Source organism: Vibrio sp. SBT000027 (assembly GCF_963894355.1).
GTDB lineage: Bacteria > Pseudomonadota > Gammaproteobacteria > Enterobacterales > Vibrionaceae > Vibrio > Vibrio splendidus.
This window is the reverse complement of record NZ_CAWQGD010000004.1, coordinates 3,114,136-3,216,496: the sequence shown is the minus strand read 5'-3', so window position 1 is coordinate 3,216,496 and position 102,361 is coordinate 3,114,136. Positions and strand designations below refer to the sequence as shown.

Genomic DNA, 102,361 nt, shown 5'->3' with positions numbered 1-102,361 from the left:
ATCGATATAAGTGAAATCACGCATCATGTCGCCATTGTTATAGATGTCGATCTGTTTACCCGCCACAATTAAGTTCGCAAACTTAAACATCGCCATATCAGGGCGGCTCCAAGGTCCGTAAACGGTAAAGAAGCGCAGGCCTGTCGTCGGTACATCATATAAATGAGAGTAGGTATGCGCCATCAATTCATTCGATTTCTTAGTCGCGGCGTATAGTGAAATCGGGTGATCAACACTGTCTGCTGTATGGAATGGCATTTTTTGATTCAAGCCATAAACAGAGCTCGATGAAGCGTAAACTAGGTGTTCAACCTTGTTATGGCGACAGCCTTCAAGAATAGCTAAATGACCAACAAGGTTGCTATCGGCATACGCCATCGGGTTATCAATTGAGTAACGAACGCCAGCTTGTGCCGCTAAATGAATAACACGGTCAAACTTTTGCCAGCAAACAGCGTTGCCATGCCTTCTCTATCAGCAAGATCCAGCTCGATAAAAGTCAGGTTTTCATGTTCAATGCGTTTTAGTCGGTCATGTTTTAAAGAGACTTGGTAGTAATCATTTAAGTTATCAATACCGATAACCTCATGTCCTGCCGCACATAGTCGCTCTGACACTGCGGAGCCGATAAAACCGGCAACGCCAGTTACTAAATATTTCATTCTACTATTCTCAATTCGTATCATTAATGTAATTGTAGCGACTAGCCCGCATATCTACTAGCAGTAAAAAGTTAACGTAAGTTCAGTTTTTTAAACTTGGCACTCTTCACAAAAGAACGTATTCCTCTGCCCTATTTTTAACTCTTGAATTAGAGCTTCACAGTTAGGGCACTTTTCACCGGCTTTCCCATACACTTGTAGCTCTTGAGCAAAATACCCCGGCTTGCCATCCGCTTTGTGCGAAATCTTTGAGTGTAGTACCGCCTTGTTTGATGGCGGTAGCGAGTACTTGTTTGATCTCTTTTGGTTAACAAGGCCCATTCTTCTTTTGTCACTTTGCTTGCTGGCCGCAAAGGATGGATTCGTGAAGAAAACAGCGCTTCATTGGCGTAGATATTTCCCACGCCGACCACCACTTTGTTGTCCATAATGAACTGTTTGACGGCAACTTTACGCTTTTCTGCTTTTTCAGCAATGTAATCTGCGTTGAAGTCGTCAGTTAGTGGCTCAGGACCAGAACCCAGTAATACTGTATGTATTCATCAGGCGCCGACCATAACCACGCACCAAAGCGACGCGGATCGTTGTAACGCAATATCTTGCCATTGGTTAACTTAAGATCCACGTGATCGTGCTTGGCCGCTGGAAAATCGGCATCTAACACGCGCAGTGAGCCAGACATCCCAAGGTGAACAATGGCTGTTCCGGTATCAGTTTCTATCAATAGGTACTTAGCTCGGCGTGGAAAATAGAGCGAATCACCTGCCCTTCTAATCGCTTAAGTTCTTGAGGGATATCCCAACGCAATTTAGGTGTACGAAAAGTCAGAGTTTTAATTTTCTCACCGACTAAATGAGGCGAGATCCCCATTCGGCTTACTTCAACTTCGGGTAATTCAGGCATAGTTAGTCGTCCGATTTAGGTGATTTTTCTGATATAGATAGCTTGTCTGACTTAAATGACTGGTCTGAGCCAAAACTTGGAAACAAGTAGCTCTCTTCAATAGACACCGCCAACCACTGATCATTCCAGTTTTTTAGCAGCCAGAACTGAGGCAGTTGATAATAGGTAATGCGTTGTGGTTCTTCTTGATCTTGATTACCACACCTCGATGGTGTGCGGGGTATTCAGTTGTGGTGAGAGGTCGGTATAGGTTTGAGAATCGACTTCGGTACCCACAAGCTCTTTCCATCGCTGCGACAACTCTTGTGCACTGGTAGTTTGAGGAAGTGTTGTATCTTTAAATTGATAAACCCAGTGATCGTCTTCTAGCACAACTGACCAATTAGCAAAGTGCAAAGCTTGAAGCTCAGCTGCTGGATTTAAAAGAGAAGGATAAGGGCTGCTGACCGTAACTTCAGGTTCGGGCTCGATCAAATAAGCTTTGATCAATGTTGGAAGGTTTAACACCCCAATAAAAGCAATCACACTGAAACATGAGTATGTTGTTCCATCGGCGTCCACGATATCTCATCTGATTCTGCTCATCTAACCTATTGAGTGTTCAGTATATCGTGAAAAAGGCGATACTTTCTATGTTGCGCTATTTTCTATCACATAAGCCCATCGGCAAGTGTAATGTCTGTGCGGTAGGTGCCAAATTGAGCCAATGAAACTTACGTCTATCAAAAAACACTTAGTCTTCTCGAAAAAGCTTAGGCTTATCAAAAAACCTTAGACCTCTCAAAATAATGGGGCTTCCTAAATTTTGGGCATAAAAAAACCCAGCTATAAGCTGGGTTTTTAATTTATTCTTCTATAAAAAGAAGAGACAAAGGGGCTATCAATTACTTGATTTTAGCTTCTTTGTACATAACGTGCTGGCGAACTACTGGATCAAACTTTTTGATCTCAAATTTGCCTGGCATGTTACGCTTGTTCTTGTCAGTTGTGTAGAAGTGACCAGTTCCAGCAGAAGATACTAGACGGATTTTCTCACGAATGCCTTTAGCCATTGCTTAATTCCTCTTAAACGTTTTCGCCACGTGCACGGATATCAACAAGAACAGCATCGATGCCTTTCTTATCAATAATACGCATGCCTTTAGCAGTTAGACGTAGTTTAACAAAACGTTTTTCGCTCTCTACCCAGAAACGGTGAGTTTGTAGGTTCGGCAGAAAACGACGCTTGGTAGCATTGCGTGCGTGTGAACGGTTATTACCCGTTACTGGACGCTTACCAGTTACTTGACATACTCGGGACATGAATGTCTCTCCAAATCGTTTCAGCTCGATATCAACCTTGGTGGCCGAACCTCTCTATCAATTCTGAAAATAGAGGTAAAAACCATAATGGAAAATCCATTCAAGGCTATCAAAGGTCGCGTATTATACTAACTTGACATGCATTGCTCAAGACCCGAACAGATCCTTTTTAAGGATTTCGTGATCTTTTTTTGAACAGGGCAGCTATTTGAGTAATCAGAGCTGATTTAAGGTTCTAAAATGTGGGCGGAATGATAGCAGATTTAACGCAACTAACAACCTAAAATGTGATTCAAATCCATCCGCGTTCTGCAAAAGAGATAACTTCGCCATCTCCAACCACAAAATGGTCGAGAATTCGGATGTCCACCAGCGCCAATGCGTCGGTTAATCTGCGTGTAATTCGCCTATCTGCTTGGCTTGGCTCCGCGACACCAGAAGGATGGTTGTGCGCTAGGATTAATGCTGCTGCATTATGATGAAGTGCCCGTTTCACTACTTCTCTAGGGTAAACTGATGCGGCATCGATGGTTCCTTCAAACATCACTTCATCCTTTATTACTCTATTTTGGTTATCTAGGAACAAGATATAGAAGGCTTCTCGCTGGCGATCGCGCAATATACTCGAAAGATACAACTTGGTATGGCTTGGGCTAGTGAGTGCATCCCCTCGAGATAAAGTCTCTGCCAAATAACGTTGCGTCATCTCTAAAACAGCCTGCAACTGGACATATTTCGCCTGCCCCATCCCTTTATGAGCACAAAACTCAGTCTCGGTTGCAGAAAAAAGTTGGCGCAGTGAACCAAAATCTTTGATCAACTTGTCAGAAAGCTCTAAAACATTCATTCCTTGTGTGCCCGTTCGAAGAAATATCGCTAACAACTCCGCATCACTTAGAGAATCTGGCCCTCGACTCAGTAACTTTTCTCTTGGCATCGACTCAACAGGCATCTTACTTATAGGCATATAAAGGCTATTTAGGGTCATGAATACGATCCGTCAGCTTAATGAGCTTGCAACCAGAGATCCTTTGATAAAGAGAAAAGGAAACGAGTCGCTAGCAAAACCGTGTAATTGATAAGTTTGATAACACCAATTTGATGAGCATCAAGTCTGTTCGAATTCTGCTTCTAGGCACTAATCCTTTGTTCTGATATCGTAAGTCCCAGAGAAATTAAGGAACAGAATCATGCAAACATTGGTTAATCAACTGGATAACGCTGACCTACAAGGCCTAGCTGGGAAAAAAATCCTACTTGGCATTAGTGGTGGTATCGCTGCGTATAAATGTGCCGAACTGACTCGACGCTTAATTGAACGTGGGGCGCAAGTACAAGTCGTGATGACGAATGCAGCCAAGGAGTTCATCACTCCTCTCACCATGCAAGCCGTCTCTGGAAGGCCAGTATCTGATAGTTTGCTTGATCCTGCTGCTGAGGCTTCCATGGGGCACATCGAGCTAGCGAAATGGGCTGACCTGGTATTATTAGCACCGGCAACCGCTGACCTGATTGCGCGCATGACCGCAGGCATGGGTAACGACCTACTGACCACTTTGCTTTTAGCAACCGATGCGCCAGTTGCGGTATCTCCGGCAATGAACCAACAGATGTACAGCCACCCTGCAACTCAAGAGAACATCGCGACGCTAAAACGTCGTGGCTGTGAAATCTGGGGCCCTGCCGCAGGCGAACAAGCGTGTGGTGATGTCGGCATGGGTCGTATGCTAGAACCAATGCAGCTCGTGCACCGTTGTGAAGACTTCTTCCAACCTAAGCCGCTTGCTGGCCGTTCGGTGTTGATTACTGCGGGTCCAACTCGTGAAGCCATCGACCCGGTGCGTTACATTACCAACCATAGCTCAGGCAAGATGGGCTATGCACTGGCTGAAGCGGCCGCTAAACAAGGCGCAACAGTGACTCTAATCAGTGGCCCTGTTTCACTTGCGACGCCAAACAAGGTCAATCGCATTGATATCGACAGCGCACAACAGATGTTTGATGCCGTTACTGCCAACGCAGCTCAACACGATATTTTCATCAGCTGCGCCGCGGTGGCCGATTACCGCCCTGAGACCATTGCAGACCAAAAGCTTAAAAAGGTCGATGGTAAAGACGACATGACCATTCAAATGGTTAAGAACCCAGACATTGTCGCTTCTGTCGCCTCAATGACGGAAGGTCGCCCATTTACTGTTGGCTTCGCTGCAGAAACTCAAGATGTTGAGAAGTACGCGCGCGGCAAACTGGAAAGAAAGAACCTCGATATGATTTGTGCTAATGATGTCTCTGTCGAAGGACAAGGATTCAACAGCAGCAGTAATGAATTGCACCTTTATTGGAAAGACGGTGATAAATCTCTGCCACTGGATAGCAAAGACACACTTGGTTTCCAGATCCTCGATCAGATCCAACAACTTATTGTCGAATAAATATACGATTTCGCTCTGACAATGTGCTGACACCTCTCGATTCTGTTGACCTAGGGCTCACAAAACTAGGAAACAGAATTGAATGGTGTTTATAATCCTGCTTCACTCAATCCTCATCTTTAGGAAAGGAAGTAAATAGATGGCTGGTACTCGAAAATCAAACCGTCGTGAAGAAATCCTACAAGCTCTCGCACAAATGTTGGAATCGACCGAAGGTGCTTCTCGTATCACAACGGTAAAGTTGGCCAAGCAAGTCGGCGTATCTGAAGCTGCGCTCTACCGCCACTTCCCAAGCAAAGCTCGCATGTTTGAAGGCCTAATTGAGTTCATTGAAGAAGCGTTGATGTCTCGAATCAACCGTATTCTCGATGAAGAAAAAGACACTCTTGAGCGTATCCGCCTCGTGATGCAACTAATCTTAGTCTTTTCTGAGCGCAACCCTGGTTTGACTCGTATTTTGTCGGGCCATGCCCTAATGTTTGAGAATGAGCGCCTGCGTGAACGCATCAATCAGCTTTTTGAGCGCATTGAGACTCAACTTCGACAAATCCTGCGTGAAAGGAAGCTTCGTGAAGGGAAATCATTCCCTGTTGATGAGAAGATCTTAGCGGCTCAACTGCTCGGTCAGGTTGAAGGCAGCTTGAATCGATTTGTACGTTCTGACTTCAAATATCAACCGACAGAAAACTTTGATGCTTATTGGGCACTGCTGAGCGCTCAGATTAAGTAGCAATCAAATTAAGTAGCAATCAAATCTTAAGTGATGGTTATGACGACGAAAACTTCTCCGACAAACAGTACGGCACAACACGTTATTACTAAGCCACCTTTTACTCTGGCACTACTCCACCCTAAATACTGGGGAGTGTGGTTCGGTTTTGGGCTATTGGCGCTTATCGTTAATGTTCTCCCTTACCGTATATTATTACTGCTAGGTCGTTCATTGGGCTCTCTTGGGGCTCGCTATGGTAAAAAGCGCGTAGCGGTCGCAACACGTAACTTGGAACTCGCCTTCCCAGATAAGCCTGCTGATGAAGTCGCGGCTATGGTCAGTGAAAACTTTAAAAATACCGGCATGGCACTGATCGAAACCGGTATTACCTGGTTTTGGCCGACGTGGCGTTTCAAAAGAATCCTAGTTGATAAAGACACCCAAACACTGCGCACTCACAAAGCCAACGGTAAAGGTGTTTTGTTGTGCTGTGTACATGCCTTGAATCTAGAGATCACTGCGCGAGCAATGGCCGTTCTTGGTATTTCTGGTTTAGGTGTTTATCGCCCGCATAACAACCCAGCTTACGAGTTCATTCAATACCGTGGTCGTACTCAGAACGGCAACCGTCTTATCCACCGTAAAGACGTGAAGCGTATGATTCGAATCCTGCGTCAGGGTGAGATCCTTTTCTATCTGCCGGATCATGACTATGGCCGTAACAAGTCTGTGTTTGTGCCTTTCTTCGCAGTAGAAGATGCGTGTACCACAACAGGCACCAGTATTCTGGCTTACACTAGCCGATGTGCACTTGTTCCGGGGTCTGGTTTTAGAAATGCCGATGGTAAGTATGAAATCATGGCGGATGAGTCCATCGAAGATGACTATCCACGCAAAGATGAAAAAGCCGCGGCCGCTTATCTAAACCGTTATCTTGAGAAGATTATTTTGCGAGCGCCAGAGCAATGGATGTGGCTGCACAAGCGTTTCAAAACCATGGAAGACCCAGAAATTGAGCGCGGTATTCGTTATAAATAGATAAGAAAGCAGCTCATCTCAATAGAAAAGTAAAAGGCCCGAAAGAGTTATCTCTCTCGGGCCTTTTTGCTTTTTCGATTCTTAACCTAGAGCGCTAAACCATCAGGTTCAACTTCTTCAGTTTACGAATTAGATGCCGTATTGAGCGCGGTACGCTTTTACTGACTCTAGGTGTGCTGCGTCTGTGCCTTTCTCTTCAAGGAAAGTCACCAAGTCTGTCAGGCTAACGATTGAGATAATCGCACAACCGAAGTCACGCTCTACTTCTTGAATCGCAGACAATTCGCCTTTGCCTTTCTCTTGACGGTCGATAGCAACAAGCACACCCGCTAAGTCAGCACCGTTTGCTTGGATGATTTCCATCGACTCACGGATCGCTGTACCAGCAGTGATCACGTCATCCACTAGCATGATGCGACCTTCAAGTTCGCTACCCACTAGGTTGCCACCTTCACCGTGGTTCTTCGCTTCTTTACGGTTGAAGCAGTAAGGCGTGTCCAAATCGTGGTGATCAGCGAGTGCAACCGCTGTTGTCGTTGCAATTGGGATACCTTTGTACGCAGGGCCAAATAGTACGTCGAACTCAATGCCTGAATCTGCCAATGCTGCTGCGTAGAAGCGACCTAAGCGTGCTAGGTCACGACCTGTATTAAACAATCCAGCATTGAAGAAGTAAGGGCTCTTACGGCCAGACTTTAAAGTAAACTCACCAAACTTAAGTACTTCTTTCTCTAGTGCAAATTCAATAAATTCACGTTGATATGCTTTCATGTTTTTCCTCTACGTTTATCCAATAAAACTTAATTAACTTAAACTCTTCTTAGTATCTTCTTAGTAGTCGTGTTTTCCGCTAGGCAACAAGCTTACGAAACCCGTGAGCTTACGAGTAGTAAGTGATTCGGGTGAGTAAGCACAGTTAACAACGCGGAGGGCGCGAATACGAAGAAGATAAAAAAATAGCCCCCAATGTGGGAGCTATCTAGAAACTAGTCGGCCAACGCAGCTTTCTGCGCTTCGACGATATCGATAATGCCCTTATTCGCCAGGGCTAAAAGCTGCATCAGCTCTTCGTGGCTGAACGGTTCGCCTTCTGCGGTGCCTTGAATCTCAATCATCTTACCGTCTTCCGTCATTACAACGTTCATGTCGGTATCAGCTGCTGAGTCTTCAACGTACTCAAGGTCACACAGTGCTTGTGCACCAACGATGCCCACTGAAACTGCCGCTACGTGGCCTTTCATTGGGTTCTTTTTCAGTTTACCGCTTGCAAGTAAGCTGTTGATAGCATCAGCCATTGCAACGCTTGCACCTGAGATAGAAGCAGTACGAGTACCGCCGTCTGCTTGGATAACATCACAATCGACAGTGATCATGATTTCACCCATTACTTTCAGGTCAACAACAGCACGTAGGCTGCGAGCGATCAGACGTTGGATTTCCATCGTACGACCACCTTGCTTGCCGCTCGCCGCTTCACGACGGTTACGAGTGTGCGTTGCACGTGGCAGCATGCCGTATTCAGCCGTTACCCAACCCTTTCCTTGGCCTTTTAACCAACGCGGTACGTTTTCTTCTACCGTCGCATTACATAGAACTTTAGTGTTACCGAACTCAACTAATACAGAACCTTCAGCATAAGCCGTGTAGTTACGAGTAATTTTAATTGGACGAATTTGATCTACAGCGCGGTCATTTGGACGCATTGGTATCTACCTTATTAACAGTCTGAAGTGATTTACTATCGAAAGAGTGCATCACCTAAGAAAGGGGTGAGACAGTTTTGATTGGGGCAAGATTATATAGCAGTTTATCTTTCAAATCTATTTACCATTCAAAGCGACTTACGACTTAAAGCGACTTGCGACTCAAAGATACTTACCGTGAAAGGCTATTTATCGCGGAAAAGCGACAGGCTTCGGGTGCACCCCGTATCGTGATACTATGCGTGCGCGTTATTTTCAGAATGATAAAAGACAGGAAAATTCGATGATTTATAGTATGACCGCGTACGCACGCAAAGAAGTAAAAGGCGATTGGGGTACAGCAGTATGGGAAATCCGTAGTGTAAACCAACGCTACCTTGAAACTTACTTCCGTATGCCTGAACAGTTCCGTGGTTTAGAGCCGATCTTGCGTGAGCGTTTCCGTAAGCGTCTAGCGCGCGGTAAGGTTGAATGTAACCTACGCTTCGAAGCAAACCCAGCAGCGAAAGGCGAGCTAAGCATTAACGAAGGTTTAGCTCAACAAGTAATCAATGCTGCGAACCAAGTAATGACGATGACAGGTGAAGACAGCCGTTTGAACCCATTCCAAGTCATGAACTGGCCTGGCGTGATGGAAACGCCAGAGCAAGACATGGATGCCATCAACAAAGACCTGCTAGAAGCATTCAACGATGCTATCGCAGAGTTCATTGATGCTCGTGCTCGTGAAGGTGAGAACATGAAGGCGCTCATCGTACAGCGCTTAGATGCAATCACTGAAGAAGTAGTGAAAGTTCGTGCACGTATGCCTGAGATCCTAGAGTGGCAACGTGAGCGTCTTCTTACCAAATTTGAAGATGCAAAAATTGAACTGGAAGGTTCTCGTGTTGAGCAAGAGCTTATCCTGCTAGCACAAAAGTCAGACGTAGCAGAAGAGCTAGACCGTTTAGACTCTCACGTGAAAGAAGCAAATGTCGTATTGAAGAAAGGTGGCGCTTGTGGCCGTAAGCTTGACTTCATGATGCAAGAGTTCAACCGTGAGTCAAACACGCTAGCGTCTAAGTCTATCAGCACAGACATCACAGCATCAGGCGTAGAGCTTAAAGTTCTTATCGAACAGATGCGCGAGCAGATCCAGAATATTGAATAACAGTTTGTCAGTAACATGCTGTGAATAGCCGTTAGCTGAATCAGTGTTGATTAGATCAAGATAAGCTCCTAGTTTTAGGGGCTTTTTTTATGGATACAATAATGACAATCAGGATGAGCAAGTTGAGCAGGTTGTTACGCAGGAGATTTGTTTGGAGCAAGAGATAGATACAGCTATAGATAAAACAGAGAAGCGGATGTAACAAAGGATTTTAGAATATTTTGAAGGGGGTATTACAGGTGGAACTAGAGGGGAAAGATTTAAGGGAGAAAGTGGCGCAAGTTGCTATTGCAACTTGCGCCGACTTAAAATCTTATAGAGCTACAACGTTTGCAGCTTGAAGACCTTTTTGGCCTTGCTCTACTTCGAAAGACACTTGTTGGCCTTCTTTAAGAGTCTTGAAACCTTCAGAAGCGATAGCACGGAAGTGAACGAATACGTCAGCGCCGCCGTTGTCTTGAGTTAGGAAACCGAAACCTTTCTCTTCGTTAAACCATTTTACTACGCCGTTTGTTTTGTTAGACATGATGTGTCCCTTATATAAAAATAAAAAATTAATCGCCAAAAGTGCGATGCGCTGAAAGCTTGAATTATTTAATGTATCTATGAAGCCAAGGGAAACACTGAGAATAACAATGAAGCAATACTAAGGGTTTTACTTTACAACTGATGTTTCATTTAATAACTCTGAAAACAGAGCGAGGCCATTCTTGGTGATCTGGGTCGGGTTGTAAAGCTTTATTTGAAAATAATTGATGTTTTTTTGTTCGGTTGGCTTAAATTACAGCCCTACTACGCCATTAAGCTCATTTATAACGCTTTGATCTTAAGAAATTTACTCATAGTACGACTCTCTAAGCACTCCCCCTCAGGTAAGTCCGTATTCCTAGTATGCATAGAAAAGCTCAACCCCATCCCAGGTTTGAACCAGTAATTAAGACGACCTTATTTTCTGGTTGTTGAGCTTTATTTGTCATAATTATGTCTTTTTGATGATTAGCACTGATGATCGGGTAAGTCTTGGGTTTTATAGAGATCGGCAATGTCGTGATTCTTATCTCTATGTTTAGCTTCATCTTCCCTTATGCAGAAAAGCACATCCAAAAACGTAGCATTCTCGGGTAAGTGATAATATTTAATCGCAATTTCAGGAGCGGGATGATTGGGCAACGTGCCATCTTGAATTTTCGAGATATATTCGGAGTAACTATTACAAGCTTCCTCTTCAAAATACCCAACGATCCTATGCGCGGTTTTAGATGAGACTAAGTAGATCACGCCATAGATGAGTAGAAAGATGAACTGTAATAGCATCACTAAAATGCGTTCTATAATGGACGGGTTGGTAACGGTGAGGAAAATCATCAAATGCATCCGTTCATTATCCGCTTCGTCCAGTAGCTCTTTGATCCAACCACCATCGTCTTTCATGCGGCGCAGAGCTTTGAGGTGGTTGAACACTCCCGCCACCATGCCCGGCACCGCCGCTATGGTTTCCAACAACATGGCTCGTTTGGCTAAGTGTTTCCCATAAAACAAGTTAAGTGTCTTTTTGAGAAGTCGAGTAACAAGAAGTGCAACCTTTTCGGAGAATATTTCAGGTTTATAATGAGTGCTTTCAAAATGCATAGCGTGTTCCTTATATGAGTCTAATACTTACTAATCAACATTCATGCCAAGACACAAAGCCTTATACAGCAAGGAAAAAATAACAATTAGAGTCATATTGACAAAGGAAATAACACAATAAAATAGACATCTTTATGTCTTTTAGACTCACAAGGGACAATAAAAAACCCAGCAACATGGCTGGGCTCTTATTAGCTTATAACCTGATTGATTTACTCATCCGGCTGCTTGGTTCTTAGATCGACATATGGCCAGTAATGATGCCCAACACGAATCAAGAGTGTTGCTGCGGCCAAGATAAATGCCGCTAAAGATAACCAAACGATCAATACCGCATCGAGTTCTTTCATGCCCAAAGTGATGTAACGAGCAATTGCCATCATCGCAATGTAGATTGGGTATCGCACAGGGATCTTACCGTTCATCACAAACTGCTGAACCATCGCCAACACTTCTAAATAGATAAACATCAGCAGAATGTCGGTCAATTGCACTCGGCGTTCAGCGAAGACATGCATGAACTCTTCGACCATCGCAAACAAGGTCGCCAGTGTGATCGCCACCAGCAATACCGCTTCCATAATGTGGAATACTTTTAAAAACGGCTTACTAAAAGATTTAGGTAAGTTAGAAGGCATAGTCACTCTTCAAAAAATAATTAATCCAGTCTCTACAATAGCATGCATCAATATAAGTCGCGTACTGTCAAAGCATCGATAACCAACAGTAAGAACAACACTAACAAACAACAGATACAAAAATGGCCCCACATTCACTGCAGAGCCATCTATTTATCTTTTACTTAACGACTGCTACTTAACAAACGTTATTTCGCCATTAGGCTTATAGCAGTATTAGGTAAGTTAAGAACACCACACACAGGCCGTAGATAAGCGGGTGTACTTCTTTGCGCTTACCTGCCACAACCATCGTGAATGCGTAGCTGATGAAGCCCATCGCCATACCGTTTGCTGGAGAGAAGCTTAGAACGGTGAACATGATGGTGAAGAAGGCTGCAATGCGTGACTCTTTCTTTTCCCAGTTTATCTGACCAAGGCGACCCACCATGTAGATGCCTACCACAACCATCGCAGGCGCGACCATTGCCGCTGAGAAGATAGAGAAGATTGGGTATAGAAATAGAGACACTAGGAATAGGCCAGCCACCATGACTGCCGCTAAACCTGTTTTCGCACCTTGAGAAGAAGCAATACCCGATTCAGAGAACGCAGTAATCGATGTGGTACCAAGAATCGAACCAATCACCGTACCGCCCGCATCTGCCACTAGCGCCGATTTTGCGTTTGGCACCTTGCCGTCTTTGTCGATGATACCTGCATCGCGGCCCACACCCACAATCGTGCTCAAGCCATCAAAGAAATCGACAATCAGGAAGATAAGTACGATGAACAACAAATCGAACATTTTCTCAGGCGTAAAAGCTGAGAAATCAAAGATAGCGCCAAAGCTGCCCGCCATACTTGGTGGCATAGAAAAAAATTGGTCTGGGATTGGTGCGTTTGATGTACCTAAAAACACATCAGCCAAAATCGTCAATGCAATCGCTGAAACAAACGAGATAAACGTTGCCAGCTTAATGTCACGAACCATACAGCCCAGAGCGATGAAGATACTCACATAAGCGATAACCACTTGTGGGTCTGAGATGTCACCTAAGCCAACCAGTACAAACGGGTTAGAAACAATGATGCCTGCATTCTTAAGGCCTAAGAAAGCAATGAATAAGCCGAGAGATACGGTAATCGCTAGCTTCAAATCTTCAGGAATTGATTCAATCATCGACTTACGGATATTGGTCAACGAGAAAGCGAGATAAAGGATACCGGATAGGAAGATACCAAATAGCGCTTCATTCCAAAGTACCGCCACAGAACCGCTTAACAGTAGACCTTTGAAGAATCCGTTCATACTCATGCCCGGAGCTAGCATGACTGGGTAGTTACCCCAAATACCCATGATAAGCGTTGCGATAGCAGCAGAAAGAGCGGTAGCCGTAAATACAGCCCCTTTGTCCATCCCCGGGATGCCCCCCAGAATTGCTGGGTTAACCGCCAAGATATAACTCATCGCTAGGAAGGTAATAAAACCTGCGTATAGCTCAGTGCTGATCGTGGTCTTTCTCTCTGAGAGTTTGAACAGGGTATCAAGCGAGCCAGACGTTTTCTGGGCTTTCAGGGTGGAGTCGGTATTCACAACAAAACCTATGTAATAAATTAAGAAATTTGAGATTCAAATGCTGTGAGAATAGAGGGGTCTCTACACTAAAAACTGTAGTCACCAAGGTAGGCTCGGTAGTAGAAACATCTAGTCCATATCACTAGATATATACAGCATTTAATCGTTTGCGCGGATTGTAAGGATTGAGATTAAAACTTCAACAAATTTTGTCCAGATCACATAAAAAAGTGAAGATGACGAGCCATTGCAGTTATACAAAGATCCTTGAAAAGATCATTCGCTGATAAATAACGATCAAGCCAGTTGTTCTCAATCATCTAAATATGCTACTCTTCGCCTCCATTTTTCTGACCTAATTTTCACCAGTTGTCTCTATTGGTTTCACTCGTTATCTCTTTATAGATGTAACCACCGGAACAATTAGTAGATGCACCACCGGAACAAAAATTAGGGTCAGTGCTATCTTTTATAGTGTCGGTTTATCGCCTTCACTCAATCCAACCAACAGTGGAAATATACAGATGGGCATAGGTACTCTTTACATCGTATCTGCACCTAGTGGCGCAGGTAAATCGAGCTTGATCTCAGCAATGCTGGAAACCAATCCAACCTACGCAATGAAGGTATCTGTTTCACACACCACTCGCGGTATGCGCCCTGGTGAAGAGAATGGTGTTCACTACCACTTCGTAGAGAAACATCACTTTGAAGACCTGATTAAGAAAGGTGAGTTCCTAGAGTACGCTGAAGTGTTCGGCAACTACTACGGCACTTCACGTGTTTGGATTGAAGAAAACCTAAACCGCGGTATCGATGTATTCCTAGATATCGACTGGCAAGGTGCTCGTCAGATCCGTGAACAAATGCCTCAAGCGAAGAGTGTCTTCATTCTTCCACCATCAAATGGTGAGCTAGAGCGTCGTTTGAATGTTCGCGGTCAAGATAGCGACGAAGTTATTGCGAAACGCATGAGCGAAGCAAAATCAGAGATTTCTCACTATGCAGAATACGATTATGTGATCGTGAATGATGACTTTGATGCAGCCTTAATGGACTTCAGAGCAATCATTCGTGCGGAACGTTTGAAAGAAGATAAGCAAGCAGCTAAATACAGCGGCATGCTTACAGCACTACTAGCGGAATAATCTCTGATACCAATCGTAGTAAACAACTGGTCATTCTAGCTTGCTAAAAAGCCTGATAACGTCGTTATAATTTTTGATTGTAGGGTCACTACTTATCGAAACTCTTTGTCGATTAGAGCTGCCTTGTTCTCAAGCCTTTTTCCGGCGCTTTTTATGATCACTTATTTACTGTGATGGGTATAACTGGATTTTCCATTGAGATAAGTATACGGTGAGCTAGAAAGTCTCTAGTTAAACTTGTATACTTTCTCGTCATATAAAATTTATTAGTTAATTACTATTTGGAGTCCTCATGGCACGCGTAACTGTTCAAGACGCTGTTGAAAAAGTTGGCAACCGTTTCGACCTAGTTCTTATTTCGGCTCGCCGCGCACGTCAAATGCAAACTGGCGGCAAAGATTCACTAGTGCCTGAAGAAAACGATAAGCCGACGGTTATCGCTCTTCGCGAAATCGAAGAAGGTCTTATCACTAAAGACGTACTAGATGCTCGTGAGCGTCAAGAGCAACAAGAGCAAGAAGCGGCTGAACTTGCAGCAGTAAGCAGCATCGCTCACACTCGCTGATAGAATCAACGTCATTCGAACTAATTAACCTTCCGGGCCTTTAATTTGTATCTATTCGATAGCCTCAAAGACGTTGCCCAAGAATACCTAACAGAGCCTCAAATTGAGGCTCTGCGTCAATCTTATGTGGTAGCGAGAAATGCCCATGAAGGGCAAACCCGTTCAACGGGTGAACCATACATAATCCACCCTGTTGCTGTTTCAAGAATCCTGGCAGAAATGCGTCTGGATATCGAAACTCTGCAAGCCGCACTACTCCACGATGTAATTGAAGATACTGAAGTTACAAAAGAGGAGCTAGAAGCTCAATTCGGCAATACCGTTGCTGAACTGGTTGATGGTGTATCTAAGCTGGATAAGCTTAAATTTCGTGATCGCAAAGAAGCGCAAGCAGAGAACTTCCGTAAGATGGTTCTCGCCATGGTGCAAGACATCCGCGTTATCTTGATCAAATTAGCTGACCGTACTCACAACATGCGTACGCTTGGGGCACTTCGTCCTGACAAAAAGCGTCGTATTGCTCGTGAAACTTTAGAGATCTATTCTCCGCTAGCTCACCGTCTTGGTATTCATAACATCAAGACCGAACTAGAAGAGTTGGGCTTCGAAGCCCTCTACCCTAACCGTTATCGCGTACTCAGAAATGTAGTGAAAGCTGCGCGTGGTAACCGTAAGGAAATGATCCAACGTATCCATAGCGAAATTGAAGGCCGTCTTGAAGAAGTCGGTTTGTCTGCTCGCGTCGTAGGTCGTGAAAAGAACTTGTTCTCAATCTATAACAAGATGAAAACCAAAGAACAGCGCTTTCACACCATTATGGACATCTACGCTTTCCGCGTAGTGGTTGATACCCCAGACACTTGTTATCGCGCACTTGGCCAGGCTCACAGCTTGTACAAGCCACGTCCGGGCCGCATGAAAGATTACATTGCGGTACCAAAAGCCAACGGCTACCAATCTCTTCATACGTCAATGATCGGCCCTCACGGGGTACCTGTAGAGGTTCAGATCCGTACCGAAGATATGGAGCAAATGGCCGATAAAGGCGTCGCGGCGCACTGGTCTTACAAAGGCAGTGGCTCACGCAGTAGCAACGGGACAACCGCACAGGTTAAAGCACAGCGTTGGATGCAGAGCTTACTTGAGCTGCAACAAAGCGCAGGTAACTCATTCGAATTCATTGAAAACGTTAAATCTGATCTGTTCCCAGATGAGATCTTCGTGTTCACGCCGAAAGGTCGCATCGTCGAACTTCCTGCGGGTGCAACAGCGGTCGATTTTGCTTACGCGGTGCATACCGATGTGGGCAACATGTGTGTAGGGGCTCGTGTCGACATGAACCCTTACCCACTCAGCAAATCGCTGAAGAACGGTCAAACCATTGAGATCATCAGTGCTCCGGGCGCACGTCCAAATGCAGCATGGCTCAACTACGTGGTGACCTCACGCGCTCGTACTAAGATCCGTCAGGTTCTGAAGACAATGCGCCGTGAAGAGTCGATTACCCTAGGTCGTCGTCTACTGAATCACGCACTTGGTGAACACTCTATTGCCGATATCGGCCAAGAGAACCTCGAGCATGTATTGTCTGACTTACGCCTAGAAAGCGTTGAAGACTTGCTAGCATCGATTGGTCTTGGCGAGCTGATGAGTATCGTCATTGCTCGTCGCCTACTGGGTGATGCTGACGAACTGACTGAAGTGAAAAACAACAGCGATGCGCCTAGGAAGAAACTAGCTATCCGCGGAGCTGAAGGTCTACTACTGACTTTTGCAAATTGTTGTCACCCGATCCCAGGCGATCACATCATTGCTCATGTATCTCCAGGTCGTGGCCTTGTGGTTCACCGCGAAACGTGTCCAAACGTTCGTGGCTACCAAAAAGAACCAGACAAATACATGGCGGTAGAATGGTCTGACGATTACGATCAAGAGTTCACAGCTGAACTTCAGATCGACATCCAGAACCACCAAGGTGCACTGGCAGAGTTAACGAACGTTATCTCGAAAACGGGCTCAAACATTCACGGTATTTCAACCGAAGAACGTGATGGACGCCTGTACACAGTGACTATCTTGCTGACGACCAAAGATCGTGTTCATCTTGCAAGTATTATGAAAAAGCTACGTGTGATGCCACACGCGCTGAAAGTAAAACGTCGTAAGAACTGATCTAAAAGCAAATAAATAAAGCAGATGAGAGATACGAGTCTCGAGATGCGAAGAGCAAAAGCTTTTCACCACCTCAACTCTTCGTATTTCGAGTCTGCTTTAATTTTTTGTACTGTCCTGTTTTCTATATACCCCGTTTACTCGTACCTCGTCTCTGCCCTTGATCCTTCGTATCTCGTTTACCCGTACCCCGCATCTGCTCTTATTACCTTCGCATATCGTTCACTCTCATCCCTCATCTGCTTCTAAGCTTTACCCTGTACAAAAATCCAGTAAAATGCTTGAATAGATTATCTCTCTTACGTTTATGAGCCTTGTTATGTCACAGCTTTTATCTGCTATCCCTCTCAACTCTTTATCTGGAGTCGGCGCTAAAGTCGCAGAGAAACTAGAGAAGGTTGGGCTTAACAATGTACAAGACCTGCTATTTCACCTGCCTTTGCGCTATGAAGATCGAACGCGTATCTATCCAATCGTAAAACTGCATGCTGGTTTATGGGCAGCAGTGCAAGGCAAGGTAATGCACGTCGATACCATTTTCGGCAAACGTAAGATGCTCGCAGTAAAGATCAGTGATGGTAATGGCACTATTACCCTACGTTTTTTCAACTTCACTGCAGGCATGAAGAATAACTTTGCCGAAGGCAAACAAGTGCATGCTTATGGTGAGATCAAGCGCGGTAATATGGGGCTTGAGATCGTCCACCCTGACTACAAATTCTTTGCGCCGAGGCAACAGCCAGACGTTGAAGCCAATCTGACTCCGGTGTACCCAACCACCGAAGGGCTAAGACAAGTCACGCTGCGTAATCTTACCGATCAAGCTTTAGAGTTAATCGACAAGGCCGCAGTTAACGAGCTTCTCCCATCCGGTTTATACGACCACCAAATAACACTCGCGCAAGCACTGCATACCATTCACAGGCCTCCTCCAGGCATTGACCTAGAGCTGTTTGATGAAGGTAAACACCCTGCGCAGCTGCGCCTGATTATGGAAGAGCTACTGGCGCAAAACCTATCGATGCTGTCTGTTCGTAGTAAAGGGCAGCAAGACAAAGCGATGCCTTTCCCTCCGGTAAACATCCTCAAAGATAAGTTGTTAGCTCAACTTCCGTTTTCACCAACCAATGCTCAAGTAAGGGTGACTAAAGAGATCGAAGCCGACCTTGAAAAGCCACACCCTATGATGCGTTTAGTACAGGGTGATGTAGGTTCAGGTAAAACCTTAGTCGCCGCACTGGCAGCCGTTCGCGCACTCGAACATGGTCAGCAAGTAGCACTTATGGCACCAACTGAACTACTCGCAGAACAGCACGCGATTAACTTTGCTAACTGGTTTGAGGCGATGGGCATTCAAGTCGGCTGGCTAGCGGGCAAACTCAAAGGCAAAGCTCGTGAAACGGAACTAACACGTATTGCCAGCGGCGAAGCGCAAATGGTGGTCGGTACTCATGCGCTATTCCAAGAGCATGTCGAGTTCAAAAACCTTGGTTTAGTGATCATTGATGAGCAACACCGATTTGGCGTTCACCAGCGATTAGAACTGCGTGAGAAAGGCGCAAAGCAAGGCTACTACCCCCATCAGTTGGTCATGACCGCCACCCCAATCCCACGAACATTAGCAATGACGGCCTATGCCGACCTCGAAACTTCTATTATTGATGAACTGCCACCGGGACGAACACCAATTCAAACCGTAGCGATTCCTGATACCAAGCGCGATGACATTGTTGAACGTGTGAAAAATGCGTGTCTCAATGAAGGCAAACAAGCCTACTGGGTGTGTACGCTGATTGATGAATCGGAAGTGCTGGAAGCTCAAGCTGCAGCTGATACGGCAGAAGAGCTGCAACGCAAACTGCCTGACGTAAAAATTGGTTTAGTCCATGGCCGTATGAAACCCGCCGAGAAACAAGCGGTGATGCGAGAGTTCAAAGAGAACAAGCTGCATCTATTGGTTGCGACAACCGTGATTGAAGTGGGTGTGGATGTTCCGAATTCGAGCTTAATGATCATCGAGAACCCAGAACGTCTTGGCCTAGCGCAACTCCACCAACTGCGTGGCCGTGTCGGCCGAGGTTCGGTCGCTAGTCATTGTGTATTGTTGTATCACTCACCGCTGTCTAAAACCGCTCAGAAACGCCTAGGAGTGCTACGTGAAAGTAACGATGGCTTTGTGATTGCACAGCGCGACTTAGAAATCCGTGGCCCCGGTGAATTGCTCGGTACCAAACAAACTGGCTTGGCTGATTTCAAGATCGCCGATCTAATTCGTGACCAACGTTTGATACCTGAAGTGCAGCGTATTGCGCGTCATATTCACGATAGCTACCCAGACAACGCCAAGGCGATCATCAACCGCTGGCTAGGCGAGCGCGATGTTTACTCTAAGGCGTAGTTAACATTAAGGCATAGTTAACACTGAGACCGCATTCAAACGTAAAAAGGCTTCCTCAAGGAAGCCTTTTTAGTGTGCGTTACTTTCATCAAACAAGAGCGAGATTCCCTATTCGCTCGTTCCTCACGATAGGGAATGACGGTCAAAGTAAACTTTCATCATCAAAGTCCATGGTTAGCAATTCGTCATCCCCGAGAGGGAAGAATGACCGAGTCGGGGATCTCTTAACACCTTTCCGAACCGACCCCGTCGCCATAATACAAACTGATGATATTTAAGGCTTCACAGGGAAACTGATCTGCGCTTTTAAGCCACCTTCACTGCGGTTATTAACCACTACCGCACCTTGGTGTTGGCTGACAATACGTTTCACAATCGCCAAGCCTAAACCGGTACCTTCACTGCCACGAGCGGTATCACCACGCGTGAACGGTTCAAACAACTTGCCGACTTGGTCTTGCGGGATCCCAGGGCCATTATCTTCAACGGTCACCCAAGCCAGTTTATTATCGGCCGTCATGCCAGTCGATACCTTAACCCAACCATTGCCATAGCGCAGCGCATTCACCACCAAGTTACTCACGGCACGCTTCATCGCGATCGGGTTACCTAGCGCAGGCTTCATCGATTCTGGAATATCGGTTTCAATTTGTACCTCGTAGCCACCTTCTGAGCTAGAAACTTCTCGGGCAATATCATCGACAAATACCTCTTGGAATGAATCTCGATCAACGGGCTTTAGGTAATCCATAAACTGGCTGATGATCTCATTACACTCTTCGGTATCACTGATGATCCCTTCCGCTAAATAGCTGTCTTCTGGCGACATCATCTCGGTCGCTAAGCGAATACGCGTTAACGGAGTACGTAAATCATGACTGATACCTGCCATCAACAAAGCGCGGTCTTCTTCGAGTTCTTGGATACCTTTCGACATCTGATTAAAGGCTCGAGTTACCGAGCGGATCTCTTGCGCACCTTGTACTGGCAATGGTGGTGGAATATCACCACGCCCCACACCTTGGGCGGCTTTCTCTAGCGCTATCAAAGGCCGGTTTTGCAAGCGAATGAACAGCCAGCCACCCGCGACAATCAACATCGCCATGATCAGGCTGTTACGGAACAGAGGCGCAAAGTCTTCTTCTTGCAGCTCAGACAGAGGAATACGAATCAAGGAGTTAGGCAGCTGCGCGATGTCCATCCACAACACGTAGCTCTCTTTGCCTAGAATCAGCCGTACTTCGGTTTCAGAGCCTAACTCTTTGGTCATCTCCTCACTCATCAGATCGATTGCTACTGCATGGTAATACTCACCCGCAGCTTCGCTGTCCTTGGCGTGAACCGTCACTCCGAGTTGCTCAAGCACACGTTGACGCAGTGGCGCATCAATCTCGATATCACTGCCTTGATCCAATACGAGGTTTAGCTCGTGAGCCAGAATCTTATTAAACTGCTGCAAACTCGGCATCAATGCATAGTTAAACACCGCGTAATAAGAAAAGATTTGGCTAGCAACCAACAAGGTTAAAAAGAGCACTATCGACTGAGTAAAGGAGCTACGTATGCGCATAGAAGACCTAAAGTGAGGGATGATAAAGGGATATAGTGGGAACTATAGCTGTAATACCAATCACAGTAAGTAAATGATCATAAATAGCACCGGAAAAAGGCTTGAGAACAAGGCAGCAATTTTTGATAAGTAGTTATTCTACAATCAAAATTTCTAACGAAGTTATCGAGCGTTTTAACAAGCTAGGATGAGCAGTTATTTACTACTATTGGTATCTCTCATTGTGCTGAATACAAAACGGGCCATCACATATTAATGAGATGACCCGTAAGATTCACAGAATCGGTAAAGCAGCTATAGAGCTTATAAAGCTGGATTACACAGCTTTGCCATCTGGAACGAATACATAACCCAAGCCCCACACCGTTTGGATGTATCGAGGTTTACTTGGATCTTCTTCAACTAGACGACGCAGACGTGAAATCTGAACATCAATAGAACGTTCCATCGCTGAATACTCACGGCCACGTGCCATGTTCATCAGCTTATCGCGAGACATTGGCTCACGAGCGTTAGTGACCAGTGACTTAAGTACCGCAAATTCACCCGAGGTCAGAGGCATTGGCTCTTCACCACGGAACATTTCACGTGTACCTAAGTTCAAGCGGAACTCACCAAAGGCAACCACAGATTCTTCTGTGCTCGGCGCTCCCGGAGCTTCAATCACTTGGCGGCGCATTACCGCTTTGATACGAGCAAGCAGTTCACGCGGGTTAAATGGTTTTGGCAGGTAATCATCAGCACCTACTTCCAAGCCCACAATGCGATCCACTTCATCACCCTTTGCCGTCAACATAAGGATAGGCAGCGAGTTGTTTGCGTTTCGTAGACGACGACAGATCGATAGACCATCTTCGCCCGGCAACATTAAATCCAATACCATCAAGTGAAAATTTTCACGGGTTAACAGGCGGTCCATCTGCTCACTGTTTGCCACGCTACGCACTTGAAAGCCTTGCTCTGACAGATAGCGTTCTAGTAATGCACGTAGACGAGCATCGTCATCGACCACTAAAATTTTGTAGTTTTCTTGCATGTAATGGTTCCACCTATTAAAGCTCAAACCTAAGGTTAAGCATTCTTGGTAAATTGTATATTGGTATAAGACATTAAAAATGTAACATTATTGGAGAAAAAGTCGCCTAAATAATTGTTAACGTATGTTGCCTTTCTATATATTCTATCTTAGAACATCATTTCATTAAGTCAGATTTATGAAAACCAAACTGATCACCCGAGAAGGTTATAACAAGCTCAAAGCAGAACATGACCACTTATGGCACGAGAAGCGTCCAGAAATCACTAAGATAGTCACTTGGGCAGCAAGCCTTGGAGATCGTTCAGAAAACGCAGACTACACGTTCAACAAGCGTTTGCTTCGTCAGATTGATCGCCGAGTGCGTTTCCTACGCAAGTTCCTACCTGATGTCACGATCGTGGACTACTCACCGCAACAAGAAGGTAAAGTATTTTTCGGTGCTTGGGTCGAGATTGAGAATGATGATGGGGAAATGAAGAAGTTTCGTATTGTCGGCCCTGAAGAGATCTACGGTGATGCGAAAGGTTATATCTCTATCGACTCGCCAATGGCTAGAGCTCTGCTGAAGAAGGAAGTGGATGATGAGTTTACGGTAACCACACCGGAGGGCGATAAAGAGTGGTTCATTAACTCGATTCGCTACGCAGACGACGCATAAAGCTTATGGCTTATGGCTTATGGCTTATGGCTTAGCGTGATTAACCGGCCATCATAGGTCGAGCAGACAAACCCAAACTCCAGATAAAAGAAAACCCCGCTAGGCTTGCGCCTGGCGGGGTTAAGTCTCTATCGCAGCAATCCGGCTACTGTTTATCTCTTCGAGATAAGGTGCTCCCTGCATCTGTCCTTGATAGTGGCTAAATCCTTTAACCAATTTCCTTTTTGTTCATCGCCATCCTAGCGGTGTCCATTCTAGCCTGTCATCCTGACTGGCGAATCTCATCCAGAGATTATTACTTCCTTGCTGACCACTCATCCTAAGTAATCAAATCTTCATCCTGAAGATACCTAGTCCATTAGGCTTTTTCCTGTTCCTGCCAACTCCCTGTCGACAAGTTAAATATTACGGTATTTAGGCGAGTTTCCTAGATAGTCCCAAAAAACATTTCGAGAGAGAAATACGCCCCAAAACATCACACCATTAAAAATCAACAACTTACAGTCAAATCAAGACATATTGACAGGTTTAAGGCGACTTAGGCTTACATCACGTGTGAGAGATCTCGCACAAAGCGGATATCACAAACGGAAATTCGACTTCTGACACGATAATTACATAGCCAAAGCTAGAAAAAGCGTACGCTCACCCCCATGTATTTGTCATGATATTAAATAAGAGATTCATCGGATGAGCCAAGCTATCTGTCGACTGATTGCTGAAGAACTGAATGTTCGTTCAGAGCAAGTCACCGCCGCAGTCAACCTAATTGACGACGGTAACACCGTTCCCTTTATTGCCCGCTACCGTAAAGAAGTCACGGGTGGCTTAGACGATACCCAACTGCGTAACCTTGATAGTCGCCTTTCATACCTTCGCGAACTTGACGATCGCCGCCAAACGATTCTTAAGTCGATTCAAGACCAAGGCAAGCTCACGCCAGAATTAGAGCGTGATATCACTCAAGCCGACAGCAAGACGCGCCTAGAAGATTTATATCTGCCATACAAACCAAAGCGCCGCACCAAAGGTCAAATCGCGATTGAAGCAGGCTTAGAGCCACTTGCCGATACACTTTGGAATGAACCACAACACGATCCTGAAACCGAAGCCGCTAACTTCATCAGCAGCGATAAAGGCATTGCTGATACCAAAGCGGCACTGGATGGTGCACGAGCGATCATCATGGAGCGCATTGCTGAAGACGCAAACCTACTTGAAAAGATTCGCCAACATCTAACACGCAACTCTGAGCTCGTTTCACGTGTCGTGGCAGGCAAAGAGCAAGCCGGCGAGAAATTCAAAGATTACTTCGAACACAACGAAACACTCAATAAAGTACCTTCACACCGTGCGCTTGCGATGTTGCGAGGCCGAAATGAAGGCTTCCTAACGCTTGCAATGAATGCTGACCCTGAGCAAGAAGAAGGTGTACGTGGTTCTTACTGCGAGAACATCATCTCTGATCACTACGGTATTACCCTGAGCAGCGCACCTGCAGATGCATGGCGTAAGCAAGTGATTAGCTGGGCGTGGCGTATCAAGGTTTCTATGCACATGGAAACTGAGCTAATGGGCGCGATGAAAGAACGCGGTGAAATCGAAGCGATTGAAGTGTTCGCAACCAACCTTAAAGACTTGTTGATGGCGGCGCCTGCTGGCCCTCGAGCAACCTTAGGCTTGGACCCAGGTTTACGTACCGGTTCAAAAATCGCCGTTGTAGATTCAACCGGTAAGGTTCTGGCAACAGAGACCATTTACCCTCACCCACCACAGAAGCAATACGACAAATCTGCACACGTGGTTGAGCAGATGGTTCGCCAATACAATGTTGATTTGATTGCGATTGGTAACGGTACGGCTTCACGCGAAACAGACAGCTTTGTTGCTGATGTGATTAAACGCGGCAACCTAACAGCACAAAAGATTATTGTCAGCGAAGCGGGCGCATCGGTTTATTCCGCGTCTGAGTTAGCGGCGAAAGAATTCCCGAACATGGATGTATCGATTCGTGGTGCGGTGTCTATTGCTCGTCGTCTGCAAGATCCACTGGCAGAGCTAGTGAAGATTGACCCTAAATCGATCGGTGTGGGCCAATACCAACACGACGTGAGCCAAACTATGCTCGCTAAGCGCCTAGATGCGATTGTCGAAGACTGTGTAAACGCGGTTGGTGTTGATGTGAATACGGCCTCTGCCGCACTGTTAACTCGTGTTGCTGGCCTTTCTAACACCATCGCCCAGAACATCGTGGACTTCCGTGATGAAAACGGTCGCTTCGAAGCGCGTACAACACTCAAAAAAGTCGCTCGTTTAGGGCCAAAAGCGTTTGAACAGTGTGCGGGTTTCCTAAGAATCATGGATGGTAAGAATCCACTAGACGCATCTTCGGTTCACCCAGAAGCTTACCCATTGGTGAAAGCCATCGCCGAGAAAAACCAGAAAGACATCAAGTCTCTGGTGGGTAATACAGACTTCTTACGTGGTTTACATGCGGTTGATTACACCAATGAGAACTTCGGTGTACCTACGGTAACCGACATCATCAAAGAGCTGGATAAACCGGGTCGAGATCCTCGTCCTGAATTCAAGACAGCAACCTTCGCCGATGGCGTAAATAGCATGTCTGACTTAGAACCCGGCATGATCTTAGAAGGTGTGGTTTCAAACGTAGCTAACTTTGGCGCCTTCGTTGACATTGGCGTTCACCAAGACGGTTTAGTGCATATATCAGCGCTAACCGATCGTTTTGTGTCTGATCCTCATGAAGTCGTGAAAACGGGGGAAATCGTCAAAGTGAAGGTGATGGAAGTGGATGTTCAACGTAAACGTATTGCACTAAGCATGCGTATGAAAGATGAACCCGGCCAAGACAACCGCACCCAACGTTCAAGTGCACCTCGCACGCAAAATCGCCCGAATCAAAATTCTCAAGGTGGACAACGCCGCCGTGAGGAGCCGCAACAAAACGCGGCGATGGGTGGTGCTTTTGCCGCTGCCTTTGCTAAAGCGAAGAAATAATAGGTCAATGAAACGACTGCGTGTCGTGAAATAAATAGCCTGTAAAAACAGAAAACCTGCATCCCTTAGGGTATGCAGGATTTTTTATTATGTGTTCAAAAAAGACATCGAAGCTTAGCTGTATTCTGCGTGTTCTAAACACAACACGATCATGCTACAAAACAACCAGCATTCCTGATGGAGCATGAGGCGCAACAGCATGACCATAATGATATTTTATGACCTTCCGTCGCTTCTCCATCTGTCCCTCTTGAATCGCCGCATCTAAAACATGCTTTGGCAGGCGGAAACGCATGGTATAGCCCTTTCCTTGATCAGCACTGTATGTTCTCAGTGCCAATAAGCTGAACAACCTATCAAAAGGATCTTGTGGCTCTTCTTGGCTAATCGAATTGGCCTCTGACTCGTTCTCCATTTCATAACCTGGATGGTCTGAAGGATCCCAAGCCGACTGCTGCCTTCGCTTATCGTCCGGTTTTACCTTGCGCTCTGCATTGGTTTTCGCCAATGCTACGGCGGGAGCGACAGGTTCTCGAACTCTATTATCACGCGCAACTTGCTCTGTTTGCACATTAACGGATGGGGCGATCAGTGGCACACTCACTGCAGTTGCAGGTGACACAATCATCGCGAACTCCTCAAGAATCGCCCATCGTTATTGCTATAACGCTGTTGCACTGTGAGTCAGCACAACAGGCATAGCCCAACTTACCGCAATCAGCTCAGGAGAGAGTTAGGTCTGAGTATCAAGCAACACGTTGGTTAGATTATATATCGACCAAGCCAGCGATAAATTTAGCGATTATTTTTGGGCGAAGCTAACCAGTTCACTGCAAAAGGCATCCGCTTCAGTCATAAATGGCGCATGTGAAGACTGCGTAAAGATGTATTGCTCGGTATGAGGTAAGGCTTTGTCCAAATCTTTTGCAACCTTGATTGGCACAAGCCCATCTAATCGACCGTATAAACGCAGCATAGGCACAGAGATCTGCGGCAGTTGTTCACGCAGATCGACATCAGACAGCATCTTTAAGCCAGCCAATAATGAGTCAGGGTTCGGCAACGGGCGAGACAGCACCGCTTGCTTGAGTTGTTTTACATCTTGCCTTGCTGAAGGGCTACCCATGGCTTGCAATGCCATAAAACGTTCGATGGTGGTTTGAAAATCTTCAACCAACTGTTCGGTGAATGCGCTTAATACGTTTGGCTGAATGCCTCGCCATAATACGGGTTCTTTTGCGGCTGCGAATTTAGGGGAGCTAGCGACAGTCACCAGTTTGCTCACGTAATCGGAATGATGGAGAGCCATGTGCGTCGCGACCAAACCACCGAGTGACCAACCCACCCAAATCGCTTGCTTGGGCGCGTCGACCAATAGTTGCTGAGCAATCTCTTCAAGATCTTGAGCGTGGCAATGCACGCTGTGTCCATACCCAGGAAGGTCAACAACATGCACTCGGAAGTCAGCTTCTAAAGCAGTAACCGTTTGCTGCCATACCGCACCATTCATACCCCAACCGTGAACCAGAACTAAATCAGGCCCTTGCCCAGAAACATGCCAATACAACGCGTCACTCATTCTCACTATTCCCTACTTTTTTCATCGGCGATTATCTGTGCTTTTCAGTATGGTGAGTAAAAGGAACACCATAACCCAAAAGCATCACGAGCTATGTTATCTGATTGGCTACAAAAACACACACCACGTCTGGTCACACCTCAATGCCATCTGTGCAAGCTAGATAAGTCGCACAGTGATGCTCACCCTCGATGGTGTGATTCTTGTCTTAATATCTTCGAACCAGTGCCGCGCTGCCAGCGGTGTGGTTTAAAAACACTGCTCACAGTAGAGCAGTGCGGACAGTGCTTATCTCAACCTCCACCTTGGCATCGTCTCTATTGCGTTGGGGATTACACCTTTCCAACAGCACGTTACATTCAACAAATGAAGTACGCCGATAAGTTTTGGTTTGCACGCGATCTGTCAAAGTTATTAGCTTCACGTATCGAGCACCCTGCTCCGCTGATCACCAGCGTACCTCTGCATTGGCGTCGATATATTCATCGTGGCTTTAATCAAAGTCAGCTGCTCGCTAATTACACAGCTCAAGAACTTGGCGTTAAAGATGAGGTGCTGTTCCGTCGAATTCGCTCAACCGCTTCTCAGCAAGGGCTAACTAAATCCGCACGCTTACACAATCTAAAGAGTGCTTTTACGCTTCGAAAACAAGACTTTCAAGGAACTGTCCCTTCTCACGTCGCGATAATTGATGATGTTGTAACCACCGGCAGTACTGTGTATCAATTATGCCAATTACTACTTGAAGTAGACGTGAAAAGGATTGATATTTACTGCATCTGCCGCACTCCTGAGCCCTCTGGATAAAAGCTGTGAATCGCTACTTGTACAGCAATCCAACAAAAAAGGGCTGAATTACAAATCTGACAGGAGTAGAATGGCGCTAATAACCTACAAATTTACTCAGGTATTCGTCGTGTCAAATATTACTATTACAGAAACAGCTCAAACTCACTTTGCCAATCTGCTGTCACAGCAGCCTGAAGGTACAAACATTCGTGTGTTCGTGGTAAACCCAGGCACACAAAACGCTGAGTGTGGTGTTTCTTACTGCCCAACAGATGCTATCGAAGCGTCTGACACTAAGCTTTCTTTCGACGCTTTCTCGGCATACGTTGATGAGCTAAGCCTACCATTCCTAGACGAAGCTGAGATTGACTTCGTAACTGACAAAATGGGCTCTCAACTCACACTAAAAGCGCCAAACGCTAAAATGCGTAAAGTATCAGATGACGCTACTCTGATAGAGCGTGTTGAGTATGCAATCCAAACACAAGTGAACCCACAGCTTGCTGGCCACGGCGGTCACGTTAGCCTAGTAGAGATCACTGAAGAAGGTGCAGCTATCGTTGCATTCGGCGGCGGTTGTAACGGTTGTTCTATGGTTGACGTAACGCTTAAAGAAGGCATCGAGAAAGAACTTCTTCAACAATTCGAAGGTGAATTGACGGCCGTTCGTGATGCAACTGAGCACGATCGCGGTGAGCACTCTTACTACTAATCATTTTACGACTCAGCACTTTACGACTAGGTACCTCATGGTTAGCTACTTCACGACCAAGTACCTTACAACTAAGTGCTCCTACGACTAAGCACTCATGCAGTCTTAGCCGGTAGAAAGTTAAAGATTCAATCGAAAGGTTGATGCGCAAGCATCAACCTTTTTTTGTGTTTAAAACAGCAAAGCACTTTCGAACCGTCTATTTCTCGTTCAATGCCCATAATGACGGGCGCGTTACCATTTGGAGTAAGGTATTCAAGTGATCGCAATCGGTTCCTGATCCAATAATTCTAGGATATGAAAGCTCGGATCTAGGAACTCAACTCTATTTCCCCTATATTAGAATGACTTTATAAGAAAGAATTCCAATGAGCTAAGGAGCGAGCGCAATGACAAAAAGGACCAAGCCAGAAATTTTGGGTCAACAAACTGTCGCTCAATCAAAACTATTCTCTATCGAGTCTCTCGATTTACGCTTTTCAAACGGTGTAGAGCGTACCTACGAACGCATGAAGCCCAGCGGCCGCAACGCAGTAATGATGGTTCCGATTACTGAACAAGGCGATATTCTGTTGGTGCGTGAATACGCAGCAGGCACAGAGCGCTATGAACTCGGCTTCCCAAAAGGGCTAATTGATCCAGGTGAGCAGCCTAATCAAGCCGCCGTTCGTGAATTAAAAGAAGAGATTGGCTTTGGTGCCAACAAGCTTACTCCCCTAAAAGAAGTGATCCTTGCACCCTCTTATTTCTCTAGCAAAATGACGCTGTTTATCGCAGAAAAACTCTATCCAGAGAAACTAGAAGGTGACGAACCAGAGCCACTCGACATTGTGCGCTGGCCACTTGCTCAAGCCGAAGAACTGTTAACGCATCTCGACTTCTGTGAGGCTCGCAGTATTACAGCCCTACTATTAGCCCTTCGTGTATTAAACAATAATTAGAACATTCAGGCTCGCTCGAAGAGTAAGAGAATATTTATGCCAATAACAAAAGATTTGTCTCACCTCCTACCCTCTATCATTGAGATTGCTCGCTCTGCAGGCCAACTCATCTTAGAGATTTACGAGAAAAAGGATTACGAAGAGTTCACTAAGAGTGATGACACTCCAGTAACCAGTGCCGATCTTGCAGCACATAAGCTGATATTAAAAAAACTCAGTGAATTGACGCCTGATATTCCCGTATTATCCGAAGAAGACGCCGACATCAGCCTAGAGCAACGATCTCAATGGGATCGCTACTGGTTAGTTGACCCGCTCGATGGCACGCAAGAGTTCATCGCACGAAGTGGCGACTTTGCAACAATCATCGCCCTAATTGAGCATAACAAGCCAGTAATGGGCGTCGTGTACGCGCCTGTTTCAGGTGTGAGCTATTACGCTTACAGTGGCAAAGGCGCTTGGAAGATCCCAGACCTAAATGACAGTGTAAAAATCAAAACGCATCGTCACGAGCTGCCAAACCAATCGATCGCGATGGCAATCAGCCGTCGCCAAGACATCAATCGCATCACTAACCGTATGAGCTCTGCTTGGAACTATGATTTGGTTCCTTTAGGCTCTGCTGCGCTGAAGGCATGCTTGGTTGCCGAAGGCGCTGTCGATTGTTATCTACGTATTGGACCAACCGGAGAGTGGGATACCGCGGCAACCCAGTGCATTGTTGAAGAAGCCGGAGGCCGAATCCTGAGTACTCAATTAGAGCCACTCTCGTACAATGAAAGAGAGACGCTTGAGAACCCGAACTTCATTGTTCTTGGTGATGCAGATTTGCCGTGGGCAGAGATCTTACAAGGCAAAGACTAGGCGAGTTCGCTCCCTTTAACCGTCAGATACCCTCTAGATTCTCAGAACAAACAAAACGGGCACCTCAGTGAGGTGCCCGTTTTTTATAGTTCGCGATTTGATCGCCTAATTTACTAACCAACAGATACTAGCTCTGAAGTAGATACCGGGCTAAAAACGACCTTGATAAGTAAACTGGTATTTACCTTGGCTATCAGGATTGCCCAACCACTTAAGCTGACTCTGCATCGCAGGCGGGAATTCAGCGCCCGGCTTAAACCATGCCGCCGAGGTGTAGCTTTGATTCGGCGTTACGCTCGCCGAGAACTCACTGTCCACTTGCTCGCTCTTCTGAGCGCCTTTGGCTGCAATTGTGTTGTCTTCACAGGTAATATCCGCAATCACAGGGCCAAGGTCTAACGAGCCAACAGGAGAGTCGACCGCTGCACCAGACCAAGCAAGCGTACCTTCGCCCGATTGGCACCAAGGCTGAGCATGAACCGCATGTTTGATCGTCAGTTCAACTTGTCCTGCAATAGACACAGGCACTGGGATAGCTGGCGCATATTTCATCACGTTGCTGGCTGGCATTGATGCCACTAAGTTTTCCGCGTAAGCACCACTCATGCTATATCCGACACGTCCTTTACCTGATAAGTTCATGTCGCTGTTGCGGCCAAAGCGAACCGCAAGTTCTGCTTTGGCTTGGAATAGTTTAGAGAACTGGAAGTCCCACTGCACTGAGCCGTAATTGACACGCTGCCACGCAATATTGTTAGCGCGACCTTGCCAAACTGTGCCCTCAACGCCTTCAATGCTTAAACCACGCACAACGGGTGCATGCTTGAGAGCAAAAGCGGCAGGCAAATGCAGCAACAAGCTGACCGAGAAGAAGACGATAAAAATGACGCTGAATAACAGGCCATATTTGAAAGATAAACCGCGTTTCACATTAACCTCGTTTAAACTGTAGTCGGTTGATCTCAATAACCCCAGGGCTATCAGAGCGATCAATATCCATAAACTCAACCTCAACACCCTGCTTTTCTTTCAGGTATGTCAGCCAGTCAACGAACTTATTAAATGGCACAGGCTTAATCCAAACTTGCAGCATCTCACCGCGTGGTTGCACGCGTATCAGCTCGATGTTAAAACGGCGCATAGAAGCAGGCACAGATTGGTTCAAAGGCTGACTGGCACTGATGCCGCCGCTGCCTCGTAGTTCAACCACTTGATTGGCTTTGTCGGTTACCCAAGCAAGAAGTTGCTTCTCACTTTGAATGCGGCTTTGTGCAAGCTCGGCTCGTTGGCTAAGTGGTTGTATTAATCCCCAATAGACAACGCCCAGTATCAATAAAATAGAACAACCAATGACTAATCGTTGTTCCCGCTGACTTATTGAAGTCCACCACGCTTGGAGTGGTTCAATCATATTTCTCATCACTGATCTCCTTACGCAGGTTATTGATGGGGTTTAAGAGTAAAACTGCCAAATACGGCATCGCCATTACGGTTCAATGGCCCTTGCTCAACGACAAACTTCTCTTCGAGCTTCACCCTTGCGGTCTCAAAGTGTTGGAAGTCAGAACTTTTCGCCTGCAGTCGAACCTCAGAGCGGTTGCCATCGTAGCGAATGCTTTCAACTTCGATCGTCTTTACTTGCCCTAAGGTTTCAGGCAGCAAAGCTAACCAACCAAGTAAGGAATCACCTTCGCCTGAACCACCGTATTTCTTGGCTTCGTCGTTCATCTGACGCTTGAGGTAGCTTATTGTCGGAATTCGTTGTTTACCTGGCAGCACAGCTCTAAAGATACGCTCACTCTCCATGCGGTAGGCTTGTGCTTGCGCTTCGTATTGCTGAACCTTCAACACTTGCTGAGTCACAATCACGGCCACCAGCAAACAAGCAGCAATCGCCACGTTCTGCCAAACACGCCAATATTTACTGAATGAAGATTTGGTTTTAAAGGTGCCAGTCAGTAAATTTACGCCGCTTGCGAGCGCTTGCTGACTCAATAAAGACATCACCAATTCCGCAGGCTTTGCTTGCCACTCGAGACCGCTTTGCTGTTGAACGTCGTCGCTCGGCATCGCGGTATAGCTGAAGATAGTCGTCGCTTGCTCTTCCTCACCAGCAGCAACCCAATCACTTTGCAAAAACATCGGTAACCATGCTTCGCTGATTGATACGGCTTGATAGTTACCTTGACGTAATAACCAATGTTGGTCGATCTGTAATGCACTGATGCCTTGATCTTCCAAAGGCACGGCTAGTGTATCTGGTAGCACCTTGCGGAAGATTATATTGGCTTCGCGAAACAGGTCTAAAGCTTGTTTTAACCATTCACGATCCACACCACACACGGTAGCGTGAGTGGCATCTTTATCTAAAATAGTCAGGTGTAAGTCTTCGATATCTTGTGCGACTTCGTCTTCTAATAAGAACGGCAGCATAGAATCAAACTGGCGAGCAGCACCTTTCGGGATCTCAACACGCTTAATTAAGCATTCACTTCCCGGCAATAAAGCGATGCAGCTGCGCTTTTCAGCGTAAGGCGTTAACTCGTCAAGCTGTTCCCAGCTAGACAGTTCACCGCTTGCTATCACTTCTTGTTGGCTTGTCGACCAAACTAACCACTGCACAGGGCTCTGTGGTTCGCTACTCAGTCGAACGGTCAGAAACTCGCTCACTGATTCCTCCAAAACGACGGCGTACTACCGTCACTGTTTCTCGATTACTACTATAGAAAAGCGTCCGTATACGTACACGTGACTGCTCAACTAATACCTCTGCATCTAGCTCAAAATAGGCGCTATCTACAGTTAAATATGCTTTCGCTTTTTTACTGACTTCGGCACTCACACCAACAATGGCAGGTTCAGCCATGAAAGCATCCACCGTATCCCAGCCATCAAATGGGCGTTTGTCTATCAGCTGTTTGGCATCCGATTCACTTAAGCCGGGCGCAAACATCGCTTCCAATAACGGCGCTTGCTTTTCCGTGAGAGTATTCACATTCAAGCGGAAATCATCGGTTGGCAGAGCGCAAACAAATGGGCGAACCTTATTCATCACTTCACCAGTGACCTGATAAACCGCTCGTAGCTCCGATTCATCGGCCATTAAGCCATTCGCCGCCAAATAAGAGGGCTTCATCGCTTCATACGTGCTGTCTTCTACGCCAGACGAAGAGGTGGTTCGTGTATCCGCATCAACAAATTCCCACGTTGAATTTGCGATAACCTCAGCCTGATAAGGCTCAACGTCTTGGTTTTCCAATAAGGTTTGCCAAACCGTGATTAAATAAGGAGTCTGGTTACTTGAAGTGGTCGCCACTCCGGCTAAGGCATTAAGATTAAAACATGCCTGAGCATCAACAATGCGGCCTTTAACTTGGCCATAATCCAATGGGTATACCTGCTCTTCTAACGCCCATGGTTGGCTTAGGTTCACGGTATCACTGTCTTTGTAACTTTGCCTAATACCGTCTTGCACCAACGCTTCTACACCAATGCTGTACCAGTAAGCCTGTTGGTAATTCAGTTGGTTACCAACACGCTTGAATTGCGTAAACAAACGCTCGGACATGCTGCCAGCAATGGTTGCCATGATCGCCAATAGCATCAAAATAATGATCAGCGCGACACCACGCTGCTTGCGCCCTAGAACAGGTATGCTCGCTGCACGCTTGTTAGTTCGATGAGTCATTATTCCCCTCATTACTACCTGAAGAGTCACTGTTTGAAGAATCATCGGCCTGATCTAGAGTGCCACCGGGAGTGAGATAAACACGCTCTATCTCACCATAGTCTTTTAGTGTCAGCTTAAGCCTCACTGCTTTCGGCAGTGATTTATCGGTTTGCCACTCTTTCCCCCAGCGGCTTCCGTCATAAAACTCGAATTCCAAGCTTTCAACATCATCAAGCAGAGGGGTAATCACACCTTCTTGGCCTGCAGGGGTATCGGGATAACGCCACCATACACGCTCAAGTGTTTCTTCTTTAATGCGGTAGCCAACCTTCGTGACTTCACCGCGAGGAAACTGCTGTTGTGGGTTGTGCCAACCTAGGCGAGTAAACATGATGCCTACACTGTCAGAATCCAATAAATACTCTTTCATTAAGATCAGCTTAGATGATGCTTCTTCACCGTTGGTACGAAATTTTCGCACCGCCATCTGGCGAAAATCATTATCTAAAATGACTAAACTGCGTTGCAGTTGGTTCAAACGAGCACTGCGCTCAATAGAGATCTCGTTGCTTCGCTGCACCTGATTAACCACCTGATAAGCCGCCATGCTTAACGTGGCAAAGATAGCGATCGAGACCAAAACTTCAATTAGGGTAAAGCCTCTCCCTTTGGAAGATAGACCTTGTTTACGCGGCGTACGCTTATTTTCCGACATGCTCTTACTTAGCGACACGCTCTTAGTTAGCGAGCTGTTCTTAATTGACCACATGCTCTTAATTGACCACATAACTGCGCACCGTAACGACTGGAGACGCTTTCTTACTGGTTGCCGCACTCACATCAAACGCCTTTAATAAATTATCGCTGGTATCGATGGGAGTCACCTTCCAGAACCATTCTCTTCCCGCTAACTCTTGCGTGCCCTGCGCTTTTTTAAGCTTCTCAGGATGCAGCATCACTAAGGCCATTTGATTATCAACGACCATCGCCGCGAAGGTTTTTTCTTCGAGATAACTGAGCGTATTGATGTGCTGGGTGACAGCACGAATCACACTGATCGCCGCCGTAGCGAAGATAGCCAGCGCAACCAATACTTCAAGCAGAGTCATTCCTCGAGAACCAAGAGGCATACCGCGAGAACGATAAGGAGAACGGTTATTCTTCTTCATCTTCTTCTCCCGGCTCGAGTAATCGAATCACACCATTATCCAATACTCGAATGCGCCAACTATCTTGTATTGTGTCACCGGTATTTGGGTAAAACGACAGTACAAATGGCGTCATTTCAGCACTCGACAAGATGTAGATCTGTGGTGGCTTGGGCTTCTTTTCCTCTTCCAGATCCGCAAACATGTCTTCATCAAATAAGCTTCCCGGATTAAAAAGACGATCATCGTCTTCCCACGCGCCACCACCTAATGTCAGCGATAGTGCCAGTTCTTCCGGTAATTCAGTTGAAGAAGGGATTTTTTCGAACTCCGTTTCTTGCCAGCCATCAGACTTCAAAGTCATCAGAACGTAAGTCGATTTTTTTTCATCAACACGAACACCAAAATCTAAGCCACTCAAAATAGCCTCTTCATTGAGTAGCTGAATTCGCTGATAAAAGCTTTGAGCGTATTTTTTGGCGACATCTTTGCTATTGGTAGGGATGGTCGAGATCACCGCGACCGCCGATACTGACAGTAATACCAACACCAAAAGAATCTCAATCAAGGTGAAACCTGGCTGTGTTTGCTTAGTTTTCACCTTGTAGACTCCATTTTTTGCGTACTACCATCAATAACGTATCAAGCGACAATGACGTATCAAGCAACAATAACGAATCAAACAACAGGAACGTATCAACCGACAACAAGCCGAAGCTTATTGGAAGTCCTGCATGTTCCAGTTGCCAATATCCGCAGCAATACCTTCACCACCTTCTTGACCATCTGCGCCAAGAGTAAAGATATCAATTGTGCCGTTATCACCAGGACTTAGGTATTGGTACTCATTGCCCCATGGGTCGTTAGGTAGACGCTTGATGTAACCGCCGTCTCGGTAGTTACGAGGCTCTGGGCTGCTTGGCTTTGTCACCAACCCGTCAAGGCCTTGATCCGTTGTTGGGTAAACGCTGTTATCCAGTTTGTACATGTCGAGCGCGTTCTCTAGCGCCACGATATCAGTGATGGCTTTTTGTTGGTCAGCCTTCTCTTTGTTGCCCAACAGGTTAGGTACAACAAAACTTGCTAGAACACCAAGGATAACGACAACAACCATGACTTCTAATAGGGTAAAGCCTGATTGTTTTTTCATTCTGTTTTTCATTATTTTCTCCAAATTACAGATAGCGAGTTAAGGGGAATGATGTCCTTCTTCTCGATAATCCAAAAACTAACGTCTGATGAGCAGCAGGTTAACCACTCATTAAATTGTTCATTTCAAGCATTGGCATCAGCGTCGCCATCACGATAAACAGCACTAAGCCAGCCATCAACGCAATAAGCGCTGGGGTAAAAATGCCTAGCGCGATATTAACCGTCGATTCAAAGCTTTGATCCTGGTTATCTGCCGCTCTTGTCAGCATCTGTTCCAATTGGCCACTCTGCTCACCACTGGCGATCATATGCAGCATCATCGGTGGGAAGAGCTTGGTTTGATCCAACGCTTTACGCAGGCTCGCACCTTCTCTAACGCTGTCTGATGCCTGTAATACTTGCTGTTTCACATGGTGATTCGACATAACATCAACCGCGACTTTCATCCCTTCAAGGATAGGAATCGCACTAGAGGTACAGATAGAGAGTGTTCGTGCAAAACGAGAGGTATTGATCCCTTTCGCTATCTTGCCGATCAGCGGGATACTCAATAGTTTGCGATCCCAACTCATACGAACGCCCGGCTTTTTCAGCGCAGTCTTAACCAACACAATCACACCAATGGTCAACACCAGTAATTGGATGCCCCAATTCTGGATAAATTCACTCGATGCTAATAAAAATTGTGTCGACTGAGGAAGCTCTTGTCCCATTTGGATAATAGGTTCAACGATCTTAGGCACTACCGTTGCCAGTAGGAACGACACAATCGTCACCGCAAACACCACCAGCACGATGGGGTAGATCATCGCTTGCAACAACTTAGAACGCATCTTCTGACGGTTTTCTGCGTAATCAGCCAATCGTTCTAATACCGCATCGAGGTGCCCTGACTTTTCCCCAGCAGCAACCATGGCTCTGAATAGCTCATCGAAGATATGGGGATAATCAGACAAGCTGTCTGCTAACGAATAACCTTCAGTCACCTTAGATCTCACCGCGAGTAGCATGGTGCGAATACGAGGTTTTTCAGACTGTTCGGCAACGGCTTTCAAGCACTCTTCCAACGGCATACCAGATTGAACGAGCGTGGATATTTGACGAGTAATAAGCGCAAGATCAGGCGTACTGATGCCGCGTTTAAAGCTGGTCGATGGCTGAGCACCTTTTGCTGTTTTTGCTTTAGCCTCGGTCATCTCAACCGGCATCAAGCCAAGCTCTTTGATTCTTTGGCGAGCCTGACGAGCATTATCTGCTTCAATTGAGCCTTTTTTACTTTTGCCTTTGGCATCCAGTGCTTTGTATTCAAATGCCGCCATACTAGACTTCCTTGGTCACGCGCATCACTTCTTCTAGGGAAGTTACCCCTTTCAGAACTTTGCTCAAGCCATCATCTCGAATACTTGGTGTTGTGCCACGAATTGCTTTATCAATCGCCTGCTCACCCGCTTCACTGTGAATCAGCTCTTGTACTGAGTCATCAATCATCAGCAGCTCATGAATACCAGTACGACCTCGATAACCCTTATGGCCACACTCTTCACAACCTTTGGCATGGTAAAGCGTCAGGCTTTCTTTCTTCTTCAACCCAAACAGTTTCTTCTGCTCTTTATCGGCTTCATAAGGTTCTTTACATTCGTTACATAAAGTACGAACCAAGCGCTGAGCCAAAACACCCAGCAGTGAAGAAGAGATCAAGAAAGGTTCAATGCCCATATCACGGAGACGTGTAATCGCACCGACGGCAGTATTGGTATGCAGAGTCGACATAACTAGGTGACCTGTCAAAGAGGCCTGGACAGCGATCTCTGCGGTTTCCAAGTCACGGATCTCACCAATCATAACCACATCAGGATCTTGACGAAGAATGGCACGTAAACCACGCGCAAAGGTCATATCAACCTTAGGGTTCACTTGTGTTTGACCAATGCCATCGATATCGAATTCGATCGGGTCTTCAACGGTTAAAATGTTTCGTTCATTGCTGTTGAGTTCTTGCAGGCCTGCGTACAAGGTCGTCGATTTACCTGAACCTGTCGGGCCGGTCACCAAGATAATGCCGTGTGGGCGCTGAATCAGCTTACGGAAGTTTTCATGGTTTTCTGCTGTCATACCTAAACTGTGCAAGTCTAGACGAGTGGCGTTTTTGTCCAACAGACGCATTACCACACGCTCACCGTGCGAAGAAGGCATGGTTGAAACACGAACATCAACCGCTCGGCCACCGATACGCAGAGAGATACGGCCATCTTGTGGCACGCGTTTTTCTGCAATATCCAGTTTAGCCATAACCTTGACACGTGAAACCAATAGCGGAGCCAGTTTACGGCTTGGCGCTAGAACATCACGCAGCACACCATCAACTCGGAAACGGATACAAAGTGACTTTTCAAAGGTTTCGATGTGTATATCCGAAGCACCCTCTTTGATCGCCTCACCCAGCATCGCATTGATTAACTTGATGATTGGTGCATCATCTTCTGATTCAAGTAAGTCTTCGTCTTGAGGCAGTTCTTCCGCTAGTGAGAAGAAGTCATCACTATCAGCACCAATGTCTTCCATGAGCTGACGAGCTTCTGACGAGTCACGCTGATAAGCATCGGTCAGTTTTTTATCAAACTCATCGAGAGTAATCGCTTGTGGCGTGAAACCATTTTTCACAACACGACTCACTTCAATGATCGCCGCCGATTTCAGTGGCTCAACATAATAAAGTATCGGTGCGCGCTCTGGATGTTGGTATTCCAACACCATCTTGTAGCGATTCGCAAAGCTAAACGGCAAGCGCTGATAAGTACGTGCCGCCCCTACCAATTCAGCCATTATTCTTGTTCCATTTGATCGATGAAGGCTTGAATTTCAGCCGGGTGATTCATGTCGGCACCAAATTTAGGCAATACCGGGATGTTATCGTCTGCCATTAACTTCAGTCCTTGCTCAGCCTTGTACAACTGCTCAGCACGGATGAAGTTGTATTTACGCTGAGTGATACCATCGGCTGTCATACCATCACGAATAATGGTTGGTTTGATGAAGACCATTAGGTTCTTTTTCTCAACCTGAGTACTGGTTGATTTGAACAAGTGTCCTAGAACAGGGATATCACCCAAGAACGGCACCTTAGATTCACTTTCCAGTGCTCGCTCGTCAATCAAACCACCCAACACCAGCATTTGACCGTCTTGAACAATCACTGACGTATTTAACTGACGCTTAGCAAAACGAACATCAACCGCGCCGTTTGCACCTAATACGTTCGATACTTCTTGTTCTATTTGCAGTTGAACCGAATCACCTTCATTGATTTGCGGCACCACTTTTAGCTTGATACCCACTTCTTTACGTTCAACTGTTTGGAATGGGTTGTCGTTACTTGAACCTGCGGTCGAGCCAGTTAAAACAGGCACCTCTTCGCCCACAATGAACGACGCTTCGCCGTTATCCATCACGGTGATACTTGGAGAAGATAGGATATTTGAATTTGAATCGGTCGCTACTGCACTGATCAAGGCAGTCCAGTCACCCATAACGACGCTCATTGCTGCGCCGTTCACGCCAGAAAGTGCAGAGGCTAACGTTGAATAGTCACCTTCTTCCGTCGTGGTTTCATTTCGAACAAATTTGCCATTTTCATCGTAAACTGCGGTCGTCGTTTCACTGTCTTTCGCTTCTTCTAGGCCAACCATCACACCACCAATGGAAGCGCCAGTGTTGCTGTACTGAATCATGGCACCCGTTTCAAGGTTACCCCACTGCACACCAAGGTTAACGCCGTCACCTTCGGCCATTTCGACAATCAGTGCTTCAATCAATACTTGAGCACGACGAATATCCAGCTGTGCGATCACATCTTGAAGCGCATTCATGATGTCCGGCTGTGCGGTAATCACTAAAGAGTTGGTGTCACTGTGAGCTGAGATCATCACTTGGTTACGCTGCGATGAACTTCCTTTGGTTGATGTCTGCTTCTCTGATTGTAGGTTGTCCGACACGCCTTTCAGCACATCAACTAGATCTTCTGCTTTTGCATATTTAAGGTAAATAACTTGGTTATTGCCCTTGGTTGCCATTTCAACATCAAGCTGTTCAATCAGCCTTCTTAAACGGCTACGTACTTTAGGGTCGCCTGAGATAAGAATCGCATTGGTACGTTCATCGGCAACTAATTTAGGTTGTAGAAATGCAGGTGTGTTTTTCGCATCAGTGGTTTTGCTTAACGCATCAACGATACGTACCATTTCTGCCGCAGAAGCATTCTTTAGCTCAACGACTTCAATCTCTTTATCACCCGCTTGGTCAACACGCTTGATGATTTCAGCTAAACGGTTTACTACCGCCGCTCGGCCTGTAATAAGGATGATGTTGGCTGGGTCGTAGTGCACAACGTTACCCGCGCCTGCATTGTCGTTTAGTTGACGAAGCAGAGGAGAAAGTTCACGCACCGAGACATTACGAACCGTCACAACACGTGTCACCACATTGTCGCCTTTGATCGTGTCACTGTCTCCAACGACTGGAATTGCCGATGTTTTCGAATCCTTGGCCTTGATGATCTTAAGAACACCTGAGTCCATTTCGACAACCGCGTAGCCATACACTTCCAATACGTTTAGGAAGAAGCTGTAATATTGCTCTTCATTGAGTACGTCGTAGCTGCGTACATCGATTTTTCCGCGCACCGAAGGGTCAACGATGATCGTCTTCTCTAGGTTACGACCAACAATATTAATAAACTCTTGAATATCAGTGCCTTTAAAGCTGGCACTAAAATCACTCGCGATGGCTGCGGGTGTGCAGATTAAGCTTCCTGCCAATAACCATGCACTTTTCTTAAACCAATGCTTCACGTACTTCTCCTACACTTTCGTCCTTCGTTAGACGCAAAGTTTTAAAATTCAATAAACACTTCATGTTGTTGACCATCTCTCTCGACGACGAGGTTTAGCTCTGTCAGCTCTGAGATAGAACGGAATATGTTGCCCATAGCAGCAGGGTCTGTCAGGTCTTGTCCATTTAACTGAGTGGCAATATCTCCGTTTTGGAGCCCAACAGAGTTAAAAAGTTCTGAATCTTTGCCAGGGCTCACACGATAACCAATCACTTTATCGTCGCGTTTCACCTGAGACAGTCGAACATATTGGAAGATTTGTTGAGGATCTTTCATTATCTTCGCTTTAATTTCATCTAGCTTCTCTTCTGCAGAAGCTGGGTTGTTGCCACGCACAGAAGAAGAGGTACGAGGTGGCGCAGGTGCTGATACAGACAAACGCTTGTACTCAATACCTTCAAGCATCAGGGTTTCGTCTCGCCCAGAGTTATCGATGATCACACGATCGACTAATACGGCCTTGAGCTTAGCTCTAGTGCCTTCAATCTCTTCGTTAATTCCGTAGGTCGCTTGTGTGCCGCGATTGGCAATCACAGCCAAGCTCAGTTTTGGATTAGAACTGGCTACTGCACCCACTAAAACGAGGTTCAGTCGCGTCTTTGGCGCATCTTGGATAACTTGCTGCTCAACCACAGCAGGCGTGGTTGGGTTATAAGCACCAAACATATTGCTCTGCTGTAAAGAAGAGATATCAAGAGTCGATTGAGGAGCAGAAGACGAGGAAGCCGTTGCTGCCCATGGCACGACGGTTTGCTCAGCAGGTTCAATAAACCATGCAAGCTGTCCTAAAATCCATGCGGAAGCTGCGATCAACACACAACAAAGAACAAGGCTCAGTTTCTGCTGGAGTAAAAATCCATTCTCTAAAAATCGGCTCAGCACCGGAGAGTTATCCATGCGAAGTTTGAGCTCTAAAAAGTTCACGTTCCCTAACCCTTTCTATAACGAATAAAGCTGTAACCTACTAAACTATCAGCTTTTTTGTTCATACATTCTGTTCCAGCTTATTAAAAGCATAAGATCCTGAACTATATCATAGCAAATCTATAAATCGGCATTACCTGAGCTATTTTGTAATCTTCCTTGAAAAAAAAGCCAATCGCCTCCACATAAGCTTCTACTAAATGTGATAAGCGTCATCAAATAAAATAAGTTGCATACTGTGAATAACAGTTAAACCGCATTCATTTCTAACTGAAAAGGCACTGTCCTATATGAAAACGACTAATGAAGCTGTCAGACTCGATAAATGGCTGTGGGCAGCACGCTTTTATAAAACTCGTTCAATTGCTCGCAACATGGTCGATGGTGGCAAAGTCCACTATAATGGTCAGCGCAGCAAACCCAGCAAAATCGTAGAACTTGGGGCAGTGGTTACCCTGCGCCAAGGGAATGAAGAAAAGACGGTCACCATAGAGAAAATATCCGCACACCGTGGCGGGGCACCAGTCGCTCAAACCCTCTATGAAGAAACTACCGAAAGCTTGGCAAAAAGAGAAGAGTTTGCACAACAACGCAAGCTAAATGCTCATAGCCCAGCACCAGAACGTCGCCCAGATAAAAAGCAACGTCGTGACATCATCAAGTTCAAGACTCAATAAGCTAGAAGGAATAGCCAAATGGCAGACCCAATGTCTACAAGTAATGTTTTAAATCGCTACCTATTTGAAGACCTATCAGTACGTGGTGAATTGGTACAGATGGACGAAGCGTACCAACAGATTATTTCTAGCAAGGAATACCCAGCGCCAGTACAAAAGCTGTTGGGTGAGCTACTGGTTTCAACGACGCTACTAACGGCGACGCTAAAGTTTGAAGGTTCTATCACGATGCAACTGCAAGGTGATGGCCCAGTATCTCTCGCTGTTATTAATGGCGATAACGATCAGAAGATTCGTGGGGTTGCGCGCTTTGACGGTGATATTGCTGACGACGCTGGCCTGCACGACCTTATAGGTAAAGGCCACCTAGTGATCACTATCGATCCTAAAAAAGGTGAGCGTTACCAAGGCATCGTTGGTCTTGAAGGCGAAACACTTGCTGACGTTCTTGAAGGTTACTTTGCTAACTCAGAACAGCTTAAGACTCGTCTGTGGCTACGTACGGGTGAACATGAAGGCAAGGCACACGCTGCGGGTATGTTGCTGCAGGTTATGCCAGACGGCACTGGTTCGCCAGATGACTTCGAGCACCTAGAGCAGTTAACTGACACGGTTAAAAACGAAGAACTATTCTCTCTAGAAGCGAATGATTTGTTGTACCGCCTATATAACCAAGAGAAGGTTCAGGTATTTACCCCTCAACCTGTCGAGTTCTTCTGTGGTTGTTCTCGTGAACGCAGTGGTGCCGCTATCATTACCGTTGCTCAAGAGGAGATCTACGACATCCTGAGTACGGAAGGTAGTGTTGCGCTTCACTGTGATTACTGTGGCACAAACTACTCGTTCGATAAGGGCGACGTTGATGCACTGTACGCAGAAGCAGCAGATAAAGGCGACAATACGGTTCATTAATTTACAGCGTACCAAAAACACGTAATTTACCCCAAAAAGGTCAGCACTAAGCTGGCCTTTTTTGTGATCAAAATAGCGCAAAGCCCGTAACATCTCGTAATAAAATCACCGCTTAATTTTAATCAATTAATAATGTTCTCGCCCCTAGCGCAAAGGTTTGCGTACAGGATAGACTAGTCGGGCCAATATGTGACGAGACGCTTAAAACCTCACGGTTAATATGGATATTTTTTGAGCTGTATCCCTGTTTCCCCCGAGCCTCGTTGCTAGCATGGTGAGCAGATAACAATAAAAAATTAATACAAAATCCCTACAAAATATCCTACAAGGAGCACCTATGACCGTTATGGAACATACTAAGGCTGCACAAATTGATCTAACTAAGCACGGACTGACTGGCGTTACTGAAGTTCTTCGTAATCCTAGCTACGAGCAGTTATTCGTTGAAGAAACACTGCCAGGTTTGGAAGGCTACGAAAAAGGCGTAGTAACGGAACTAGGCTCTGTTGCGGTTGACACTGGTATCTTTACTGGCCGCTCACCAAAAGATAAGTACATTGTTAAAGATGACACTACGCGCGATACCATGTGGTGGTCAGATCAAGGCAAAAATGACAACAAACCGATTACAACTGAAGTATGGAGTGAGCTGGAAGAGCTTGTGACAACTCAGCTATCTGGCAAGCGCCTGTTTGTCATCGACGGTTATTGTGGTGCTAACCCAGATACGCGTTTAAGTGTGCGTATTATCACTGAAGTAGCGTGGCAAGCGCACTTCGTTAAGAACATGTTCATTCGTCCAACTGACGAAGAGCTAGCAACGTTCGAACCTGATTTCGTGGTAATGAACGGTGCTAAAACAACGAACCCTAACTGGGAAAAGCAGGGTCTAAACTCTGAAAACTTCGTTGCTTTCAACCTAACAGAGCGCGTTCAAATCATCGGTGGTACTTGGTACGGCGGTGAGATGAAGAAAGGCATGTTTGCAATGATGAACTACCTGCTTCCTCTGCAAGGCATTGCTTCAATGCACTGTAGTGCAAACGTTGGCGAAGAAGGCGACGTAGCTGTATTCTTCGGCCTATCAGGTACCGGTAAAACAACCCTATCAACCGATCCTAAGCGTGAGCTAATCGGTGATGATGAGCACGGTTGGGATGATGATGGTATCTTCAACTTCGAAGGTGGTTGTTACGCGAAGACTATTCGTCTATCTAAAGAAGCAGAACCAGAAATCTACAATGCAATCCGTCGTGATGCACTGCTAGAAAACGTAACGGTTCGTGGTGATGGTTCTATCGATTTCGATGACGGTTCAAAAACAGAGAACACTCGTGTTTCTTACCCGATTCACCACATCGACAACATTGTTAAGCCAGTATCAAAAGCCGGTCACGCTCAAAAAGTTATCTTCCTAACAGCGGATGCGTTTGGTGTGCTACCACCAGTATCTAAGCTGACTCCGGAGCAAACTAAGTACCACTTCCTATCTGGCTTCACAGCTAAGCTAGCAGGTACAGAGCGCGGTATTACTGAACCAACACCAACGTTCTCTGCGGCATTTGGTGCGGCATTCTTAACTCTTCACCCAACTCAGTACGCTGAAGTGCTTGTGAAGCGTATGGAAGCGGCTGGCGCTGAAGCTTACCTAGTGAACACAGGTTGGAATGGCACAGGCAAACGTATCTCAATCCAAGATACTCGCGGCATCATCGACGCTATCCTAGATGGCTCAATCGACCAAGCTGAAACTAAGGTTATCCCTATGTTTAACCTAGAAGTACCGCTAGCGTTGCACGATGTTGACCCAGCGATTCTTGACCCACGTGATACTTACACTGACCCACTACAATGGGAAAGCAAAGCGAAAGATCTAGCAGAGCGCTTCATCAACAACTTTGATAAGTACACAGACAATGCTGAAGGTAAGTCACTGGTTGCGGCAGGTCCTCAACTAGACTAACCCAACATCTGCTCGGGCTTAGCCAAAAGCGAACGCCCAATTTAAAATGATATTTTTGTAGCAAGCCCCTCTTTTGAGGGGCTTTTTTGTTGCTGCTTGCCCCTTTTTGTTCCACTCTGTTTTGAGACTATTGAAATTTAAGGCTTTCAGGGAATGAAAAAGGTATTCATGGTGATTGGCATTGTGGTGGCCATCATCGTTGCGACTATCGCAGCGTTGTTATTAAGCCTACAAACTCAATACCGATCGGATGTTGCTAACTTTTTTATCAAGCATACGCTTGAACAACCTGTACTCATTGAAGACGTTGAGTATCAGGCGCCTTATCACATCACCTTGATGGGCATTACCCAAAGCCAACCTGATAAACAAAAACCTCTCTATATCGACAAGATCGATCTTTGGTTCAGTCCCAGCTCGATTACAGAAGCTAAACTGGTCTTGGACTCCGCCTTGATCAGTGGCCTACAGTTGGAAATAAGCGATCTAGAGGCATTCACGCCGTTATTCACCCAACCAAACATCAAGCTCCACCAGCTAGCCATCAATAATCTCGACTTTTCGACCCCAGACTTTAATGCGCGAGGCATCGACCTCCAGATCTCCGAGCCAACGTGGGATGACAACAACGCATTGCTGCCTTATGGCAAAATCCAACTCTCAGCCACGCAGCTGTATTGGCAAGGAGAAGCCTTCGATAACCTGTTGTTTGACCTAGATTTAAAACCTAGCGATAGCACGCTTTATGGCGCTTCATTTGACTGGCGCGGTGCCAAGATTTCAGGACAAGCAGAGCAGTATCAGCAAGATTGGTCGTTGGTGAATGTGACCGTCGATGGCTTACGACTCAATCAGAAACAGACCCAAAGCCTACTAAGCAAAGAGTGGGATGTAGCCGGTATTCAGATCAATCACATCAATAGCTTAGATATTCTGCGCAGCGACGTGGAATGGCAAGATGGTCACCTCGCAGCTTTTGATGCCTCACTAGAAAATATCCAACTGCCTTTTGAGCTGTGGAAGCAACAGAAAGCCATTTTCTCTCTGCAAGCAGAGGGGGTGACCATTGATGATGACATCTTCATAGAGCCAAGTATCAAGCTCAATTTAGATCCGAACCAGATTCTGATTGAAGACTTCTATACTCAATTCTTACAAGGCAGTATTCAACTTAATGGCGAAGTCACTCCTAGCAGCATTCAATTAGCGCAGCTCGACCTGCAAGGCATAAAGTGGATTACGGAAAGCCAAGATAAAGTTCTACCATCCGCTCGCCTATTGCCTTGGCTGACACAGCTTCAGCAAGCCTCTATTGACCGACTTAATATAGAACGTAGCCAACTTATCCAACTCGCAAACAAACCTTACTGGCAGGTCTCAGGGCTGCATGTAGAAGGACATCAGGTTCAACTGCTGCAACAGAGAAAGTTAGGACTGTGGCAAGGCAAGTTGATGGTTAGCGCCAACGATGCCAGCTATCAAAATATTGTCAGTGTTCAACCCGTGGTTGAAATGAATAGCGAACAAGGGAAATGGACGCTGACACGCCTGTTCATGCCGCTAAAGCACGGCTATATTGAAGCCAACGCGACACTCGACTTCAACCAAATCAGTAAGCCATGGACCTTAGATATCTCTGCCGACGGATTACCCATAGCACCCATGCTGCAGCAACTCGAATTACCACTCGATGCAACCGGGTATGGTGAGTTTGAACTTCAAGCCGCAGGCTTGTATGGCGATTCCTTGATGTTCGGTTACTCGACCACAGGGCAACTCACTGGCAGTGTTCGCCAAGGTGTGATGACCTTTAACGATAAGCTTTCTGAAACATCGACCGATAACGTCTTTGAAATTCCAGAGCTTAATGCGAATTTTGACCGTGGTCGCTTCACTCTCGAACCAATGCACATTATTGGTGCGTCCGCAGCAGAGCAAGGTACACAAAGAGTTCAAACGCTCAACGGTGAGGTTTCTGGAGAACTCGACTTGCTTAAGATCGAGCAACACACTCTATCTATTTCGTTATCGGACCCATGCCATCAAATCTCAGGAAAGCTCACCCAAGCTGAGTATTCCGAGAGCAACGACTGCCAACAAAAAAGCGCCACTCCACAGGAGTAGCGCCTTCTATCTTTAATCTTTATCTGTATCTGTATCTGTATCTGTATCTGTTAGCCAGTGTCAACTATACGCTTACGTTAGAGTCTGTTGATAATCGCTTTTTGTAGTCAGGGATCAGCATATAGGTTCCCGTAAACTCAACCGCTTCCACATCGCCACTGTTAATGGTCACATGAATGATGATGCGAGCTTTTCTGCCCGACGCGAGGCGATCTAAATCGCCACTGATCCCATCCAATGACGTAGATGCGACTGGGTTTTGCTCGACTGGGTGACGATAACGAATATTACTGTCTGCCAGTACGATATCACCGGTCAGCCCACGTTCTTTCATCAGTAACCAAGTCATTCCCCAACCCGTTAGAGTCGCCAAGGTAAAAGCTGAGCCAGCAAACATGGTGTTATGAGGGTTAAGGTTGGGATTCAACTGAGCGCTACACTCAAACTGATAACCCGTGTATTGGTTGATCTTGATGCCCATTTTGTCACTGATCGGGATCTGATTTTCCCAACGCTGCTGAAGCTCATTACACCATTCTGGTTTGCGCAGTACATCAGCCATTGGATCAAGAGGTTTCACCATCTGTTGGTGACGCACAGGGCCGCGTTGATCGTTAATTTCACCACGACGTTCAAACTCATTCTTCTCATAGAATGAGATCGCATCTTCACGTGCATTACACACCAAACGCTTCGCCCCTTCTTGACGTGCCAGTGACTCTAGCGCAACCAAGATAAGTGAGCCCATGCCTTTACTTTGGCGAGATTTCTTCACCGCCATATAGCGAATCTGCCCCTCTAGATCTGGGGTGATATAGAGACGACCAATCGCCATCGGGCGACCTCGACCATCGACAATCATGCGATGGTGACTCATGGCATCGTATTCATCGCGCTCTGAACCTACCGGCATTCGCCAAGGTTCACGGAGCATCTGCCAGCGAAAATGGTAATACTTGTTCAATTGATTTTCGGTGGTCGGTGTTATGAGTTTAAACATGCTTATTCCTTTAAGCCTAAACCTGCAGCCAGAATGTTACTGGGCCATCATTAACCAAAGACACTTTCATGTCGGCTGCGAATCGGCCACGTTCCGTTGGCAACACTGATTCACACTGGTCAGAGAAATAGTTGTAAAGACGCTCTGCATCTTCTGGGTGAGCACCACGAGAAAATCCTGCTCGTGTGCCTTTTTTGGTATCAGCTGGCAGAGTGAATTGAGAAACCACTAATACCTTACCTTCTACCTGCTTTACATTGAGATTCATTTTATCGTCTTCATCTCCAAAGACACGATAAGTGGTCACTCGTTCCATCAAACGTTTGGCTTTGGCTTCGTCATCACCTTTTTCTACGCCTAACAGAACCAATAAGCCTTGCTCAATCTCACCCACTACTTCGCCATCAACACGGACGGCAGCTTCACTTACTCTCTGGATCAGTGCTATCACTGTTGTTTCCTTGCTCTGTGATTTTTTCTTTATCCGACGAGTGTACCATTTCTTGAGAGTCACTCCACTGTTCCTGCTCGCCCAACGCGGCCGTCACCTCAGCACCCACCAACACAATCAACCAGCACAAATACACCCAGACAAAAAGAATGGGAATCGCCGCTAATGCGCCATAAATCAATTGGTAAGAAGGGAATTGAGTAATGTAAGCCGCGAAGCCTTTCTTACTGAGTTCGAACAACAGAGCCGCAACCAGAGAGCCCGCTGCCGCATGAGAAAAGTGTATCTTTTTGTTGGGAACCAACAGATACAGACCGAAAAACGCAAAGAATGAGGTAATCAAAGGGAGCTTGCGAATCACGGTATTAAAGGCACTCGACACGACTTCGTTTTGTAACAAGTTCAATGATGTCACATACGACGTTGCAGCAATGCTCGCCCCAATCAAAATAGGTCCAAGCGTTAGCACCATCCAATACATTGAAAAGGACAATACGGCCCGACGCTTTTCTGTTACTCGCCAGATGTAGTTAAGGTTCTTATCGATGTTGGAGATCAGCATCAATGCCGCAATGAATAGGAACACACTGCCCACCGCTGTCATTTTTCCGGTATTGGCAACGAACTCGAGTAGAGCACCATGCACCGCATCCCCAGATGCTGGAACAAAGTTGGTAATAACGAAGTTTTGAATCACTAGGCCAACATCAGCAAAGACTGAAAATGACGATAAGATAGAGAGCAAAACCGTCAACATCGGTACGATCGAGAGCAAAGTAATGTACGCCAAGTAACCCGCATTCACATTGACCCTATCGTGCGTCATTCGCGCCAAAAGATAGCGGGAAAACTGAATGCTCCCTGTGACTGCGTTTTTTATCTTCAACTTGTAACTCCCTGGTAACTCGTTCATAGTCCTAATTAATATTCCTTTATTTAACTATAGGAAACTAGGATGCCTTATTTAATAGTTATAGTCCTCTCTATTTTTACTCTTACTGGATGCCAATCAGCTTATTACTCCGCCATGGAGCAAGTGGGTTACCACAAGCGTGACATTATGGTCGATAGAGTGGAAGACGCTAAAGAGTCGCAGCAGGATGCTCAGGAAGAGTTTACTAGCGCACTTGAAGCCTTGAGTAGCCTGACGAACTTCAGTGGCGGCGACCTTGAAGATATGTACAACCAAATCAACGATAAATACCAAGACAGCGAGAAAGCCGCACAAAATGTCAGTGATCGCATTGCTGCGATTGAAGACGTGTCAGATGCGCTGTTTGCAGAATGGCAGAGCGAGTTAGACCTCTACACCAGTGCTTCACTGCGCCGTTCGAGTGAACAAAAACTGCGAGAAACCCAATCGTCTTACAAGACCATGCTTTCAGCAATGAAACGCGCTGAGAAGAAAATGGACCCGGTACTCAACACCCTTCGCGACAATACGCTTTATCTAAAGCATAACCTCAATGCGAGTGCTGTCGGTTCGTTGCAGGGCGAATTTATGAGCTTAGAAAAAGACATCGCCTACGCGATAGAACAGATGAATGCTGCAATAGCAGAATCGGATAAGTTCCTAGCTCAACTGAACCAGAAGTAGCGCTACAGATAAAGAACACGATGCAACCTATCATTATTACTGGCGGCCCCGGAGCTGGGAAGACAACACTGATTAATGCCTTGGGTGACATGGGTTACCCAACCTTCACTGAGTCCTCTCGCCAGTTAATAGAACAGCAGAGCCAACTTGAGAACGGTATCTTACCTTGGTTAGACCTACCGGGCTTTGCTCGCCTGTGTCTCACTGTCATGAATGAGCAAAAGGAACAGGCCAACCAGCATCCGGTTGCGTTTCTCGATCGCGCCATTCCAGATATCTGCGGTTACTTAACTCAGGCGAACCTTAAGATTGACGAAGTCTACCGAGAAGCTAGCCAAGGCTATCACTCACAAGCCTTGTTCTGTCGCCCTGAGGCATCGATTTACGTACAAGATGATGTGAGGCCTTATCCGTTTGAAGAGGCATTAGAGATTCACCACGCGTTAGTCAGAGTCTATCAAGAGCTTGGGTATGAGATTATCGAGGTGCCATTTATGTCAGTCGAAGAGCGGGCTCTATTTGTTAAAAGCCACCTTGGTATCACAAGCTAGATCCCCACTCGGTCGTCCCTCCCTCTTGAGGATGACGAATACTTAAATGCTCTTCGTATCTCGCATCTCGTTTACCCGCATCTAAACAAACTTCCGTCATTCCCTACAGTGAGGAACGAACGTGATAGGGAATCTCTTGGATGCCGTAAAAGAAAGATTCCAGATATCTCGTCCCTCAATTCTGGAATGACGATTCGATAAATAAATATGGAACACGCTCTTCGTATCTCGCATCTCGTTTACTCGTATCTACTCCAACACCACATAAAACAAAAGCCCCGAGCAGCTAGGCTACTCGGGGCTTTCTTACTTATTCTAAAACGTATTGCTTGATAGCTAGAAGCTAGTCAGCTGGCAATTAAGCCTTAGCTGGACGTGCTGCACGCTTACGGTCGTTTTCAGTAAGAAGTTTCTTACGGATACGTACGTTTAGTGGCGTTACTTCTACTAGTTCATCTTCATCGATAAACTCAAGAGCTTGCTCTAGAGTGTGCTTGATCGGTGGAGAAAGAACTTGTGCTTCATCAGTACCAGATGCACGAACGTTCGTTAGTTGCTTACCTTTCAGACAGTTTACTGTCAGGTCGTTTGAACGGTTGTGAATACCGATTACTTGACCTTCATAAACTTCATCAGCGTGCTCTGTGAATAGACGACCACGAGCTTGAAGGAAGAACAATGCGTAAGTCAGTGCTTTACCCGTTGCGTTCGAAATTAGAACACCGTTGTTACGCTGACCAATGATACCGCCTTTGTAAGGACCGTAGTGATCGAACGAGTGGTAAATAAGACCAGAACCAGACGTCATTGTAAGGAATTCAGTTTGGAAACCGATAAGACCACGAGAAGGCATCATGAAGTCCATGCGAACACGGCCTTTACCATCTGGTGCCATATCTGTTAGCTCACCCTTACGTAGACCGATGCTTTCCATGATCGCACCTTGGTGCTCTTCAACTACATCGATAGTAACCGTTTCGAACGGTTCCATTTTCTGACCATCTTCTTCTTTGATGATTACTTCTGGACGAGATACTGCTAGCTCGAAACCTTCACGACGCATGTTTTCGATCAGGATAGAAAGGTGAAGCTCACCACGGCCTGATACGCGGAAACGGTCTGGACTTTCAGTTTCTTCAACACGTAGTGCAACGTTATGAACCAATTCTTTTTCAAGACGCTCAAGGATGTTACGTGAAGTTACAAACTTACCTTCTTTACCCGCGAACGGAGAAGTGTTTACTTGGAAAGTCATTGTTACTGTTGGTTCATCAACAGACAGTGGTTCCATTGCTTCAACATTGTTTACGTCACAGATAGTGTCTGAAATTTTCAGTTCACCAAGACCTGTGATTGCAATGATGTCGCCAGCGTTAGCTTGTTCTACTTCGTGACGCTCAAGACCTAGGTAACCAAGTACAGTACCTACTTTACCGTTACGTTTTTTGCCTTCAGCATTCACGATAGTTACTTGTTGGTTTGGCTTAACAGAACCACGAGTAACACGAGCAACACCGATAACACCTACGTAAGAGCTGTAATCAAGTTGCGAAATTTGCATTTGAAGTGGACCTTCAAGGTCAACTGCAGGTGCTTCTACTGTATCAACAACAGCTTGGAACAATGGTTCCATGTCTGTGCCAACTTCGCCTTCTTCCATTGTTGCCCAACCGTTTAGAGCTGAAGCGTAAACAACAGTAAAGTCTAGTTGCTCATCAGTCGCGCCTAGGTTGTCGAACAAGTCAAATACTTGGTCCATAACCCAATCAGGACGAGCACCAGGACGGTCAATCTTGTTGATAACAACGATTGGCTTAAGGCCGTGTGCGAAAGCTTTTTGCGTTACGAAACGAGTTTGAGGCATTGGGCCATCAACTGCATCAACGATCAGAAGAACTGAATCAACCATAGACATGATACGTTCAACTTCACCACCGAAGTCCGCGTGTCCAGGGGTATCTACGATGTTGATACGGTAATCATTCCAGTCAATTGCTGTGTTCTTAGCAAGGATTGTAATGCCACGCTCTTTTTCGATGTCATTCGAATCCATGACACGCTCTTCAGCTTCACCACGAGACTCAAGAGTGCCTGACTGTTGTAGTAGTTTATCAACCAAAGTCGTTTTACCGTGGTCAACGTGCGCGATGATCGCGATATTTCTTAACTTATCAATCTGTGGAGTAGACATGGATTCTCGATTCACTCATAAAAGGTAGCCGTCAATTATCTCAAAAGTTTGGATAATAACCGCTAGCTTGATTTAAAAAACGGTCAATAATATACCAGATTTTAGACAAAAACCCAGAAATATGTGATCTCAACCAAGGCTTTTTTCTTTATTAGCGATTCATATCCGCTTAACTTTGATTCAGTACAGTATCTAACAGCCTAATTCGTAGGATTCTAAAAAAGCATCCGCCGCAAGATAGACAGCCAAATCTCCGGCAAAATAACAAAAGTGGATTGACAACTTAGGCAATTCATTGCTGAATGGTGCTCGCTTATGTTTCATATTGGTGCACAGACAAGCAGTTGCACCAACAAGGTGCATTAGAAGATCATTTTGGTGCAAAAACCAAAGTTAACGAAACAAGAAAACAAGTAAATCATTGAAATTAATGGAATAATTTTTTTGGCACGTTTTTGGCTATAGATAAATCAGCATCGATTAATGCACTTATAGACATTAATCAATGCTAGTTTCAACCGAATCGAGCTAATACCGAATTAATAACACTGGAGGTTATCCAAGATGTCAGTAGAAAATGTACTATCCCTGATCCAAGAGAACGAAGTTAAATTTATCGACTTACGTTTTACTGATACAAAAGGTAAAGAGCAGCACATCTCTATTCCTTCTCACCAAGTTGATGCAGACTTCTTCGAAGAAGGTAAAATGTTTGACGGCTCTTCAGTAGCTGGTTGGAAAGGCATTAACGAATCTGACATGGTAATGATGCCAGACGCAGCTTCAGCTGTACTGGACCCATTCACAGAAGATGCAACGCTAAACATCCGTTGTGACATCCTTGAGCCTGCAACAATGCAAGGCTACGACCGTGACCCACGCTCTATCGCTAAGCGTTCTGAAGAATACCTACGTTCTACGGGTATCGCAGACACAGTTCTAGTTGGTCCAGAGCCAGAATTTTTCCTATTCGATGACGTTAAGTTCTCAAACGACATGTCTGGTTCTTTCTTCAAGATTGATGATGTAGAAGCAGCTTGGAACACAGGTTCTGACATCGAAGGCGGTAACAAAGGTCACCGTCCTGGCGTTAAAGGCGGTTACTTCCCAGTAGCTCCTGTAGATTCATCTCAAGACATCCGTTCAGCAATGTGTCTAGTAATGGAAGAGATGGGCCTAGTAGTTGAAGCTCACCACCACGAAGTAGCAACTGCGGGTCAAAACGAAATCGCAACTCGCTTCAACACGCTAACAACAAAAGCGGATGAGACTCAAATCTACAAGTACGTTGTACACAACGTTGCTCACGCATTTGGTAAAACAGCGACATTCATGCCTAAGCCACTAGTTGGTGACAACGGTTCTGGTATGCACGTTCACCAATCTCTAGCAAAAGACGGCGTTAACCTGTTTGCTGGTGATAAGTACGGCGGCCTATCTGAAATGGCGCTTTACTACATCGGTGGTGTAATCAAGCACGCTCGTGCAATCAACGCATTTGCTAACCCGTCAACTAACTCGTACAAGCGTCTTGTACCTGGTTTTGAAGCTCCGGTAATGCTTGCTTACTCAGCACGTAACCGTTCTGCTTCTATCCGTATCCCAGTAGTACCAAGCCCGAAAGCACGTCGTATCGAGCTACGTTTTGGTGACCCAGCAGCGAACCCATACCTATGTTACTCAGCAATGCTGATGGCTGGCCTTGACGGTATCAAGAACAAGATCCACCCAGGCGAAGCTATGGATAAAGATCTATACGACCTTCCAGCAGAAGAAGCGGCTGAAATCCCAACCGTTGCTGAATCTCTAGAAGTAGCGCTTAAAGCACTAGACGACGATCGTGAGTTCCTAACAGCTGGCGGCGTATTCTCTGACGATTTCATTGATTCTTACATCACACTGAAATCTGACGACGTACAACGCGTGAACATGGCAACACACCCACTTGAGTTTGAACTGTACTACTCAGTTTAATCTCCTGTAGGGATAAGCCATTTCTTACTGCAACCTTGTAAGAATCGCTGACTAAATATTAGGCTCGCCTCGCAGGCGGGCCTTTTTTATATACTCCCTCTCCCTGCTTCCTCGTACCATACCTTAGACAAAAGCCCTCAGAGGCTGCAGCTATAAATACAATAAAATCAATAACAAAACCAACGCCAAACGTGAAATCACCTAGCGGTGAAAAGAGGCTAAAGATATGAAAAATATACTGTTCCTGATCGGGTTAACAGTCGCGATCTCGTGCTCTGCTCAAACGGTGTATACCTGGGTGGATGAGGATGGTGTTCTCCACTTTAGTGATACCCCTACCGACCAAGATGCCAAATCTCTTCGCCTACCGGATGTGCAAGCATCAGCGCCGGCTCCTAAATTTGAAGCCTCGACGCCCGTTGATGCTGCAGCTTCATCTACAACTAAAACGGCAACGCCAGCTCAGGCTCAGGGGAAAAAAGAAAGCACGAAACGTGAGGCACCAGCTCAACTAGCCCTCACCATGCTGACTCCCGTTCATGACCAAACCATCCGTAGCAACCGTGGCTTAATCCCTGTTCAAATAGAACTTAGCCGCAAACTTGGTATTGGAGAACAGTTGCAATTGATGCTCGATGGTCGTCGTTATGGCGCACCACAAACCCAACCGAATTGGGAACTGAAAGGTATCGATCGAGGTACTCACACCATTGCAATTCAAGCACATAGAAGCGGCAAGCTTATTGCATCTACTAGTCCAGTCACCGTGTATTTACATCGAGCGACGCTCAAGTAGGCCAATGTGTTAAAAGAGACTGAATTACCTCTACTTTTCACCTAATCGAAGCAGCTTTCAGCGACTCTAATGAATTATCTTTAGCTTCTGGTTGATATGCGCCATACTTGAACTTAGCTACGCACCAATTTGGTGCAGTGAGAAAAACACCAGTTCAAGGACGAAATAGTGAATCGATCAGCCAAAAGCGACAGCATAGATACACATCATCTTTCCAGCGCCATTCTCGACAATATGGTGACTTCAACATTGATGCTCGATGAGCAACTGTATGTCCGATACGCCAACCCGGCGGCTGAACAACTCTTTTCACAAAGCGCGCGACGCATCGTCGATCATCCACTGAGCCAACTTATTCAACACGCCTCACTGGATTTGGCGCTTCTGACGCAACCGCTACAAAGTGGCCAGAGCATTACCGACAGTGACGTTACCTTCGTTGTTGATAACCGCCCACTGATGCTTGAAGTCACGGTTAGCCCAATCTCTTGGCAACGAGAGACGCTGTTATTGGTTGAGATGCGCAAGATAGACCAGCAAAGACGCCTCAGCCAAGAGCTCAACCAACACGCACAACAACAAGCAGCTAAGCTGTTGGTGCGCGGGTTAGCACATGAGATTAAGAACCCACTCGGTGGCTTAAGAGGTGCGGCGCAGTTACTTGGGAAAATGCTTCCTGATCAGTCTCTTAATGAATATACACAGATCATTATTGAGCAAGCCGACCGCCTAAGAGCGTTAGTCGATCGCCTGCTTGGTCCTCAAAAACCGGGGACCAAGTCAGAAGAGAACCTACACCAGATACTTGAGAAAGTCAGGCAGCTCGTAGAACTCGAGTCGGGTTCAACGCTCGCCATCGAACGAGATTACGACCCGAGCTTACCGGACATTCTGATGGATTCAGCACAAGTTGAACAAGCGATGCTCAATATCGTGAGCAACGCGGCGCAGATTTTAAAGGCCCAAGAATCAGGGAAAATCACCATTCGCACCAGAACGGTGCATCAAGCCAATATTCATGGGCAGCGACACAAACTCGCAGCGCGCATTGAGATCAGCGATAACGGCCCCGGCATCCCCGATGATTTAAAAGACACGCTGTTTTACCCGATGGTCAGCGGACGAGAGGGTGGCACAGGGCTGGGACTATCGATTTCTCAAAACCTGATCGATCAGCACAATGGAAAAATTGATGTTGAGAGCTGGCCGGGTAACACCACATTCACGATTTACCTACCCATTTAGGTCAACAGAACCTCGCGATTGGACAGCGAGACGAAAGGCTTAACTCGGTAACACAAAGATTAAAGACATCATAAAAACAACAATGATTATCACAATAGATTTGGCTGCAAAGGAATTGAATTATGAGTAAGGGATACGTTTGGGTCGTTGATGACGACAGTTCTATACGCTGGGTCGTAGAGAAAACACTTTCATCTGCGGATATAAAGTGCGAAACATTTGCTGATGCTGAGAGCGTATTGCTTGCTCTTGAGCGCGAGACACCAGACGTTTTGGTGTCCGACATTCGCATGCCTGGCATTGACGGGATTGAGCTGTTACACCAAGTTCACCAGCGCTCTCCCGACCTGCCAGTGATCATTATGACCGCGCACTCAGACCTCGATGCAGCGGTGAACGCTTATCAAAAAGGGGCTTTTGAGTATCTGCCTAAGCCGTTTGATATTGATGAGACACTGACTCTAGTAGAGCGAGCCATCGCACACAGCCAAGAGCAAAAGCGAGAACAAGCCAGCGAAGTAGCCGAAGAGACCAACGCACCAGAAATCATCGGTGAAGCACCAGCAATGCAGGAAGTTTTCCGAGCTATTGGCCGTTTGTCTCGTTCATCCATTTCGGTTCTTATTAATGGTGAATCGGGGACTGGTAAAGAATTAGTCGCGCACGCGCTGCATCGTCACAGCCCAAGAGCTAAAAAGCCATTCATTGCGTTAAACATGGCGGCAATCCCTAAAGACTTGATCGAATCAGAGCTGTTTGGCCACGAGAAAGGCGCTTTTACTGGCGCTAACAGTGTTCGCCAAGGACGATTCGAACAAGCCAACGGCGGTACTCTGTTTCTTGATGAAATAGGCGATATGCCACTCGATATTCAGACTCGACTACTGCGCGTGCTTTCTGATGGCCAATTTTATCGCGTAGGTGGGCATTCTGCGGTTAAGGTTGATGTTCGTATCGTTGCAGCAACCCACCAAGATCTTGAGCGCTTGGTGCATGACGGTGGTTTCCGTGAAGACCTTTTCCATCGACTGAACGTTATCCGAATCCATATTCCGGCACTGCGCGAACGTAAACAGGACATTGAAAAGCTGACTCACCACTTCCTAGCATCCGCCGCTGAAGAGCTTGGTGTAGAAGTGAAGACACTGCACTCAGAGACCATCATGAAGCTCAATCAGCTAAATTGGCCGGGTAACGTACGTCAGCTTGAGAACATCTGTCGTTGGCTCACAGTCATGGCGAGCGGCAGTGAAATACTCCCTTCAGACTTGCCTCCTGAACTGTTGGAAGAAAAAGTGGTGACGACCTCAGGGACTGGAGACAACTGGCAACAACTGCTCGCTAATTGGGCAAAGTGTGCGCTTGATTCAGGAGAAAAAGAGCTACTAACTTATGCGCTGCCAGAGTTTGAACGTATACTGCTAGAGGCTGCACTCAACCATACCAATGGTCATAAACAGGATGCAGCCAAGGTTTTAGGTTGGGGAAGAAACACCCTAACTCGTAAACTAAAAGAACTGTACTAGACCTTATATGACTCTCGATGCAGCTACTTTTTTAACCAAAAAAGGGTCGCTTGGTTTGAATAGTGTCGGTACAATTAAGGTATGCCATCCACTAAAGTTGTAGCTAAAGATGTCTTTGAAAACACAAATTACCTTGAGAACTGCTGTGGTTCTGCCATTCGTGATGATTTTTCTGTTCACTATGAGCGTAATGGTTTTCACTCAAAAGCAAAGCTACAAAGAGATGGTGAGTGATGTTAGTGCACGCCAACTAACATCACTTACTGACCATGTTCATCAAAGCCTGTCCAACTTTTTAGAAAAGCCATTTCACGCGAACCTCTCGCTCAGCCATAACATCGGCTACCACCACCTTTACCAAGCGGGAAACCTTAGCAAGGTCCAAGACTACATTCTTTATACGTTTTCAGACCATTTCACTGCTATACCTCAACTCGATGTGATCGGCTTTGGTTCTGAAGATGGTAACTATGTCGGTTTTCGTAAAGAAGCTAACAACGGCTATACCTTGATGGTACAAGACGAGCGTACTAGCGATCAGCTGGTCATTTACCGTGGAAGCAAGATCAGCGAAGACATTCGATCTGTGATTTCAGGTTACGACCCGAGAGTCCGCCCTTGGTACACACCCGTTTCGACGCAAAAAAAGGCTGTATGGTCGCCAATTTATGCCAATGCAGATGAACGCCAAGAGATCACCTTATCTGCCCTCGCCCCTATCTATGATGACAACGAATTCAAAGCCGTCGTCGTTAGCGACATTAAGATCAATACCTTCAATGCATTTCTCAAAGAACTCAAAGATAAAACGGATGCCTCTGTTTATATCATTGATAAACAGCAACGCTTGGTCGCTCACTCAGGCGGAGGTAGCGTGGTCTCTTGGGGAACAGGGAAAACCAATAAGGGCCAACGCTTACTGGCATCAGAGAGTGCTAACCCGGTAATACGTGAAAGTGCTAGCTACGTAGACCAATTTCACCTAATCGATAATTTGGGCGTGCAGCGCTTTAGCTTCCGCCTAGACAACGAACGATACTTCAACCAGATCACCCCTTATGAAGATGAGCACGGCATCACTTGGTTTATTGGTATGTCGATCCCTGAAAGCAACCTACTCGGTGAGTTACCTGAAAACCAAAGAAACAGTTGGTTGCTCGGGCTAGCGCTGAGTTGCATTGGTGTCATTGCTGGGTTAATTGCCTTTAATCGCGTAACCCAACCCATCACCTCAACAGCGGATGCGGCAAAGCGTCTTGCTAAAGGCGATTGGGACACGAGCATGCCAAAGACAGGGCATATCTATGAAACCAGCATGTTGGTGGAGTCATTCAATGAAATGGCCAACAACTTAAAGGCTTCCTTTCAAGCATTGCAGTCTCAGCTTACCTATGACTCATTAACCAAGCTATACAGCCGCGAAGGCTTTATCGACGCTGCCAAGAAAAACCCTGCAAACGAAAAAGGCACACTTTATTTAGTGGGTATTGATCGCTTCCGAGACATCAATGACAGCCTTGGTCATTACAATGGTGACCAATTGCTTATCATTGCGGCCGCTCGTTTAAGAGGCACATTGCCATCCGAGTACCTATTAGCTCGCACTGGCGGTGATGAATTCGCCATTTACGCCCCGAACGTCATCCAAAGCGAGGAAGCTCAACTACTGACGAATCGCTTGCTTCAAACCTTTGCTTCCCCATTTTCAATGGAATCAGAAAGTGTCGTCATTAAGGTATCGATGGGCGTCGTCGGTGTATCTAACGTCCACGACATTGCGCTATTGCTGCGTAGTAGTAGCATTGCTTTGAGCAACGCAAAACAGGACAAAGCTAGTGTCAGCATTTACAGCCCTGAGATGGGTAAAGCATCAAGACATCGCACTAAGATGCTGGCGCGGATGAACCGAGCGATTGAACTTCAACAGTTCGAACCCTTCTATCAACCTATTATTGATCTAGAATCCGGATCGACCATTGGGGCTGAAGCTTTAGCACGCTGGATAGCCGATGAAGGCGTAATTTCACCGCTTGAATTCATTCCTCTCGCTGAAGAGAGCGGGCTGATTTACGATATCGGCAAGCAAATTCTACATAAGTCGTGTCGAGATACTGCCATCGCGATTGAGTCAGGAAAATGGAGCAAGGACTTCTCTATTCACGTCAACCTGTCGGTCGATCAACTGAGTGAAAGTGGCTTTGTTGAACAAGTAAAAGGCACGCTACGTGACACCAAGCTACCAGCAAGTAACCTGACACTTGAGATCACTGAGTCACGCATCGTCGACAATGACCCAGCCATCATCGATAACATGCTGACGCTAAAAGCATTAGGCATCTCGATTGCAATTGATGACTTTGGTACCGGCTATTCGTCACTGGCTTATTTACACAAACTGCCATTTGATTGCTTAAAGATCGATCGTAGCTTCGTCAGCAAGCTCGAAAAAGAGAACCTAGACAGCTCAATCGTCGCGGCCATCGTTAACATCACCAAAGGTTTCAAAGTGAGCTTAGTGGCAGAAGGCGTTGAAACACAGCAACAGGCAGAACTCCTCAAGCAACTAAAATGCCCACTGGCTCAAGGCTTCTTATACAGTCGTCCAGTTCCGTTTGATCAGTGGCCAACCGATCTCATCAATGTTCAAAAGAATGCCAACGCTCAACCGAATAACGAAGCCAAACAAATGACCAAAAGTAAACAAAGCACCAAAAAGGGTGTCACCTAGTCAGGTAGAAAGTCTTCTGTTAGCAAGACACAGATACAAAAATGCCAGCATGATGCTGGCATTTTTTATGTTTTTATTCTCAATCGAACGATTAAATCACACGAGAGAACTGCTGTTGGCGAGCCTTAGCACGTAGGTATTTATCGAAACACATACAGATGTTACGAATCAGCAAACGGCCACGCAAAGTCACGCGGATTTCTTTGTCGTCGACTTCAACCAACTCATCGTTGATGAAGGTTTGCAGTAGCCCTAAATCTTCTTTGAAGTAACGATTAAAGTTAACCGAGAACTCAGATTCGATCATGGTTTTATCAAGCTTAAAGTTACAGATAAGCTGTTTGATCACTTCACGACGTAGAAGGTCATCACTGTCTAGAGCAACACCTTTCCAAAGCGCGTGGCGCAGGTCATTCACTTGAGCGTAGTACTTCTTCAGCTCTTTCTGGTTTTGAGCGTAAGCATCACCGACCATTGAGATAGCAGAAACACCGAAACCAATTAGGTCAGCTTCACCTTGGGTCGTGTAGCCTTGGAAGTTACGATGCAGAATACCTTCACGCTGTGCTACTGCTAGCTCGTCTTCAGGCAGAGCAAAGTGATCCATACCAATAAACTGGTAGCCCGCGCCCGTTAAAGTCTCAATGGTATCTTGGAGGATGGCCATTTTCTCTTTTGGTTCAGGTAGGTCTTCATCTTTAATCTTACGCTGCGCGGCAAACAGTTGCGGCATGTGTGCGTAGTTAAATACCGATAAACGACCCGGTTTCATTTCTAACACTTGCTTCAATGTTTCCGCGAACAAAGCTTGAGTCTGCTTTGGTAGGCCGTAGATCAAGTCAAGGTTGGTAGAACGGAAGCCTAGCTCTTTCGCACGTTTAACCATCGCAATGATGAACTCTTCATCTTGCTCACGGTTAACCAGTTTCTGCACTTCTTTATTGAAGTCTTGCACACCAATGCTCAGGCGATTGAAGCCTTCGTTACGCAGGTGGTCAAGTACGTCTAGCTCAATCTCACGCGGGTCAACTTCAATACTGATTTCAGCGTCAGCAGTGAAATTAAATTCCTCACGCAGAATCATCATCAAGCGAGTAATTTGTGTTTTGGTCAAGAACGTTGGCGTACCACCACCGAAGTGCAATTGCGTCACTTGACGGCCATTCAACAAAGAGGCGCGCTGGCGGATTTCATGTTCAATCACATCTAAGTACTCATCCGCTTTATGCGAGTGACGAGTAATGACTTTATTACAACCACAGTAGTAACAAAGCTTATGACAGAACGGGATATGCACGTAAAGAGAGAGTGGACGCTCAGGGTACTGAGTACACGCCATGTCGTAATCAGCGACGGTAAACGCTTCATGAAACTCCAACGCTGTTGGATATGAAGTGTAACGAGGTCCCGAATAGTTGTACTTGTTTAAGATCTCTTGATCCCAAACGATTTGCTGATTCGTTGTTACTGGCTTGCTCGACATAGCGGTAATTCCAATTTAGATCCGCGAGAACCTAAGGTCTCTCAAATCATTTTACATACATTAAAATATAGACGGGTTATTTTGCCACACGACCAGTAAGGTCGTTCCAAGACAAAATCAATTTTTCAGACAAAAACTCAGAACTGCTAGCTTGATCACTAACAAAGCGTCGGGATTAACGAGACGCAAAAGGTAAGAAGGCTCATTTAACATTGTCTATTAAAAGATAAGGCGACTTAAAAACAAGATGCATTTAAGATGAAAAGTCTTAAATGCATAGGTATTAAAAGCAGCGCGTCTAAAAACGGAATGTTAAACAAGCCTCTATATTTAAAAGTCTTAGTGACTAGATCATCTGAATGTTGATTTGGTTGTTGAGAGGCTTAACCTTCTCCTGCAACCTTTTCAAATCTTCAATGACCGCATCATTCAAGCGAGTCTCCGCCTTATGGCGTGTGAGATTCTGCTGCATGCGCTCTTTCTTCGTCAGTTCCTGCCTTCCGTCTCCGCGAGCCATATCTTTTACGATATGGTACAGCTCAAAAAGAGCAGGATACTCAGAATCAAAATCGACACGCTCATCACCCTGAACGTTATCCATAATGATACACACTCGGATACTGATCTCAGGTAAGTCACACTGGCCTTGAATACCCGCTAAGCACAAAGTATTTACGTTTTCGTAAATCGTCGCGTTACGTTTTTCAATGGCAAGTGCTTGATGCTGCTTTTGCAACTCCGTCTGCTTCTTCACTTGAAGTAGAAGGTAACCTGCGTAAGAGCCCAAGCCGAGAATGATAATTCCACCAGCAATTGCTAATAAGGTTACGTTCATTGGCTATTAACCTTTAAAGCTGTCTAAGTCGAAATCTTCGAATTGAGATAGCAAGTCTTCGTCAGAGCTTGCTTTCTTCTTAGAGACAACCGGCGCTTCTTCGAAGGTCTCTTCTTCATCGTCTTCTGGCTCTAGCAGACCTAGACGGCCCATTAGGTGCTCAATACGATCAAGTTTTTCATCAACGAACTTCTGTAGACCAGCACCTAGGTTTTCACCATTTTCGATACGATCTAACAATGTGTTCAGTTGAGCATCATTCTCAAGCATCTCTAACTCTTGTTCGTTAGATAGCTTACGCTCTTGTTTCGTCGGCTTCTTAGCCGGTTCAACAATCAGCGGAATTTTTTTCTTGCTGCCTAAACGAGGGTCACGATCTTGTGCAGCTTTACGCTGTCTCGCTTCGCTACCATCTGAGTGACGGCTGCCAGATTTAAGACCTTTGCGCTTTTTAACACGCTTGCGTTCACGACCTTCAACATCAGATTCACTACGGTTTCTTGTTACCATAGGTTCAGGAGCGCCAAGTGCTCCCGGCTTTCTTGATTTCTTACTACGACCCATTACTGCACTTTCCTCAGTAAAATTACATCACTTCCAAAAAATTCTAGTTCGAGCTTATCCCGCTCGGCCAAAAACTGGAATGTTTGACGACTAAAGAAGACGACATGTGTCGGGTCATTCTTATAGTGCCAACCAGCAAACGCATCTACGTCTATTACTAGCTTAGTCATAAGACCAATCCAGCCCTTGGGTTTAACTAAATTCAACCATTGCTGCCACACTTTGTCTGGGTGATAAAGGTGCTCTATCACTTCGGTAGCAGTCATAAAGTCATACGTTTTCTCCAACACAGAAGCCTCTGGATGGTAATAAATATCGTACAACTCCATGGTGTGTCCGGCTTCTTCTAACATAATAGATAGCGTAGGGCCTGGGCCACAACCAAAATCCAACCCTTGTGAGTTAGATGAAATTTTGTCTGTTAAGGGATCCGCGATGCGAGATAAAAAGCGGCGGTAGCCCGCATCACTAGGATCGTTCTCATGGAGATCATAGTGTGCTTTTTCTTCTTTTGCTTCTAACCTTTGTTCAGGTTTAACAAATACCAGCTCACATTGCTGACATTGTAGATACGCTCTACGTTTGTCTTCAAAATAGTGATTCACGCCTTGGTGATGGCATAAGGGACAAGTATACATAGCACATCCTTAAACAGGGATGCGAAACATACCAGAAACTGAGTTTATAGTGGAGGGGTATTGGGTGTTTTTTCATCAAATCAATAAAAAAAGCGATAGGAAAACCTATCGCTCTCTAAATCTGCCTATATCGGCCAAAATTTGTATACTCAACTTGGTACACAAATCTCCATTTGTTATTGGTGCTTTCCATGCCAAATTTATTTGTTGTTCATCGTCCTGATGAGTTTTGGCTATCCTTTTCTAACACCTTGTTGCTGGGCTGTCCTAGCCTGATCCGTTTCTGTCTATACCGTTAGACTAGATGACCATCCATATCTAAGTCAGCTCCTAGCTGATGGCGGTTACTTTACCGTGTTACAAAAAGACTACAAGAGTGCGACTTCACACTTTCGTACACAAATCGATCACACATTTATAAATTAGACATGAGATGAAAACGCATAAATAAAATCAATACAAAAGAAAACGCCCCAACCATTGCTGATTGGGGCGTCTCTTCAATTTTGCTCGAACGTACATTTCTTTGTTCTGGCTAAGAACAAGAAACCGACATATTAGTGTAAACCACCAACGTACTTCGATAAGGTATCAATATCTGCGTCTGTTAACTTTTTAGCTACATCACGCATCATCGCATTCATGTCGTTATTACGGCTACCATCGCGGAATTTCTCAAGTTGAGCCTTGATGTAATCTGCGTGTTGGCCTGAAATCTTAGGGAAACCAGAAAGCTCGGTACCGTTACCACGTGGACCGTGACAAGCAATACACGCCGTTACACCACGTTCTGCGTTACCAGCGGTGTAAAGAACCTTACCTTCATCTACAACATTTTCAGGTGTAGAGTTGTTCGAGATAGGTAGAGATGCGTAGTATGCCGCTAGGTCAGCCATATCTTCTTCAGATAAAGACATCGCCATTGCACCCATTACAGGTTCATTACGACCTTGCTTACCACCACTCGTCATACCGAGCTTAAGCTCTTTTAACTGCTTCTCTAGGTACTTCTCATGTTGACCAGCCAGCTTAGGGTACTGAGTGATCAGACTGTTGCCGTCAGCACCGTGGCAGGCAACACATGTTTGTGATTTGGCTTTACCAGCTTCAATACTACCTTGAGCCCATACTGAGCAGCTGGCTAAAAGACTCAAAATTAGCGCTAATTTCTTCATGACATTCCATTATAATTATCAAGCTTCCAGTACCACTCTATGTTGCCACTCATGGTACAATAGGCGACCTTATGCCGAGCACGGTTATTTTACACAAATTCACAAAAAAGTAATCAATCGACTACACAAAGTCGAGATGGAGTTAACAGTGAGCGTAAAAATTCATTATCAAAACACGCATTTCATTACCAGTGCACCTGATATTCGTCATTTACCAGAAGACGAAGGGATCGAAATTGCGTTTGCAGGACGCTCCAATGCTGGTAAATCTAGCGCGCTAAATCGCGTTACAAACCAAAAAGGCTTGGCGAAAACCAGTAAAACACCCGGTCGAACTCAGCTAATTAACCTATTTAAGGTAACGGACGGTTGTCATATCGTCGATTTACCAGGATATGGCTTTGCTCAAGTCCCGCTTGAGATGAAGAAAAAATGGCAGAAGTCGCTAGGCGAATACCTACAACGACGTGAAAGCCTGAAAGGTTTAGTGGTATTGATGGATATCCGTCACCCAATGAAAGACCTTGACCAACAAATGATCTACTGGGCTATCGATAGCCGCATCCCAGTACAAGTTTTGTTAACAAAAGCAGACAAACTGAAAAGTGGTGCGCGTAAAGCACAGCTACTGAAAATCCGTAATGATGCGAAATCTTTCGGTGGTGATGTTGCGGTTGATGTCTTCTCTTCAATGAAGGGTATCGGCGTTGATCAACTGCGTGCCAAGATGGATGAGTGGTTTGCCCCAGTATTTGCTGATCAAATCATTGATGAGCTAGCGGACGAAGAGCACAACGACTCAGAGTAGTTCTTCTATCTATAGCTTTATCTATAATTAGAAGTTAAAGCACTTACAGCAAGTGATTTAGCCTTATTAATACCCTTCCTTATATAGGTGGGGTATTTTTTTGCCCAAAAATTAGTGAGTTAAACCTAAGTCTTGAGAATTAAAGACAAGATTAATCAGTTAGAAACGAGAGAAGTGAACCATACTAAAAGACACATCTAAATAAACAGAACAATGAGAAAGGAATACTCATGTGGAAAACACCGTTGGCCATCATTGCACTCATGCTGGTCTCATTGACAGGGTTCGCCTCTGAAGCAGAACAAGAACAAGCCCCACTGATCAATGTTGATATGACCTTGGACTTGGATGGTATGGAAAAATACGCTCAAGATGCGAGTGAGTCTCTTGAGGTGATATCGCAATCTTTGCAGGCGATCGTCAACAACCCCAACCTTAGTGAAGACCAACAACAAGCTCTGAACCAAACCGTTGAAAGCATCAACAAGCTTGCGAGCTCTACCAAGACATCACTCAATCAACTCCCACAAGCCTTAGACCAATCTCGACTCGCCTTTAAAAAGACCAGTCAAATGCTGTTGGATGATATTCAGACCAAGATCATCATTGCGTTAGCAGGCGTTATCGCTGTCATTGTTATCGCTTTGACTGCCATCTACCTACTTATCCTAAAACCCATGCAGCAAACCTTGGTGAAAGCGACCAACAATATCTCTTCTATGGCGCAATCCATCCAAATCACCGCCGAAGCGCTGAAATACAGTACTAAGAAACAACAAGAAATCATGGATTACATTGAGCATTCACCCACTCAATACACTGATAAATAAGGTGTAAGCAATCAATCCTTTATCGGCAACTTGTAAAATAAAAGTTATTTTAAATGATAAAACAATCAAATTAGAGACGGATTTAAATTACCAAATGCTGATCGAGTTCCAGCTCTAAGGCAAATCAGGTGTTTATCACTGTGCTTGAGAAAGCGTAAGAAAAGACACTAAAAAGGGCGGGTTTACGGGAGTAATAGTAGGTTAGAAATATTTTTATTTCGCACAAGAAAAAACGCCCCAGTCAAATACTGACTGGGGCGGCTGAATCAGCCTAATCCAATAACGTGAAACAAAAGGTCTGAAAGATAGAACATCTTACCTCTGTACCCTACAAGATTTAATGTACAACAATTGCTCAGAAATGAAAACAATTTTTGTAGTTTTTTTTCATGAATGTTTTATTAAAACACTTAAATTCTTCTTACGGCTCAACTTTATTCGAGACAAAAAAAAGCCAGTGTTTGTGCACTGGCTCATACTAATTCACTCAATAAGGTCAAAAACTGATTAGTGGGCTTGATCCCAGTTGTCACCGTGGCCTGCTTCCGCGACTAACGGTACTTCTAGATTAGCGGCTGACTCCATCAATTGTTGTACTTTACTTTCAATTTCGGCTAAAGCTGACTCTTGAACTTCAAATACCAATTCATCGTGTACTTGCATCAATAGCTTCACACGACCATCGCCTTCCGCTTGAATCCATTCATCCACTAACAGCATCGCTTTCTTAATGATGTCTGCTGCCGTACCTTGCATCGGTGCATTGATCGCCGCACGTTCAGCGGCTTTACGACGCATGCCATTACGAGATTGGATTTCAGGCAGGTGCAAACGACGACCGTAAATGGTTTCAACGAAGCCTTGCTCTGAAGCCGCGCTGCGTGTGTCTTCCATATACTGCATTACGCCAGGGTAGCGTTCAAAGTAAGTGTCCATGTAGTGCTGTGCTTCACCACGAGGAATACCCAGTTGCTTAGCCAAGCCAAAGGCACTCATGCCGTAGATAAGGCCGAAGTTAACGGCTTTAGCACGACGACGCTGTTCAGTGGTAACTTGATCAATAGCCACGCCGATAATCTCAGCAGCCGTTGCCGCGTGAATATCTTTGCCTTGTTGGAACGCTTCCAACAGCGCTTTATCACCCGATAGGTGCGCCATGATACGCAATTCAATTTGAGAGTAATCGACCGCTAGGATCTTCCAACCATGTTGTGCAACGAATGCTTGGCGAATACGACGACCTTCTTCATTACGAATTGGGATATTTTGTAGGTTTGGATCAGTCGAAGACAAACGACCGGTTGCCGTTACCGCTTGGTGGTAAGAAGTATGAACGCGACCCGTTTCAGCGTTGATCATCTTCGGCAGTTTATCCGTGTAAGTAGACTTCAGTTTCGCAAGGCCACGATACTCAATGATCAGCTTAGGCAACGGGTAATCAAGGGCCAGCTCTTGCAACACTTCTTCGTTAGTTGAAGGCGCACCTGATGGCGTTTTCTTGATAACCGGTAGACCCATTTTTTCAAACAGGATCGCTTGCAGCTGTTTTGGCGAGTTCATGTTGAACTCTTGCTCTGCAATCTCGTAAGCTTTCTGCTCTAACTCATCCAGACGAACCGCAATCTCTTGTGATTGAGCCCCTAGCAGCATGTCATCGATGAATACGCCAGTACGCTCAATGCGAGACATCACAGGAATCAGTGGTACTTCGATTTCTTCATAGATGGTTTTAAGCTTTTCATCTTGCTCGATGTTTTCCATCAGGCGGTTATGCAGACGTAGTGTCACGTCAGCATCTTCTGCGGCGTACGGAGACGCTTCACCCAGCTCAATCTGGTTGAAAGTAAGTTGTTTCTTACCTTTACCTGCGATTTGCTCAAATGAGATGCAGCTATGCTGTAGGAAGCGTAGCGCTAGGCTGTCCATGTCGTGCTTGCCACCTACGCTATTGAAAACGTAAGAAGCCAACATAGTGTCGTGTTTGATGCCCTTCATCTCGATACCGTAGCGCGCTAGCACACTCATATCGTACTTCAGGTTTTGACCCACTTTTGCTTGAGTATCATCTTCAAGAATCGGCTTAAGCTGTTCAAGTACCCAATCTCGGTCCAGTTGCTGCGGTGCATCTAGGTAATCATGAGCAACCGGCACGTAAGCGGCAACGCCTTCTTCGGTTGCGAATGACAAGCCAACGAGGTTCGCGACCATGTAATCTAAGCTGTCTGTTTCAGTATCGAAAGCAAACAATTCAGCTGCTTTAAGCTTTTCTAGCCAAACATTGAATGACGCTTCATCTAGAATCGTTTCGTAGTTACTGCGATCAATTGTCACGGCAGACGTATTCATCTCCACGGTAGACGTTGCTGCAGAAGCACTGCTGCGTACCGCACCAGTTCCCGTTGCTGCAGATCTTTCATCCGCCTCAACCACACCACTGCCACCTTCAAGCAGCTCGTTCAACCAAGATTTGAAAACCAGTTGGCCGTATAGTTTGATCAGCTCGTCGATATTTGGCTGTGCTTTGACGAGTGACTCTGGTGTCTCTTCAAGTTCAACATCTAACTTAATCGTCGCAAGCTGGTAAGACATATCAGCATTGTCTTTATTATCAGCTAGCTTCTTAGCCATGGTTTTCGAACCACGGAAACCAAGCGCCGCAATGTCATCAAGATTTTGATACAACTTTTCGATACTACCGATACCTTGCAGCAATGCCGTCGCAGTCTTATCGCCAACACCTGGAATGCCCGGAATGTTATCCACTTTATCGCCCATCAACGCGAGATAATCGATAATAAGCTCAGGCGGAATACCAAACTTCTCAATAACACCTTCACGATCCATCACCACGTTGGTCATGGTGTTGATTAGGGTAACGTTGTCATCGACCAACTGCGCCATATCTTTATCACCGGTACTGATAAGCACAGGCATACCCATCGCAGAAGCTTGAGAAGCCAACGTACCAATCACGTCATCTGCTTCAACGCCAGGAATAGAGATAAGTGGCAAACCCATCGCACGAATCACATTGTGCAATGGTTCTATCTGGCAACGAAGATCGTCAGGCATAGGTGGGCGGTTTGCTTTGTACTCTGGGTACATATCATCACGGAACGTTTTCCCTTTCGCATCAAAAATAACCGCAATACGATCAGAAGCAAATTGACGCATCATGCTGCGTAGCATGTTAACCACACCATAAACAGCATTCGTTGGGATATCACCATTGCTCATGGTGCCAGGGTAAGCATGGAACGCGCGATATAGGTAAGAAGAGCCATCGATCAGAATCAATGGATTATCAGGAATACGAGCCATAATGTTTGTGAATCCAGTAAGTACAGAAATTATCTGTTAAGAATGCCACGTCTGTTGGTTGGATTCTACGTTGTCGATCTGTATCCGTTCACTCGGTTGTGTTCGTAATAATCGATTTGTTGTTATTTTTTGTTCTTAGACACAAGCGTTCTGTGGATAACTCTGTTTATATTATTTACCCACCCTGTTGAGAACTAAGGTAAACCACCGAAAAAATGCAAATAAACCACTGAAAATAAACGATAAAATTACAGATCGAACATATGATCAACGATCTTTTCTCGATCTTGCATTGTGGAAAAGAATGCTGATGGCGTTTTATTCATAAAAAAACGTGCCACTAAATATGCATCTTGTTGAAATGGAGGTATAAAAAAAGCGACACCCGAAGATGTCGCCTAGCAAAAACCGGTAAAGCCATTCAAATTGAATACCACAGCTTTACCTAAAAGCTATAAATTACACTGGAAGCAATGTGAGCAATGTCGTGTCAAAAAGAACTTAGTACAAGTTCGCGAGAATTCTGTTGGGTAACCAAGTAAATACTTGAGTACTTAACATCCTTGTGAACATTTCCTCATTCCCTAAGACGAAGTTAATAATAATGATTCTCATTTAATAGTCAACACTTAAATGATAATAAATCTCATTTAATTTATAAACCGTTAGCCACAGTGCTCAAATTTGCTTCAGAAAATGAATTCTATGGGAATTAATGTCTTCTTTTTCTTCTAATTTTTCGATTAGGTAACCGTTTTTCAATAACAGACGCAGCATCGCGGGAAACAGGTTACGAGATTTCACTTTCAGCTGTTGGTAGCCCTGTTGCTTCACCCACTGTTCTTGAATATCTAATTGCGCCTGTGCAACACCTTTATTCCTTGCGATCGGTAACACGCCCCCAAACCAGCTGTAAAACGTGTTTTCATCCAATTCATAACCGATCTTAAAACCCAGTAACACACCCGCCTCTTCAGCAACGAGGATCAGGCTTGTTTTACCCGCTAGTCGCTCCGATAAAGACGCTACACTCTCTTTTCTGGCGAACTCGGTAATCTGTTCAACAACAGAAACAACCTCTTCTAATGAGCCTTCACGCACAATGACAGACATCTTGTTTCATCCTCATAAAACAAAAGGGCTGGCACAACGGCCAACCCTTTGGTGATCATATGGTTTGCTTGATCGTACTTACTTGCCTTGCAAGTGCTCAGCAGCTTGTGCGTTATCTTCAGCAAGCCACTCTGCGACATCTTTAGCGAAATACGTCAGGATGCCATCAGCGCCAGCACGCTTAAAGCACAACAGTGATTCCATTACGGTTTCGCGCTCTTTCAGCCAGCCGTTTTGAATCGCCGCTTTGTGCATCGCGTATTCACCAGACACTTGGTAAGCAAACGTAGGCGCTTGCAGTTCGTGCTTAACACGACGAACAATATCAAGGTAAGGCATGCCTGGTTTCACCATCACCATGTCCGCACCTTCATTAAGATCCATCGCGACTTCATGAATCGCTTCATCGCTGTTGGCTGGATCCATCTGGTAGTTCTTCTTGTTACCGCCTTTCAGGTTCGAAGCACTGCCAACTGCATCACGGAATGGGCCGTAGTAGCACGATGCATATTTTGCAGAGTACGCCATGATTTGAGTATGAATGTAGCCAGCTTCTTCTAGCGCTTCACGGATTTTACCAATACGGCCATCCATCATATCTGACGGTGCAACCACATCAGCACCCGCTTCAGCATGAGACAGAGCCTGCTTGATTAAGACTTCAGTCGTCTCGTCATTCATCACGTAACCATCTTCATCGATGATGCCGTCTTGACCATGAGTAGTGAACGGATCCAGTGCTACGTCAGTAATCACACCCATATTTGGCACGTGCTCTTTGAGTAAGCGTACTGCTCGTTGTACCAAACCTTCTGAGTTATGAGCTTCAGCCGCGCATAAACTTTTAGCATCTTGGTTCACTACCGGAAACAGAGCAATTGCAGGAACACCCAATTTTGATAGGTAATCCGCTTCCTCAAGCATAAGATCGATAGACAGGCGTTCAACACCTGGCATTGACTCGACAGGTTCACGACGCTCTTTACCCATAAGAATAAACATTGGGTAGATGAGGTCATCCACAGACAATTGATTTTCTGCCATTAGGCGACGGCTAAAGTCGTGCTTACGCATACGGCGCATACGACGACCTGGGAATTGACCTTGAATTGAAACAGACACTAGATTCTCCTTGCCTAGTCTAAGCACCAAAATGCTCAGATATGAAAGTGCTAAATACAGGCAAAAGCATATCACTGATGGCTCAGGACGCTAACAGTAAAATATAAAACCCACTCAAAAACAGGGATAAATGGCAAAAAATGACCTTCTCCTCACACTGCCGTATACTCATGACAACTCAGAAAAGACCGCTTTCAGGACACAACAATGATCGACACCCATGCCCATATTTACGCGAGCGAATTCGATGAAGACCGCGAACAAGTCGTGCAACGCGCGCTTGCTCAAGGTATTGATACCATTCTGCTGCCGAACATCGATTTAGAATCTATCGAGCCAATGCTCGCGACGGAAGCTCAGTTTCCTGAGGTGTGTCGTTCAATGATGGGCTTACACCCTTGTTATGTGGATGCGAATATCGAGCAAACCCTCAAAACCATTCGAGCTTGGTTTGATAAACATGACTTTATCGCGGTGGGTGAGATTGGTATCGACTTGTACTGGGATAAAACCTTTAAGGCTGAACAAGAGATGGCTTTCGTGACTCAACTACAATGGGCAAAAGAGCTCGATCTACCTGTGGTGATCCACACTCGTGATTCCATTGAAGAGACACTTGCTCTGCTTCGTAAAGAGCAAGATGGCAGCTTACGCGGCGTATTCCACTGTTTTGGCAGTAGCTTAGAGGAAGCCCAAGCGATCAACGAGCTAGGCTTTCATTTAGGTTTAGGCGGCGTATCGACCTTTAAGAACTCGGGGATGGATAAGGTGATTCCACATCTTGATATGAATTACGTCATCCTAGAGACAGATTGCCCATACTTAGCACCAACACCGAATCGCGGTAAACGCAACGAGCCCGCGTACACTGAACTGGTGGCAAAACGCATCGCTGAATTACGCGGAATTACCCTTGAAGAAGTCGAAAATATAACCACCATCAATGCTAAATCATTGTTTAATCTATGACGAATCTATTAATAAGTAATTATTACGGATTTATCCTCAATTTATTTGAGAAAACAAGGTGATATGTATACTATCAACCGCCTGCATATGGAGGTAGTTGATTATGTGTGATCATTCACAACACTTACAACGTCAACATCGAACTCTATGGCATAAAATTTGGGGCATCAAAGAGCTCTATATATGTCAGAACTGTGGTTATCAGTTAAAGATTCGATAAACAGACATAATAAAAAAGCGGCCTAGGGCCGCTTTTTTATTATGTGATTTTTACTGAAGAACTCTAACGATCATGCTCATCCGTAATGACTACGGCTTTTATAGCATCTGCGAACATGGCATCTGTGAATTAAGCATCTACGAATTAAGACTCCGCTTCTTCCTCTTCATCCGCATCTGGTTTACGCACATAGAAACGCGCGAAGAACAGACCAATCTCAAACAGAATACACATTGGAATCGCCAACAGTGTCTGCGAAATCATATCAGGCGGCGTTAGCATCATACCGACAATAAACGCGCCCACAACAATGTAAGGACGCTTCTCTGCCAGTTCTTTAGGTGTCGTTGCACCCGTCCAACATAGCAAGATAATGGCGACTGGCACTTCAAAAGCGATACCAAAGGCAAAGAACAGCGCGAGCACAAAATCAAGATAACTCGATATGTCGGTTGCGAACTCTACTCCCCCTAATGATATGGCGGTAAAAAAGCCAAATACCAACGGGAATACAATGAAGTAAGCGAACGCCACACCACAGTAAAACAACAATGAGCTTGAAGCCAATAACGGCATGATCAAGCGCTTCTCATGCTTGTATAAGCCCGGAGCGACAAAAGCCCACACCTGATACAAAATAAACGGAACCGCGAGGAATATAGACGCGATCAAGGTCAGTTTTAAGGGTGTGAAAAATGGTGACGCTACATCAGTTGCGATCATCGTCGCGCCTTCAGGTAAGCGATCTACCAAAGGTGCAGAGACGAACTCATAAATATCATTAGCGAAATAAATTAGCCCAACAAACACCACCAGAACAGCAACAATCGCGCGTAATAGGCGATTACGCAGTTCTAGAAGATGGCTAATTAAAGGCTGTGTCTGCTCAGTCGAAGACATGTCAAACCTCTTAAACAGGAAGATCGAAAAGGAGCCGCGTGTATCTATCCAGTTGAATTGGTATCCACTTGAATAGTTATTTACTTAAATAGCTGTCTACTTAAATAACTACATAAGTATCTGGCGACTCCTCCTTGCGAGACTATTCGGCTTTCTTATCTGACGGTGCTGAAGCTTCACTGTTGACCTGAATGGTTTCAGATTCCACAGTTTCCGTGACACTAGGTTCAGTCTCACTCGGCTTATCAGACTCAGGCTTAGCATACGGGCGTTGAACTTGAGCAGCGGCCTGCTTAAGTTCATCAACTGATGCTTTTAGGTCTGGAGATAAATCTTCCATACCCATTTTTTCCGCCTTGCGTAGGTTTTCTTGCAGCTCTTGCACCTTAAGCTCGTGAGAAAGTTCATCTTTCACACTGTTTGCCATGCTTTTCGCTTGTCCAACAAACTTGGAAATACTGCGAATCGCCACAGGTAAACGCTCAGGTCCTAAAACGACTAACCCAACGACAGATATTAATACCAGTTCCCAAAAACCGATATCAAACACGATTTACGCCTGCTCTTTGTCTTTCTTTGTTTCAGCAGTCGTTTCAGCGCTAGCTTCTTTCTTCTGCTGTTCAATGTTCTTTGGTTCAAAGTCTGCGTCTTTCTTATCTGCAGGCTTATCTTCATCGCTCATTGCTTTTTTGAAGCCTTTCACCGCTGAACCTAAGTCACCGCCCATACCGCGCAGTTTCTTCGTTCCGAAAAGTAAAATTACAATCACAGCAATGATTAGAAGTTGCCAAATACTGATACCACCCATTGTCATTGTCCTCGGGTCTGTCTACACATAAAAAATATTAAGGGAGTCTACTGTCTAACGACGGTAAGCTCGCCAACTTAGCAGCCAAAATGTGACACCTGCGATGCCACAGCCCATAGATAGCTGCTCATAAGGGCTTGAAACTAATATTGCGGAGCATACGACTAAAGTAGCTCCAACGCCAAACAAAAACTTTCCTGTTGCTTGCTGACGCTTACTATCTCGGTAACCTTGATAAAGCTGATCCATTCTGTGGTTCATCGCTTTACCTTGGCGCAAGCTGTCATAAAGTAGTTCTGGCAGCTCTGGCAGTTTCTCTGCCCAGAATGGCGCACGCTCTTTTACTGCGTTGATCACAGCTTGCGGCCCCACCTGATTCATCATCCAGGTTTCAAGGAAAGGCTTCGCCGTTGCCCACAAATCAAGTTGCGGATACAGCTGACGGCCTAGGCCTTCGACATACAACAAGGTCTTCTGAAGAAGCACCAACTGAGGTTGAACCTCCATGTTGAAACGTCTTGCTGTATTAAATAAGTTTAGCAACACATGGCCAAATGAGATCTCGCCAAGTGGTTTTGCAAAAATTGGCTCACACACCATGCGAATCGCGAACTCGAAATCGTTAACGTTGGTGTCGTGTGGTACCCAACCTGAATCCACGTGCAGCTCTGCGACCTTACGGTAATCTCGATTGAAGAAGGCCAGCAGGTTCTCTGCTAAATAACGCTTATCTTCGCTGTTGAGCGTACCAACAATGCCACAATCCAAACCAATCCACTGAGGGTTATCCGGATTTTCTGGATTAACGAATACGTTACCCGGGTGCATGTCGGCATGGAAAAAGCTGTCTCGGAATACTTGAGTGAAGAATACCGTCACGCCACGTTCTGCCAACAATTTCATGTTGGTGCCGTTGGCGTTTAGAGTTTCAATATCGGAAACCTGAATACCATAGATTCGCTCTGACACCATCAGGGTTTCACTGCTTAAATCAGGGATAACCTCTGGGACATACAGCTCTTCGCTGCCTTCAAAATTACGTCGCAGCTGAATGGCATTGGCTGCCTCTCGGCGCAGGTCCAGTTCATCAATTAACGTTTTTTCGTACTCGTGAACGACCTCAACCGGTTTCAAACGACGTGCTTCAGGAAGCGACTTAGCGACTATACGCGCCATTCGGTGCATCAGTTTTAGATCTGCATCAATCACCGGGCGAATATCAGGGCGAATTACCTTCAGAACAATCTCGCGGCCGCTCTCTTTAAGCTTTGCCGTATGCACCTGAGCGATAGAAGCCGAGGCCAGTGGCTCGATGTCAAAGTCGGTAAACCAGTTATCTAAACTGCCACCCAGTGCCTTTTCCATATCTTGCTTGGCCAATGCACCATCAAATGGAGCGACTTGGTCTTGCAATAAAGCCAATTGATCAGCGATATGAGGAGGGAACAGATCACGACGTGTCGACATCATTTGACCAAACTTGATCCACACTGGCCCAAGTTCTTGCAGCGCAAGGCGTAAGCGATGACCCAACTCTTTATCTTGATGCTTGTTCTTAAGCCAAAACAGTGACTTTCGCGCCAGTAAAGGAGCTTTAGTCAAATGGTGCTCAGGCATCAATTCATCAAGGCCGTACTCTAACTGTACCTTGATAATATGATAAAGACGTTTCAGTTCTGTTGGGGTCATATTTTCTCCAACAGAGCGTTCAACTTAGCTTCAAGGCGAGCTGCCGAGCTTTTTACGTCATCAACCTGATCGCAAAAATGCACCACTTCTAACGGAGCCGGTGCAATCTTCCACTCTTCTGTCAGAACCTGAGCAACATGGTTTTGATGCTTAGTTGCTTGCTTCGCCACAAAACCACCGACGTTTTTAACGCCTTGCACCACGGTATGCGCAACCACATCGCCCGTTACGCGCGATAGCCACTCTTCTAAGTCCGGCTTGCAGTCTGTCATCAGCTGAGCAAATTTTTGTGCGAGTTGAATGTCACCCTCTAAGATCAGCTTATCTTGCTTGATCAGCTTGGTGATGTTCGATTGCTCACGCAGTTCAGGCAGTACCGATAGGTTCAAAGATAGGTAGCAATCAGGCTGCCCTTCATATTCAGACAACACATCGATTTGTTGGCTAAAAACGAAAGTGAGAGTTTTATTCAGCTCTTTCAAATTAACTTGAATGATCTGCCCCTTTAAACGAGACAAACGACGAACCAAGGCTGGATCATCGTTCACGAAAGTATTTAAAGAGGTTTCAATAACCGCGGTGACCAATGGATCAAATGGCATGACTGTCCTTACCTTTGAAAACGGATAAGCCTTAACCTATCCGTTCTGTCTTTATTCTTATTTTTTAGCACGCCCGACGAGCCTGCTACCAAGTTCGACTAGAACTTGTAACCACGGTGCAGCGCAACAATGCCGCCCGTTAGGTTGAAGTATTTTGTATTTTCAAAACCCGCGTCTTGCATCATGCCTTCCAAGGTTTCTTGGTTAGGGTGCATGCGGATTGATTCTGCAAGGTAACGATAGCTGTCTGCGTCGTTGGCAATCAGCTCACCCATTTTTGGCAACAGGTGGAAAGAGTAGGCATCGTAAACCTTTGAAAGAGGCTCAAGTACTGGCTTAGAAAACTCAAGAACCAACAGACGACCGCCCGGCTTCAGCACACGGTACATTGAACGCAGCGCTTGGTCTTTGTCGGTAACATTACGCAGACAAAAGCTGATGGTAATGCAATCGAAGTAGTTATCTGGGAAAGGCAGCTCTTCAGCATTGGCTTGAACGTAATGTACGTTGCCAACAATACCGCTATCACGCAGTTTATCGCGGCCAACATTCAGCATTGAGTTGTTGATATCAGCAAGAACCACGTGGCCTTTTTCACCAACGATACGCGAGAATTTCGCAGTCAGGTCGCCAGTACCACCACCAAGATCTAGGATACGTTGACCAGGGCGAACGCCACTGCAATCAATCGTGAATCGCTTCCACAAGCGGTGAACACCACCCGACATTAAGTCATTCATGATGTCGTATTTAGCGGCTACAGAGTGAAATACCTCTGCTACTTTCGCGACTTTTTCGTCTTTTGCGACTGTTTCGAAACCAAAGTGTGTGGTTTCTGACTCTACTGCTGAATTTGTCTGCACGCTTGTGTCCATAATGCTGTTATCTACCATGGTAAGTTCTCATCGACAGCACACTCTCTATTTAGAGGCGCTGCGGCCGATTAGTTTACTTTATCCTCAGTAGGTTGTCTTTCTACTAAAGAGACATTTTCTGAAAAAGCCTCATTTTGAGCCATTTCAGCCAAGCCTACCGAAATCGGTTTCTTCACCTCAACACCCAATTGCTTGAAGCTTTCCGCCTGACGGATCACATTGCCACGCCCAGTCACCAACTTATTCATTGCTCCTTGGTAGCTTTGGTTGGCTCTATCTAATGAACTGCCGAGACCTTCCATATCATCAACGAACAGGCGTAATTTGTCGTAAAGCTTGCTCGCACGTTCCGCGATAACTTGCGCGTTCTGATTCTGTCTATCGTTGCGCCACAAGTTATCAATGGTACGCAGTGCCACCAGCAAGGTGGTTGGGCTAACCAAGATAATGTTTTGCTCCATCGCATCTTTAACTAAGCTAGGGTCGGCTTGAATCGCCACCTGAAACGCAGGTTCTACCGGAATAAACATCAACACATAATCAAGGCTCTGTATGCCTTTGAGTTGATGATAATCCTTCTGGCTCAAGCCTTTAATGTGCGCACGCAATGAAGCCAAGTGATCACGTAATGCAGCATCACGTTGTTGATCAGTTTCAGCATTGAAGTAACGCTCAAACGCCACCAAAGCCATTTTTGAATCCACCACCACTTGCTTGTCTTGTGGCAGATGCACAATCACATCTGGCTGGTAACGCTTGCCCGCATCGTTTTGCAGGTTCACTTGAGTTTGGTATTCATGACCTTCGCGCAGCCCTGATTCTGCCAGCACCCGTGCCAGTACCACTTCGCCCCAGTTACCCTGCTGTTTATTATCGCCCTTTAGTGCTTGGGTCAGATTAACCGCTTCACGAGTCATGCTCTCATTAAGACGTTGCAGGTTTTTAAGCTCATGAACTAAGGTATGACGCTCTTTGGCTTCTTGGCTAAAGCTGTCGTTCACTTGTTTCTTGAAGCCTTCTAGTTGCTCTTTCAGCGGCGACAACAAACCCTCTAAGCTTTGCTTGTTTTGTTGATCGACCTTAGCGGTTTTGCTCTCAAACAGTTGATTCGCTAACAGTTCAAACTGCTGCTTAAGTCGAGATTCTGCTTGTTCTAGCAGTTGCAGCTTTTCACTGTTGGCGAGGTTTTCTTGGTCATGCCTTGCTTCTTGCTCGCGAAGCTCAGCCTCTAACTCAGACTTATGCTCCTTAAGAACATTGATATCATCGGCATACTGTTGGCGCTCTTGCTTGACCGCCTCAAAGTAGCGCAGCTTTTCCATCGCGGCCATCACCTTGCCATGCGCTTGCTTGAGCTCGAATGCCGCTTTGTCTCGGTCATCATCCAACTCATTGAGCTCTTGTTGCGCCTCTGCGAGCGAGGATTTGAGCTGGGATTGTTGAGACTCATGCAGCAAACGGTCGGACTCTAGCTGCTGTTCAAGAAGTCGCTGTTGAAAAGAGAACTTCTGTTTGATCCACCAACCCACCACACCGCCGCTGACGAGCGCGCCAGAAATAGCAGCAATAAGCGGTGCTTGATGTTCGATAATCCATTGCATGATAATGATTTAGCCTAATTGGAAGTAACTCATTAAATGGTATTTTGATACTGGATAAATGTCCAGTTTGCCGTATTAAAATTCGACAGATAGACTAGGCGCTCCGTATTCTGTCCCATCAAATTAGAATGAGTTGCTATGAACGAACGTCGTGCCTTGGGCTTTGGCCTTTCCGCGGTATTACTGTGGTCAACAGTTGCTACTGCTTTTAAGCTGACCCTTGCTGAGTTTTCGCCGATTCAAATGCTGACCATTGCCAGCATAGTGTCATCAATGGCACTGATCGCCATCTGCGCCTTTCAAGGCAAGCTTTCTCAGCTGAGTACTACGTTTCTTTCAAACCCTTGGTATTACCTACTGCTCGGCTTGGTCAATCCACTGGCCTACTACCTGATTCTATTCAAAGCATACGACCTATTGCCAGCATCTCAAGCGCAGGCCATCAACTACAGCTGGGCAATTACGCTAACCTTGATGGCGGCGGTTTTTCTGGGACAAAAGATTCGTAAGCAAGATTGGATTGCTTGTACCTTCAGTTATGCGGGTGTGGTGGTCATTGCCACCAAAGGCGACGTGCTAGGAATGCAGTTCGATAGCCCACTCGGTGTGGCTCTGGCGCTACTTTCAACCTTGCTTTGGGCGGGATACTGGATTCTAAACACCAAAAACAAGGCTGACCCTGTGATTGGCGTATTGCTTGGTTTCTTAGTGGCATTGCCCTTCGCGATCGGTTTAACCCTTTACGAAGGCGAGAGCTTTAGCCAAATCACAGCAAAAGGTTGGATGGCCGTGACTTATGTTGGCCTGTTCGAGATGGGCATTACCTTTGTCTTGTGGCTCTCGGCATTAAAACTGACCAACAACACGGCACGTATCAGCAACCTAATTTTTGCCTCGCCGTTTATCTCGTTGATGCTACTTTCCACTATTATCGGCGAAGAGATTCACCCAGCGACCCTGTTTGGCTTGGTACTGATCATTGCCGGCTTGGTGATTCAACAGATCAAGTTTTCAAAAAACAAACCTGCGTGACTGAGTAAATGAGTAAATGAGTAAATGAGCCAAAAGACTCGATTGAGCACGAAAAGCTATCGATAAATTCGAATCGAGAGCTGGATTACCGCTTATAGATACAAAAATGGCGAGTCATATGACTCGCCATTTTTATGTAATTTAAAATCTAATGGGTAAGCTCAAAGCTTAAACCCACTGGCCTGCTGCAAAGCCAGAGCTCCAACACCATTGGAAGTTGTAGCCACCTAACCAACCTGTTACGTCCATGACTTCGCCAATGAAGTACAAGCCTTTGATGTCCTTACATTCCATGGTTTTTGAAGATAGATGATTGGTGTCCACACCGCCTAGAGTCACTTCGGCCGTTCGGTAACCTTCCGTGCCGTTTGGCGCAATTTTCCAGTTCTCTAGATGCTCTACAATGTCATTCAGCTGTTTTTCATTGAACTGCTTGAGCGGCTTGTCTTCCAGCTCTTTACGATCAATCAGTACTTCTACAAAACGCTTTGGTAATGCTTTCGCTAAGGTGTTTTTCAGGCTCTGATTTGGGTGCTTCTCACGAGAGTTTTCAAGTAGTTTAGCAACGTCCACTTCTGGTACTAGATTAATCGAAACCGATTGACCCGCTTTCCAGAACGAAGAAATTTGCAATACCGAAGGGCCAGATAAGCCGCGGTGAGTAAACAGCAACGCTTCTTTGAATAAGGTACCATCTTGCGCGGTGATCTCGGCAGGAATCGCGATTCCTGAAAGCTCAGCAAAGGCTTCTTTGTCTTCTTTATGCAGAGTAAATGGCACCAAACCCGCAGTAGTCGGCATCACAGACAAACCAAATTGCTCGGCAATCTTATAGCCAAATGGTGTTGCGCCCAGCTTAGGCATCGACAAACCACCTGTCGCTACAACCAGTGAGTCACACTCAACTTCGTCGGTATTAAGGTGCATCTTAAAGCCAGCGTCTGTTTTTTCGATTGAGTGAACATCACAGCGGTAGCGCTGTTCAACTTTCGCCTGCTTACACTCTTCAAGCAACATGCTCACGATGTCTTTTGCAGTGTGGTCATTCACACAGAACAATTGGCCGTGGTCTCGCTCTTCGAACTCAATACCGTACTTACTCACCATCGAGATAAAATCCCAGTTGGTGTATTGAGATAAAGCTGACTTCACGAAGTGAGGGTTGTTACATAGGAAGTTGTTGGCTGAAACATCATAGTTAGTGAAGTTACAACGGCCGCCACCTGAGATTAAAATTTTTCTGCCTGGTTTCTTTGCATGATCAACCACCAGCACTCGTCGGCCACGTTTACCCGCTTCCGCAGCACACATTAAGCCCGCGGCGCCCGCACCAATTACGATTACATCAAACTTTTCACTCATTGGGGTTCTGCTTTCTTCACTTTTGCACCTCGAGTACGCCCTGTTCTCGAAATGCCATCAATAAAAAAGGATGTGCATAAACAGCACATCCTTACTAATTGCTCGCTATTCTAGCGGCAATTTTAAACTTTGCAATTGATGTTCAATTGTACAATTTGCAGACAGCAGCAAAACCACTACTTGGCTTAGCGAACCAACAACCGAAGCTTTACACCAAAACCTAAACTCTACTTCACACGTACTAAATAACTTAGACGATGAAAGAAGAAAGCAACGTTACACCCAGCAGAGCGGAAGAAAGTATAAACAACTGTCTTACGCGATCACACTTCGACATAAACACTTCGTCGTGGTGATGGTGATACTCTTTGCTTTTGATGTAACTAAACAAGCGAACCTGTTTGGTCATATTGCCATGAGTTGTGAAGAATCCACCTCCGTCTACTTGTTGATAAAGTAGAGGATGTGCTTCTCGCATTATATAAATGAGTGTTCTTAACGCAGTAAAATATCGCGCCCAGTTCACGCAAGTCACAACCATTAGTGCAAATAGAATAGTGTCGCCGCTGATCATCCTTTCCTCCCTACATCTTCATAAGAAAACTCAAAAGAAAAAGATAATCAGTGTCTTTCCCGTACTACCTAAACGGCAGGAGCTTCCATAATTGAAGATGAACCATCTTTTGCCAATTGCGCTAGGTCTTTATCAATAAAGAACAGTGCTTTACCGTCTTCACCAACAAGCTCTAGCTTATCCAATACACCTTTAAACAACTTCTCTTCTTCGTGTTGCTCTGCAACGTACCATTGCAGGAAGTTAAAGGTTGAGTAATCTTGTGTGCTGAAAGCAACGTGAGCCAGTTTGTTGATCTTTTGAGTAATCATCTGCTCATGTTCATAAGTTTCACGGAACACTGCACCAAGGCTATCAAATTCATGTTTTGGCGCTTCAATCGCACCTAGAATTGGCATTGCACCTGTTTCACTTACGTAAGTGAAAAGACGCTGCATATGTTCCATTTCTTCTACTGCATGAACACGCAGAAACTCTGCTGCACCTTCAAATCCTTTGTCTTCACACCAAGCACTCATTTGTAAGTATAGATTGGATGAGAAAAATTCTAGGTTAATTTGATCATTCAGTTGCTCAACCATAGTTTTTGACAGCATTTAAGACTCCTAATTACATCCTCAATTTTCTCTACTATATCACTATTTAATGAATATCTCGCAGGCCATTAGTTAACCAATATTTCGGGCTGTCATTACGCAAGACAGTGGATATGAGATCACTTCAGCAAAAAAAGCCATCGCATAGTGCTAATCTTAAATCAGACAATGAATAAAGGAGGTAGCGATATGAGTTACAAACATATTTTGGTCGCGGTCGATTTATCAGAAGACAGCAAATTAATTGTGGATAAAGCGGTAGCATTGGCTAAGCCATTGGAAGCCAAAGTCTCTTTTATCCATATCGATATTAACTACGCAGAGCTGTATACCGGCCTGATTGATATCAACATGGCAGAAACCCAACATAACGCGATGGAAGCATCTCGAGTTCAGCTGCAAAATTTTGCTGAGCATGCTCAATACCCAATCACCCATACCTTAGTGGGCAGTGGCGATTTGAGTCATGAGCTGTGTGACACCATCAACGAGTTCAATGTTGATTTAGTGGTTTGTGGTCACCATCAAGATTTCTGGAGCAAGCTACTTTCTTCAACACGACAACTGATCAACGCCTCTCCGGTTGATATGCTGGTCGTGCCTCTAAGAGATTCAGAAGACTAATGAATTAAGGTTAGGTAACATACAGCTCATATCTTATTAACGAAGTTTTACTATGAGCTATTTAGCTGGTGTTACCCTCCTATGGGCCTTCTCCTTTAGCCTGATCGGCGTTTACCTTGCTGGTCAGGTTGATGCTTGGTTCTCTGTACTGATGCGTGTTGCCCTTGCAGGTATCGTGTTTCTTCCTTTCCTTAAGTTCCGTGGCGTCTCGCGTAAGCTGATCGCCAAATTGATGGCCATTGGTGGCATCCAGCTTGGCTTAATGTACTGCTTCTACTATCAGTCTTTCTTGCTGCTATCCGTTCCTGAAGTCCTTTTGTTTACCGTTTTCACCCCAATTTACGTCACGCTTATTTATGATTTCCTCAAAGGGCAATTCTCTCCGTGGTACTTAGTGACTGCGGCAATTGCGGTATTGGGCGCGGTATTCATTAAATTTGCGGGCATCAATGAGAACTTTTTAGTTGGCTTCCTCGTCGTGCAAGGCGCGAACCTGTGCTTTGCTATCGGTCAGGTGAGTTACAAGGTGGTGATGGAGAAGGAATCGACTGAATTACCTCAGCGAACCGTATTTGGTTACTTCTACTTGGGGGCGTTATGCGTCGCTTCCGTTGCTTTCATGCTACTGGGCAATCCAGAGAAGCTGCCAACCACCACTCTTCAATGGGGAATCCTGATCTACCTTGGCTTGATTGCTTCGGGGCTGGGTTACTTTATGTGGAATAAAGGCGCGTGCATGGTCAATGCTGGCGCACTGGCTGTGATGAACAATGTCTTAGTTCCAGCTGGCCTTGTGGTGAACATCCTGATTTGGAACAGAGATGTCGATTTGGTTCGATTGTCTATTGGTGGTGCCGTTATCTTGTTCTCTTTGTTCGTCAATGAGACGTGGGTGAAGAAGCGCGTAGCGAGAGATGCTAGCAATGCCTAGCGCGTTAAGCTAACAAGCTGTATTTAACTAATAAGCTTTGTTTGACTAGCAAGATTCTTATTTAAAATAATACCCAGAAAGCAAAAGAGCGACCGTAGGTCGCTCTTTTTAAATCATCTGTGTAGCAATAAGCTCTTCGAATTAACTTCAGTGGATGTGATTGTGGTTCACCACCTGAGTCTTGCTTTCAGTGAAGGCAACGTCATCCAGTTGTAGGTTGATGCGTTCAAGATCACTTTCCAGTTTTTGGCTTTTCTTAAACAGCTTTTGCTGCTTCTTAATCATCTTCGCGAGCTTTTTGTTGTACTTCTCTTGTTTCTTCGCCGCTTTCTTCGCTTGTTTGAGTTCAGCTTTCTCATCGCCGCTCGCCTTCGCCATCAATTTTTTCAGCTTGGCTTTTTTCAACGCGACTTTATCCGCTTTTTCTACGATAGCAGGATCAAAGATTTGTACCGTTGGCTCAACGCTGTCCATTACCTCGATAAGAGAAACTTCTGGAGTTGGCAATGTTTCAGCAAGTAGACCACACGCGACTTTTTCTTCAGCGGGTTTATTCTGACAATCAATCGGTGGGATGGCTGTTGGTTTGCATAGATTCGCTTGATCCGACGATGAGCGCGCACAAGAGCGGCACACGAACTTTGGTTCAGTCACCAAACTGTGGATTTCTCCCAAGTGTTCGGTGATATCTCGACGGTTTAACTTACAAAAGCGTTTAGCCATGCTACAACTCCAGCTAAGAATAATAATGATTCTTAGTTAGATATACATCCGTAACGCGACTATCGCAAGTGTTAAATAGTGATTTATCGTATTTATGACGGGAAACTTTCTTAGCGTGTCTCTAAGTTATTGATGTCTTAACTAGGTCATTGATGCTTTCACATACACATCAAAACGGTTCTTTTTAGTTTCGATCGCCATGCTCGGTTTTTGCTCATCTAACCATGCTGCGTAATCCGGTCTTTTGACCACAACTCGCTTGGATGCGAGCTTAAGGGCTGGTTGCAATAGAGCATCTGCATCCATATCGGCACCCACCAATGATTGGAATACACGCATCTCTTTCTTAACCAACGCCGATTTCTTCTTGTTCTCAGGATGCGGGTACATTGGGTCTAGGTACACCACATCAGGCTGTTCGAAATTTGGATCGTTGCTGAGTTTATCTAACGCATCGTGACTTGAAGCGTGAATCAACTTCATACGTTCAGTTACCCAACCACCGATGTCAGGGTCTTGTTGAGCTCGCTGCAGACCGTCATCCAATAATGCAGCCACAACTGGATGTCGCTCGACCATCTGAACTTTACAGCCCAACGAAGCCAGCACAAACGCATCACGTCCTAGACCAGCGGTGCCATCGAGGATAGTTGGCGTTGCACCTTTGTTTAAACCTGCCGCTTTAGCAATCGCCTGACCTTTACCACCACCAAACTTACGTCTGTGACCGACTGCGCCTCCCACTAAATCAACAAAAATAGCGCCAAGCTTAGGCTCATCGACTTTACGTAGCTCAAGTCGCTCGCAAGTCAGTACCAAAGCAAAATCGCTGTTTTCATCATGAGATAAATTCCAACGGGTCGCTAAGTCATTTAAATGATCGATTTGGGTAGCATCTTCGCAAATCAGTTGTAGTTGCAAGGTCGTCTCCAACAGACAGTAGTATTCAAAACAAAAGAGGCCACCAGTTTACCTGATTGCCTCAACAATACATATTAGCGGTGCAAACTATTAGTAGATCTGAAAGCTATTAGCACCACAAACGATTAGCGCTGCTAGTGATAAAGAATACTCATCGTGCAGCTTGGTTCAATTAATCCAAATACTCTAACGTTCGCTCTTTTTGTAACTCTTCAACGAGCTCAGCAAGTGGTTTAGGTCGACCGATGATGTAACCCTGCGCGTAGTTCACACCAAGTTCGATCAGCTTGTCGATTATCTGGGTATTTTCAACAAACTCAGCCACCGTGTGTTTACCCATCTGCTTAGCTAAATCATTGATCGAGCGAACCATCACATGGTCCATCTCGTTGACAGCAATATCACGCACAAACAAGCCATCGATCTTCACGATGTCGACCGGCAATTTCTTCAGGTAGCCAAACGACGATAATCCAGAGCCAAAGTCATCCAGTGCAATCATACAACCAAGCTCTTTGATTCGAGTAAAGAACTTGATCGCCTGCTTCATGTTACTCATCGCAGCCGTTTCGGTGATCTCTAAACAAATCTTATGGCAAGGCACTGACGAGTTAGCCAAGCTTTCAATCAAGAACTCTACAAACTCCCGATTACCCATCGAATGACCAGAAAGGTTGATTGAACACATCCCTAGTTCCTCAATAACCTCAGGGCGTTGCTCCAACCAACTCAAGGTTTGACTGACAACTTGGCGGTCAATCAAATGCGCTATGTTATAGCGCTCTGAGGCTGGCATGAAGATCCCCGGGGAGATGTATTCACCATGGATATTCTTGATGCGAACCAAGATTTCGAAGTGCATTTTCTCGCTGTTTTTATCTAGGCCAAGAATGCGCTGAGCAAACAATTCTAAGCGATCGTTAGCCAAAGCCTCATGCACTAGATTGACGCATTCCATCTCTAAGTGACGACGACGCAAGTCTTCATCATCTTGATGGTAAAGGTTGTAACGGTTACGCCCTTCCTCTTTAGCAGCATGGCAAGCTGCATCGGCCTGAGCATGTACCATCTGTGGTGAGGCTGCAGTATGGTCAATCAATCGGATACCAATAGAGCTAGTAAGATTAAGGCGAATATCACCCCACAAGAAGGGGTTCTCGCTCATCGTCGAGATAATACTGCGACACACATTCACCGCATCTCGCTCAGTACAGTCTTTCATTAATACTGCAAATTCGTCACCACCCATTCGCGCTAACACGGCATTGTATGGCAGTACCTCTTCCAGCAGCTTGGCACTAAACATGATTGCGGCATCACCCGCTTCATGCCCCGCCGTATCGTTCAAGACCTTGAGTTGGTCTAAATCCAAGAACAACATAGCGTGAGTTCGCATGTGGCTCTCAACCTCTTTGAGCGCCTTTTGCAGCTCTTGTTCAAAGTGGTTACGGTTAAACGTGTCCGTCAGCAAGTCATAACGAGCTTGATATTCTAGCTTTTCCGACAGCTCACGAGTTTCGGTAATGTCTTCTCCAACAATCAACAGCTGATCAGACTCAACCAGCGGGCGAATATTTTCACGAATCCAGATGGTGCTGCCATTAGCATGGCGATATTCAATATCACGACGCCATACGCCACGAATCTTATGCTGTGGTTGCAATAAGATATGACGCGGGATCATTGAGTTTCCATCGACATAGAACTCTCTAGGACGATGACCTAGTAGCTGGTCTAGCGGGTAGCCTAGTAACTGCTCAGCAAACTGGTTCACTTGTTGAATGCGATTATTGCCATCGAGCGTAATCATCATCACGGGTTGTTTGTCGTAATACAGCTTGAGATTCGCTTCACGCTGGAACAACTTATTCTCCGCGAGCTTACCCGAGGTAACATCACGAGCTTCAAATAAGAACTGAACATCATCCTCTTCACTGCCCGGCATAGGCTTTAAAGAGATATCCAACACCATCGCACCACGATCACGACACCACACCTCAGCTTCAAATCGCAAAATCTGGTGTTCATCGCTCGAGATAAAGTATTCCTTCAGTTCTTGCCTTGCTGAGTCTTCCCAGTGTTGATGGCTTTGAAGAGGTGTTCCCAATTTATAGCCTTGGTTGTAAAGCAGCTCATGCAGTTTGCTGTTACTCGACAGCAATACACCGCCCTTATCAATGATCCCCATGAACTGCAGGCTTTGGTCGAATATCGACTCCAATAACAGTTGGCTTTGTCGGCTGGTACGCTCACTTTTCTTAAGGCGATTGAGGTAATACACCAAGGTTGCGATGACACACGACATAACCAAAAACAGCAAACCTATGGTGCGAATTTCATCTCGGTAGCGAACTAAAAATGACTTAGGTTTGTTGAGAAAAGTCACCGCCGCTTCATTCTCTGCGCCCAAATCCCATCGTGATATTTGTTGGTAATCGAGTTTGATTTCTGGCGCGCCAGCAACCACTTGGGGCAGCGGTTTATCCGGATTAGCGAGCACATTCAGTAGCACTCGCCCAGTGTCTCGTCCTTGCGTTTCTCCACTGTGGATCACGCCACCAATCGCACCAAACCCAAGTCCTAAATCATGCACGATATACAATGGCATCTGAGTTTTTTTGTTGAGCTGACGCCAGTCTTCTTTGCTACTGACACGACCATTGATGTCGCGGTAGTAGGCCCAGAACAACAAGCTTTTGGTTAGATCAGCGCGTTGCGCGAACGTCATCAGTTCTTGATAAGAATCAGGCGTATATTGCTCCACCAGCCCAGAAAACTCAGGACGTTTTTGTAGGAATAGATCCACTTGGGCGCGAATAGCTTCACCCGTTACCGAGTGATCAGTAACCACATAAACTTTTTTAACCGTCGATTGAAGTCGATTGATCAGCTCAATATTGCTCGCCATATCAATATCTTCCGTGATACCGGTTGCGTGCAAGCCTTCAATCATTTGCGGAGAGAAATTGTTGATGCCACCAAAAATAACGGGCGTGCCATTGAGTTCGGGCGCTAAGCGTTTCATCAGATTGAGGGCGTTATTATCACTGACGACTACAGCGGCAAACTCTTCATGCGACAGCTTGGTGCGGTATAGCTGATAAATTCGCTCTAAGTATTCAGCGTTTTGAGTTCGCTTGGTATCGAGATAAACAACCCGGTAAGACAACCCATCTCGATCGAGTTCTTCAGCCAGCCCTTTATGGAAATCATCCGTCCAAAAAAAGCCTTGATGATAAGAGTGAATAACCAACACATCTTTTGCCTGAGCTGAAGCAAAAACACTCCAACACATCACAATAAAAAATAACGAAAATCGCACTGAATTCACCCTAACCCTATAGTTACTGCTAATATTATCACCCTTGGCTATGATGTGTACTCAAGCCGGTATGTTTTTCATTCAATCTAAGGATTATGCATGTCCACAACTACAGCTCGCCTAGATGATCTAGACCGTGCCATTCTCAAAACTTTGATGGAAGATGCACGTACTCCTTATGCTGAAATGGCAAAGAAGTTCGATGTCAGCCCTGCGACGATTCACGTTCGCATCGAAAAGATGAGATCAGCAGACATTATTGAGCGAACAGAAGTTGTGGTAAACACCAAAAAGCTAGGTTACGACGTGTGCTGCTTTATTGGTATTAACCTTAACGCAGCCCGCGACTACCACTCGGCCATTGCGAAGCTAAATGCTTTAGACGAAGTGGTCGAGGCGTACTACACCACCGGTGCTTACAATATTTTTGTAAAGCTGATGTGTAAATCGATCGAAGAATTGCAGTTCGTGCTGATTGATAAATTGCAGGCGATCGACGAGGTTCAATCGACTGAGACTCTTATCTCGCTGCAAAACCCAATCAATCGCAACGTGAATCCATAATCTATACACGCATTAGATTATGTTTAGGTGACCCAAAAAGAAAAGGCTGAACGCAATGTTCAGCCTTTAATCTATCTAGCTTATGTCGTCTCGAATCTAAGCTCTGTTACCTAATATAAGCTATGCAGCTAGCAATAAGGTAATCACAAACCTAAGCTTGAATACCCGCATGACGCAGCATCGCGTCGATTTGAGGCTCACGACCACGGAAGCGTTTAAACAGCTCCATCGGCTCTTCACTGCCACCCATCTCAAGGATATTGTTCAGGAAGCGATTACCCGTTTCAGTGTTGAAGATACCCTCTTCTTCAAATGCAGAGAACGCATCTGCCGATAGCACTTCTGCCCACAGGTAGCTGTAGTAACCTGCACTGTAGCCACCAGCAAAGATGTGACCAAAGCTGTGCGAGAAGCGGTTCCAATCAAGGCTTGGCAATACCGATACCTTAGACTTCACGTCGGCTAGTGTTTCTAGTACGCGAGCACCGACTTCTGGATCGTATTCTGTGTGCAGCGTGAAATCGAACAGGCCAAGCTCTAGCTGACGTAGGATAAACATCGCTGACTGGAAGTTCTTCGCCGCTAGCATCTTCTCTAGCATCTCTTTCGGTAACGCTTCACCCGTTTCGAAGTGACCAGAGATGAACGACAGCGCCTCCTCTTCCCAACACCAGTTTTCGAGGAACTGACTTGGTAGCTCCACTGCATCCCAAGGCACGCCATTGATACCTGACACAGCACCCGCATCAACTTGCGTTAACATATGGTGAATACCGTGGCCAAATTCGTGGAACAAAGTGACCACTTCATCGTGAGTAAACAGTGCTGGTTTGTCACCGACTGGCTTGTTGAAGTTACACGTTAGGTAAGCAACAGGCGTCTGTAGCTCACCAGATTGAGTAATGCGACGACCGCGACAGTCATCCATCCAAGCGCCGCCACGTTTGTGTTCACGTGCGTATAGGTCTAGGTAGAAGCTACCGCGCAATGTACCTGTCGCATCAAAGATGTCAAAGAAGCGCACTGAATCATGCCATGTATCCACACCTTCACGCTCAGTCACAGACATACCAAACACACGGTTTAAAACTTCGAACAAACCAGACACTGCATTTGACTCGGGGAAGTATGGACGAAGCTCTTCATCAGAGATCTCGAACAAGTTCTGTTTTTGTTTCTCGCTGTAGTAAGCGATGTCCCACAGGTTTAGCTCAGAGACACCAAACTCTTTCTCAGCAAACTGACGTAGCTCTTCTACTTCGCGCTCACCTTGTGGTTTGGCTTTTACTGCTAGGTCGTTAAGAAAACCAAGTACTTGGTCTGGCGTTTCTGCCATCTTAGTCGACAGAGATTTTTCGCTGTAAGTGCTAAAGCCAAGCATGCGTGCGATCTCGTGACGCAGCTTAAGTTGTTCAGTGATGATCTCAGTGTTGTCCCACTTACCAGCATTTGGACCGCGATCTGAAGCGCGAGTTACGTAGGCTTCGTACAGTTCTTTACGCAGTTCTTGGTTATCACAATACGTCATCACCGGTAGGTAAGATGGGATATCTAGAGTCAGTAGGTAACCTTCCTGCTCTTTAGCTTCCGCCGCGGCTTGTGCTGCTGCCAATGCCGACTCAGGCATACCGGCTAGTTCAGCCACGTCTGTTACCTGCTTGCTCCAACCCATGGTTGCATCAAGCACGTTATTTGAGAATTGAGAACCTAGCTCAGACTGACGCTTGCTGATCTCGCCGTAGCGGTGCTGCTCGTCTGCGGGTAAGCCAATGCCTGACAATTCAAAGTCACGCAGTGCGTCGGTAATGGTTTTCTGTTGAGCTTGGTCTAATGCCGAGAATGCCTCACTCGCCTTGATCGCTTTATACGCTTCGAACAAACCTTTATGTTGGCCAACCCACGTGCCGTACTCAGAAAGCACAGGCAGACAGCTCTCATAAGCTTCACGCAGCTCATCGCTGTTCATCACAGAATTCATATGGCTCACAGGTGACCAAATGCGGCCTAAACGATCATCCACTTCTTCAATCGGAGCAACGAGGTTGTCCCAGCTTGGTGAAGTATTACCTTCAAGTACTTGTTCTATCTTGTTGCGACACTCTTCAATCACTTGCTCAACCGCTGGCTTAACGTGCTCAGGTTTGATCTGTGAAAACGGAGGTAAGTCCGTGAAGGTTAATAGCGGATTAGACATATAAACATTCCTTTGGCTTTAGAGACTTTCGTCTTTTTTGTAATGAGGTCGTCTTACAGTCATCAGGCTAAGGATCGCCCTAAAAAATCACCTGCGAATAGTTATTAAATAGTGCCCAACAAGGCAAATTTCAATAGTAGAACCAATAACTAACTGCATATTGCGAACGACTGTTCCTGAATTGTTCGAGAATTTATGGTCCATTGGGGGTTATAATAGTCAAATTAACCCCACCTACACTAACCACACTCTAATTCGAGAGTGTTACGAGAGTTTAATTTGTTAAGTTATCGCCACAGCTTCCACGCGGGCAACCATGCCGACGTAGTAAAGCATATCGTACAGAGCCTTATTCTTAATTCTTTGAAACAAAAGGATAAGCCTTTTGTTTACCATGACACTCACTCTGGTGTAGGTCGTTACGACTTAACGCATGAATGGTCTGAAAAAACGGGCGAATACAAACAAGGTATTGCACGTGTCTGGGCACAAACAGGACTTCCTGAAGACATTCAAAGCTACCTTGAGTCTATCTCAGCACTCAACAATGGCGAGAAACTGCGTTTCTACCCAGGCTCACCACGTGTTGCACGTGCGCACCTGCGTGACCAAGACCGCATGGTATTAACTGAGCTTCACCCAGCCGATCACCCTCTGCTTGAGCAAGAGTTCCACCGCGATCGTCAGGTATCTATCTACAAAGAAGATGGCTTCCAACGCTTAAAAGGCAGCCTGCCACCTAAAGAACGTCGTGGTTTGGTGCTTATCGACCCACCTTACGAGCTGGCAAAAGAGTATCGTGATGTTGTGACTGCGATTGCTCAAAGCCATAAGCGCTGGGCAACCGGTATCTACGCAATTTGGTACCCAGTGGTAAATCGCTGTGATATCGAAGATATGATCGAAGGACTTGAAGGCTTAGGCATCAACAAAATTCTACAAATCGAACTTGGCGTATCACCAGACACCAACGAGCGTGGTATGACGGCATCAGGCATGATTGTTATCAACCCACCTTGGAAGCTAGAAAGCCAAATGAACGAAATTCTTCCATTCTTGAAGGAAGCAATTGCGCCGGCAACCGGTCACTTCAAAGTAGAGTGGATCGTACCCGAGTAATCTCGAACTTAACGTCATCGTCTGACGAATACTCAGCAGACTGTGACGTACACGAATAAATTTTAAACAGGGAGATTGAGTTCAACCAATCTGCCCTCAATATAATAATTAGACAATTTAAGAATCTATAGGACGTAGGTGTTCAGTGCGCTCACTGTACCCACAACCTTCAATAAATGGAGAAAGTAATGGCGACTCATTTTGATTACATCTGTATCGGCGGCGGTTCAGGCGGCATCGCATCAGCTAACCGCGCAGCAATGCACGGTGCAAAAGTTGCACTTATCGAAGCTCAAGACCTTGGTGGTACTTGTGTAAACGTTGGTTGTGTTCCTAAAAAGGTTATGTGGCACGGTGCTCAAGTTGCTGAAGCAATCAACCTATATTCAAAAGACTACGGCTTCGATGTTGACGTAAAAGGCTTCAACTGGGGCAAACTGGTTGAAAACCGTCAAGCGTACATTGGTCGTATCCACCAATCTTACGATCGTGTTCTTGGTAACAACAAAATAAACGTAATCAAAGGCTTTGCTAAGTTTGTTGACGAAAAGACCGTTGAAGTTAACGGTGAACACTACACCGCTGATCACATCCTGATCGCAGTAGGTGGTCGTCCAACCATTCCAAACATCCCTGGCGCAGAGCACGGTATCGACTCAAACGGTTTCTTCGACCTGATGGAGCAACCTAAACGTGTTGCTGTAATCGGCGCAGGCTACATCGCAGTAGAAATCGCAGGCGTACTAAGTGCACTTGGCACAGAGACACACTTGTTCTGTCGTAAAGAATCACCACTTCGCAGCTTCGACCCAATGATTGTTGAAACACTGGTTGAAGTAATGGAAGCGGAAGGTCCAACACTTCACACGCACTCGGTTCCTAAAGAAGTAGTGAAAGAAGCAGATGGCACGCTGACTCTGCACCTAGAGAACGGCAACACTCAAAACGTTGACCACCTAATCTGGGCTATCGGCCGCCACCCAGCCACTGACGCTATCAACCTAGCGTCAACGGGCGTTGCAACCAACGACCGTGGCTACATCAAAGTCGACGAGTTCCAAGCAACCAACGTTCCTGGCATCTACTGTGTTGGCGACATCATGGAAGGCGGCATCGAGCTAACACCTGTTGCTGTTAAAGCCGGTCGTCAGCTTTCTGAGCGTCTATTTAACGGTCAAACAAACGCAAAGATGGACTACACGCTCGTTCCTACTGTTGTATTCAGCCACCCACCTATCGGCACTATTGGTCTAACGACTCAAGAAGCTGAAGAGCAATACGGCAAAGACAACATCAAGGTATACACGTCTGGTTTTACTGCAATGTACACTGCAGTCACTCAGCACCGTCAACCTTGTAAGATGAAGCTAGTATGTGCTGGTGAAGAAGAGACTGTAGTTGGCCTACACGGCATCGGTTTCACTGTTGATGAAATGATTCAAGGCTTCGGCGTTGCAATGAAAATGGGCGCAACCAAAGCAGATTTCGACTCTGTTGTGGCGATTCACCCAACTGGCTCAGAAGAGTTTGTTACCATGAGATAATCAACGCCTTTTGTTGATAACCCTTAAAAAGCAGGCCTTGTGCCTGCTTTTTTTATGCCCCCTCTTGAACCTTACTTCCCAACTCCACGTAACACAGGTACTGACCTATCTAGAACAGCAATGGAGTTTGTGATGAATCTACTAATTGAATCATTTGAAGGCGGGATCTACTTGGCTTACCAAGTTATTGGCGAGCAAAAGCAATTAATCAAAGACGACCACCAGCACCCAATGAAGTTTTTGAGTGTTAACCAAGCACGCGACCACTTTAGCGACCAAGGCGTGGCGTCGGCAATGCTGGTTCACAACAGTGCCTACGACGAAATGTGTGGTGAGCATTGTGGCCACACCCAACCGTTCGAGATTGATTTGAAGTGGAGTTAAATCAACTTCAAATCAATCGCGATAAAAATTAAAAGGCTTACATCAATGTAAGCCTTTCTTATGGGAATCACTTTCCCTCTTATTCATTTAAATCAACGCAATGTCCGCTTCTGTCTGCGTTTGATGTTTTGCTCTTTCACAATAAAATCGAACAGTGGGGCGAAGAGGTTGGCGAACAAGATAGCCAGCATGATGCCCTCTGGATAAGCAGGGTTGAGCACGCGAATACCAACCGTCATCACACCGATAAGAATCCCGTAAGCCCATTTACTCTGATTGGTAAAAGCGGCAGAAACTGGGTCGGTCGCCATAAAGAAAGTACCAAAGGCAACGCCACCCAACACAAAGTGCCAGTAGAACGGCATAGAAAACATCGAGTTGGTTTCGGATCCGATCCAATTCATCAAACTAGAGGTCGCCACAAGGCCAATCATCACACCCGCCACAATGCGCCAAGAGGCTATCTTCATGGCAATCAGAATCAGACCCGTCAACATGATAAGCAGTGACGACACCTCACCCATCGAGCCCGGTATATTACCGACAAACGCATCCATCCAGGTGATCGCCTCGCCAGTCATATTATTGATAAGCGAAGTACTACCACCCTCATACCATTGACTCAGTGGTGTCGCGCCTGAATAGCCGTCAGCGGCAACCCACACAAGTCCACCCGACATGTTGGCTGGATAAGCGAAGTAGAGAAACGCGCGGCCTGCTAGTGCAGGGTTAAGGAAATTTCGTCCTGTACCACCGAACAGCTCTTTGGCGACAACGATACCAAAAGTGATACCTAATGCGGCTTGCCAGAGCGGAATGGTTGGCGGGAGGATTAGTGCAAACAGCACCGAGCTGACAAAGAAGCCTTCATTAACTTCGTGCTTGCGAACGACTGCAAACAAGACCTCCCAGAAACCACCCACAACAAACACCGTGGCATAAACGGGTAGAAAATAGAGTGCACCAAGCAACATCTGGTTTGCCCAGCCACTTGCCATCAATGACTGCGCATCACCAAATGCCCAAGACAAGCGCCAGCTGCTTTCAATAACAGAGGTAAGTTCGTTAAGTTGATAACTGGACGTTAATGCGAGGAAGCTTTGGTGTCCGACGTTATACATCCCCCAAAACATCGCGGGAAAGGTCGCTAGCCACACCAGAATCATGATTCGTTTGAGATCGATACTGTCTCTAACATGGGTCTGGCCTCGGTTTACGTTGCCGGGCGTATAAAATATGGTGGCGAACGCTTCATACACAGGGTAAAGCTTTTCGTACTTCCCTCCAGCTTCGAAGCGTGGAGCCACGTCTTCTAATCGTTTTTTTAAACTCATAATCTCAATCACCTTATTGCTTGAGTTATGGTTTTCTACGCATCAACTACTCTATTTGAACAATTTATAGCGATTTTTAGTCAAATTCGTATGAAGAAAGGGTGCCCAGAAGTCGAACCGATGTTGAAAAAAGAAGGTGTATAAACAACAAAGCCCCAGCAATGGCTGAGGCTTGTTTAGTCTTACAACGGGTCTTCGCTACTTCACGCACATCACATTAAGCAATGAAGAACCTTTCAATTGGTTTACGTTTCCGTTGGTAAACAGGCCTTTCTTATCTGCGCCCCAATAAGGGAGGTGCATTGGCCAGTTCTGTTTTTCCATAACCTTTGAGCTCAAGATGCTTTGCCATTGCTTCTCACTCATCAGCTTCATGTTGACCTGATTACACACCAATTCAGCGCTATCGTAATCTAGGCGGCTCCAAGGCTTACCTTGTTCCATATAGAACTGTTGTTGATGGTCTAGAAGGTAAGGAATCGCATATTGGCTACCCGCAACATTGGCTGTCACACGGATCTCAATTTCCAAATCGTTGTCTGAATTCGCGTTACCGCTTGGTAGCGTCTGAATAGCTGCAGCACTCGTTACCGCTGCCGCTTGCTTCGCAGCCACAGGTTTCGGAGCAGGTTTTGTTTTTACAGGGGCCTTAGGCTTTACAGCTTTTGACTCTGCCGGTTTTGCAACGATAGGCTGTGATGAGGTTTTCGACTTATCGACCATGCGAATAAAGGCTTCACCATAACCGGGAACCTTGCGCACCTGAGCTAGGTCTTTTCTCGCATCCGAGAAGGTAGAATAAGGTCCGATTAAGCAACGATAGTCTCCGCCTTCAGGCTTCATCCAAACGTTGGTCGAGATCTTCTCATATAGGGGCTTTGCTCGGTTCAGTGACAAAGGCTTATTCAGCAGACCACATTGAACCCAAAACAGCTCGTTATCTGAATGACGTTTAGGCGCCTTACTCCCCCAAACACCCTTGCCGATCGGACATGATTGCTCTAGCTGTGGTAATTGGTTAGTGCTTGCCTGAGTTGCATCACATAGAACCGACTCTGCACTCACTTGGCTCGAGACCAAAAGGGATGCAGCGATAAGCCCCATACGATAATTTCTCGTCACAGCACGACATACAGCATTCATTGTCAATTTCATAACCACCACTTAAACCCTCACGGGCTAATTATTACCGAATCTATGTCGATAAAACATGAATTCCATTTTAAGTATTATTGACACTATCAATGATACTAAGTTCCAGATCCATTAAGCAAAAAAAGAGCCGTAATTGCTTACGGCTCTTAATTTAGTGACTTTTTTATCTAAAAATCAATCAGAGCTATCACCCTTTATAAATTTTAGGGTTAAACACGTCACGTAACCAGTCGCCTAATAGGTTAATAACTAGAACCAATGTTACCAAAAGCACACCTGGGAATGCTGTGATCCACCATGCTCCTGAGAAAATGTAGTTAAAACCTGTACTGATCAGAGCACCCAGTGATGGTTGGTCTACCGGAAGACCTAAACCTAGGAAAGAAAGTGCCGCTTCTGACATGATGGCATTTGCCACCTGTACCGTAGAGATAACCAAAATTGGAGATAAACAGTTAGGCAGAATATGACGGAACATGATGCGAGGCGCTCTAAAGCCCATCACACGCGCCGCTTCTACGTATTCTTTCTTCTTCTCTGCCAATACCGATGCACGAATCGTACGAGCATACTGCGGCCATTCAGCAATACCGATGATCACCACCAGCATAACAACGGCATATTGCGCATAGAAGTCACTGCCGAAGCTAGCCTTAAAGATGGCCGAGACAATGATCGCAACCATCATGGTTGAGAACGAAAGCTGAACATCGGCAAAACGCATCAAGAAGCTATCAATACGGCCACCGAAGTAACCCGCAGACAAACCAATGATGATACCTAGAGTCAGCTGAAGGCCTACCGCTAGGAAACCGATCGTCAATGACAGACGCGAACCGTAAAGCATAGTCGATAAAATATCACGGCCTTGCTCATCCGTTCCGAGCAAGAAACGTTCTTCGCCATCTTCCATCCATGATGGTGGAAGCTCTGAATCCATGATATCAATCGATGTCACGTCGTACGGGTCTGTTGGCGCTAGAATAGGTGCTGCTAATGCCATCACTAAAAAGATTGAGAAAATGGCGAAACTCACCATTGCCACTTTGTCGCGTAAGAAGTAATACACAATGTCTGATTGCTTAAAACGTTCCCAGCGAGACGGCACTGTCGATGTCTGTTCCATGATTATGCTCCTTTCCCTGTGATGTTAACGGTTGGGTTGATAACACCGTAAAGCAAATCAACAATCGTGTTAGTCACTACGAAAATAAGACCAACAAAAATAACGTATGCGGTAATCAGTGGTGTATCTACACGGTTGATCGCTTCTAAAAATAAGAAACCTGTACCGGGCCACTGGAAAACCGTTTCAGTAAGAATGGTGTATGCCACCATAGTACCAATCTGAACACCACCAACAGTAAGAACCGGTAGCATGGTGTTTTTCAATGCGTGTTGGTAATAGATTTTGTTTAGCGCTAAGCCTTTCGCTTTACCAAACTTAATGTATTCAGAACTTAGAACCTCTAGCATTTCAGAACGAACTAGACGAATAAACAAAGGCAGCATGATAGATGCCAGTGCAATGCTCGGCAGTACTAAGTGTGCAAGGCCATCGAGCGTTAAGAAGCCAGACTCCCAACCAAACCAGTTTGCAGTATCACCACGTCCAAATGACGGTAGCCAACCTAGCTCAATAGAGAACACATACATCAGCATGATTGCAGTTAAGAAAACAGGTACCGAGATGCCGATACTACTGCCCGCCATGACCAATTTAGTGAAG

General features: G+C 45.7%; 91 protein-coding genes, 3 pseudogenes and 1 riboswitch (1 of these 95 cut by a window edge). Of the genes and pseudogenes, 35 read left to right on the top strand and 59 right to left on the bottom strand.

The features are described from left to right. The 6 genes and pseudogenes from AACU28_RS24170 to radC all read right to left on the bottom strand — a co-directional run. Positions 1-662 (bottom strand): annotated as a pseudogene (locus AACU28_RS24170) (NAD-dependent epimerase/dehydratase family protein); the annotation flags it as partial. A gap of 90 nt (positions 663-752) precedes the next feature. Further along, positions 753-1,565, bottom strand: a pseudogene (mutM, locus tag AACU28_RS24165) (bifunctional DNA-formamidopyrimidine glycosylase/DNA-(apurinic or apyrimidinic site) lyase). A 2-nt stretch (positions 1,566-1,567) separates the two neighbouring features. Then, positions 1,568-2,136, bottom strand: a pseudogene (locus AACU28_RS24160) (hypothetical protein). Positions 2,137-2,449: 313 nt separating this feature from the next. Beyond that, positions 2,450-2,617, bottom strand: a complete 168-nt coding sequence (rpmG, locus tag AACU28_RS24155) for a 50S ribosomal protein L33 (protein ID WP_002535344.1) — start codon at positions 2,615-2,617, stop codon at positions 2,450-2,452. A 13-nt stretch (positions 2,618-2,630) separates the two neighbouring features. Next, positions 2,631-2,867, bottom strand: coding sequence for a 50S ribosomal protein L28 (gene rpmB, locus AACU28_RS24150; RefSeq protein WP_004728407.1), 237 nt, complete (start codon positions 2,865-2,867; stop codon positions 2,631-2,633). 292 nt (positions 2,868-3,159) lie between these two features. Further along, positions 3,160-3,834: a RadC family protein gene (gene radC / locus AACU28_RS24145; protein ID WP_026012282.1), complete on the bottom strand. Its 675-nt coding sequence runs from the start codon at positions 3,832-3,834 to the stop codon at positions 3,160-3,162. Positions 3,835-4,057: 223 nt separating this feature from the next. Here radC and coaBC point away from each other — a divergent pair, with 223 nt between their 5' ends. From coaBC to lpxL, 3 genes are all read left to right on the top strand, one after another. Beyond that, entirely contained in the window at positions 4,058-5,299 is a 1,242-nt protein-coding gene (gene coaBC, locus AACU28_RS24140) for a bifunctional phosphopantothenoylcysteine decarboxylase/phosphopantothenate--cysteine ligase CoaBC (RefSeq protein ID WP_108180977.1), read from the top strand. A 139-nt stretch (positions 5,300-5,438) separates the two neighbouring features. After that, positions 5,439-6,029 carry a nucleoid occlusion factor SlmA gene (gene slmA, locus AACU28_RS24135; RefSeq protein WP_016768952.1) on the top strand — a complete coding sequence of 197 codons (591 nt, stop codon included), beginning with the start codon at positions 5,439-5,441 and terminating at the stop codon, positions 6,027-6,029. Positions 6,030-6,068: 39 nt separating this feature from the next. Further along, complete coding sequence (gene lpxL, locus AACU28_RS24130) at positions 6,069-7,049, top strand: LpxL/LpxP family Kdo(2)-lipid IV(A) lauroyl/palmitoleoyl acyltransferase (RefSeq protein ID WP_029405243.1); 981 nt, start codon at positions 6,069-6,071, stop codon at positions 7,047-7,049. Positions 7,050-7,178: 129 nt separating this feature from the next. On the opposite strand, the gene pyrE is transcribed toward lpxL, so the two are convergent. Together pyrE and rph are read right to left on the bottom strand one after the other, a co-directional pair. Next, entirely contained in the window at positions 7,179-7,820 is a 642-nt protein-coding gene (pyrE, locus tag AACU28_RS24125; RefSeq protein WP_121603677.1) for an orotate phosphoribosyltransferase, read from the bottom strand. A 215-nt stretch (positions 7,821-8,035) separates the two neighbouring features. Then, the gene (gene rph, locus AACU28_RS24120) at positions 8,036-8,752 is read right to left on the bottom strand and encodes a ribonuclease PH (protein ID WP_102503118.1); all 717 of its coding nucleotides are present in this window, start codon (positions 8,750-8,752) and stop codon (positions 8,036-8,038) included. Positions 8,753-9,035: 283 nt separating this feature from the next. On the opposite strand from rph, the gene AACU28_RS24115 reads away from it, so the two are divergent. Then, complete coding sequence (locus AACU28_RS24115) at positions 9,036-9,902, top strand: YicC/YloC family endoribonuclease (RefSeq protein WP_004735725.1); 867 nt, start codon at positions 9,036-9,038, stop codon at positions 9,900-9,902. A 313-nt stretch (positions 9,903-10,215) separates the two neighbouring features. On the opposite strand, the gene cspE is transcribed toward AACU28_RS24115, so the two are convergent. The 4 genes from cspE to AACU28_RS24095 all read right to left on the bottom strand — a co-directional run bounded on the left by cspE (position 10,216) and on the right by AACU28_RS24095 (position 13,745). Next, a complete protein-coding gene (cspE, locus tag AACU28_RS24110; protein ID WP_004735656.1) occupies positions 10,216-10,428 on the bottom strand; it encodes a transcription antiterminator/RNA stability regulator CspE in 213 nt (70 codons plus the stop codon). 470 nt (positions 10,429-10,898) lie between these two features. Further along, positions 10,899-11,531, bottom strand: coding sequence for an alternative oxidase (locus AACU28_RS24105; protein ID WP_108151267.1), 633 nt, complete (start codon positions 11,529-11,531; stop codon positions 10,899-10,901). Positions 11,532-11,743: 212 nt separating this feature from the next. Then, positions 11,744-12,169 carry a phosphate-starvation-inducible protein PsiE gene (locus tag AACU28_RS24100; protein WP_017079068.1) on the bottom strand — a complete coding sequence of 142 codons (426 nt, stop codon included), beginning with the start codon at positions 12,167-12,169 and terminating at the stop codon, positions 11,744-11,746. Positions 12,170-12,374: 205 nt separating this feature from the next. Further along, positions 12,375-13,745 (bottom strand): NCS2 family permease, encoded by a 1,371-nt coding sequence (locus tag AACU28_RS24095; RefSeq protein WP_102497575.1) that lies wholly within the window; start codon positions 13,743-13,745, stop codon positions 12,375-12,377. Positions 13,746-13,803: 58 nt separating this feature from the next. Further along, a riboswitch (purine riboswitch) is annotated at positions 13,804-13,903 on the bottom strand. Between the two features lie 348 nt (positions 13,904-14,251). On the opposite strand from AACU28_RS24095, the gene gmk reads away from it, so the two are divergent. The 4 genes from gmk to recG all read left to right on the top strand — a co-directional run bounded on the left by gmk (position 14,252) and on the right by recG (position 20,010). Next, a complete protein-coding gene (gene gmk / locus AACU28_RS24090; RefSeq protein ID WP_004735650.1) occupies positions 14,252-14,875 on the top strand; it encodes a guanylate kinase in 624 nt (207 codons plus the stop codon). Between the two features lie 292 nt (positions 14,876-15,167). Then, entirely contained in the window at positions 15,168-15,440 is a 273-nt protein-coding gene (gene rpoZ, locus AACU28_RS24085; protein WP_004735648.1) for a DNA-directed RNA polymerase subunit omega, read from the top strand. 45 nt (positions 15,441-15,485) lie between these two features. After that, positions 15,486-17,612: a bifunctional GTP diphosphokinase/guanosine-3',5'-bis pyrophosphate 3'-pyrophosphohydrolase gene (gene spoT / locus AACU28_RS24080; RefSeq protein ID WP_004735646.1), complete on the top strand. Its 2,127-nt coding sequence runs from the start codon at positions 15,486-15,488 to the stop codon at positions 17,610-17,612. Positions 17,613-17,931: 319 nt separating this feature from the next. Next, entirely contained in the window at positions 17,932-20,010 is a 2,079-nt protein-coding gene (gene recG, locus AACU28_RS24075) for an ATP-dependent DNA helicase RecG (protein WP_121603676.1), read from the top strand. A 274-nt stretch (positions 20,011-20,284) separates the two neighbouring features. Here recG and envZ read toward each other — a convergent pair whose 3' ends face one another. Together envZ and ompR are read right to left on the bottom strand one after the other, a co-directional pair. After that, positions 20,285-21,580: a two-component system sensor histidine kinase EnvZ gene (envZ, locus tag AACU28_RS24070; RefSeq protein ID WP_017080818.1), complete on the bottom strand. Its 1,296-nt coding sequence runs from the start codon at positions 21,578-21,580 to the stop codon at positions 20,285-20,287. A 316-nt stretch (positions 21,581-21,896) separates the two neighbouring features. After that, on the bottom strand, positions 21,897-22,616 hold the full coding sequence (gene ompR / locus AACU28_RS24065; protein ID WP_004735642.1) for an osmolarity response regulator transcription factor OmpR: 720 nt from the start codon (positions 22,614-22,616) through the stop codon (positions 21,897-21,899). Between the two features lie 178 nt (positions 22,617-22,794). On the opposite strand from ompR, the gene greB reads away from it, so the two are divergent. After that, entirely contained in the window at positions 22,795-23,277 is a 483-nt protein-coding gene (greB, locus tag AACU28_RS24060) for a transcription elongation factor GreB (protein WP_017079316.1), read from the top strand. 690 nt (positions 23,278-23,967) lie between these two features. Further along, positions 23,968-26,298: a Tex family protein gene (locus AACU28_RS24055; protein ID WP_121603675.1), complete on the top strand. Its 2,331-nt coding sequence runs from the start codon at positions 23,968-23,970 to the stop codon at positions 26,296-26,298. A gap of 154 nt (positions 26,299-26,452) precedes the next feature. Here AACU28_RS24055 and AACU28_RS24050 read toward each other — a convergent pair whose 3' ends face one another. Continuing rightward, a complete protein-coding gene (locus tag AACU28_RS24050; RefSeq protein ID WP_004735616.1) occupies positions 26,453-26,926 on the bottom strand; it encodes a hypothetical protein in 474 nt (157 codons plus the stop codon). 174 nt (positions 26,927-27,100) lie between these two features. Then, a complete protein-coding gene (gene bioH / locus AACU28_RS24045; RefSeq protein WP_121603674.1) occupies positions 27,101-27,877 on the bottom strand; it encodes a pimeloyl-ACP methyl ester esterase BioH in 777 nt (258 codons plus the stop codon). A 93-nt stretch (positions 27,878-27,970) separates the two neighbouring features. Here bioH and AACU28_RS24040 point away from each other — a divergent pair, with 93 nt between their 5' ends. The 4 genes from AACU28_RS24040 (at position 27,971) to cysQ (ending at position 31,183) form a co-directional block, all read left to right on the top strand. Then, a complete protein-coding gene (locus tag AACU28_RS24040) occupies positions 27,971-28,684 on the top strand; it encodes a ComF family protein (protein ID WP_183091207.1) in 714 nt (237 codons plus the stop codon). 109 nt (positions 28,685-28,793) lie between these two features. Next, positions 28,794-29,378: a Fe-S biogenesis protein NfuA gene (gene nfuA / locus AACU28_RS24035; protein WP_004735612.1), complete on the top strand. Its 585-nt coding sequence runs from the start codon at positions 28,794-28,796 to the stop codon at positions 29,376-29,378. A 389-nt stretch (positions 29,379-29,767) separates the two neighbouring features. Beyond that, the gene (gene nudE, locus AACU28_RS24030; protein ID WP_121603673.1) at positions 29,768-30,319 is read left to right on the top strand and encodes an ADP compounds hydrolase NudE; all 552 of its coding nucleotides are present in this window, start codon (positions 29,768-29,770) and stop codon (positions 30,317-30,319) included. A 36-nt stretch (positions 30,320-30,355) separates the two neighbouring features. Then, positions 30,356-31,183, top strand: a complete 828-nt coding sequence (gene cysQ, locus AACU28_RS24025; protein WP_004735610.1) for a 3'(2'),5'-bisphosphate nucleotidase CysQ — start codon at positions 30,356-30,358, stop codon at positions 31,181-31,183. Positions 31,184-31,333: 150 nt separating this feature from the next. Here cysQ and AACU28_RS24020 read toward each other — a convergent pair whose 3' ends face one another. From AACU28_RS24020 to gspC, 12 genes are all read right to left on the bottom strand, one after another. Next, positions 31,334-32,113 carry a type II secretion system protein N gene (locus tag AACU28_RS24020; RefSeq protein WP_102568471.1) on the bottom strand — a complete coding sequence of 260 codons (780 nt, stop codon included), beginning with the start codon at positions 32,111-32,113 and terminating at the stop codon, positions 31,334-31,336. A 1-nt stretch (position 32,114) separates the two neighbouring features. Next, entirely contained in the window at positions 32,115-32,603 is a 489-nt protein-coding gene (locus tag AACU28_RS24015) for a type II secretion system protein M (RefSeq protein WP_017081685.1), read from the bottom strand. Between the two features lie 20 nt (positions 32,604-32,623). After that, complete coding sequence (gene gspL / locus AACU28_RS24010; protein ID WP_121603672.1) at positions 32,624-33,853, bottom strand: type II secretion system protein GspL; 1,230 nt, start codon at positions 33,851-33,853, stop codon at positions 32,624-32,626. After that, entirely contained in the window at positions 33,822-34,871 is a 1,050-nt protein-coding gene (gspK, locus tag AACU28_RS24005; protein ID WP_102572021.1) for a type II secretion system minor pseudopilin GspK, read from the bottom strand. The genes gspL and gspK overlap by 32 nt, the downstream gene beginning before the upstream one ends. After that, positions 34,855-35,640 (bottom strand): type II secretion system minor pseudopilin GspJ, encoded by a 786-nt coding sequence (gene gspJ / locus AACU28_RS24000; protein ID WP_121603671.1) that lies wholly within the window; start codon positions 35,638-35,640, stop codon positions 34,855-34,857. The genes gspK and gspJ overlap by 17 nt, the downstream gene beginning before the upstream one ends. After that, on the bottom strand, positions 35,627-36,022 hold the full coding sequence (gene gspI / locus AACU28_RS23995) for a type II secretion system minor pseudopilin GspI (protein ID WP_065607315.1): 396 nt from the start codon (positions 36,020-36,022) through the stop codon (positions 35,627-35,629). Before gspI ends, gspJ begins: the two co-directional genes overlap by 14 nt. Continuing rightward, entirely contained in the window at positions 36,009-36,602 is a 594-nt protein-coding gene (gene gspH / locus AACU28_RS23990; protein ID WP_121603670.1) for a type II secretion system minor pseudopilin GspH, read from the bottom strand. The genes gspI and gspH overlap by 14 nt, the downstream gene beginning before the upstream one ends. 117 nt (positions 36,603-36,719) lie before the next feature. Continuing rightward, complete coding sequence (gspG, locus tag AACU28_RS23985) at positions 36,720-37,163, bottom strand: type II secretion system major pseudopilin GspG (RefSeq protein ID WP_102511559.1); 444 nt, start codon at positions 37,161-37,163, stop codon at positions 36,720-36,722. Positions 37,164-37,251: 88 nt separating this feature from the next. Then, a complete protein-coding gene (gene gspF, locus AACU28_RS23980) occupies positions 37,252-38,472 on the bottom strand; it encodes a type II secretion system inner membrane protein GspF (RefSeq protein ID WP_004735600.1) in 1,221 nt (406 codons plus the stop codon). A gap of 1 nt (position 38,473) precedes the next feature. After that, positions 38,474-39,976, bottom strand: a complete 1,503-nt coding sequence (gene gspE, locus AACU28_RS23975; RefSeq protein ID WP_004735599.1) for a type II secretion system ATPase GspE — start codon at positions 39,974-39,976, stop codon at positions 38,474-38,476. After that, positions 39,976-42,000: a type II secretion system secretin GspD gene (gspD, locus tag AACU28_RS23970; RefSeq protein ID WP_102487742.1), complete on the bottom strand. Its 2,025-nt coding sequence runs from the start codon at positions 41,998-42,000 to the stop codon at positions 39,976-39,978. The genes gspE and gspD overlap by 1 nt, the downstream gene beginning before the upstream one ends. Positions 42,001-42,041: 41 nt before the next feature. Next, on the bottom strand, positions 42,042-42,938 hold the full coding sequence (gene gspC / locus AACU28_RS23965) for a type II secretion system protein GspC (protein WP_102454244.1): 897 nt from the start codon (positions 42,936-42,938) through the stop codon (positions 42,042-42,044). A gap of 317 nt (positions 42,939-43,255) precedes the next feature. Here gspC and hslR point away from each other — a divergent pair, with 317 nt between their 5' ends. The 4 genes from hslR (at position 43,256) to AACU28_RS23945 (ending at position 48,641) form a co-directional block, all read left to right on the top strand. Continuing rightward, entirely contained in the window at positions 43,256-43,642 is a 387-nt protein-coding gene (hslR, locus tag AACU28_RS23960; protein ID WP_017090220.1) for a ribosome-associated heat shock protein Hsp15, read from the top strand. Between the two features lie 18 nt (positions 43,643-43,660). Further along, the gene (gene hslO / locus AACU28_RS23955) at positions 43,661-44,554 is read left to right on the top strand and encodes an Hsp33 family molecular chaperone HslO (RefSeq protein ID WP_102454243.1); all 894 of its coding nucleotides are present in this window, start codon (positions 43,661-43,663) and stop codon (positions 44,552-44,554) included. 337 nt (positions 44,555-44,891) lie between these two features. After that, positions 44,892-46,517 carry a phosphoenolpyruvate carboxykinase (ATP) gene (gene pckA / locus AACU28_RS23950; protein WP_121603669.1) on the top strand — a complete coding sequence of 542 codons (1,626 nt, stop codon included), beginning with the start codon at positions 44,892-44,894 and terminating at the stop codon, positions 46,515-46,517. A gap of 153 nt (positions 46,518-46,670) precedes the next feature. Further along, complete coding sequence (locus AACU28_RS23945) at positions 46,671-48,641, top strand: AsmA family protein (protein ID WP_121603668.1); 1,971 nt, start codon at positions 46,671-46,673, stop codon at positions 48,639-48,641. A gap of 64 nt (positions 48,642-48,705) precedes the next feature. On the opposite strand, the gene AACU28_RS23940 is transcribed toward AACU28_RS23945, so the two are convergent. From AACU28_RS23940 to AACU28_RS23930, 3 genes are read right to left on the bottom strand one after another with little or no spacing between them, the layout of a single operon-like run. After that, positions 48,706-49,641, bottom strand: coding sequence for a bifunctional GNAT family N-acetyltransferase/hotdog fold thioesterase (locus tag AACU28_RS23940; RefSeq protein WP_004735591.1), 936 nt, complete (start codon positions 49,639-49,641; stop codon positions 48,706-48,708). Positions 49,642-49,657: 16 nt separating this feature from the next. Next, on the bottom strand, positions 49,658-50,092 hold the full coding sequence (gene dtd / locus AACU28_RS23935; protein WP_004735590.1) for a D-aminoacyl-tRNA deacylase: 435 nt from the start codon (positions 50,090-50,092) through the stop codon (positions 49,658-49,660). Beyond that, positions 50,064-51,005, bottom strand: coding sequence for a virulence factor BrkB family protein (locus tag AACU28_RS23930; RefSeq protein WP_017086963.1), 942 nt, complete (start codon positions 51,003-51,005; stop codon positions 50,064-50,066). The genes dtd and AACU28_RS23930 overlap by 29 nt, the downstream gene beginning before the upstream one ends. 42 nt (positions 51,006-51,047) lie before the next feature. On the opposite strand from AACU28_RS23930, the gene AACU28_RS23925 reads away from it, so the two are divergent. Next, the gene (locus AACU28_RS23925) at positions 51,048-51,689 is read left to right on the top strand and encodes a DUF2959 domain-containing protein (RefSeq protein WP_017079335.1); all 642 of its coding nucleotides are present in this window, start codon (positions 51,048-51,050) and stop codon (positions 51,687-51,689) included. Between the two features lie 20 nt (positions 51,690-51,709). Further along, on the top strand, positions 51,710-52,240 hold the full coding sequence (locus AACU28_RS23920) for an AAA family ATPase (RefSeq protein ID WP_121603667.1): 531 nt from the start codon (positions 51,710-51,712) through the stop codon (positions 52,238-52,240). 358 nt (positions 52,241-52,598) lie between these two features. On the opposite strand, the gene typA is transcribed toward AACU28_RS23920, so the two are convergent. After that, positions 52,599-54,431 (bottom strand): translational GTPase TypA, encoded by a 1,833-nt coding sequence (typA, locus tag AACU28_RS23915; RefSeq protein WP_004735586.1) that lies wholly within the window; start codon positions 54,429-54,431, stop codon positions 52,599-52,601. Positions 54,432-54,995: 564 nt separating this feature from the next. Between typA and glnA the strand changes: the two genes are divergently transcribed. The 5 genes from glnA to AACU28_RS23890 all read left to right on the top strand — a co-directional run bounded on the left by glnA (position 54,996) and on the right by AACU28_RS23890 (position 62,700). Further along, positions 54,996-56,405 (top strand): glutamate--ammonia ligase, encoded by a 1,410-nt coding sequence (glnA, locus tag AACU28_RS23910; RefSeq protein WP_004735585.1) that lies wholly within the window; start codon positions 54,996-54,998, stop codon positions 56,403-56,405. Positions 56,406-56,631: 226 nt separating this feature from the next. Beyond that, complete coding sequence (locus AACU28_RS23905; protein ID WP_121603666.1) at positions 56,632-57,201, top strand: DUF4124 domain-containing protein; 570 nt, start codon at positions 56,632-56,634, stop codon at positions 57,199-57,201. A gap of 168 nt (positions 57,202-57,369) precedes the next feature. Next, the gene (gene glnL / locus AACU28_RS23900) at positions 57,370-58,446 is read left to right on the top strand and encodes a nitrogen regulation protein NR(II) (RefSeq protein WP_017079339.1); all 1,077 of its coding nucleotides are present in this window, start codon (positions 57,370-57,372) and stop codon (positions 58,444-58,446) included. 122 nt (positions 58,447-58,568) lie between these two features. After that, positions 58,569-59,972, top strand: coding sequence for a nitrogen regulation protein NR(I) (gene glnG / locus AACU28_RS23895; protein WP_017081697.1), 1,404 nt, complete (start codon positions 58,569-58,571; stop codon positions 59,970-59,972). A gap of 109 nt (positions 59,973-60,081) precedes the next feature. Continuing rightward, positions 60,082-62,700, top strand: coding sequence for a bifunctional diguanylate cyclase/phosphodiesterase (locus tag AACU28_RS23890; protein WP_102497584.1), 2,619 nt, complete (start codon positions 60,082-60,084; stop codon positions 62,698-62,700). 91 nt (positions 62,701-62,791) lie between these two features. Here AACU28_RS23890 and hemN read toward each other — a convergent pair whose 3' ends face one another. The 5 genes from hemN to AACU28_RS23865 form a co-directional block, all read right to left on the bottom strand. Beyond that, a complete protein-coding gene (gene hemN / locus AACU28_RS23885; protein ID WP_017095620.1) occupies positions 62,792-64,183 on the bottom strand; it encodes an oxygen-independent coproporphyrinogen III oxidase in 1,392 nt (463 codons plus the stop codon). 346 nt (positions 64,184-64,529) lie between these two features. After that, a complete protein-coding gene (locus tag AACU28_RS23880; RefSeq protein WP_102566163.1) occupies positions 64,530-65,018 on the bottom strand; it encodes a DUF2489 domain-containing protein in 489 nt (162 codons plus the stop codon). 6 nt (positions 65,019-65,024) lie between these two features. Next, a complete protein-coding gene (gene yihI, locus AACU28_RS23875; protein WP_121603665.1) occupies positions 65,025-65,582 on the bottom strand; it encodes a Der GTPase-activating protein YihI in 558 nt (185 codons plus the stop codon). Then, complete coding sequence (locus AACU28_RS23870) at positions 65,582-66,220, bottom strand: class I SAM-dependent methyltransferase (RefSeq protein ID WP_102284758.1); 639 nt, start codon at positions 66,218-66,220, stop codon at positions 65,582-65,584. Before AACU28_RS23870 ends, yihI begins: the two co-directional genes overlap by 1 nt. Positions 66,221-66,777: 557 nt before the next feature. After that, positions 66,778-67,395: a c-type cytochrome gene (locus AACU28_RS23865; RefSeq protein ID WP_065113320.1), complete on the bottom strand. Its 618-nt coding sequence runs from the start codon at positions 67,393-67,395 to the stop codon at positions 66,778-66,780. Positions 67,396-67,543: 148 nt separating this feature from the next. Here AACU28_RS23865 and yihA point away from each other — a divergent pair, with 148 nt between their 5' ends. Both yihA and AACU28_RS23855 read left to right on the top strand, forming a co-directional pair. Then, positions 67,544-68,203, top strand: a complete 660-nt coding sequence (gene yihA, locus AACU28_RS23860) for a ribosome biogenesis GTP-binding protein YihA/YsxC (protein ID WP_004735573.1) — start codon at positions 67,544-67,546, stop codon at positions 68,201-68,203. Between the two features lie 230 nt (positions 68,204-68,433). Then, on the top strand, positions 68,434-69,033 hold the full coding sequence (locus AACU28_RS23855; RefSeq protein ID WP_121603664.1) for a GTP-binding protein: 600 nt from the start codon (positions 68,434-68,436) through the stop codon (positions 69,031-69,033). A gap of 266 nt (positions 69,034-69,299) precedes the next feature. On the opposite strand, the gene AACU28_RS24600 is transcribed toward AACU28_RS23855, so the two are convergent. The 4 genes from AACU28_RS24600 to hemB all read right to left on the bottom strand — a co-directional run bounded on the left by AACU28_RS24600 (position 69,300) and on the right by hemB (position 74,589). Then, positions 69,300-69,347, bottom strand: a complete 48-nt coding sequence (locus AACU28_RS24600; protein ID WP_438356636.1) for a hypothetical protein — start codon at positions 69,345-69,347, stop codon at positions 69,300-69,302. A 193-nt stretch (positions 69,348-69,540) separates the two neighbouring features. Continuing rightward, positions 69,541-72,354, bottom strand: a complete 2,814-nt coding sequence (gene polA / locus AACU28_RS23850) for a DNA polymerase I (RefSeq protein WP_121603663.1) — start codon at positions 72,352-72,354, stop codon at positions 69,541-69,543. Positions 72,355-73,032: 678 nt separating this feature from the next. Beyond that, positions 73,033-73,467 (bottom strand): GNAT family N-acetyltransferase, encoded by a 435-nt coding sequence (locus AACU28_RS23845; protein WP_121603662.1) that lies wholly within the window; start codon positions 73,465-73,467, stop codon positions 73,033-73,035. Positions 73,468-73,545: 78 nt separating this feature from the next. Next, on the bottom strand, positions 73,546-74,589 hold the full coding sequence (gene hemB, locus AACU28_RS23840; protein WP_004735569.1) for a porphobilinogen synthase: 1,044 nt from the start codon (positions 74,587-74,589) through the stop codon (positions 73,546-73,548). Positions 74,590-74,796: 207 nt separating this feature from the next. On the opposite strand from hemB, the gene AACU28_RS23835 reads away from it, so the two are divergent. After that, entirely contained in the window at positions 74,797-75,558 is a 762-nt protein-coding gene (locus tag AACU28_RS23835) for a TatD family hydrolase (protein WP_017079345.1), read from the top strand. A gap of 364 nt (positions 75,559-75,922) precedes the next feature. Here the strand turns inward: AACU28_RS23835 and tatC are convergent, their stop codons facing one another. From tatC to rmuC, 7 genes are all read right to left on the bottom strand, one after another. Continuing rightward, positions 75,923-76,678: a twin-arginine translocase subunit TatC gene (gene tatC / locus AACU28_RS23830; RefSeq protein WP_004735567.1), complete on the bottom strand. Its 756-nt coding sequence runs from the start codon at positions 76,676-76,678 to the stop codon at positions 75,923-75,925. 142 nt (positions 76,679-76,820) lie between these two features. After that, positions 76,821-77,228, bottom strand: a complete 408-nt coding sequence (gene tatB, locus AACU28_RS23825) for a Sec-independent protein translocase protein TatB (protein WP_004735566.1) — start codon at positions 77,226-77,228, stop codon at positions 76,821-76,823. Between the two features lie 3 nt (positions 77,229-77,231). Further along, complete coding sequence (tatA, locus tag AACU28_RS23820; protein ID WP_004735565.1) at positions 77,232-77,486, bottom strand: Sec-independent protein translocase subunit TatA; 255 nt, start codon at positions 77,484-77,486, stop codon at positions 77,232-77,234. 54 nt (positions 77,487-77,540) lie between these two features. Beyond that, a complete protein-coding gene (ubiB, locus tag AACU28_RS23815; protein WP_017079346.1) occupies positions 77,541-79,175 on the bottom strand; it encodes a ubiquinone biosynthesis regulatory protein kinase UbiB in 1,635 nt (544 codons plus the stop codon). Continuing rightward, positions 79,172-79,777: a ubiquinone biosynthesis accessory factor UbiJ gene (locus AACU28_RS23810; protein WP_121603661.1), complete on the bottom strand. Its 606-nt coding sequence runs from the start codon at positions 79,775-79,777 to the stop codon at positions 79,172-79,174. The genes ubiB and AACU28_RS23810 overlap by 4 nt, the downstream gene beginning before the upstream one ends. 98 nt (positions 79,778-79,875) lie before the next feature. Beyond that, positions 79,876-80,655, bottom strand: a complete 780-nt coding sequence (ubiE, locus tag AACU28_RS23805; RefSeq protein ID WP_029235100.1) for a bifunctional demethylmenaquinone methyltransferase/2-methoxy-6-polyprenyl-1,4-benzoquinol methylase UbiE — start codon at positions 80,653-80,655, stop codon at positions 79,876-79,878. Positions 80,656-80,720: 65 nt separating this feature from the next. Continuing rightward, positions 80,721-82,253, bottom strand: coding sequence for a DNA recombination protein RmuC (rmuC, locus tag AACU28_RS23800; RefSeq protein WP_004735561.1), 1,533 nt, complete (start codon positions 82,251-82,253; stop codon positions 80,721-80,723). 138 nt (positions 82,254-82,391) lie between these two features. Between rmuC and AACU28_RS23795 the strand changes: the two genes are divergently transcribed. Continuing rightward, positions 82,392-83,285, top strand: coding sequence for a DMT family transporter (locus tag AACU28_RS23795; RefSeq protein WP_121603660.1), 894 nt, complete (start codon positions 82,392-82,394; stop codon positions 83,283-83,285). Positions 83,286-83,453: 168 nt separating this feature from the next. Here the strand turns inward: AACU28_RS23795 and AACU28_RS23790 are convergent, their stop codons facing one another. From AACU28_RS23790 to ftnA, 3 genes are all read right to left on the bottom strand, one after another. Continuing rightward, on the bottom strand, positions 83,454-84,647 hold the full coding sequence (locus tag AACU28_RS23790) for a BaiN/RdsA family NAD(P)/FAD-dependent oxidoreductase (protein ID WP_121603659.1): 1,194 nt from the start codon (positions 84,645-84,647) through the stop codon (positions 83,454-83,456). 250 nt (positions 84,648-84,897) lie between these two features. Continuing rightward, positions 84,898-85,221, bottom strand: a complete 324-nt coding sequence (uspB, locus tag AACU28_RS23785) for a universal stress protein UspB (protein ID WP_004735557.1) — start codon at positions 85,219-85,221, stop codon at positions 84,898-84,900. 68 nt (positions 85,222-85,289) lie between these two features. Then, the gene (gene ftnA / locus AACU28_RS23780; protein ID WP_004735556.1) at positions 85,290-85,817 is read right to left on the bottom strand and encodes a non-heme ferritin; all 528 of its coding nucleotides are present in this window, start codon (positions 85,815-85,817) and stop codon (positions 85,290-85,292) included. A 189-nt stretch (positions 85,818-86,006) separates the two neighbouring features. Between ftnA and uspA the strand changes: the two genes are divergently transcribed. Both uspA and AACU28_RS23770 read left to right on the top strand, forming a co-directional pair. After that, positions 86,007-86,441, top strand: a complete 435-nt coding sequence (gene uspA, locus AACU28_RS23775) for a universal stress protein UspA (RefSeq protein WP_004735555.1) — start codon at positions 86,007-86,009, stop codon at positions 86,439-86,441. Between the two features lie 52 nt (positions 86,442-86,493). Beyond that, on the top strand, positions 86,494-87,372 hold the full coding sequence (locus AACU28_RS23770) for a carboxylate/amino acid/amine transporter (RefSeq protein WP_004735554.1): 879 nt from the start codon (positions 86,494-86,496) through the stop codon (positions 87,370-87,372). A 147-nt stretch (positions 87,373-87,519) separates the two neighbouring features. Here the strand turns inward: AACU28_RS23770 and AACU28_RS23765 are convergent, their stop codons facing one another. The 3 genes from AACU28_RS23765 to AACU28_RS23755 all read right to left on the bottom strand — a co-directional run bounded on the left by AACU28_RS23765 (position 87,520) and on the right by AACU28_RS23755 (position 92,311). Beyond that, positions 87,520-88,095 carry a hypothetical protein gene (locus tag AACU28_RS23765; protein WP_121603658.1) on the bottom strand — a complete coding sequence of 192 codons (576 nt, stop codon included), beginning with the start codon at positions 88,093-88,095 and terminating at the stop codon, positions 87,520-87,522. 141 nt (positions 88,096-88,236) lie between these two features. Then, positions 88,237-89,016, bottom strand: coding sequence for a class I SAM-dependent methyltransferase (locus tag AACU28_RS23760; protein ID WP_017081709.1), 780 nt, complete (start codon positions 89,014-89,016; stop codon positions 88,237-88,239). Between the two features lie 172 nt (positions 89,017-89,188). Next, positions 89,189-92,311, bottom strand: a complete 3,123-nt coding sequence (locus tag AACU28_RS23755; protein WP_121603657.1) for an EAL domain-containing protein — start codon at positions 92,309-92,311, stop codon at positions 89,189-89,191. 126 nt (positions 92,312-92,437) lie between these two features. Here AACU28_RS23755 and asnC point away from each other — a divergent pair, with 126 nt between their 5' ends. After that, complete coding sequence (gene asnC / locus AACU28_RS23750; protein ID WP_009848066.1) at positions 92,438-92,902, top strand: transcriptional regulator AsnC; 465 nt, start codon at positions 92,438-92,440, stop codon at positions 92,900-92,902. Positions 92,903-93,053: 151 nt separating this feature from the next. Here asnC and prlC read toward each other — a convergent pair whose 3' ends face one another. Beyond that, positions 93,054-95,096: an oligopeptidase A gene (prlC, locus tag AACU28_RS23745; RefSeq protein WP_121603656.1), complete on the bottom strand. Its 2,043-nt coding sequence runs from the start codon at positions 95,094-95,096 to the stop codon at positions 93,054-93,056. A gap of 279 nt (positions 95,097-95,375) precedes the next feature. Here prlC and AACU28_RS23740 point away from each other — a divergent pair, with 279 nt between their 5' ends. The 3 genes from AACU28_RS23740 (at position 95,376) to AACU28_RS23730 (ending at position 98,143) form a co-directional block, all read left to right on the top strand. Continuing rightward, on the top strand, positions 95,376-96,215 hold the full coding sequence (locus tag AACU28_RS23740) for a 23S rRNA (adenine(2030)-N(6))-methyltransferase RlmJ (RefSeq protein ID WP_121603655.1): 840 nt from the start codon (positions 95,376-95,378) through the stop codon (positions 96,213-96,215). A gap of 188 nt (positions 96,216-96,403) precedes the next feature. Further along, positions 96,404-97,759: a glutathione-disulfide reductase gene (gorA, locus tag AACU28_RS23735; RefSeq protein ID WP_004735546.1), complete on the top strand. Its 1,356-nt coding sequence runs from the start codon at positions 96,404-96,406 to the stop codon at positions 97,757-97,759. A gap of 132 nt (positions 97,760-97,891) precedes the next feature. Beyond that, the gene (locus AACU28_RS23730) at positions 97,892-98,143 is read left to right on the top strand and encodes a DUF6482 family protein (RefSeq protein WP_054542083.1); all 252 of its coding nucleotides are present in this window, start codon (positions 97,892-97,894) and stop codon (positions 98,141-98,143) included. A gap of 92 nt (positions 98,144-98,235) precedes the next feature. On the opposite strand, the gene AACU28_RS23725 is transcribed toward AACU28_RS23730, so the two are convergent. The 4 genes from AACU28_RS23725 to AACU28_RS23710 all read right to left on the bottom strand — a co-directional run. Next, positions 98,236-99,477 carry an NADH:ubiquinone reductase (Na(+)-transporting) subunit B gene (locus tag AACU28_RS23725; protein ID WP_102499791.1) on the bottom strand — a complete coding sequence of 414 codons (1,242 nt, stop codon included), beginning with the start codon at positions 99,475-99,477 and terminating at the stop codon, positions 98,236-98,238. A 198-nt stretch (positions 99,478-99,675) separates the two neighbouring features. Then, the gene (locus AACU28_RS23720; RefSeq protein WP_108093899.1) at positions 99,676-100,632 is read right to left on the bottom strand and encodes an SPOR domain-containing protein; all 957 of its coding nucleotides are present in this window, start codon (positions 100,630-100,632) and stop codon (positions 99,676-99,678) included. A gap of 187 nt (positions 100,633-100,819) precedes the next feature. Further along, complete coding sequence (locus AACU28_RS23715; protein WP_004735541.1) at positions 100,820-101,758, bottom strand: ABC transporter permease; 939 nt, start codon at positions 101,756-101,758, stop codon at positions 100,820-100,822. Between the two features lie 2 nt (positions 101,759-101,760). Continuing rightward, positions 101,761-102,361: the 3' portion of an ABC transporter permease gene (locus tag AACU28_RS23710; RefSeq protein ID WP_004735540.1), read on the bottom strand. It continues 377 nt past the right edge of the window; the window shows 601 of its 978 coding nt (coding positions 378-978); its start codon lies off the right edge, out of view; the stop codon is at positions 101,761-101,763.

What these genes read in the sequence shown, in the direction of transcription:
- rpmG (WP_002535344.1), bottom strand. Translation starts at nt 2,617, where the DNA reads ATGGCTAAAGGCATTCGTGAGAAAATCCGTCTAGTATCTTCTGCTGGA.
- rpmB (WP_004728407.1), bottom strand. Translation starts at nt 2,867, where the DNA reads ATGTCCCGAGTATGTCAAGTAACTGGTAAGCGTCCAGTAACGGGTAAT.
- radC (WP_026012282.1), bottom strand. Translation starts at nt 3,834, where the DNA reads ATGCCTATAAGTAAGATGCCTGTTGAGTCGATGCCAAGAGAAAAGTTA.
- coaBC (WP_108180977.1), top strand. Translation starts at nt 4,058, where the DNA reads ATGCAAACATTGGTTAATCAACTGGATAACGCTGACCTACAAGGCCTA.
- slmA (WP_016768952.1), top strand. Translation starts at nt 5,439, where the DNA reads ATGGCTGGTACTCGAAAATCAAACCGTCGTGAAGAAATCCTACAAGCT.
- lpxL (WP_029405243.1), top strand. Translation starts at nt 6,069, where the DNA reads ATGACGACGAAAACTTCTCCGACAAACAGTACGGCACAACACGTTATT.
- pyrE (WP_121603677.1), bottom strand. Translation starts at nt 7,820, where the DNA reads ATGAAAGCATATCAACGTGAATTTATTGAATTTGCACTAGAGAAAGAA.
- rph (WP_102503118.1), bottom strand. Translation starts at nt 8,752, where the DNA reads ATGCGTCCAAATGACCGCGCTGTAGATCAAATTCGTCCAATTAAAATT.
- AACU28_RS24115 (WP_004735725.1), top strand. Translation starts at nt 9,036, where the DNA reads ATGATTTATAGTATGACCGCGTACGCACGCAAAGAAGTAAAAGGCGAT.
- cspE (WP_004735656.1), bottom strand. Translation starts at nt 10,428, where the DNA reads ATGTCTAACAAAACAAACGGCGTAGTAAAATGGTTTAACGAAGAGAAA.
- AACU28_RS24105 (WP_108151267.1), bottom strand. Translation starts at nt 11,531, where the DNA reads ATGCATTTTGAAAGCACTCATTATAAACCTGAAATATTCTCCGAAAAG.
- AACU28_RS24100 (WP_017079068.1), bottom strand. Translation starts at nt 12,169, where the DNA reads ATGCCTTCTAACTTACCTAAATCTTTTAGTAAGCCGTTTTTAAAAGTA.
- gmk (WP_004735650.1), top strand. Translation starts at nt 14,252, where the DNA reads ATGGGCATAGGTACTCTTTACATCGTATCTGCACCTAGTGGCGCAGGT.
- rpoZ (WP_004735648.1), top strand. Translation starts at nt 15,168, where the DNA reads ATGGCACGCGTAACTGTTCAAGACGCTGTTGAAAAAGTTGGCAACCGT.
- recG (WP_121603676.1), top strand. Translation starts at nt 17,932, where the DNA reads ATGTCACAGCTTTTATCTGCTATCCCTCTCAACTCTTTATCTGGAGTC.
- envZ (WP_017080818.1), bottom strand. Translation starts at nt 21,580, where the DNA reads ATGCGCATACGTAGCTCCTTTACTCAGTCGATAGTGCTCTTTTTAACC.
- ompR (WP_004735642.1), bottom strand. Translation starts at nt 22,616, where the DNA reads ATGCAAGAAAACTACAAAATTTTAGTGGTCGATGACGATGCTCGTCTA.
- greB (WP_017079316.1), top strand. Translation starts at nt 22,795, where the DNA reads ATGAAAACCAAACTGATCACCCGAGAAGGTTATAACAAGCTCAAAGCA.
- AACU28_RS24055 (WP_121603675.1), top strand. Translation starts at nt 23,968, where the DNA reads ATGAGCCAAGCTATCTGTCGACTGATTGCTGAAGAACTGAATGTTCGT.
- AACU28_RS24050 (WP_004735616.1), bottom strand. Translation starts at nt 26,926, where the DNA reads ATGATTGTGTCACCTGCAACTGCAGTGAGTGTGCCACTGATCGCCCCA.
- bioH (WP_121603674.1), bottom strand. Translation starts at nt 27,877, where the DNA reads ATGAGTGACGCGTTGTATTGGCATGTTTCTGGGCAAGGGCCTGATTTA.
- AACU28_RS24040 (WP_183091207.1), top strand. Translation starts at nt 27,971, where the DNA reads ATGTTATCTGATTGGCTACAAAAACACACACCACGTCTGGTCACACCT.
- nudE (WP_121603673.1), top strand. Translation starts at nt 29,768, where the DNA reads ATGACAAAAAGGACCAAGCCAGAAATTTTGGGTCAACAAACTGTCGCT.
- cysQ (WP_004735610.1), top strand. Translation starts at nt 30,356, where the DNA reads ATGCCAATAACAAAAGATTTGTCTCACCTCCTACCCTCTATCATTGAG.
- AACU28_RS24015 (WP_017081685.1), bottom strand. Translation starts at nt 32,603, where the DNA reads ATGAGAAATATGATTGAACCACTCCAAGCGTGGTGGACTTCAATAAGT.
- gspK (WP_102572021.1), bottom strand. Translation starts at nt 34,871, where the DNA reads ATGACTCATCGAACTAACAAGCGTGCAGCGAGCATACCTGTTCTAGGG.
- gspJ (WP_121603671.1), bottom strand. Translation starts at nt 35,640, where the DNA reads ATGTGGTCAATTAAGAGCATGTGGTCAATTAAGAACAGCTCGCTAACT.
- gspI (WP_065607315.1), bottom strand. Translation starts at nt 36,022, where the DNA reads ATGAAGAAGAATAACCGTTCTCCTTATCGTTCTCGCGGTATGCCTCTT.
- gspG (WP_102511559.1), bottom strand. Translation starts at nt 37,163, where the DNA reads ATGAAAAACAGAATGAAAAAACAATCAGGCTTTACCCTATTAGAAGTC.
- gspF (WP_004735600.1), bottom strand. Translation starts at nt 38,472, where the DNA reads ATGGCGGCATTTGAATACAAAGCACTGGATGCCAAAGGCAAAAGTAAA.
- gspE (WP_004735599.1), bottom strand. Translation starts at nt 39,976, where the DNA reads ATGGCTGAATTGGTAGGGGCGGCACGTACTTATCAGCGCTTGCCGTTT.
- gspC (WP_102454244.1), bottom strand. Translation starts at nt 42,938, where the DNA reads ATGGATAACTCTCCGGTGCTGAGCCGATTTTTAGAGAATGGATTTTTA.
- hslR (WP_017090220.1), top strand. Translation starts at nt 43,256, where the DNA reads ATGAAAACGACTAATGAAGCTGTCAGACTCGATAAATGGCTGTGGGCA.
- hslO (WP_102454243.1), top strand. Translation starts at nt 43,661, where the DNA reads ATGGCAGACCCAATGTCTACAAGTAATGTTTTAAATCGCTACCTATTT.
- pckA (WP_121603669.1), top strand. Translation starts at nt 44,892, where the DNA reads ATGACCGTTATGGAACATACTAAGGCTGCACAAATTGATCTAACTAAG.
- AACU28_RS23945 (WP_121603668.1), top strand. Translation starts at nt 46,671, where the DNA reads ATGAAAAAGGTATTCATGGTGATTGGCATTGTGGTGGCCATCATCGTT.
- AACU28_RS23940 (WP_004735591.1), bottom strand. Translation starts at nt 49,641, where the DNA reads ATGTTTAAACTCATAACACCGACCACCGAAAATCAATTGAACAAGTAT.
- AACU28_RS23930 (WP_017086963.1), bottom strand. Translation starts at nt 51,005, where the DNA reads ATGAACGAGTTACCAGGGAGTTACAAGTTGAAGATAAAAAACGCAGTC.
- AACU28_RS23925 (WP_017079335.1), top strand. Translation starts at nt 51,048, where the DNA reads ATGCCTTATTTAATAGTTATAGTCCTCTCTATTTTTACTCTTACTGGA.
- AACU28_RS23920 (WP_121603667.1), top strand. Translation starts at nt 51,710, where the DNA reads ATGCAACCTATCATTATTACTGGCGGCCCCGGAGCTGGGAAGACAACA.
- typA (WP_004735586.1), bottom strand. Translation starts at nt 54,431, where the DNA reads ATGTCTACTCCACAGATTGATAAGTTAAGAAATATCGCGATCATCGCG.
- glnA (WP_004735585.1), top strand. Translation starts at nt 54,996, where the DNA reads ATGTCAGTAGAAAATGTACTATCCCTGATCCAAGAGAACGAAGTTAAA.
- AACU28_RS23905 (WP_121603666.1), top strand. Translation starts at nt 56,632, where the DNA reads ATGAAAAATATACTGTTCCTGATCGGGTTAACAGTCGCGATCTCGTGC.
- glnG (WP_017081697.1), top strand. Translation starts at nt 58,569, where the DNA reads ATGAGTAAGGGATACGTTTGGGTCGTTGATGACGACAGTTCTATACGC.
- AACU28_RS23890 (WP_102497584.1), top strand. Translation starts at nt 60,082, where the DNA reads ATGTCTTTGAAAACACAAATTACCTTGAGAACTGCTGTGGTTCTGCCA.
- hemN (WP_017095620.1), bottom strand. Translation starts at nt 64,183, where the DNA reads ATGTCGAGCAAGCCAGTAACAACGAATCAGCAAATCGTTTGGGATCAA.
- AACU28_RS23880 (WP_102566163.1), bottom strand. Translation starts at nt 65,018, where the DNA reads ATGAACGTAACCTTATTAGCAATTGCTGGTGGAATTATCATTCTCGGC.
- yihI (WP_121603665.1), bottom strand. Translation starts at nt 65,582, where the DNA reads ATGGGTCGTAGTAAGAAATCAAGAAAGCCGGGAGCACTTGGCGCTCCT.
- AACU28_RS23870 (WP_102284758.1), bottom strand. Translation starts at nt 66,220, where the DNA reads ATGTATACTTGTCCCTTATGCCATCACCAAGGCGTGAATCACTATTTT.
- AACU28_RS23865 (WP_065113320.1), bottom strand. Translation starts at nt 67,395, where the DNA reads ATGAAGAAATTAGCGCTAATTTTGAGTCTTTTAGCCAGCTGCTCAGTA.
- AACU28_RS23855 (WP_121603664.1), top strand. Translation starts at nt 68,434, where the DNA reads ATGTGGAAAACACCGTTGGCCATCATTGCACTCATGCTGGTCTCATTG.
- polA (WP_121603663.1), bottom strand. Translation starts at nt 72,354, where the DNA reads ATGGCTCGTATTCCTGATAATCCATTGATTCTGATCGATGGCTCTTCT.
- AACU28_RS23845 (WP_121603662.1), bottom strand. Translation starts at nt 73,467, where the DNA reads ATGTCTGTCATTGTGCGTGAAGGCTCATTAGAAGAGGTTGTTTCTGTT.
- AACU28_RS23835 (WP_017079345.1), top strand. Translation starts at nt 74,797, where the DNA reads ATGATCGACACCCATGCCCATATTTACGCGAGCGAATTCGATGAAGAC.
- tatC (WP_004735567.1), bottom strand. Translation starts at nt 76,678, where the DNA reads ATGTCTTCGACTGAGCAGACACAGCCTTTAATTAGCCATCTTCTAGAA.
- tatA (WP_004735565.1), bottom strand. Translation starts at nt 77,486, where the DNA reads ATGGGTGGTATCAGTATTTGGCAACTTCTAATCATTGCTGTGATTGTA.
- ubiB (WP_017079346.1), bottom strand. Translation starts at nt 79,175, where the DNA reads ATGACCCCAACAGAACTGAAACGTCTTTATCATATTATCAAGGTACAG.
- AACU28_RS23810 (WP_121603661.1), bottom strand. Translation starts at nt 79,777, where the DNA reads ATGCCATTTGATCCATTGGTCACCGCGGTTATTGAAACCTCTTTAAAT.
- rmuC (WP_004735561.1), bottom strand. Translation starts at nt 82,253, where the DNA reads ATGCAATGGATTATCGAACATCAAGCACCGCTTATTGCTGCTATTTCT.
- AACU28_RS23795 (WP_121603660.1), top strand. Translation starts at nt 82,392, where the DNA reads ATGAACGAACGTCGTGCCTTGGGCTTTGGCCTTTCCGCGGTATTACTG.
- AACU28_RS23790 (WP_121603659.1), bottom strand. Translation starts at nt 84,647, where the DNA reads ATGAGTGAAAAGTTTGATGTAATCGTAATTGGTGCGGGCGCCGCGGGC.
- uspB (WP_004735557.1), bottom strand. Translation starts at nt 85,221, where the DNA reads ATGATCAGCGGCGACACTATTCTATTTGCACTAATGGTTGTGACTTGC.
- ftnA (WP_004735556.1), bottom strand. Translation starts at nt 85,817, where the DNA reads ATGCTGTCAAAAACTATGGTTGAGCAACTGAATGATCAAATTAACCTA.
- uspA (WP_004735555.1), top strand. Translation starts at nt 86,007, where the DNA reads ATGAGTTACAAACATATTTTGGTCGCGGTCGATTTATCAGAAGACAGC.
- AACU28_RS23770 (WP_004735554.1), top strand. Translation starts at nt 86,494, where the DNA reads ATGAGCTATTTAGCTGGTGTTACCCTCCTATGGGCCTTCTCCTTTAGC.
- AACU28_RS23765 (WP_121603658.1), bottom strand. Translation starts at nt 88,095, where the DNA reads ATGGCTAAACGCTTTTGTAAGTTAAACCGTCGAGATATCACCGAACAC.
- AACU28_RS23755 (WP_121603657.1), bottom strand. Translation starts at nt 92,311, where the DNA reads ATGTGTTGGAGTGTTTTTGCTTCAGCTCAGGCAAAAGATGTGTTGGTT.
- asnC (WP_009848066.1), top strand. Translation starts at nt 92,438, where the DNA reads ATGTCCACAACTACAGCTCGCCTAGATGATCTAGACCGTGCCATTCTC.
- prlC (WP_121603656.1), bottom strand. Translation starts at nt 95,096, where the DNA reads ATGTCTAATCCGCTATTAACCTTCACGGACTTACCTCCGTTTTCACAG.
- gorA (WP_004735546.1), top strand. Translation starts at nt 96,404, where the DNA reads ATGGCGACTCATTTTGATTACATCTGTATCGGCGGCGGTTCAGGCGGC.
- AACU28_RS23730 (WP_054542083.1), top strand. Translation starts at nt 97,892, where the DNA reads ATGAATCTACTAATTGAATCATTTGAAGGCGGGATCTACTTGGCTTAC.
- AACU28_RS23725 (WP_102499791.1), bottom strand. Translation starts at nt 99,477, where the DNA reads ATGAGTTTAAAAAAACGATTAGAAGACGTGGCTCCACGCTTCGAAGCT.
- AACU28_RS23720 (WP_108093899.1), bottom strand. Translation starts at nt 100,632, where the DNA reads ATGAAATTGACAATGAATGCTGTATGTCGTGCTGTGACGAGAAATTAT.
- AACU28_RS23715 (WP_004735541.1), bottom strand. Translation starts at nt 101,758, where the DNA reads ATGGAACAGACATCGACAGTGCCGTCTCGCTGGGAACGTTTTAAGCAA.